The 94,559-nt window shown below is 45.3% G+C and carries 69 protein-coding genes and 3 tRNA genes; 35 read left to right on the plus strand and 37 right to left on the minus strand.

All coding sequences use genetic code 11. From position 1 onward, the window contains the following. Positions 1–203: 203 nt before the first annotated feature. Positions 204–1,145, minus strand: coding sequence for a LysR substrate-binding domain-containing protein (locus MJ595_RS22670; protein WP_263080398.1), 942 nt, complete (start codon positions 1,143–1,145; stop codon positions 204–206). 448 nt (positions 1,146–1,593) lie between these two features. Here MJ595_RS22670 and MJ595_RS22675 point away from each other — a divergent pair, with 448 nt between their 5' ends. The 8 genes from MJ595_RS22675 to rrtA all read left to right on the plus strand — a co-directional run bounded on the left by MJ595_RS22675 (position 1,594) and on the right by rrtA (position 13,377). After that, positions 1,594–2,817: a NupC/NupG family nucleoside CNT transporter gene (locus MJ595_RS22675; RefSeq protein ID WP_263080399.1), complete on the plus strand. Its 1,224-nt coding sequence runs from the start codon at positions 1,594–1,596 to the stop codon at positions 2,815–2,817. Positions 2,818–2,942: 125 nt separating this feature from the next. Then, positions 2,943–3,716, plus strand: coding sequence for a deoxyribose-phosphate aldolase (gene deoC, locus MJ595_RS22680; RefSeq protein ID WP_263080400.1), 774 nt, complete (start codon positions 2,943–2,945; stop codon positions 3,714–3,716). Positions 3,717–3,850: 134 nt separating this feature from the next. Next, the gene (deoA, locus tag MJ595_RS22685; protein WP_263080401.1) at positions 3,851–5,188 is read left to right on the plus strand and encodes a thymidine phosphorylase; all 1,338 of its coding nucleotides are present in this window, start codon (positions 3,851–3,853) and stop codon (positions 5,186–5,188) included. A 149-nt stretch (positions 5,189–5,337) separates the two neighbouring features. Then, positions 5,338–6,042: a purine-nucleoside phosphorylase gene (gene deoD / locus MJ595_RS22690; protein WP_263080402.1), complete on the plus strand. Its 705-nt coding sequence runs from the start codon at positions 5,338–5,340 to the stop codon at positions 6,040–6,042. A 268-nt stretch (positions 6,043–6,310) separates the two neighbouring features. Then, a complete protein-coding gene (locus MJ595_RS22695) occupies positions 6,311–7,666 on the plus strand; it encodes an OprD family porin (RefSeq protein WP_263080403.1) in 1,356 nt (451 codons plus the stop codon). A gap of 541 nt (positions 7,667–8,207) precedes the next feature. After that, positions 8,208–9,524 carry an OprD family porin gene (locus MJ595_RS22700; protein WP_263080404.1) on the plus strand — a complete coding sequence of 439 codons (1,317 nt, stop codon included), beginning with the start codon at positions 8,208–8,210 and terminating at the stop codon, positions 9,522–9,524. Between the two features lie 206 nt (positions 9,525–9,730). Beyond that, positions 9,731–12,382, plus strand: a complete 2,652-nt coding sequence (locus MJ595_RS22705; RefSeq protein ID WP_263080405.1) for an ExeM/NucH family extracellular endonuclease — start codon at positions 9,731–9,733, stop codon at positions 12,380–12,382. Positions 12,383–12,846: 464 nt separating this feature from the next. After that, positions 12,847–13,377, plus strand: a complete 531-nt coding sequence (gene rrtA, locus MJ595_RS22710) for a rhombosortase (protein WP_263080406.1) — start codon at positions 12,847–12,849, stop codon at positions 13,375–13,377. 109 nt (positions 13,378–13,486) lie between these two features. Here rrtA and MJ595_RS22715 read toward each other — a convergent pair whose 3' ends face one another. The 3 genes from MJ595_RS22715 to MJ595_RS22725 all read right to left on the minus strand — a co-directional run bounded on the left by MJ595_RS22715 (position 13,487) and on the right by MJ595_RS22725 (position 15,513). Next, complete coding sequence (locus tag MJ595_RS22715) at positions 13,487–13,771, minus strand: hypothetical protein (RefSeq protein ID WP_263080407.1); 285 nt, start codon at positions 13,769–13,771, stop codon at positions 13,487–13,489. A gap of 167 nt (positions 13,772–13,938) precedes the next feature. Further along, positions 13,939–14,373, minus strand: a complete 435-nt coding sequence (locus MJ595_RS22720) for a universal stress protein (protein ID WP_263080408.1) — start codon at positions 14,371–14,373, stop codon at positions 13,939–13,941. 129 nt (positions 14,374–14,502) lie between these two features. Then, on the minus strand, positions 14,503–15,513 hold the full coding sequence (locus MJ595_RS22725) for a TDT family transporter (RefSeq protein WP_263080409.1): 1,011 nt from the start codon (positions 15,511–15,513) through the stop codon (positions 14,503–14,505). A 115-nt stretch (positions 15,514–15,628) separates the two neighbouring features. On the opposite strand from MJ595_RS22725, the gene MJ595_RS22730 reads away from it, so the two are divergent. From MJ595_RS22730 to MJ595_RS22745, 4 genes are all read left to right on the plus strand, one after another. Continuing rightward, positions 15,629–16,528, plus strand: coding sequence for a LysR family transcriptional regulator (locus tag MJ595_RS22730; protein ID WP_263080410.1), 900 nt, complete (start codon positions 15,629–15,631; stop codon positions 16,526–16,528). Between the two features lie 70 nt (positions 16,529–16,598). Next, positions 16,599–17,758, plus strand: a protein-coding gene (locus MJ595_RS22735; RefSeq protein WP_263079868.1) for an IS3 family transposase whose coding sequence is annotated in 2 segments (ribosomal slippage) — positions 16,599–16,869 and positions 16,869–17,758 — 1,161 coding nt in all. Because the reading frame shifts where the segments join, the coding sequence is not laid out codon by codon here. Positions 17,759–17,885: 127 nt separating this feature from the next. After that, positions 17,886–18,833, plus strand: coding sequence for a hypothetical protein (locus MJ595_RS22740; protein ID WP_263080411.1), 948 nt, complete (start codon positions 17,886–17,888; stop codon positions 18,831–18,833). Positions 18,834–19,395: 562 nt separating this feature from the next. Then, a complete protein-coding gene (locus tag MJ595_RS22745) occupies positions 19,396–19,773 on the plus strand; it encodes a RidA family protein (protein ID WP_263322571.1) in 378 nt (125 codons plus the stop codon). Positions 19,774–19,836: 63 nt separating this feature from the next. On the opposite strand, the gene MJ595_RS22750 is transcribed toward MJ595_RS22745, so the two are convergent. The 4 genes from MJ595_RS22750 to petA form a co-directional block, all read right to left on the minus strand. After that, entirely contained in the window at positions 19,837–20,388 is a 552-nt protein-coding gene (locus tag MJ595_RS22750) for a DUF2058 domain-containing protein (protein ID WP_263080412.1), read from the minus strand. A 462-nt stretch (positions 20,389–20,850) separates the two neighbouring features. Beyond that, the gene (locus tag MJ595_RS22755) at positions 20,851–21,609 is read right to left on the minus strand and encodes a cytochrome c1 (protein WP_263080413.1); all 759 of its coding nucleotides are present in this window, start codon (positions 21,607–21,609) and stop codon (positions 20,851–20,853) included. Next, positions 21,609–22,844, minus strand: coding sequence for a cytochrome b N-terminal domain-containing protein (locus MJ595_RS22760; protein ID WP_263080414.1), 1,236 nt, complete (start codon positions 22,842–22,844; stop codon positions 21,609–21,611). Before MJ595_RS22760 ends, MJ595_RS22755 begins: the two co-directional genes overlap by 1 nt. Then, a complete protein-coding gene (gene petA, locus MJ595_RS22765; protein ID WP_263080415.1) occupies positions 22,844–23,437 on the minus strand; it encodes a ubiquinol-cytochrome c reductase iron-sulfur subunit in 594 nt (197 codons plus the stop codon). Before petA ends, MJ595_RS22760 begins: the two co-directional genes overlap by 1 nt. A gap of 507 nt (positions 23,438–23,944) precedes the next feature. Here petA and MJ595_RS22770 point away from each other — a divergent pair. Both MJ595_RS22770 and MJ595_RS22775 read left to right on the plus strand, forming a co-directional pair. Beyond that, positions 23,945–25,414 carry a hypothetical protein gene (locus tag MJ595_RS22770; protein ID WP_263080416.1) on the plus strand — a complete coding sequence of 490 codons (1,470 nt, stop codon included), beginning with the start codon at positions 23,945–23,947 and terminating at the stop codon, positions 25,412–25,414. Between the two features lie 199 nt (positions 25,415–25,613). Next, positions 25,614–26,711 (plus strand): hypothetical protein, encoded by a 1,098-nt coding sequence (locus MJ595_RS22775; RefSeq protein WP_263080417.1) that lies wholly within the window; start codon positions 25,614–25,616, stop codon positions 26,709–26,711. Between the two features lie 83 nt (positions 26,712–26,794). Here MJ595_RS22775 and rpsI read toward each other — a convergent pair whose 3' ends face one another. Beyond that, positions 26,795–27,187 (minus strand): 30S ribosomal protein S9, encoded by a 393-nt coding sequence (gene rpsI / locus MJ595_RS22780; protein ID WP_263080419.1) that lies wholly within the window; start codon positions 27,185–27,187, stop codon positions 26,795–26,797. A 12-nt stretch (positions 27,188–27,199) separates the two neighbouring features. Further along, complete coding sequence (rplM, locus tag MJ595_RS22785; RefSeq protein WP_263080420.1) at positions 27,200–27,628, minus strand: 50S ribosomal protein L13; 429 nt, start codon at positions 27,626–27,628, stop codon at positions 27,200–27,202. Positions 27,629–27,863: 235 nt separating this feature from the next. On the opposite strand from rplM, the gene MJ595_RS22790 reads away from it, so the two are divergent. The 3 genes from MJ595_RS22790 (at position 27,864) to MJ595_RS22800 (ending at position 32,653) form a co-directional block, all read left to right on the plus strand. Then, entirely contained in the window at positions 27,864–28,856 is a 993-nt protein-coding gene (locus MJ595_RS22790) for a P1 family peptidase (RefSeq protein WP_263080421.1), read from the plus strand. Positions 28,857–29,041: 185 nt separating this feature from the next. Next, the gene (locus MJ595_RS22795) at positions 29,042–30,493 is read left to right on the plus strand and encodes a hypothetical protein (RefSeq protein WP_263080422.1); all 1,452 of its coding nucleotides are present in this window, start codon (positions 29,042–29,044) and stop codon (positions 30,491–30,493) included. Between the two features lie 66 nt (positions 30,494–30,559). Continuing rightward, positions 30,560–32,653, plus strand: coding sequence for a molybdopterin-dependent oxidoreductase (locus tag MJ595_RS22800; protein WP_263080423.1), 2,094 nt, complete (start codon positions 30,560–30,562; stop codon positions 32,651–32,653). A 226-nt stretch (positions 32,654–32,879) separates the two neighbouring features. Here MJ595_RS22800 and MJ595_RS22805 read toward each other — a convergent pair whose 3' ends face one another. Then, entirely contained in the window at positions 32,880–33,158 is a 279-nt protein-coding gene (locus MJ595_RS22805; RefSeq protein WP_263080424.1) for a peptidylprolyl isomerase, read from the minus strand. Between the two features lie 110 nt (positions 33,159–33,268). Here MJ595_RS22805 and MJ595_RS22810 point away from each other — a divergent pair, with 110 nt between their 5' ends. Both MJ595_RS22810 and rpe read left to right on the plus strand, forming a co-directional pair. Next, positions 33,269–34,129, plus strand: a complete 861-nt coding sequence (locus tag MJ595_RS22810; protein ID WP_263080425.1) for an SDR family NAD(P)-dependent oxidoreductase — start codon at positions 33,269–33,271, stop codon at positions 34,127–34,129. Between the two features lie 80 nt (positions 34,130–34,209). Continuing rightward, complete coding sequence (gene rpe, locus MJ595_RS22815; RefSeq protein ID WP_263080426.1) at positions 34,210–34,887, plus strand: ribulose-phosphate 3-epimerase; 678 nt, start codon at positions 34,210–34,212, stop codon at positions 34,885–34,887. A 200-nt stretch (positions 34,888–35,087) separates the two neighbouring features. On the opposite strand, the gene MJ595_RS22820 is transcribed toward rpe, so the two are convergent. The 6 genes from MJ595_RS22820 to MJ595_RS22845 form a co-directional block, all read right to left on the minus strand. Then, on the minus strand, positions 35,088–35,780 hold the full coding sequence (locus MJ595_RS22820) for a hypothetical protein (RefSeq protein ID WP_263080427.1): 693 nt from the start codon (positions 35,778–35,780) through the stop codon (positions 35,088–35,090). 178 nt (positions 35,781–35,958) lie between these two features. After that, positions 35,959–37,359, minus strand: a complete 1,401-nt coding sequence (locus MJ595_RS22825; protein WP_263322433.1) for an IS1380 family transposase — start codon at positions 37,357–37,359, stop codon at positions 35,959–35,961. Between the two features lie 77 nt (positions 37,360–37,436). Then, positions 37,437–38,636, minus strand: a complete 1,200-nt coding sequence (locus tag MJ595_RS22830) for a hypothetical protein (protein ID WP_263080428.1) — start codon at positions 38,634–38,636, stop codon at positions 37,437–37,439. Positions 38,637–38,791: 155 nt separating this feature from the next. Then, positions 38,792–38,868 (minus strand) — tRNA-Pro (locus tag MJ595_RS22835). A 22-nt stretch (positions 38,869–38,890) separates the two neighbouring features. Next, a tRNA-Pro gene (locus MJ595_RS22840) sits at positions 38,891–38,967 on the minus strand. Between the two features lie 22 nt (positions 38,968–38,989). Further along, positions 38,990–39,066, minus strand: a tRNA-Pro gene (locus tag MJ595_RS22845). Positions 39,067–39,097: 31 nt separating this feature from the next. Between MJ595_RS22845 and MJ595_RS22850 the strand changes: the two genes are divergently transcribed. Continuing rightward, positions 39,098–39,427, plus strand: coding sequence for a hypothetical protein (locus tag MJ595_RS22850; protein WP_263080429.1), 330 nt, complete (start codon positions 39,098–39,100; stop codon positions 39,425–39,427). 407 nt (positions 39,428–39,834) lie between these two features. Here the strand turns inward: MJ595_RS22850 and MJ595_RS22855 are convergent, their stop codons facing one another. The 5 genes from MJ595_RS22855 to MJ595_RS22875 all read right to left on the minus strand — a co-directional run bounded on the left by MJ595_RS22855 (position 39,835) and on the right by MJ595_RS22875 (position 44,768). Beyond that, a complete protein-coding gene (locus MJ595_RS22855) occupies positions 39,835–41,160 on the minus strand; it encodes a transposase (RefSeq protein WP_263078492.1) in 1,326 nt (441 codons plus the stop codon). Between the two features lie 451 nt (positions 41,161–41,611). After that, the gene (locus MJ595_RS22860; protein ID WP_263080430.1) at positions 41,612–42,211 is read right to left on the minus strand and encodes a hypothetical protein; all 600 of its coding nucleotides are present in this window, start codon (positions 42,209–42,211) and stop codon (positions 41,612–41,614) included. A 75-nt stretch (positions 42,212–42,286) separates the two neighbouring features. Further along, positions 42,287–42,940 (minus strand): IS630 family transposase, encoded by a 654-nt coding sequence (locus MJ595_RS22865; protein WP_263322427.1) that lies wholly within the window; start codon positions 42,938–42,940, stop codon positions 42,287–42,289. Further along, entirely contained in the window at positions 42,862–43,296 is a 435-nt protein-coding gene (locus tag MJ595_RS22870; RefSeq protein WP_263322572.1) for a helix-turn-helix domain-containing protein, read from the minus strand. The genes MJ595_RS22865 and MJ595_RS22870 overlap by 79 nt, the downstream gene beginning before the upstream one ends. 104 nt (positions 43,297–43,400) lie before the next feature. Then, complete coding sequence (locus MJ595_RS22875; RefSeq protein ID WP_263078002.1) at positions 43,401–44,768, minus strand: transposase; 1,368 nt, start codon at positions 44,766–44,768, stop codon at positions 43,401–43,403. A gap of 453 nt (positions 44,769–45,221) precedes the next feature. Between MJ595_RS22875 and MJ595_RS22880 the strand changes: the two genes are divergently transcribed. From MJ595_RS22880 to pbpC, 5 genes are all read left to right on the plus strand, one after another. Next, positions 45,222–46,973, plus strand: coding sequence for a hypothetical protein (locus tag MJ595_RS22880; protein ID WP_263080431.1), 1,752 nt, complete (start codon positions 45,222–45,224; stop codon positions 46,971–46,973). 57 nt (positions 46,974–47,030) lie between these two features. Continuing rightward, positions 47,031–48,707 (plus strand): hypothetical protein, encoded by a 1,677-nt coding sequence (locus MJ595_RS22885; protein ID WP_263080432.1) that lies wholly within the window; start codon positions 47,031–47,033, stop codon positions 48,705–48,707. A gap of 309 nt (positions 48,708–49,016) precedes the next feature. After that, complete coding sequence (locus MJ595_RS22890) at positions 49,017–49,916, plus strand: DMT family transporter (RefSeq protein ID WP_263080433.1); 900 nt, start codon at positions 49,017–49,019, stop codon at positions 49,914–49,916. After that, positions 49,909–54,888, plus strand: coding sequence for an alpha-2-macroglobulin family protein (locus MJ595_RS22895; protein ID WP_263080434.1), 4,980 nt, complete (start codon positions 49,909–49,911; stop codon positions 54,886–54,888). Before MJ595_RS22890 ends, MJ595_RS22895 begins: the two co-directional genes overlap by 8 nt. 5 nt (positions 54,889–54,893) lie before the next feature. Beyond that, on the plus strand, positions 54,894–57,209 hold the full coding sequence (gene pbpC, locus MJ595_RS22900) for a penicillin-binding protein 1C (protein WP_263080435.1): 2,316 nt from the start codon (positions 54,894–54,896) through the stop codon (positions 57,207–57,209). Positions 57,210–57,294: 85 nt separating this feature from the next. Here pbpC and MJ595_RS22905 read toward each other — a convergent pair whose 3' ends face one another. From MJ595_RS22905 to MJ595_RS22930, 6 genes are all read right to left on the minus strand, one after another. After that, the gene (locus MJ595_RS22905) at positions 57,295–58,494 is read right to left on the minus strand and encodes an SGNH/GDSL hydrolase family protein (protein ID WP_263080436.1); all 1,200 of its coding nucleotides are present in this window, start codon (positions 58,492–58,494) and stop codon (positions 57,295–57,297) included. Positions 58,495–58,899: 405 nt separating this feature from the next. After that, the gene (locus tag MJ595_RS22910) at positions 58,900–59,412 is read right to left on the minus strand and encodes a hypothetical protein (protein ID WP_263080438.1); all 513 of its coding nucleotides are present in this window, start codon (positions 59,410–59,412) and stop codon (positions 58,900–58,902) included. 175 nt (positions 59,413–59,587) lie between these two features. Then, positions 59,588–62,941, minus strand: a complete 3,354-nt coding sequence (locus MJ595_RS22915) for a DUF4981 domain-containing protein (protein ID WP_263080440.1) — start codon at positions 62,939–62,941, stop codon at positions 59,588–59,590. Between the two features lie 82 nt (positions 62,942–63,023). Then, positions 63,024–64,475 carry a solute:sodium symporter family transporter gene (locus tag MJ595_RS22920; RefSeq protein ID WP_263080441.1) on the minus strand — a complete coding sequence of 484 codons (1,452 nt, stop codon included), beginning with the start codon at positions 64,473–64,475 and terminating at the stop codon, positions 63,024–63,026. Positions 64,476–64,626: 151 nt separating this feature from the next. Next, positions 64,627–65,112: a hypothetical protein gene (locus MJ595_RS22925; RefSeq protein ID WP_263080442.1), complete on the minus strand. Its 486-nt coding sequence runs from the start codon at positions 65,110–65,112 to the stop codon at positions 64,627–64,629. Positions 65,113–65,338: 226 nt separating this feature from the next. Further along, the gene (locus tag MJ595_RS22930) at positions 65,339–66,382 is read right to left on the minus strand and encodes a GlxA family transcriptional regulator (RefSeq protein WP_263080443.1); all 1,044 of its coding nucleotides are present in this window, start codon (positions 66,380–66,382) and stop codon (positions 65,339–65,341) included. A gap of 271 nt (positions 66,383–66,653) precedes the next feature. On the opposite strand from MJ595_RS22930, the gene MJ595_RS22935 reads away from it, so the two are divergent. Further along, a complete protein-coding gene (locus MJ595_RS22935) occupies positions 66,654–67,865 on the plus strand; it encodes an aspartate aminotransferase family protein (protein WP_263080444.1) in 1,212 nt (403 codons plus the stop codon). A gap of 206 nt (positions 67,866–68,071) precedes the next feature. Here MJ595_RS22935 and MJ595_RS22940 read toward each other — a convergent pair whose 3' ends face one another. Further along, a complete protein-coding gene (locus tag MJ595_RS22940) occupies positions 68,072–69,157 on the minus strand; it encodes a DUF456 domain-containing protein (protein ID WP_263080446.1) in 1,086 nt (361 codons plus the stop codon). Positions 69,158–69,614: 457 nt separating this feature from the next. Here MJ595_RS22940 and MJ595_RS22945 point away from each other — a divergent pair, with 457 nt between their 5' ends. The 5 genes from MJ595_RS22945 (at position 69,615) to astB (ending at position 75,689) form a co-directional block, all read left to right on the plus strand. Further along, entirely contained in the window at positions 69,615–70,622 is a 1,008-nt protein-coding gene (locus tag MJ595_RS22945) for an arginine N-succinyltransferase (protein ID WP_263080447.1), read from the plus strand. Positions 70,623–70,641: 19 nt separating this feature from the next. After that, entirely contained in the window at positions 70,642–71,448 is an 807-nt protein-coding gene (locus MJ595_RS22950; RefSeq protein WP_263080449.1) for a DUF1338 domain-containing protein, read from the plus strand. Between the two features lie 247 nt (positions 71,449–71,695). Continuing rightward, positions 71,696–72,778 carry an arginine N-succinyltransferase gene (astA, locus tag MJ595_RS22955; RefSeq protein WP_263080450.1) on the plus strand — a complete coding sequence of 361 codons (1,083 nt, stop codon included), beginning with the start codon at positions 71,696–71,698 and terminating at the stop codon, positions 72,776–72,778. A gap of 4 nt (positions 72,779–72,782) precedes the next feature. Continuing rightward, positions 72,783–74,252: a succinylglutamate-semialdehyde dehydrogenase gene (astD, locus tag MJ595_RS22960; protein ID WP_263080452.1), complete on the plus strand. Its 1,470-nt coding sequence runs from the start codon at positions 72,783–72,785 to the stop codon at positions 74,250–74,252. A 96-nt stretch (positions 74,253–74,348) separates the two neighbouring features. Beyond that, positions 74,349–75,689, plus strand: a complete 1,341-nt coding sequence (astB, locus tag MJ595_RS22965; RefSeq protein WP_263080453.1) for an N-succinylarginine dihydrolase — start codon at positions 74,349–74,351, stop codon at positions 75,687–75,689. 121 nt (positions 75,690–75,810) lie between these two features. Here astB and MJ595_RS22970 read toward each other — a convergent pair whose 3' ends face one another. From MJ595_RS22970 to MJ595_RS22985, 4 genes are all read right to left on the minus strand, one after another. Continuing rightward, on the minus strand, positions 75,811–78,792 hold the full coding sequence (locus MJ595_RS22970) for a hypothetical protein (protein ID WP_263080454.1): 2,982 nt from the start codon (positions 78,790–78,792) through the stop codon (positions 75,811–75,813). Positions 78,793–79,272: 480 nt separating this feature from the next. Beyond that, positions 79,273–79,524, minus strand: a complete 252-nt coding sequence (locus MJ595_RS22975) for an outer membrane protein assembly factor BamE (RefSeq protein ID WP_263080455.1) — start codon at positions 79,522–79,524, stop codon at positions 79,273–79,275. A 755-nt stretch (positions 79,525–80,279) separates the two neighbouring features. Beyond that, complete coding sequence (locus MJ595_RS22980; protein WP_263080456.1) at positions 80,280–80,675, minus strand: hypothetical protein; 396 nt, start codon at positions 80,673–80,675, stop codon at positions 80,280–80,282. 269 nt (positions 80,676–80,944) lie between these two features. Continuing rightward, on the minus strand, positions 80,945–81,895 hold the full coding sequence (locus tag MJ595_RS22985; protein ID WP_263080457.1) for a hypothetical protein: 951 nt from the start codon (positions 81,893–81,895) through the stop codon (positions 80,945–80,947). Between the two features lie 134 nt (positions 81,896–82,029). Here MJ595_RS22985 and MJ595_RS22990 point away from each other — a divergent pair, with 134 nt between their 5' ends. From MJ595_RS22990 to MJ595_RS23000, 3 genes are all read left to right on the plus strand, one after another. Continuing rightward, positions 82,030–85,092, plus strand: a complete 3,063-nt coding sequence (locus tag MJ595_RS22990; protein ID WP_263080458.1) for an FAD-binding oxidoreductase — start codon at positions 82,030–82,032, stop codon at positions 85,090–85,092. A gap of 491 nt (positions 85,093–85,583) precedes the next feature. Then, complete coding sequence (locus MJ595_RS22995; protein WP_263078492.1) at positions 85,584–86,909, plus strand: transposase; 1,326 nt, start codon at positions 85,584–85,586, stop codon at positions 86,907–86,909. A gap of 145 nt (positions 86,910–87,054) precedes the next feature. Continuing rightward, positions 87,055–88,134, plus strand: coding sequence for a hypothetical protein (locus tag MJ595_RS23000; RefSeq protein WP_263080459.1), 1,080 nt, complete (start codon positions 87,055–87,057; stop codon positions 88,132–88,134). Positions 88,135–88,400: 266 nt separating this feature from the next. Here MJ595_RS23000 and MJ595_RS23005 read toward each other — a convergent pair whose 3' ends face one another. Continuing rightward, positions 88,401–89,282 (minus strand): LysR substrate-binding domain-containing protein, encoded by an 882-nt coding sequence (locus tag MJ595_RS23005; RefSeq protein WP_263080461.1) that lies wholly within the window; start codon positions 89,280–89,282, stop codon positions 88,401–88,403. A gap of 145 nt (positions 89,283–89,427) precedes the next feature. On the opposite strand from MJ595_RS23005, the gene MJ595_RS23010 reads away from it, so the two are divergent. Then, on the plus strand, positions 89,428–90,405 hold the full coding sequence (locus MJ595_RS23010) for a zinc-dependent alcohol dehydrogenase family protein (RefSeq protein WP_263080463.1): 978 nt from the start codon (positions 89,428–89,430) through the stop codon (positions 90,403–90,405). A gap of 77 nt (positions 90,406–90,482) precedes the next feature. On the opposite strand, the gene MJ595_RS23015 is transcribed toward MJ595_RS23010, so the two are convergent. The 3 genes from MJ595_RS23015 to MJ595_RS23025 form a co-directional block, all read right to left on the minus strand. After that, positions 90,483–90,911: an Rrf2 family transcriptional regulator gene (locus MJ595_RS23015; RefSeq protein WP_263080464.1), complete on the minus strand. Its 429-nt coding sequence runs from the start codon at positions 90,909–90,911 to the stop codon at positions 90,483–90,485. Between the two features lie 79 nt (positions 90,912–90,990). Then, positions 90,991–92,277: a dicarboxylate/amino acid:cation symporter gene (locus tag MJ595_RS23020; protein WP_263080466.1), complete on the minus strand. Its 1,287-nt coding sequence runs from the start codon at positions 92,275–92,277 to the stop codon at positions 90,991–90,993. Positions 92,278–93,083: 806 nt separating this feature from the next. Next, positions 93,084–94,286 (minus strand): dicarboxylate/amino acid:cation symporter, encoded by a 1,203-nt coding sequence (locus MJ595_RS23025; protein ID WP_263080467.1) that lies wholly within the window; start codon positions 94,284–94,286, stop codon positions 93,084–93,086. Positions 94,287–94,559 lie beyond the last annotated feature (273 nt).

Here is a 94,559-nt window from a genome sequence, read left to right on the forward strand (position 1 = left end):
GAGTGTTTTTACGATATCTTATGGCACAAACCCCATAACCCTTATCAATAAACAGTAATAGGTTTTACTGATGAATTAAGACACACCCCGAACTCTTGAAAGAAATGCCAAGGACTGTTGTGTTTTCACATTTAGACTCATTCTTAGGGGCTGTTGGGGGGGGGACGTTTGCTCGTGTGCTCACGAGCAAACGTCAACAGCCCCTAAGGAATGTGGCAGGTATCACCATCAGCAGAAAGGAATCTATTATTAAGTTGCCCCTCATCCCCCAGCCAATCAAGACACCAGCTTAAGGCAGCACCACGCTTTTCTTCATTCCATGCCAGATAGCAATGGGTATTCCAGGCCACATCATCCACCTCCCGGCTTACCAGAATCCCTTTTTCCAGATAATACCGGGCAAAGTGATAAGGCAGCGCAGTCACACCAATACCGCGAACAGCACATTCAATGGCATTTCGAAAGTTGGGCACTTTTAATCGCCGACTGTAAACGTTGTACCAGTTTTCTCCACTACTAAACGTCCTAACAGTATCTTCTATTGCAATGATGACATGTGCATTAAGGTCATTTCTCGTTAGTTTTCGTTCAACGGCATTGAGCAAATGCTCAGGAGACATAACCAGCAACCATCGAACTGTCCCCATCGTGGCACACCGGAATCGACTATCACTCGCCACCATCTCGGGTATATGCTGCGGTGCACCAATAACCAGGTCACAGCGCTGATGAAACAGGGCATCCCAGGAACCATTATAAATCTCACCATTGATAACAAGACGGGTATGGGGGTTTGCTGCATTAAATGCATTGATAAACTCGTAGAGAGTCTCCTGGCATACAATATTATTAAGAACAACCCTTAACTCTGCCTCCCCCTGGGTGGCTGCTTCACGGGTGGTATATTTGAGCTTGTTCAGATCCGCTAGTATTTTTCGGGACTCTTTCAGAAAATGCTCTCCAGCCGGAGTGATCTCTACTTTGCGGTTATCACGAACAAATAGTTGAACACCTAACTGTTCTTCCAGCTTTTTAACGGTATAGCTAATAGCAGAAGGAACCTTATGCAAATGACGGGCAGCCAGTGAAAAATTTTGATAATGAGCTACTACCTGAACAGCTTCTATAGCATCGGCCTGAATCATGGGGGCAAGACATTTATTCGCTAAATACCAGTATTCTAGATTTTGTTTATGGAATAATTTTGCTCAAGATCAAACTTTAGTGAAATTAGGGGTTACAGCCCAATCTCCAAAAAAACAAGAAAACCGAAACACCCCTAAGTACTTCTTTCTAGACAAACCGTCCATTCAACCAAGGTTAACATTAACCAACCCTGATAGAACTGCGCCAAGCTGCTGAAAACTTAACTGCATGATCAAATAATTTGAATATATTGACAAATTTTATAGATATACAACCGCCTGTCACGAAATTACCCTTTTGCCCAATCTCGATCACAAAGCGCTCAACTTTGAACAGCGGTGTCCATGCCGATCACACCACTTACCGAAGGCACGATCGCCTGCGTCCCGCCCATGATCACTCACACCAGACTTTACAGCTGGCCTGAACAGGCCTGGGGGTAGTATTGTGCAAATTCTTTTTAGTTTATTAGGCATTGCCTGCCTATTAGGATTGGCCCTGTTATTATCGGACAATCGCAAAGCTATTAACTTTCGCACAGTAGGTGGTGCCTTCTGTATTCAGGCCCTTTTTGGTGCTTTTGTACTTTACGTGCCCTTTGGTAAGGATGTCCTTTCCGGTGCAGCCGATGGAGTGCAACACGTTATTAACTATGCCAATAATGGCGTAGCATTCCTGTTTGGCGATCTTGGCAACTTTAAGTATGGCTTTATCTTCGCCATCAACGTGCTGACTATCATTATCTTCTTCTCTTCCCTCATCTCTGTCTTGTACTACCTGGGTATTATGCAGATTGTCATCAAGTTTATTGGTGGTGGGCTGCAAAAAGCACTGGGCACCAGTCGTACAGAATCCCTGTCTGCAACCGCCAACATCTTTGTAGGGCAGACTGAAGCCCCTCTGCTGGTTAGACCTTACGTTACCAAAATGACTCAATCAGAGCTGTTTGCAGTTATGGTCGGTGGTCTGGCATCTGTTGCCGGTGCGGTACTGGCAGGCTACGCCAGCATGGGTGTTGAACTGAAATACCTGATCGCTGCCAGCTTTATGGCGGCTCCTGGTGGTCTGTTAATGGCAAAAATCATTAAGCCTGAAACAGAGCATGACAAAATCTGCAATGACCCAAGCCTGGAAGAAGCCGGTGATGAAAAACCTGCCAACGTCATTGATGCTGCCGCCGGTGGTGCTTCCAGCGGTATGAAGCTGGCGGTCAACGTTGGCGCAATGTTGCTGGCCTTTATCGCCCTGATTGCCATGCTGAACGGTATTATTGGTGGCATTGGTGGCATATTTGGTTTTGAAGGCCTGTCCCTGGAACAAATCCTGGGCTATGTCTTTGCTCCCCTGGCCTTTGTTCTTGGCGTACCTGCCAGTGAAATTGTGACTGCCGGTAGCCTGATTGGACAAAAGCTGGTTGTTAACGAATTCGTTGCTTATGTGGATTTTGTTGCTATCAAAGACACTTTATCCCCGCACACCCAGGCCTTAATGACTTTTGCCCTCTGTGGTTTTGCCAACCTGTCTTCTATCGCCATTCTGCTGGGTGGACTGGGCAGTATGGCGCCAAGCCGTCGCCACGACATCGCAAAAATGGGTCTGAAAGCCGTAGCGGCAGGTTGCCTTTCCAACCTGATGAGCGCTTCCATCGCCGGTTTATTCCTTGCCCTGTAAGGCCAGGCCTTCAGCTGAGCCAATAGCCAATAGCCAATAGCCAATAGGCAAATGCTGAACAGCACGATTTTCTATTTAAACTGGCTGTCTCCCTCGACAGCCTCTTAATGACCAGGAAAGACTCAATGAGTACTGAAACTAACTACAGCCAACTGGCTCTGCAGCTGATCGACCTGACCACTTTGAGTGATGATGACACCAATGAAAAAGTCATCGCCCTGTGTGAGTCTGCCAAGACATCTGCTGGTACTACGGCTGCCGTTTGCATCTATCCACGCTTTGTTCCTGTGGCGAAAAAAGCACTGCGTGAACTGGGTCTGGAGCAGGTAAAAATAGCCACTGTCACCAACTTCCCTGCCGGTGGTGATGACATTGCCATTGCTGTTGCTGAAACCCGCGCAGCTGTTGCCTACGGTGCTGATGAAGTTGACGTAGTATTTCCATACCGTGCACTGATGGCAGGCGACGAGAAAGTAGGCTACGAGCTGGTTCGCCAGTGTAAAGAAGCCTGTGGTGATCAGGCAAAACTGAAAGTTATCATCGAATCCGGCGAGCTGAAAACAGAAGAACTGATCCGCAAGGCCAGCAACCTGTCCATTGAAGCCGGTGCAGATTTCATCAAAACCTCCACAGGCAAGGTAGCCGTTAACGCCACTCTGGAAGCTGCCCGCATCATGCTGGAAGCCATTAAAGCAAGCGGTCGTGACGTTTCCTTCAAACCAGCAGGCGGTATCCGCACAGCAGAAGAAGCCAAACAGCACCTGCAACTGGCTGAAGAAATCATGGGGCAGGGATGGGTTAATCCTGACCACTACCGCTTCGGTGCCAGCAGCCTGTTGGGCAACCTGCTGATCGACCTGGGCGAGAAAGAAGGCCAGGTCGATACACAAAGTTACTAAGCCTATATGAGCCGGTGCAATACCGGCTCTTTTACAGAGGTTGTTCGAAAACACTGTCATAAAAAGTAACAGCTGTCGTTTTCAAACAGTTTCTTTTTATTTATTACTTTTTAATTTTTACCATTGGGTGCAACATGTTCCTTCCACAGGAAATTATCCGCCGCAAGCGTGAAGCGCTTCCCCTCAGCAACGAAGACATTCAGCAATTTGTTCAGGGTATTACCCAAAATACTGTATCTGAAGGCCAGATCGCAGCCCTGGCTATGGCCATCTACTTCCAGGGCCTGAGCATGCCTGAGCGTATCTCCTTTACCAAGGCCATGCGTGACTCCGGTGATGTGCTGACCTGGGATAAGGAAAAACTGGGCGGCCCTATCATTGATAAACATTCCACTGGCGGTGTAGGCGACGTTGTTAGCTTAATGCTTGGCCCTATGCTGGCAGCCTGCGGCGGTTATGTGCCCATGATTTCCGGTCGTGGACTGGGACATACCGGTGGCACCCTGGATAAGCTGGACAGCATTTCCGGCTACAACACCAGCGCCTCTGAAGAAACACTGCGCAAAGTGGTTGAAAGCTGTGGTGTTGCCATCGTAGGTCAGACCGGCGAACTGGCACCTGCCGATAAGCGTGTTTACGCTATCCGCGATGTTACCGCTACAGTAGAATCCATCGATATGATCACGGCCTCCATTCTTGGCAAAAAACTGGCCGAAGGCCTGGATGCCCTGGTGATGGATGTCAAGGTAGGCAGCGGTGCCTTTATGCCGACTTACGAAGCCTCTGAAGCGTTGGCCAAAAGCATTGTTAGCGTCGCCAACGGTGCCGGTGTCAAGACCACAGCCCTACTCACTGACATGAACCAATGCCTGGCTTCCAGTGCCGGTAACGCCGTTGAAGTGCGTGAAGCAGTCCGGTACCTGACCGGTGAATACAGAAATCCACGTTTGCACGAAGTGACTATGGCCCAAGCCTCAGACCTGCTGGTCTCCGGTGGTCTGGCCAAGGATCTCACCGAAGCCCGCGACAAACTGCAAATCTGCCTGGATGATGGCAAAGCTGCGGAAATATTTGGTCAGATGGTTGCAGGCCTGGGTGGCCCTGCTGATTTCGTTGAGCGTTATGACCACTACCTGCCAAAAGCCGACATTATTCGTCCAGTGTTTGCTGATACTGCCGGCTACCTCTCCACCATGGATACCCGTGGCATGGGTATGGCTGTGGTTCAAATGGGTGGCGGTCGTAAAACCCCAACGGACAGCATCGACTACGCTGTTGGTCTCACCGACATTCCCCGTTTGGGTCAACAGGTTGGTCAGGAAACACCTCTGGCCTTGATTCATGCCCGCTCTGAAGAAGCCTGGCAACAAGCGGCTGACATGGTTCGTAACGCTGTGACCATCAGCGACACAGCTCCGGAGCAAACCCCCGAGATCTATCAGCGCATTACTGCCGCAGATTGTATAGAATAGTTTTTTTTAAAAGCCGGGGATTTTCATCCCTGGCTGCAAATATCTGATTTATACTAGTACTCCGTAAGGCAGCCACTGAACTTATCATCTGCTGCCGGACGGAGTACTAGTCCTGTTGACGTAATTAGTCACAGTATGGAGAGAAAACGTTGTCTACACCACATATTAATGCTGCGCCTGGAGCTTTTGCAGAAACAGCCTTGATGCCTGGCGACCCGCTGCGCGCTAAATATATTGCCGAAACCTTCCTTGAAGGTGCCGAAGAAGTGACTAATGTCCGCAACATGTTGGGATATACCGGCCATTACAAGGGTAAGCGGATATCTGTCATGGGTTCCGGCATGGGTATTCCTTCTGCCTCCATTTACTACAAGGAGCTGATCACTGAATACGGTGTCAAGAACCTGCTCCGCGTAGGCAGCTGTGGCGCCATCAGCCCTGATGTCAAGGTGCGTGATGTGGTTATTGGCCTGGGTGCGGCAACCGACTCCAAGGTCAACCGTATTCGCTTCAAAAACCATGATTTTGCTGCCACCTGTGACTTTGGCTTACTGGAAAAAGCCGTGGGTGCTGCCCGCAACAAAAACATCCCGGTAAAAGTGGGCAACCTGTTCTCTGCCGACCTGTTCTACTCCCCGGATCAACAGTTGTTTGACCTGATGGAAAAGTACGGCATTCTGGGTGTGGAAATGGAAGCTGCCGGCCTGTATGGTGTTGCCGCTGAATTCGGCGCCAAAGCACTGGCTGTTTGTACCGTAAGCGACCATATTCGCACTGGTGAACAACTCTCTGCTGAAGAGCGCCAACTGTCTTTTAACGAAATGATTGAGATCACCCTGGAATCTTTAATCTAGGATAATCCTTTTATTCCCAAGCTCCCGAGGGTGTTGCCACACCCCCGGGAGTCCGGAATCAAGTCTTATTCCCTACCCCCAATAGCTATCAGAAATCCCAATCCATCACTTCTACCCCCCTCACCTCCTCCCTACAGATCAATTCAACACAAACAAAAAACAGGGCTACTATTAAGGCCGGGAATACACAACCCCATCAAAACCAGCTGATCATTTAAATAAGCATCCTGTTTGACTTAATAACACTTGCCACAGGAATAGAAACACAATGAATAAATCAAGCAAAGCTGTTCTGGCCTGCCTGATGACTCCCTTGGGCTTTGATTCACAATTATTACTGGCCAACTTTATTGATGATGCCACAGCAGGGGGAAAGCTACGCACTGTTTATTATGATATTGAAAAAGGAGATCGTGTTTATCCAGACACAGGCATTAAAAAAAAATCAACCTATGTGGGTGCATGGACAGGCAGTGTAATGCTTGATGCCAAGTCCGGTTATTATGGTGATATTATTGGTGTGGATGCCTCCCTTTACGGTGTCACCAAACTGGATATGAACGAAAAAAACAGGGACAGTAAACAACTACTGAATGCTGATAATGAAGGCTTTAGCAAACTGGGCCAGGCCTATATCAAAATTAAATTCGGTGATAACAACCTGAATGCTAACTTCAATGCAGGCCGCCAAATGATTTATAACGCCTTGATATCCAGCTCCGGTTCCCGATCCGTACCCAGTACCTGGCAAGGCTATAACCTTAACAGTCATTTTTATGGAGTACATTTGGGACTGGTTTATGTGGATCAAATATCATTAAGGGATCAGGCAGGGTTTCACAGATTGGAAAACTTTGACGGCAAACGCATTGATTACGCTGCCGGAGGACAGATTGACACGTCTCTCAAAAACCTGAATCTATTATACCGTAACGGTTATTCAAAAGATTTCCTGCAAGCCCATAATATCAAAATAGGCTACAACTTTGATCTTCAGGAAGGTAACACCCTGACCATTGATACCCGCTACTATATTGCTAAAAAAGAGGGCGATCTATGGACAGGCTACGCCAACTGGGATGCCTCCCCGGCTCCCGGGCAACCCTATAAAAGCACGGATGCGGCATTTGATGACAAAGCCGAGAACTACAGCCTGAATGCCAAATTAACCCTCAACCAGTGGACACTGGTCGCTTCCGTCAGCCATACCAAGGCTGAATCCCAGGGAAATCTGGGCAGCTATTACTATGACTTTGGCAAAAATACCCATGGTATCTGTGACATTCAAACATCAGCCTTTGGCGAGGATTTTATGTATGATGGCGAAACCGCATGGAAAACCGGGGGATTATATGATTTCTCCTCAAGGGGAGCCAAAGGACTGAGTGTGGGTTATTTTTTCCATTACGGTACCGGAATGAAAGCAAGGAATGGCAAAACCGTTTCGGAAAATGAGCATGACCTGCTACTTTCCTATCTATTTCCCCAGAAACCGCTAGAAGGACTTAGCCTGAAGCTAATAGCCGGCTTTTATAATAATGATAAAGCGTTGCGTAATACCATAAGTTATGGAAAACGTATAGACCTGCGAGCATGGCTGGATTATAAATTTGTACTATTCTGACAAAAACCATAACACTTTCATGGTTATTTCAAGAAAATGGACTTTCATCCTTAAAAGTCACTCCACGGCAATAAAATCTTATATGACATCTATAAAAACAGGCATATTCTGTCGTATACAAAACTATTTATCAAATGCAAGAATTATTTTTGAAAAAGAAGTGTTTTTTCGCAAAAAACAAAGCCTATAGATAGCAACAAACGATAATTAAATACTATCACTTATTTCTGTAAGTAATTACTTTAAAGTTCATTTTTATTGATTTAAGATTGCATTTTTTTAATGGTGATATTTTCAAAATATTAACCGGTTACTTACCAAAAATTGACATAAATCAAAAAAATAAACCTGTTCATTAACGATAATCGACGCGCGTATATGACCAATATTTATCAAGCTAAATCAATATTGACTGACGGCAGTTAAATAATTTTCTGCGCTTAATTAAAGCCTTTATAAAGGGCTGGTAAGCCCATTTAATTGCAATATCCCCTCAGTTGCTTTAGCCACAGATAGATTCAACACACAAGGCTCCAAACTCATGCATAGCTTTAAAAAAAGCGCGCTGACCTGTGCCGTTGCGGCACTGACACTGGGCTCTCAAATTGCCAGTGCAAACTTCTCCAACCTTTATGAAGATGCTTCCGTTTCCGGTAAGCTGCGTGTTACTCACTACGATATTCAAAAAAGTGACAAGGCAGACAACAGTTCTTCTGCTGCCGGTGCTACCACTGGCGGTCTGATGCTGGATGCCAAGTCCGGCTACGCTTGGGATATTATCGGTTTCGACGCCTCTCTTTACAGCGCTGTTAAGCTCCGCATGGATGAAAACAACAGCCACAGTAACCAGCTGCTGAATGATGACAACAAAGGCTTCAGCAAAATTGGTCAGGCCTACGTAAAAGTTAAGCTGGGCAATGATGACCTGAACGGTAAGCTACAGGCTGGTCGTCAAATTATTTATAACGGCCTGATCTCCAGCTCCGGTTCCCGTACTGTACCAAGCAGCTGGCAGGGTTATAACCTCACCGGTAATGCTTTCGGCGTTAGCTACGGCCTGGCTTATGTTGACCAGATGTCCCTGCGTAGTGAAGCAGGTTTCCATAAGCTGGAAAACTTTGATGGCAAGCGTATTGACTATGTCATGGGTGGTCAACTGGGCTATAAGATCGGCGGCCTGGACCTGATGTACCGCAATGCCTTCTCCAAAGACTTCCTGCAAGCCCATAACTTCAATGCCGCTTACACCTTCAATCTGGCAGAAAATACTGACCTGACTGTTGGTGGCCGTTACTTTGTAACCAAGGAAGACGGAGACCTCTGGACTGGTACCACATGGGATGGCGATACCAACTTTAATGACAAGGCACAAAACTTCAGCCTGAACGCCAAGCTGGCGATGAACGACTGGACTGTTGTTGCCGCTGTGAGCAAGACCAAGGCTGAATATAACAAAGCAGGCGAACTGGGCAAGTACTACTACGACTTCGGTAAGAACACCCACGGTATCTGGGGTCTGGAAACTTCTGGCTTTGCTGAAGACTTCATGTACGACGGCGAAACTGCATGGATGGCTGGCGCTCAGTACGACTTCGCAAACCTGGGCGTGAAAGGCCTGAATGTTGGCTACTTCTTCCACTACGGTTCCGGCATGGAGCTGAACAACAAGAAGCTGTCTGAAGAAGAGCATGACCTGCTGGTTACCTACGCGTTCCAACAGGAAAGCCTGAAAGGCCTGAGCTTCAAGATGAAGTACGGCCTGTACAGAACCAATGACAAAGAACTGCGCGACTACATCGGCTACGGCAAGCGTGATGACCTGCGCGTATGGCTGGACTACAAATTCGTAGCATTCTAAGCCTTTTTAGAAAGCCCCGTATTTCCGGGGCTTTTTTATAACTATTTCCGCTATTTAAGTTTCTGTCAAACCGTATCCATACATACGTCTACAGACTTTTAATCCGTATTTACACAATCCTTAATCCCCCTCCGACCCCTCCCTCCCAGCGAGGGCGCAGGGAACGAAATAGATAAAAAAGTTCATTTAATCATTTTGGAGACCCCATGGCTTTACATGACACCCTTTCTTCGCCCCAAAAAAACAAAAACCGCTTTTTAGTATCCAGTCTGGCACTGGCTATTTCAGCCTCTGTTACCGGCAGCGCTTTTGCTGATGTTATTTTCAGTGAGTATGTAGAAGGCAGTGGTTATAACAAAGCTATCGAACTGTACAATACAGGTACTGAACAGGTTGACCTGAGCAACTACACAGTCAGACTTCATACCAATGGCGTCGCGGACAATCCCAAATCTCTTTCCCTCTCCGGAAAATCCCTGGATGCTGGTAAAGTTTTAGTTATTGCCCACAGCTCTGCCAGTGATGTGATTAAAGCTGAAAATAAAATGATTGATGCCTCAATCACCAATTTCAATGGTAATGACTCGCTAGTACTGGTACAGGGTGAAACACCTGTTGACGCTATTGGTATCATCGGTGACAGCACTGATTTCGGCAAAGACAAAACACTGGCCAGAAAAGAAGGCATATCTACTGGCTCAACCACATTTGACCTGAATGACTGGAATGAATTTAAAAAAGATGACTTCGATGGTCTTGGTCATGCACCGGGTACAAGAGTACCTGTCGATAAAGAGGATGATGGCGACACAATCGACCCAGGCCCCAGCTTTGGTAGCTGCGCCCAGCCTGGTGATGAATTAAAAAGAATCACCGATATCCAAAAGTTGGAGTTTGATGTTAATAAGGATGGTATAGCAACCAACCCTCAATATGTATTGGTTAAAGGCATCGTTACCCAGGTCACAGCAAGCGGTTATTTTATTCAGCAGTTTAAAACAGAGGAGGAACAGCAAGATAAAATATCCAGTGGTATCTACGTTTACGATAACATCAACCGCCCTAAAGTTGGTGAACGCATTTACCTGAAAGCCAAGGCGACTAAATATAAAAACATGACGCAGCTCACCGGCGTAAAACCAAGTGAGCTTAATGTTTGTGCCAGTAATATGCCAATACCAGGCCCTGTTTATCTGACTATGCCGGTCTCAGAGGTTGATCTTGACCAGTACGAAGGTATGCAGGTTGAAGTTGCGCCTGTATCTGGTGAAAGCTTCTACGTAACCGATACCTTTAGCCTGTCCCATTACGGACAAATCAAGGTATCCAGCGGCGCACCTCGGGCGATTCCCACCGACAAGCATATTCCTGGCAGCAACGAAGCTATCGCTATTAAAGAAAGTAATGCCAAAAACAGCCTGACTATCGAAGATGGCTTTAGCGGTAAAAACCCTGAAACTATTAGCTATTATCCAGAGTTTAGTCATGACAAAGCGGTTCGCATTGGTAGCCGTGTAGAAAATACTCTGAATGGCGGCCTGTATCGTTTTGGTGATGACTTCCAGTTAGTGCAGGTTGATGAACTTCAGCTGGACGAATCTGAGCACCCACGTATTCAGGAGCCAGCATCGGCCCCAGCCAACACTATTCGCATTGCCTCTTTCAACGTACTGAACTACTTCAACGGTTATGCAGGCAAAGACGGCAACCTGACTCCGGATGATGCCAAATACTGGGAGCACAGTATTAACGGTAACGCCCGTGGTGCTACGAGCAAAGAAGAGTTTGCTACCCAGCGTGAGAAAATCATTACTGCCATTAGCCGTATCAATGCTGACGTGGTCGGTATCCTGGAAATGGAAAATGATGGTTGGGATAATGATAGTGCAATTCACGACCTGGTCATTAATGGCATAAATAAAGTCAGCAACAAAACATACGACTATATTCGTACTGATGCAGACCTGATTGGTACTGATGTTATTAAAGTATCTCTGATTTATAACAAAGATGCGGTAGAACCTGCGGGCAAGCCAGTTATTCTGACTGAGTATCCATTTGACAAGGATACCAAAAAGCACCGCCCGCCAATGATCCAGACTTTCAAAGAGAAGGCAACCGGCAAAGAGTTCACCGTTGCCATCAACCACTTTAAGTCAAAAGGTTCATCCTGTAGCGCTATGGGTGATAAAACCGATGAATGGGGACAGGGTAACTGTAACCGGATGCGTGTTACCGCTGCTGAAACACTGGGTAAATATCTCGACGCACACTATCAAGGCAAAGATGTCCTGCTGGTTGGCGACTTAAATGCCTACGGCATGGAAGATCCTGTTCTGCTGCTGACGCAAAAAGATAAGGACATCCAGCGTACACTTGAGAAAATTACCCACAAAGATGGCAAATACACTGTAACACCGACTGCTTATCGCATGGATTTTGTTAATCTGGGACCAAAGTTCATCAAAGAGGACTACTTCAGCTATGCCTATGGTGGTGAAGTTGGTAGCCTTGATCACGGTTTAGCAAGTCCTTCACTGGCCAGCAAAGTGAAGCAGGTTCAGGACTGGAACATCAATGCCGGTGAACCTACCGGTATGGATTACACTACCAGCGACAAGCCTCAGGAAGTTCAGGATGCACTGATCGTAGCAGAGAGCCCATTTAGATCATCCGACCACAACCCTATTATGGTCGATGTTCAGCTGGGTGACAGAGATTCCAGCAATGGTAACGGCGATAACAACAGCGGAGTCAACACCGGCGATGAAGATGACTCCGGTAGCATGGGCTGGCTGACTCTGGGACTGGGTCTTCTGGGTCTGGGTGGCCGTCGTCGCAAGAAAAAAGCCGCATAATATCAGCTCCCCTCGTTCCCAGCGTCCTGAGGGTGTCGCGAAAGTGATTGTTATTAACCACGGAGACACAAAGACACGGAGATTTATAGTTTAAAGATACAAAAACTCTGTGCCTCCGTGTCTCCGTGGTTAAAAAAAGAGAATCAATCTCGTTTTATGCACACTGCATTCAGTTTCGCGACACCCTCTCCCCGCTGGGAATGCAGGCCTGTCCAGCCACGATAGCTACGAAACTAGGCGGATAGCACCGTATGCATTCCAGGCGAGGACGCCTGGAACGAGAGTGATCAAGTTAATCACACCTACAGCCGGGTATTTGCCCGGCCTTTTCTTTAATTAATGGTCGTCCCTTGAGCCTGTGTGAATATCATTGTGTATCGCTAATGAGAAAATCCTTTTTATCAAAGCCTCTAACCGCTTTTATTATAATAACGATAGTCATATCACTATTATCCCTGGGAAAAATGTACGACTGGTTATCACTGGATCGCCATGCGCCTTCATATTCACTAATCTGGCGTTGGATGACAGCACACCTGACGCATTTCAATATCCGGCACTTGCTACTCAACCTTTTCGGCTTGGCGATTATCTATTACATCAATGAGAAACTATTTTGTTCCTGGTGGGGGTTATTCTGCACAGTCAGTCTGTGCCTGTGGACTTCAACCTGTATTTGGTTGCTGAGTTCTGCTATCAGCCGTTACGCGGGGCTATCTGGCATACTTCACGGCTTGGCGGTTGTTGCAATCATCACCACGCCACACTATAAAAAACACATCAAAGCACTCATGCTGATTTTTTGGGCAGGAAAAACACTGAGGGAGCACACATCTTTCTACGATAGTGCTTTTATGGGTAACTTTTTACAAACCGGTGTCGCAGTGGATGCTCACTTATATGGTTTTATTGGCGGGATGCTATTGGTGCTTATTGCATATGCTTACAGTATAAACAGTGTTTATCAGAAAACCTCAAACCACTTGGTAGACTGAGAACGAAGGCCTCTTTACTATCGTTCCCTGCGTCCCTGCCGGGAATGCAGACCTATCCCTGAGGTATAGAAAGACCCATATACATTCCCGGGAAAACCATGAAAATAAGTCATGGTTTGCTGACCAGCTCCAGAATTTGCTTCAGCATATTACCATGCTCCACCTGACCTCTTTTCAACTCTCTTACATCTGATTTCAACTCTCTTACATCTGATTGCAATTCAGACAGCAGGTCACTATGGTGACTTAGCTCCCGGCGTATCTCCAGCATATGGGTATCTGTCCGGCACTGATGTCTCCTTATATCCAGAAAACCTTCTTCCACCTTTTCGGCCAGGGCATCAAACTCAGCCCGTCTCACAAACTCATCGCCTTCGGTTTCAATACTGCTCATGGCTAATCCTATGGGTTTATTTTTGTTGCAGGCTCAGTGTAGGCAGTTCATTGTCGCCTATCCACTGCTGCGCTATACCCACAGGCCGCACACCTGATATTCGCTGGACACATCCGTATACATTCCCGGCCGGGACGCCGGGAACGAGAGACAAATGTCGATTTTTTTCACAGGTCTGTTTTTATCAATAAAATATCACAGGGCATTTGCCGCACTACCGGCTCTGAAGCTGAAGCAAGTATTTCCCCCAGCCAACTATAGCGATGATGTCCCATCAGCAGCAAATCCACCTCATACTTCTTGACAGCTTCAGTGAGCGTCATGGCCATATCATCACAGCAATGCGAATAGCAATCCACCGGATAACCACAGTTTTCCAGCAAGCTTTTCATGGTCTTGATGGAACTCTGCTCTACGGCCACATTAGCCTTTTCAAGATTGATATCAAACATACCATGATAGGGTTTGCCCACTGTGTGCTCAATATGGATAGCACTTAATTTAGCCTGCTCGCAGCGAGCCCGCTGCACCGCCTTTTCAACCAGCAACCCCACATCCTTACCAAAATCAACAGCCAGCATGATATGTTGATACAGAGACATCTCTTACCCTCCGGTAGGGCTATTGTTACGAATAATTGCTCACTTATGAAGTATCCGAGCCAAGTAACAATAGAACGATTTTTCTGACTAAACCATAACCCGTTTGAAAACCGGATATCTTTATCTTGCTTACCCAGCGAAACTGTTTCTAAAGCGCGCCCCACACAGATAAAAAAACACATAGCGGATAGCCACATACAATACCATTGCGGTAGCCACATACAGTTCAATCCGAGCCAGGCCATCAGTTATTCTTGCAAGCCAGAAAAAATCCTTTTGAAATAACCAGTGGGTCAATTTAATCAGCGCAGTGGCACCAATCACCATTGGAAAGGTAAAGGCAGCATAGCCGGGGGAAAACGGCAAACGCAGCAGCCGGATAAATCCTGTATAAACGAGCACCGTCATCAACAGCGCCAAAGGTGCAAGAATAAGTATCAACAGTGGATCAGGCTGGTCACTAATGGTGAGATAGCCTGCGAGGGAAAGACTGGCCGGTGCTGCCATAATGGCAAAGGTTGGCAGCGCTGCATCAGGGATAACCCCCCTGAACATCAACCGGTAAAGCATCACCGGCAGTTTGACAAAATAGCAGCCCAGACCGAAGACAAAAAGGCTATACACCCCGTTTTCGTAGCCCATTCCATGGCTGGTGACCGCCGCAACAATAATACCCACAGGCGGAACAAACCAGCTGGGAACCATATGCTCCAGCCTGAAGTTGTTCACCCTGCCCACCACAAAGCAGACAAAGAGCACAATATGACAGATCACTGCCACCAGCCAAAGCCCCCTGGCAATACCTGGAATCACACTGAGCAAAGACTGGGAAATCACCATTAATGCCATGGCCGATGTGGGCATAACACTACTGATGACAGGGTGTGCCAACTCTTCCCGGATTAAATGGGGATGAAGCACAAACTTCGTAATAATCTTCAGCACCAGTATTGTCGCAATCAACGCTGATACTATTTTTAAGGGTTGCGCCCAATCCGGGCTTACCATGGACCAGGCTGCCCCCAGGCTTGCAATCCCAAGCGCCAAACCACCAAGGGGGGTAGGCACCCGCGCCAGCCTGGCTACCAGCCCACTGGGCTTAGCATTGTCAGACCATGGGTACTGCTGGATGGTTGCCATATCCTGAATCTCCGGGGTTATTCTTTATTCCCAGAACCATAACAACGGATTATTTATAAGAAAAATCAAACTTTTATATAATCTGATTCGATTTTTCTTATACTCAAAACCACCGATGCATATCACCTTACGACAACTGAGAGCCTTTCGTGCTGTGGCCAGCCTTGGTCAGGTTCAGTTGGCAGCCCATCAGCTCAGTCTCTCCCAGCCCGCAACCAGCATGGCTATTTCCGAACTGGAGAAGCAGTTGAATTGTCGCCTGTTTGACCGAACCAGTAATCGACTTGTTCTGAATCCCCAGGGTATCCGGCTGCTACCTCTGGCCTGTGAACTGCTGGACCGCAGTAATGAAATAGGAACACTTTTCCAGCAACGGAATCAAACCCCATCAGGAAAACTGACCATTGGTGCCAGTACTACTATCGGCAACTATCTGATCCCCCAGGTTCTTGCCAGCCATGAAAAAAATCATCCTGGTATCACCGCCACACTGGATATCCAAAATACCTCTACGCTGATTAATAAACTGGCTGCTTTCGATATTGATATCGCGTGCATAGAAGGCCCCTGCCAGCACAGTGATATGGAGGTGATCCCCTGGCTTGAAGATGAGCTGGTTGTGTTTTGCTCACCCTCTCACCCCTTGGCAGGTATGGGAAACCAGCCAATCTCTTTGCAAGACCTTGAGGACGAGTCCTGGATTCTCCGGGAGTCAGGCTCCGGTACCCGAATGCTTTTTGACTTTTATATTGCCCAGCACCTCAGGCATTTGAATATTCGCATGGAACTCAATCAAACCGAGGCCATCAAACAACTGGTATTGGCAGGCACCGGAATAAGCTGTCTTTCCCGGTACTGTATTGCCCGCGAACTTGAGCAAAAAGAGCTGGTAAGCCTTGCCCTGAAGGGGTGTGCACTAACCCGCAAGCTGTCAATCCTGATTCATAAAAAGAAGTATATCGGCCCGCTACTTGACTCATTGCTGCAACAGCTTTGGCAAGCTGCCAGATCCTGAACTTGAAGTGGTTATAGTTTTCCGGACACACAAACAAGGGTAATCTTGAAACCCTACTAAGGTGTGAAGCATGTCGGAAAAGAAAGTAAAAAATTACACTGCTGAGTTCAAGGAATCTGCTGTGAAGCTGGCAGTTGAATCAGATAAGCCAGTGACTGAAACTGCTCAGGAGCTTGGGGTTAATGCGAATACCCTGCATACCTGGATAACAAAGTACCACCGCCATAAGGTGGCTAATCAGCCCAGGAAAAATGATGAGCATGTGTATGATGAAGTGAAACGTTTGCGTAAAGAGCTGAAAATACTCAAAGAGGAGCATGCTATTTTAAAAAAGGCGGCAGCCTTCTTTGCAAGAGAAAGTCTCTGAAATTTCAGTTCATTAAGGACAACCAGGAGCGCTTCAGTATTACTGCCATGTGTCGGGTTATGTCTGTATCGACCACAGGCTTTTATGACTGGTGCTCTCGTCCAGAATCGAACCGAAGTCAGGAAGACCGTGCATTGAAGGCAGATATCCGCGTGATACATGAAAAACACCGCCAGCGTTATGGTGAGCGCCGTATAAAAGACGATCTTGCTGATCAGGGTAAAAACGTTAGCCGTCAACGAATCAGTCGCCTAATGAAGGAGGAAGGCATTGTTTGCAAAACAAAGCGCAAGTTCAAGGCAACAACAGACTCCCGCCATAACAAGCCGGTGGCCGAGAATCTGCTGAACCGCAATTTCAAACGGGAGCAGCCCAATGAGGCTTACGCGGGAGACATTACCTATATTCGTACCCGGGAGGGCTGGCTGTACTTGTCCGTATTCATTGATTTGCATTCGAGGGCTGTGGTTGGCTGGTCTATGAGAGATCGCATGACGGCATCACTGGTCACTGACTCCCTTGTGATGGCTATGTGGAAGCGGAGGCCAACAGAAGGGCTGCTGGTACATAGTGACAGGGGCAGCCAGTATGTCTCGGAAAGCTATCAGAAATTGCTGAAAGAAAATGGCTTTATTTGCAGTATGAGCCGTAAGGGAAATTGCTGGGATAATGCGGTGGCAGAGAGCTTCTTCCATACGCTGAAAGCTGAGCTTGTTCACCATGAAGACTTCCAGACAAGGGAAGAGGCGAAGCAGGCAGTTTTTGAATACATTGAGGTCTATTATAACCGCCAGAGAAAACACTCTGGTAATGGCTACCTGGCACCTTTCAAATATGAACAGAAAATTGCCGAGGCAGCGTAAAAAAGTGTCCGGAAAACTCTTGCCAGATCAACTATCCTGTTTTTCAATCCAAACCGCGCCCGATTAGAGAACCATCATTTGATGAAGCTGCGAAGGGCGCGAGAGGGTAATTATTCAGGTAACAACTATGATAAAACATATTCCATGCTATCTGCTTCTTGATACCTTCCGTTATCAGCTTTTTTTGCGCCTGTCTAAATTATCAAGGCCGGTTTATGCACTGATTATTCTGACTGCCCTGTATGGCTGCGGTGCTCACTCACCACAACAGATCACTTCTGACCAACAATTCCGGCAAGCAAACAGCCAAACGGTGAAAATGGTGATCCTCACTGATGCCACCAGCACACTTATGGGTGATAAAGGTATCTCGCCCGAGGTTAAGTCGGCATTATCCCGTCAAGTCATCACGCCCCTCAGAAAGTCCGGCACCATTGAAATATCAGGGAACGATAAAAACACCCGCCCCCTTGCTGTCAACTTCCAAAAGGCCTTTGAACAAAGCCTGCTTGATTTGCTTGATGAGCAGCAAATAAGTAGCATCACTGCCATTATCCATACCCCTCAACCGGCAACTCCCCTTTGCAATCCTCCAGGCAGGCATCTTGGTGAATCCCTTCACCCCGAAATCAAGCAGGACCCACAACGTATTAAAACCGTCGAGGATCGAACCATCACCGTCAGGCGAATGGCTCGTTATGGAGAAGGGGTTTCTATGTATATTGCCTACCCTAAAGAAGGAATGAACAAACGCTCACCGGCACAGCAAGATATCTATCGCAGCGAACTCAAAAACACAGCCAACACCAGCCTCCGGGATGCTCCTCTCTCATGCACAACCATGCCTGAGCATATCATTGGCGCATCCTACATTATCACCACACCCAACAACCAAAAACTGTTCTTTAGCCTGGTGGGTAAGCAAGCCGTTGCAGGAACCGGGGCAACTGACTGGCAATTCTGGTTTGATGATCTCTCACAAGCGGATATTCGTACACGCTATGACGAAGTATTTCAATATCTAAAGCAATGCGGTCAAAACATAGAACCCGAAGGTAAGGGGCATAAACTATAATCACATCTATTAAAAACTGAACGACAATTCTTACACGTCTGCATCATTTACCTTACCCCGGTGAAAATCCGCTGGTTATATTGAAGATTATTCCGGGGCATTCATTCAACGCTATTTGACATAAGTATTCACTTTATAAAAAAATAACTATATAGACGTATACTCACAGCAACCCCAATCAATAACAATTTACCCAAATAAAAATAAGGATAACACAACCTCTTACGCAACAATTTCCATTAATTGTTTTGTAAAAATACTAACGGTATTTTTAGAATCAATTTTACAAAAAAGATACCGTTCAATAAGCACTCACATTTTTTTACATAAATATTAAACAATGTTTCCCGAATTTATTTTTATTCCAACAGCCACTTATTAACCACACGATTTATAGGCTTTAAATAAATTAAACAGGCATCTAAATAAACTTTTATTGATTTAAATTCTAGGTATTTATACCAAAATACGACATTGATTAGCCATTTTCCCCATGACAAAAAGAAAAGGGATCACTAAAATTCAGTTTTCGCCTAATAACTCGATGGTAACACTCAAAATTATGGCTAAAGTCATTGAAACACCGGATGCACCTCCGGCTATTGGTCCATACTCCCAAGGCATACAGTTTGGCAATATGATTATTACCTCCGGGCAATTGCCAATAGAGCCAGAAAGTGGTGAGCTTTCTGAAGACACCAAGGAACAAGCTCACCAGTGCCTGAAAAATGTAAAGGCTGTCCTTGCTGCATCTGGCTACAAAATGAGCCATGTTCGCAAGGCCACCGTTTTTGTAAAAGACATGAATGACTTCACGGATATTAATGAGGTCTACAAGCAGTACTTCACCATTCCATTTCCTGCTCGCAGCCTGGTTGAGGTTGTCCGGCTTCCCAAGGATGTTAAGGTAGAGATTGAGGTCATCGCCAGTAAGGACTAAGCCAGCCTATTCTGGCATAGTCGGCTTTAAGCGCGGGGGAGTGGTTCCCCCGTAAGCAGCCCTTTACCACATCAAGTCGTCTGGAATCTGGTAATCTGCATACCAATCTTCCTCTTCCACAGAATCTTCTTCCTGTCCTTTCTGGTTTTGCAGCACAATGATCTCAGGTATCCTCTCGGCAATTTTCTCGGCCACAGGAACTGGAATCAGTATAAATTCCTCATCCTGAACCGCTATTGCCAACAACCCACGGCTTAACTTGTTCTGAATGGCGTCTGTGACGTAGATTTTTTTAACTTTCTTCTCGTACACAAAGTTATAGCCAACATCGCCCTTCTCCCTGGCAATGGCATTGCGCTCAATCAGCTGACGAACCTGGGCCAGAATAGCCTTTCGGTTCTTTTCCTCTTCCCGCTGCCGATTTAGTTCCCGATCACGCTCAACCTTGGCGGCACGCTCCTTTTCCAATTCTATCCTGCGAAGCTCTTGCTCCGTTGCCACTCCGTCTTTAGCGGCCTGCTTCTTCTTTTTTTTCGTGGATGTTTTTGCCTTAAGAGCCTGTTGCTTGCTGGCAAGCCCGGCTTTCATCAGCTGGTCTCTCAGTGATTTGCTCATGGTCGATAATAACTACAGAATTTATGAAAAGAATAACGATTGGTGAGGAAAGCATCTTAGCAATCAGAGTTCCTTCAGGCCAGTTGCTGATTACTCTCCTTCCCTGCATCCCGAGAATGTCGTGCCCCCCCTGAACAAGAAGACTATGATCTGATAAAAAAGCCCGGATATTCACCGGGCTCCTGAAAGAAATCAATGTCTAGGGGTTGTTGACGTTTGCTCGTGTGCTCAGCCAAAACCAGCGGTTTCGTGGCTAGGCGCAGTAGCGCAGGAAGACTCACGTCTTTCAAGCTACTGCAACGACGGCACGGAATCGCTGGTTTTGGCCCTTCGGGTGGCTCGTAAAGCGGCTTTCCGACGGCGTTGGACTGGCTTGACGTAGAATAACTATGCCTGCACCAGTCCTCCTTGTGGAAAACCGCTTTACGAGCCACTGAGCTCACGATCAAACGTCAACAGCCCCTAGTGTACATCTTTCCAGTACTCCCGCTTCAGCAGATAGGCGAACACCAGGAACACCAGCAGGAACAGGAACACATAGATACCCAACTGTTGACGCTCCATTTTCATGGGCTCGGCAGAATAGGACAGGAAATTAACCAGGTCATACATGGCCTGATCAAACTCATCCACCGTCATGCTTCCCTTCCGCTCAGGATCTACCTTTAAGCCACAAAGTTTCTCCCCGGTCAAAGGATCCCGGGCCGTATCATCCCCCCCTACACAGGAGTCCACCTGAACGCCTTGCAGTTCCATCAGCACATGGGGCATGCCCACATCCGGGAAGACCTTATTGTTCACACCCCAGGGACGCTTAGGATCTTCATAGAAAGTCCGCAGATAGGTATACAGCCAGTCTTCTCCCCGAACCCTGGAAACCAGGGTCAAATCCGGAGGCGCGGCGCCAAACCACTCTTTTGCCTCCTTCTGATCCATATTATTGGTCATTAAGTCACCAATCCTGGCGCTTTTATCAAAGACCAGGTTTTCCATCATCAGGTCATGGGGAATCCCCAGATCATCGGCAACCCGCTCATAGCGCTGGAAGGAAGTGGCATGACAGCCTGCGCAGTAATTCTGATAATATTTAGCCCCTCTCTGCAACGAGGCCTTATCAGAATGATCGGTATCCACCGAATCAAGATCATAACCGCTGCCACCTGCCGCCAAAGCCAGGACAGGAGCAAAGAGGAATAGCAGAGCCAGTGTTATTGTTTTCATTAGCCGGTCACCCTCTCCGGTACAGGTTTGGTTTTCTCCCACCGGGTATAAAATGGCATCAGCAGGAAGAAGGCGAAGTACAACAGGGTACAGATTTGCGCCACCAGTGTTCTGCCCTCAGTGGCGGACTTGGTGCCGAGGTAAGTCAGGATAATAAAGACAATGGCAAATAGCACAATGCCGATTTTGCTGCACAGGCCCTTATAGCGCCAGGACTTAACCGGACTCCTGTCCAGCCAGGGCAGGACAAACAGGATGGCAATGGCACCCCCCATGGCAATGACACCACCCAGCTTGGAATCAATAAAGCCAATATCGAAGGTAATGGCCCGAAGGATGGAATAGAAGGCACCAAAATACCACACAGGCGCAATATGTTCCGGTGTCTTCAGACTGTTGGCCTGTTCAAAATTGGCATGCTCAAGGAAATAGCCCCCCATTTCAGGAAGGAAGAACACCACCCCACAGAATACAAACAGGAAGACCACAACCCCGACAATATCCTTGACCGTGTAATACGGATGGAAAGGAATACCATCCAGGGGTATACCGTCAGGTCCTTTGTTCTTTTTAATCTCAATACCATCCGGGTTGTTGGAACCCACTTCATGCAGGGCGATAATATGCAGCACCACAAGCCCCAGCAGAACGATAGGCAGTGCCACCACATGCAGGGCAAAGAAGCGGTTCAGGGTAATCCCGGAAATCAGGAAGTCTCCACGGATAAACTCCTGAAGGTCCGGCCCAATCACCGGTATCGCCCCGAACAGGGAGATAATGACCTGCGCTCCCCAGTAGGACATCTGCCCCCAGGGCAACAGATACCCCATAAAGGCTTCAGCCATTAACGCCAAATAGATGGCCATGCCAAAGATCCACACCAACTCCCGGGGCGCCCGGTAGGAACCATAGATCAACCCCCTGAACATATGCAGATAGATCACCACAAAGAACATGGATGCTCCCGTTGAGTGCATATAGCGAATCAACCAGCCATACTCCACATCCCGCATAATGTACTCAACGGAGGCAAAGGCCTCCTCCGCGCTCGGTACATAGCTCATGGTGAGCCAGATACCCGTCAGGAGCTGATTCACCAGCACCAGCAATGCCAGCGAACCAAAGAAGTAAAAGAAGTTAAAATTTTTCGGTGCGTAATATTTACTGAGATGATCTTCCCAGACCTGGGTAACCGGTAACCTGGCATTAAGCCAGTCCATAAATTTCGTGGCCATTACACATTACCCCCATCTTCACCAATAATCAGGATGTCATCCGTTTCAAAGGTATAAGGTGGCACTTCCAGGTTGGTGGGTGCCGGAACGCCTTTGTAAACCCTGCCAGCCAGATCAAATTTAGAACCATGGCAGGGGCAGAAATAGCCCCCCTGCCATTTGGCATCAAATTCCATTGGCTTTACTTCCGGCATAAACTTGGGAGAACAGCCCAAATGCGTGCAGAGCCCGACTAATACCAGAAACTCATCTTTCTGCGACCGAAATTCATTTTTCGCATAATCAGGTTGCTCGGACTTTTCCGATAAGGGATCCCGAAGCAGGCTTCCCTGTTCCCTGAGTACATCCAGCATCGCCTGGGTTCGTCGCGCCACAAACACGGGTTTACCTCGCCATTCGTAAACCACCTGCTGCCCGGGTTCTAATTTGCTGACATTGACTTTCACTGGTGCTCCAGCGGCCTTGGCCTTGGCACTGGGCGTCCAGGATTTCACGAAAGGTGTGGCGACCCCTACGGCCCCGGCAGCCCCCACCACCGAAGTTGCTGCCACGAGAAAGCGGCGGCGGCCTGTATTCACGCCGTTATCACTCATTACCTACTCTCCCCCATTTGAGCCTCTGCTCGATAGACTTCTTATTGTTCAGGGTGGGTTGCTTGCAGGATCTCTGTTCTACTCAACCTATTGACTCCAGACACTGATTCGGAAATAGCCGTCTATTCCCGGACAGACTTCCAGCTATTATGGTTGTTCTTCCAGAGGCCACAAACCCGGCTTTTAACCATTTTCTTTATCTGTGACATCTTTGCTTATCCCTGCCTCAGTACCCCACCTACTCACTAGGTACTAATGCGTAATGATACTGGTTTTAAGGCTATGGCAAAAGCCTCCGATAGATTTTATTACCAAAGACCCATTTGTTAGTCGGCATAACCCCATTGTTAGTAATATCAACCTTTAATTTCAAACATATCACAGTGCCACATTGTCTATTAATGCAGATATGCCCGATTTTAAAATACAACCTCCTCTAACATGCGGATAATGTCAGGGCAATAAAAAATCAAAATAACTAAAAAATAGAAAAGCAGGGAAAAAGCGATGCCTCATGATATTATTACCCTCATACAACAAACAGATATATCCAAAATACCACGACAAGAAGTGCAACAAGAGGACAAAGATGCCGTAATCCGCCTGACAAATGGCCAGATTGAATACGGCTCAAAACAACAGGGCACAACCGAGAAGATAGCCAAGTGGAGCTTCCATGTAGTTCGATCATTTTTTAATGGTTCAGACCAAACATACATGAGCTATCTACAAGACCAGGAAAAACTAGAATGCCATCAAGCCGTTGAAAGAATAAATAAAGGCCTTCGTTACAGGACTGTTTGCCCATTTGAATATACCGAACTAACCGGACCGCTCAATTATGGTCAATTAACTCAGCACCTGAAGGAAAATGAACAAAGATACGGTCTTGATCAGGCAAGCATAGAACAGCAGAAAAACCTTAAAGAAAAAATGGCCCGACTTTTAATCGATGAAAGCCTTAAATATCATCCCTGCAAAGGCACTGAACTCTACAACCATTTACTCCTCGCTATTTGTCGCTATCAATTACGAAGTGCATATCAGGTCGATGGGCTAGCTGAGCACCTGAAAACCACCGATAATTATAAAGCTTTAAGCCGAGCCAATAAAAAAATCCTTGATAGAGTGCTTGATGAGGTAAAAATCAGAATGGAGCAATTTCATAGCATGAACCTCAGCCAAAACCAATCAAGAGAAGAAACACCCTCAGGTGGACAATCAGTACTTTCTGGCATACCACCCCAGGATATTGCACTTATGGAGAAATCACTAAAAAAGGAACAAAATAGTTTTCCGGAAAATAACACTGACCAGCCTGTCACAGATTCCGAAACTACCATTAATGCTACCCTGCGTTGCGATAGTGGTACAAAGGATAATACTGATGAAATGGATACAGGCCTGCCTGCATCTAATAAGCAATATAACGATAGCAGCAGCCGTTTATCGCCTCAGCCAGCTGCTGAAAACAAACCAGTCACTAATCCGGATTTTGATAAAACTGCATATCAAATGAATGATACTCTTGATTCAGAACCTATGGCTTCAACTTCTAATAACGAAGACACAGATTTGAAGAAAAAAGACTCATGTGAAATATGCTTTGACTCTATAGAAGAGTCTATGAAACGCTACACCATTCATGAGGATGGCTCTAAGATTCACCTTTATGATGAAAATTGCTTTAAAGGTTTAAATGAAAAGTTTCTTAAACAAGGACTAAGAAAAACACACAAGCCTAAATGCCCTCACTGTAAGACACTTTTGCAGCACACTGCTAGTGATACAGAAGATAAAAGTCGTATTCGATACCGTAAAGATTTCACAGCTATTTCATATACCAGCCGCTCAGAAGTTGAATCTGCACAAAAACATTTAAAACATTCTATCTCATTAAAAGATAAAAATAGTGATCAAGATCAACCCCCTAAAAAACGTCAATGCCTCAACAGATTAAATTCAACTGACTCATGATAATCACTCACAAATAGCTATTAATATACAGTATACAGTTCCATATAAAACCAATCAGCTGTGTTCCAAGCAGAATATTTTTTATTTTTAAATACGTAAGCAGGCATAACTATTATGCCGTCCCCTCTTACTTACAAAAAACCTTTTTATTTATTCATGGTCAATATAAAAGTGAACAATAAACCTAGAGAATATAACAATGATATACAACTTTATAGATAAGTATCAGCAGCTTCCACCCAAGGCAGCTGAAAGTGACTCTGCCATAAGGTTAGTGGAGGATGATATTGAATTTGGCCCAAAACAGGAATCATCACTGGGTCAATTTGGGCACTGGTTCATTGGCAAGATAAAAACACAGACACAGGGTTACACCGAGTTATTAAAAGAAAAAGACTACAAAGAACGCAAAGCGGCTATGGAAATGTGCAATAAAGACCTACAAAACCGGGTTATCTGTGGTCATAGCCATGAAACACTAGAGGGAGAGACCCTGACCCGTTCAACACTTGATGACACTCTACGCTCCAAAGCAAAGAGCTATGGATTAACTGCGGACCGTTGTAAGGAGCGTCTTGAGACAGAACAAGCACTTCAACTGAAAATGCAACCTGGAACCATTAGTGCAAGGGAGCCTCACCGATTATCTCCTTATTATAAAGAGCTCTGCAAAGCCATATACAGTCATCATTTATGCAGTCAGCATGAAATTGACTCATTACAAGAAAAACTCAAAACTTCATCAGGTATTTTTCAACTTAACCAAAATGAACAACAGGATTTAGATACAATATTTTCCGCTATTAAACAGCAATTACTTCAACTTCATACCCTGATTAAAGAAATTGACAAATCCCATGAACAAGATGAAGCTATTACAGCGGAGTTTATAAAAAATTTAGTGAATAGAGATGAAAGCATCGCAGGAGAAATTCGAGAGCAGCTCATAAAAAGCCTTGTTTACCATGCTAAAGCAGAAAAGATTTTTTCTAGCGATGAATGCCAAATATGCTTTGAGCCATCCACACAGAAAAGTCCTGCTGTCTATGGTGTTGCACACAAACCTGAGGAGAACAGTGATGTTGCCGAAATTCATATTTTCGGGCACAAAGAGTGTATATTAGAAGCTATAAATAGTAGAGAAGGTGCCTGTCCTAGCTGTGGAACAGATGCTATTACAAAATACCCTGGTACCCAAAAGCCCTTCATAGTAAGAACCGTCGGGTTCAAACAGGATGAAACTGATTCCCCACCCCGCAAACGTCGGAAACTAGCTGCCTCTACCAGTCATAACTAAAAAAATACCCGGCATAAACCGGGTATTTTTTCTTCGAATAAAATCGAAGCACGCAGCAAAGATGCCCTTTGGGGCATCCCTGATTAACGCTTGGAGAACTGTGGACGCTTACGTGCTTTACGCAGACCCACTTTCTTACGCTCAACTTCACGGGCATCACGAGTTACATAACCCGCCTTGCGCAGAGGAGAACGCAGAGTCTCGTCGTACTGCATCAGTGCACGGGTAATACCGTGACGGATCGCACCAGCCTGACCGGAACCGCCGCCACCAGATACAGTGATCTTGATGTCGAACTTTTCAGTCAGTTCAGTCAGTTCCAGCGGCTGACGAACAACCATACGAGCGGTCTCACGACCGAAGTATTCGTCCAGAGCACGACCGTTAACAGTGATGCTGCCAGAACCAGCTCTCAGGAAAACACGCGCAGTAGAGGACTTGCGGCGTCCAGTTCCGTAGTATTGAGTCACAGACATAGCTACCCCCGATTAAATTGCCAGTTGCTGAGGCTGCTGAGCAGCATGTGGATGCTCGCTGCCGGCGTATACCTTCAGCTTGCTATACATGGCGCGACCCAGCGGATTGCGGGGCAGCATGCCTTTAACAGCCAGTTCAATTACCATTTCAGGCTTGTGATCGATGAGCTTATCAAAGCTCGCGGAACGCAGGCCACCGGGGAAACCGGTGTGACGGTAATACATCTTGTCGGAAGCCTTACGGCCAGTTACGCGTACTTTCTCAGCATTGATGACAACGATGTAGTCACCGGTGTCCACGTGAGGAGTGTACTCCGGCTTATGCTTACCACGCAGGCGGGAAGCGATCTCTGTGGCCAGACGACCCAGCGTCTTGCCCTCGGCATCGACTACATACCAGTCACGCTTGACTGTTTCTGGTTTTGCGCTAAAAGTTTTCATTCAATATTCGCCTCAAGGGAGCTGTTTTCACAGCGTCCTGTTCTTACTTGGCCAACCCACTGCTTTCGGACCAGGCTAATAGACCGCCAGGGCCGGCCTGTTCAAACATCAGGCGCTCAAATAGGGAAACGGGTGCGGTATTATAGCTTCTGATGACAGGAAAGAAACCCTTTTATTCACATACAACTATAATATTTAGCGCTTTACATTTTGTTAGCCTCAGGGATTAATTGCCATGACCTCCGATATTTCAACACCCCCCTATCAACCTGACCGGATTTTTTCGATCAATGGGCTAAAAATTGGTCAGGCAACCGATCTGCAAGGGATGACAGGCGTCACCGTATTACGCTTTGATAACGGCGCAACCTGCGCAGTAGATGTCAGGGGAGCGGCTCCCGGCACCAGGGAGACGGATCTGCTCAGGCCGGAAAACCTGGTTGATAAGGTTCATGCCATCGTACTGGGTGGTGGCAGCGCCTTTGGCCTGGCAGCCATGACGGGTGTTACTGACTGCCTGGCAGAACAAAAAATCGGCTTCCAGACAGAAGGAGGCTGCATTCCTATTGTTACAGGAGCCATCCTCTATGACCTCACCATAGGCAGCCCTGACTCTCGTCCTGATTCCAACATGGGTAAACGGGCAGCCTTAAGCGCTTCCAGAAAGAACCTGACAGAAGGCAATATTGGAGCAGGAACTGGCGCAACCGTCGGCAAAGTCATGGGAACCGAACTGGCCACCAAAAGCGGCCTGGGAACCTTTTGCCTCACTAAGGATAACCTGGTGGTTGCTGCCATTATCGCCGTTAATGCCTGGGGGGATGTTATCAAAAACGGCAAGGTCATCGCTGGCTCTCGCACCCCTGACAATCAAGGCTTCATCAATAGCAAAGAGGCCATATTGTCTGGCCGGGACAAACCCGCTTTCTCAGGCCAGAACACAACTATTGGTACCATTATCACCAATGCCACCTTATCAAAATCACAGGCTTTAAAAGTGGCCCAAATGGCACACGATGGTTATTCTCGGGCTATTAATCCGGTTCATACTTTATATGATGGCGATACCATCTTTGCAGCTGCCACGGGTGAAATAGAACAGAGTGACACTAACCTGATCGGCATCATGGCCGCCGAGGTGGTCGAAATTGCCATTCACAGGGCAGTTCTTGCCGCTGAATCCAAAGCCGGAATTCCTGCAATAACAGACCTGTCTTCCATCACTTGAAGTGGCCAATAAATACTGACCTGAATCATGGATTACATGTCAGTATTTTGTAAAATTCGCAACCATTAAAAGGAGGCGCTTCCATTAAACAGGCGTTCTCTTTCGGGGGCTATTGGCGTTTCACCGTCAATGGCCCCTAATTTTTCCTCAATTCAGAGATTATTAAACCCTCTGGGAAATTTACAATGAGCAATCACTCCCCCTCAATGGTTCAGGAGACGGGCATTTGTGCACCTTCTTTTGGCCAGGCTGCTCTGCTGCTGAGCATTATTACCCTATCGCTGATTACCGGCATTATGGCCTTTAGCCTTGATGTCCACATGCTGCTGATCTGTGCCCTCATTCTTACGATGATTCTAAGCTGGCGCTGTGGTTACAGCCTTGACCAGCAAATTGCATTAATGGGGGACAGCATCAAAAATGCCACTGGAGCCATGTTTGCCTTTTTCCTGATTGGCATGATTATTGGCTCCTGGATTCTCTCGGGAACACTGCCCGCACTTATCTATTACGGCTTAAACTTTATTTCCCCGGAACTGTTTTTACCCACCGGTTTTCTACTCTGCTGTGTTGTCACTTACGCCACCGGCACTGCCTGGGGTACCGCCTCCACGGTCGGGCTGGCTTTAACCGGTATGGGGATGGGACTCGGAGTGCCATTACCAGTGATTGCCGGAATGATTATTTCCGGCGGCATTTTTGGCGTTAAAATGTCTCCCATTTCAGATCTGACTATTTTATCTTCCGCCACGGTTGGGGCAGACCCAAAAGCTCATCTGAAGGCGGTGAACAAAGTGAATATTCCCGTCTTTCTCATTAGCCTGGCAGCTTACTACTTAATAGGCTCTCAGTTTCTGGGACTGGACGCTGGCAATACAGACCGTACCACACTGATTCAACAAACCCTCAGCCAAACCTTTGACCTGAACCCACTGGTGCTGGCACCTATTGTTATTACCCTGGGTCTGACCTTTACCAAAATACCTTCCCAAATCGCCATGTTTGCCGGCGTACTTTTGGGGGGCATGACTGCCGCTATCTTCCAGCATAATAACCTGGTGGATTTTTTTGCTGTTTTAAACTACGGCTACCAGCAAAGCTCAGGGGTTGAGCTGGTTGACCAACTCCTTGTTCGTGGTGGCATACAAAATATGATGTGGACGTTCTCCCTGACCTTTGTAGCCCTTTGTCTTGGTGGTCTATTGGAACACGTGGGTTTTCTCGGGGTGTTATTACAACGGTTGCTATGCCAGGTAAAAAGCGACTTCGGCCTTGTATTAACCACCCTGCTCAGCTGCTTACTGGGCAATGCTGCCACCAGTGAAGTTTACCTTTCAGTGATTCTGAATGGTTCCCTTTATAAAAAGGTTTATCAGGAACGCGGCTTTAAATTAGAAATGCTAAGCCGCTTACTGGAAGAAGGCTCCCTTCCCACAGGTTTCCTGCTACCCTGGACCACAGCCGGTGCCTTTATGACCGCCACTCTGGGGGTCAGCCCTCTGGAATATGCCCCTTACGCCTTTTATGTATGGCTTACTCCCGTTGTTTCACTGCTACTGGTAGCCATGGGTCGAACTCTGATTAAACAAAGCCCCGAAGAAAACAAGCAGCCGCTTAAAACGGCGGTAGAAGCTTAGTTCCTCCCCCCGTTGTTATAAACAACGGGGCCACCAGCGCTTATTCCAGATTAGAGAAGCCTCCTTATGTCTACCCAGAGCATTCCGCTCCTGCAAGAGCCGCTATCAACCACTTGCAGCCTCTGTGGCATTAACTGCCGCATCCTTATTGATACGGATAAAAACGGTCAATATCGTATCTCCGGCGATAAACGGGATACAGTAACCAGCGGGGCCTTATGTAAAAAAGGCCGTGAATCCATTGAGCTGATGCTTCACCCCCGTCGCCTGAAGCAACCCTTAAAGCGTGTGGGCAAACGAGGAGACGGGCAGTGGCAACCCATTAGTTGGGAGGAAGCTTTCCAGTATACCGCCGAAGGGTTTTCTAAAATCCAAAAACAATGGGGTAACAACAGCCTGTTTATGGCTTACGGGTACTCCAAGGACTTTATGTATACCCAGCTACTAAGACTGGCCAACCGGCTGCAAACAGCCAATATCGCTGGCCCTGAAACCGTCTGCTGGGCACCCACCAAGCTGGGCTGTGACTATACTCTCGGTTTTAATCCCGGCCATGACCTGAATGAACAAACCCGCTGCGTAATACTCTGGGGTGTCAATAAATATAAAACCCGCTTTACCGATCTTCCTCCCATAAAAACAGCCATAGCTGCCGGGGCCGAGACTATCTGCATTGACCCCCAGTTTACCCGCCACGCCAAAGAAGCCAGTCACTGGCTTGCCATTAAACCCGGAGCAGACCTTGCCCTGGCACTGGCACTGCTGAAAGTCATTATTGAGGAGCAACTCTACCACCAGGACTTTGTCGAAAACTGGTGCCTGGGCTTTGCTGAATTAAAAGAGCAACTGACGCACTATGACCTGTCTTATCTTGCGGATGAATGCCAGTTGGATACCCACCGTATTCAAACCATTGCCCGGCTCTACGCCCAGTCAAAACCAGCCGTCATTATCACCGGCAATGCCCTTGATCATAATAACGACAGTTTTCAGGTAAACCGGGCAATCGCCATGTTAATGGCAATCACCGGCAATATTGATGTTCCCGGCGGCCAGTTTCAACCTCACGGAGACTCACTGGTATCCGGACGCTGGCCCTATGATGAACAGGATGTCCACGAGCTATCTGCAGAAGCCCGGGCCCAAAGCGCTGGCACCCCCATCTTACCTGAGTATTTTCGTGCTACCAGCCAGGGGCTAACCAAAGCCATGCTCACCAGCACCCCCTACCCGATAAAAGGTGGCCTGATTGTTGGTTCCAATCCCATGACCAGCTGGCCGGATACCAAAGCTGTTTATCAGGCATTTTCCCGGTTGGATTTTCTGGCAGTCTCCGAACTGTTTATGACACCAACAGCCATGATGGCAGATATCGTTTTTCCTGCCGCCAGCTTTCTGGAATTTGAAGGGATTACCCAGGGCCAGGATGGCTCCATCCGTTTCCAGAAAAAAGTAATGCAGGTGGGAGACTGCAAGCCCGACCATGAAATCATTTCCAGTATCGGGGTCAGCATGAATGTAATGTCTCCCCAAAGCGAAGAGGCATTCTGGAATGGCTTTTTACAGAAAAGTGGTGTTGATTATTCAACACTGAAAGCAAAAGAACTCATTTCACCCATATCATCAGCGCCACATTTCCGAAAATACCAACAGGATGGCTTCCCCACAGAGTCTGGAAAAATCGAGCTTTATAGCGAAAGACTGGCCGCATTGGGTGCTTCCCCACTACCTGCTTATCAGAATTTACAGCCCGAAAACCCTGACTATCCGTTAAGACTAACCACCAGCAAGCCTAAGCACTATATGTTCTCTCACGGACGACAACTCACTAACTTGCGCAAGGCTCATCCAAAACCATTAGTCAGGCTCCATTCGGAGACAGCCAGGCGCCTTAACCTGACCGATGGCTCAGAGGTAGCCATTGAAACGCCGGGCAACAAAGTGATTTACCAGACTCTGAAGCTGGATAGCCAACTCAACCCGGCCGTTGCCATTGCTGACTTAAGTTGGTGGTTTCCAGAGTCCGGCAAAGCCTACCTTGGAGACGTATTCCGCAGCAACTTCAACGTCCTGACATCACTGGATTCAGGACCTTATGGCGAAGGCGAAGCGGGCAGTTTTAATACCAATGGCTTGCCCTGTCGAATTAAAACCCCCTGAACCGCCTTTAGCGGCAGTTATTCACTTTAAAGGATGGGATATCTATAAAGGCGGCTTTAGTGAAAACCATTGACAAAAAGAAACCGGAGGCATTATTCAGTACACCCCTCCAGCCCCTAAAGAAAATGCGGCCTCGGATAGTCCACATTCACAAACAATAAGGACACTCTATCTCCTGAGAATACCCCCCGGCTTTTCAGTCGGGGACAGATATTCCCAGAAAAAATCAGTTGCGATAGATGGTTTCAATCAGATGAAAGCCAAAGCGTGTTTTCACCGGACCATGAACGGTAAGCACCTTTTTCTTAAACACCACTTGATCAAATGCCTTTACCATCTGGCCTGGCTGAAACTCTCCCAGGTCGCCCCCTCTTTTACCAGAAGGACAAAGGGAATATTTTTTTGCCAATCTGGCGAAATCCTCGCCTTTGGCTATTCTCATCTTTAACTTTTCCGCCTCGTCCCTTGTTTTAACCAGAATATGGCGAGCACAGGCTGTTGGCATGGGGTGAGTCCTCAATATAAAAAGAGGCGAATATTATCGTTTCCAGAAGGGATTATCATGAAAAAAATGAATCACAAAGACCTTATTATCAACTAGAAAAAGAAGACCTGATGATGAAAAAATTAAATCCCTCTTTATACGTTGTATTTTTTGCTTTCGCGTATTTTTCCAGTTTCGCTTATGCCGAGCGCCTGGTAATGATCACTGGTGCCAATAGAGGACTGGGACTGCTGCTGTCGGAACAATTTGCTCAAGGTGGGGATAAGGTGATTGCAGTACATCGTCATAATGAAACTCCTGCCTCCCTTAATAGCCTGAAAACCAAATACCCTGGAAAAATAATAATGGAAAAGCTAGATTTGACGGATCTTAACGAGGTTATAAAACTAGGTGAGCAATACCGTCACAAAAAAACACCTATTGATATCCTTATCAATAACGCTGGTATTTACTCACCAAGGGAACCCCAAAATAATACCTTTCAAAACTTGATCCAAAATCTACCTCAACTTGAGGAGTCAATGCACACCAATGCAGAAGCACCGATGCTACTATCTAGCAGCTTGCTCCCAAACATTACCCAAGGCACTGAGAAAATGATTATTTTTCTTGGTAGTGCTGGCAGTCGGTTTTCAGTAGACGATAACAAACGAAATCGAATGGGACTCACCTATGTCATGAGCAAATCTGCGCTTCATAAAGCCATTGACCAGGCTGCCACTGACCTGAAAAACCCTCAAAAATGCCTGTCTCAGGCAACCTGCAAAGATGAGCAACAAGTCACAATGGTAGGCATTGACCCCGGCTGGGTAGACACTGATATGGGCAAAGGATCAAAGAACTCTCAACCCGAAACAGGAACCGCAGAGCAAGCCACCAAAAAAATATATCAGCTCATTACCAGCGGTACGCTCAATCACACCATGAGTGGCCAGTTAATCAATACCTCAGGACAAAAACTAGACTGGTAATTTAAAAACTATTCGTAACCTTCTGACAGCACCGCCCTAAATCGTTACAATGCCGGGCAATATTGATCGGAAGCTTTACTATGCGTGACTTTATTATCGCTCCCAGCATTCTCTCTGCAAACTTCGCCCGTCTTGGTGAAGAGGTTGATAACGTCCTGGAAGCCGGGGCCGACTGGGTTCATTTCGACGTCATGGACAACCACTATGTACCTAACCTCACTCTTGGCCCCATGGTCTGTAAAGCATTACGAAACCATGGCGTTACCGCTCCTATCGATGTTCACCTGATGGTTAGCCCCGTTGATCGGATGATTGGTGATTTTATCGAAGCGGGTGCCAGTATGATCACCTTCCATCCGGAAGCTTCCGATCATATCGACCGCAGCCTGCAACTGATCCGTGAAGGTGGTTGTAAAGCGGGTCTGGTACTCAACCCCGCCACCAGCCCTGATGTCATTGAGTATGTCATTGATAAGCTGGATATGGTGCTGCTAATGTCCGTAAACCCCGGTTTTGGTGGACAGAAGTTCATCCCTTCTACACTAAAAAAACTGCGCCATGTTCGTAAGATCATTGACGACAGCGGCCTGGATATCAGACTGGAGGTGGACGGTGGTGTTGGCGTAAAAAATATTCGCCAAATTGCTGAGGCAGGTGCAGATGCCTTTGTTGCCGGGTCTGCTATTTTCGGTGCAGAAAGCTACCAGGATGTCATTTCCAATATGAGAAATGAACTAAAACAGGTTAACGCTCTTTAAGCCCTAAAAACACCCAGTGAGTTTGCAGCACTTTTTCACTAAAAATGCTGCAAACCCTGAGTCTTATATCATTCTGTTAAAGCACTAAACCGCGCCCAGTTAGGTAACCGCAATTTGATAGGGCTGTGATAGGCGCGCTTTAGTAATCGCTTCGCTTGATGAACAAGCCAGGAATATCCGGTTTTCAAACGAGTTTTGGTTTAGATATTGATACTGGGCGGAATTCTACTCGGTAGCAAGTAGCTGTATTCAGGCCGATTATTATTTCGATCATTAATCTTGGACTCTACCTCCTTAAGAGCCTCATTAAAACGATCCAAAGGCCCTCCCGAATCGGTAATTTTATCGTCTTCAAACCAGGACAGATACGGAAAATGATTACTGCGATACTCTCCCAATTTCCGGTAATAGACAGACCCTAACAGGTGTAAAACACTTAATTGTTGTAGCGCTTTTGGGATCGGGGCTAACAAAGTTAACCACTGTTCTTCTGTATTGGCAGATAAAGGGTCTTGCCCCCACACAGCACCGGAAATAGCTGGCGCATAGGACATCAGATTTTTTTGGGGAAAGTTAACTGCTGCATGCTGAGCACTGCCGGTAAAAATAACCATTGTCAAAACATCAACAAGCTGCGACCGCTCAACAATAGGCTTAAATCCTTTTACTTTTCCATCAGAAATCAATGCATCAGTCCAGGCCGTTAATTCGGTATCTTCAACAACATCCTGATCACTCGAGTAATAAATAGCCACATAATCCCGTACCCAGTCCCGAATAGCCCCCCAAACCAGAATGGCATCATCACGATAAGGGTAATCAGGAAGGTCTTCTTGGCTGGCTACCCCCCGTCGCTCTAACCCGGATATTTCATAAAGCAGCAGGCTGTCCATTCAATTTTGACTTTTCTGTGGGGGCTGCTGTTTTATCACTCTGTGACTAAAGGTCTTCAGGCTCCGACTACACCAATCTGAACATTTAACGATCAATTCTGCTTTTTTAGGCCGAATGAATACTCCAAACGTCTCTCATCTGGTTATTATTTAGGCGGGCTAAGCGTTGTGGAGGCTGCTACCCAGGCCGAGGCAACGGCATTTGATAAAATATCTCTGTTACATGCTGCAAAAGCTTCTTGAATGGGCAGCTGCTGGGTAGGTGCAGTTTGATCCGATCCTTGTACTCAACCACCTTAACCGCTACTTTGCAGAGTTTTGTGATTACCGTTGATGGCTGGGCTTTCTCCAGTTCCGTTCCTTTCAAAGCCTTGGTTCTCAGCTCGTAATGCAGAACGTAAGCCGCACAGGCATAAAACAGTCTCAAGTGATTGGCCAGAAAGGTCTGGTCTGACAGTCTGTCACCGGACAGATCACTTTTCAGGTGCTTAATGAAATTCTCATCCTGCCCTCTTGGGCAGTACAGATCCTCATAAATCACCTCTGGGGAAGCCTCTTTGATTGAGGTGACAATAAAGCGGGGATTGTCGCCTTTCTCGTTAACCTCTGCCTTATAGATTATCCGGGTATCGAGCCCTTTCCAGCTTTTAGCCTGATACTCGGCCTCACCGTACAGCCTGAGTCGTTCTGGCTCAGGCATATCGTTCAACTTGGCTAAGGCTGTTTTAACCTTGAAAGCTCGACGAGCCTCATCTAGCAACTCTTTGGCTTTAGGGCGTAAGGCCGTCTTGTGACCGGCACCTTTACCCAGCACATAATCAGCATGAGTATTAGCCTGAACAACATGCATTAACTCAGGTTGAGCAAAGTGGCTATCCCCGCGCACCAGCAAATGGGTTTTTGGCCACCGTTTACGGATAAGCTTGATGACACGCTTGATAATAGCGGCATTTTCCCTGCCTGTTGGCGTTTTGCCTGGACGGAGGATGGCAGTAATCAGCTTGCCACTGAGACCTTCAAAAATCAGCAAAGGCAGATAACAGTAGTCCTGATATTTGGCATTAAACAAATTCATTTGCTGCGATCCGTGGGTAATGGCCGGTGTGTGATCAAGATCGATCACGATAGCCATAGGTGGCAAGTCATAACTGGCGATAAAATGATGCACAAATGCTTCAGCCATTTGATAGATATCTTTGCGCCGCATGGACTTCCCGAGCCGTGTGTAGGTGGGAGATGAAGCCAGGTGGTTATCATCATCCAAAGGGTTTCGTCCGGTAGCCAGCTTTAACATGGGGTCTTTACGGAGGCGGTTGCTGTCGTTGGCATCCTCATAACCGCAAGCCATTTGCAAAATTCGCTGAACCAGGAGGTTTTGCAGAGAGTGGTCAATGTAGGATGGGTGACGCTTGTCATCAATGGCCTGGGTCAGTCTGGAAATAAGTCCGCTATGCAATATGGTTTCCCGTAACAGCAGAGCCCCAAAATCTGAAGATAACTCTCCACCATTGAAGTCCGCACGGATAGTTTTACCATTTGAAGGATGAAAGCGAAGCTGCTCTTGTGTAGATTGGGTCATGGCAAGTTCCGGTTTGCTTTTTCCGAAGCATTTTTTTGTCAATCCAATCGTACCAACAGATTGGACGGAACTTGCCTTTATTTATGAAATATCCGGGCTAAATCATTTGGCAACATACTGGCATAAAAATCATAGCCAAGACGGTCTTCCCCTGCCGCTTGCTGAGTGTATTTAATCTCAGCTGCAAATATATTATCAATAGGGCCACCCTCGGCAATAAGACTTCCGGCAGCACTGGCATTAATACTCAGGGTACCTTCAAAATGCGGCATCAGCAGAATATTTAACGGATGCTTTTCTGCAAGATGGCGATGGGTTGCAACCGTAAATGCCTCTATCAACAGATGAGTTCTCGCCAGATGCACAAATAGTTCGTGGTAATTGCCTTCGGACATCTGAACTATAGTCTTTGATACTTGCCATTCCCAGTAGCCCTCATCTCGCTGATCCACTACGGCATAAGCCACTTTGAATTCGGAGGTCTGACCACACTGGATAGCAACTGGCTTCAGTTCATCCCGCGCCTCTGTCAGGGCAAATAATGCCAGTGGCGCAAATACCTGCTTATCACTGCTCCCCGGATGCTCTGCCAATAAAGAGAGTTCCTGATAATCCAGCAGATAAACACGGTTTGCCTCTAAAGCACTCTGCAAATCATCACCTCCCATCACCTGTTGATAGCCCTCCCTAGAAACAGGAAAGTTAGCTGGCAACTGATTGATCCGGGAAAGAAGCATTGGGTTAGGACCAGCTACCCGCAAGCGGGCAAAGCATTCATCACTCTGAAATGTTGATGCTATATCCGGCACAGGCAAGGTTTTAAATAGATTTTTATAGGCATCCAGCCCATCTTCAGCCTTCAGTTCCCGAAGCCTTTCCTTAATGTGTTGCTCCTGAGTCTCCACCAATTCATCAATCAGATCTTTCAAGGATTTTATCAGAGACTTTTCGCGACCCGCAGTAACACTAGCCAGCGCCTCCCTGGCAGACGCCAGATCTTCATTAATATGACCCAGCTCGTCCTCAAGATCCAAATTAGCTAAAAGATTCTTGGCAACTTCTGCCCCCGCCTCACCAACAGTCAATGTCCACTCTATTGTTGGTTTTGATTCTGATGGCACATCAAGCGCCATCGGCACCCCTTTTACATTGGGTTTATTATCATCCCACTGATATTCTTTCTGCTCTTTGGCAATTTGCCGGGCACGCTCTCTTCGTTGATGGGAACTATCATTTTGAGGTAGAGAAGGATTTGAACGAGGGAATAAATCAAACATATTTTTCCGTCTATTTTCTTATTATAAATTTTTATTGTTGACACAAATGCTTCAATGCAAGATACACGCACCTCCCTTATAAGTCTATACACTTATACTCTGTGCAATTTTACATATATAAAAAAAGCCCAATGCGAACATTGAGCCTATGAAATTGGTCGGGGTAGAGAGATTCGAACTCCCGACATCCTGCTCCCAAAGCAGGCGCGCTACCAGACTGCGCTATACCCCGAAATAAATTGTCAAACTAAAAGTGGTCGGGGTAGAGAGATTCGAACTCCCGACATCCTGCTCCCAAAGCAGGCGCGCTACCAGACTGCGCTATACCCCGAAATAAACGGTCAAACTAAAAGTGGTCGGGGTAGAGAGATTCGAACTCCCGACATCCTGCTCCCAAAGCAGGCGCGCTACCAGACTGCGCTATACCCCGATAGTCATTAAGGAAAGCAACTGAACGACGCTTGAAGCTCATCCCTGAAGACGGCGCGTATCCTACCACTCCAGAACCAAAGCAGCAATACCCCACCATCATTCTCTACGCTTATCGCGATATTCAACCCACTATGGCTCAGGCTCCCAACCCGTTGAGGACACTCCAGAGTCATAGGAAGAGCCAGAGTTCTCATTTCTTTTCCTTTCTGGCTCGCGTACAGACATCGAAATCGTATACTCATCAGCAGCATGAGAAGAGCCATCAGATAATTGAAGCTGGACTTCACCAGTCTGACACTGACGAAGGTATACCTTTCCTTCCGTCCATGAACTCAGGCGAAACACCGGAAGAACCATAGAGTCTCCTAGGTTCCAGGGGGATGAAACCCAAAAATCCTCTAACCAACCCTGTAAATCTTGCTCAACCCCATGCTCATTAATCCTGAAAAAAAAGACCACAATACCAGCCATTACAGAAGCGAAAATTTTATTAAACTCATATTTAAGCCTTTTATAAGGGTGAAGAAAAATATAAGGAATAGCTAATACCTGAGGATCCCTTTTAGCTTTATTTTGAATAGTTGTAAAAGCTTTAAGCTTGGCTATATTTCCAATCTCTATTATTTTATTCTTATACTTTACAGCTTAACTTTAGAGTTAGTATGACATGAACGTTTGGTTATATTTTAAAAATTGTGTGCAAAAATACATCCAAACGTTTTTTCAGATTCGGTATTATTCTTGATTATTGCGTTGTTGCCGCTATTTATGCCGCTTTTTTCTTTTCTTTGACTATTCCGTCAGTCAAACTATTAAAATTGAACTCATATTTTTGGCTATATCGGTTCCAGCCCTCACGAATAGGTAATCTGGGGATAATTCCTGCGAGTGCAAATCTTAGCATGCCAGCGGTGGTTGTATCCTGATCCCGCCAAGGAATCCTTGAAATGCCCACGCTTGCTTGATTTTTACAGACGGTCAACAGTTGCAATAATGCGTATCCAGCCATCTTCAGATGCATCCACCGCAACAGAGTTCTCAGCTTTTGCTGCCATAACTGGCGGCAACCAAATGAATGTTTAATTTGCTGAAACATGGGTTCAACCGGCCATCTTTTCGCATAAATACGAAGGATGTCTATACCTTCAAGTCCAGTATTGGTTGCAATGAATATACGGCTTTCTGTCAGTCCTTTATCATTTTCAAACCGACCCCAGACAACCCGAACCTTGCGGCCTTTCAGGAAGCGAGCCCGACATACCCGGGTGCGATAACGTATCTTTCGAAATCTGCCGTATATTCTTACGGTTGTTTGATATTCCGGTAGCTTCTCCACTTCCGGGGGCGTCATTTTGATGCCATACTTTTTGGGTCGCCCACGTTTTTTTGCAGTGGACTCCAACGGTAAGGCATACAATGCCCGGTTTAACGGGATTTGCCCTACTACTTCATAGCCCATTTCCAGAACGGGTTGCATTAGCGTCCAGTTCATATACCAACAGTCTGTCAGCAAGCGCAGTCCTTGCACCTTCACCTCTTGCCTCACTACTTTTAGCATGGCAACAGCGATTTTTAGCTTACTGGCATTGCCTGAAGCAGGAGATGGAAAGGAAAGCACAGGGATGGCAGTAAATACTTCATCTTTAGCCCGCTCAAATACAACAGCCAGGGATACCCAGCATTGTCCCCAGATATACGTTGGCCGGTTCCTTTTTTTACTGTGCTGGTGATGGGTTCGGCAAGCGGGAGCCTTGTCAGAAAAACGCTCCACCACCCAATCATCAAGACCAATGTTGATAAGTTCACCCCGTGGTACTTTTGAGCATACCAGCTGAATGAGCCGGCATGCGAGGCTCCTCCACCGCCACTTGCCTTGAGAGAGCCAATGGTGGTAACTGCTCCATACGCATTGAAAGTTATTAATAGATAACAGCGCCTGAGTGACAAAGCCTTGCCCGGATAGCATGCAGCCAAAAAGAAGTTCGCAGAACGTAGGTACTGCTGTTGGGGATAGCGCTGAAGCAAGAAACGTTGTATATAAGGCAAGCTCCCGGAGGATCTCTTTATGATCTGAAGTGAGCATAGCAACCATCTTTGTATTTTGTTTGGAGATGGTTGCTATTAACCGATTTCAGATGAAAATCGTACTATTGTTCTTTGGTAACTCTAAAGTCGAGCTTTACAGTCAAACCCTCATAATCCCTAAACTGTAAATGAATGGATTCCCCACCCTGTTGACAGCCAGGCTTTACGATAACATACAGATTTTTCAAGCCTGTATCAGACCACCCTGCATAAACCTCATTTATTAATAACAACGAATTTATTAATATAATAATCATTTTGAAAATACAGCGCAGCATCTACACCCCAACCCATCAAAAATTTTAAATCAGATTCTCTCACCTTGTTTCTTAAACAAGCAAAGCTGTATTAACCGAGCCATAGCATAGTCCATTATTCTATCGGTAGTGATTCATATTTTCACTCTATATGGATATCCCTCCATACTTTGCTCTATTAACAAATAATCCAATGTGATTTTAATCTAACTTCCTGATAATCAGCTTATTAGTACTATCATCCCTGACAACCCCAAGTGTTTTTTTCCGTTCTTTCTCCTTAGTTGCGGCTTTCAACTTTTTAAGGTCTTTTACAGTTTTTTTTAGATAGGATTCTTTTAATAACTGTGAAGGCCATAGCCGTCTATCCCTATCTGTCTCAAACATTTTACACATAAATTCAAAACCTCTTCGACTAAGGCAATGTTTAGTTTCACTACCCTTAAATAGGCGGTGAGCATCACCAAATGCATATTGGTATAAAGAGATATACTTGAAGTTCAAGGATGGATAAAGCGGTTGCCAGCAAAGGAAATAGGTGAGAATATCCGCAGGATGACTGTACACATACTGTTCACTGAGCTTCTGCATAATATCCCCACTAAAACTGGAGGAAAGTTCATAACCTTCAGGCATAACCAGTTGCAGAAAAACAATACCAATGTCCCACGTATCATCTGCTGGGGTTGGGGAGGAGATTTCTATAGTTTGACAAACAGTAGGAAATGCTCTTGCATCCAAGTCTTTTCTGTATTTGTAATATCCTGTGGCATGACTGAAATTCGTTAAAAATACAAACAACTGCTTCCCGTCATTTATATTTATACAATCTACAGCTGAATGAGATAAGTAGTGTATAGATTGCTTTCGAATAATTTAACCATCCAGTCGGACAGTATTAGAAAATGAGATCATATACTCCTCTCCAAATGAAAAAAGCACCCGTTCAACTTCTTTTTCAAATTCCGCAAAGCTCTTGATTGACAAGAGGTTGAGCCATTCATACTTTATTTTCCTCCACAGGATTTCAATCAGGTTGAGCTCAGGTGAATATGTTGGCAGAAAGCAGACCAGCAATTTCTTTTCAATCATCCAGTCATCAATTCTGGCACAAAACTTTTTGCTGGTGTGAATGCTGGCATTATCCACCATAACTACCGTGTAACGATCATTTGAGCTGTATTTTTCATCTGCCATTTTCTCTGCAAAGTCATCAAAGGCCGCAATCACCGTATCGCTATTCACTGAACCCACAACAGGATAATGAAATAGCTCACAGCTTCGGTTCATAAACCCCAGTACGTTGATGCGTTTACTTTTGACTGATGGTATTCTGAGCTGCTTTCCTTTTTCCTGCCAACCGTATGGCACACAAGGTTCCTGGGTAAAGCCGGACTCATCAAAATAAAATAAATTGATTAACCCTTTGCTCTCGGCTTCCTGGGCATCTTTCAGAGCAGTTTTACAGTCATGGAATTGCTCTTCGTCCCGTTTATGTTTGCATGATTTACGGAGTCTTTTGTAAACCAGCCCTGCTTTTTTACAATGTTTGCCAGAGTAATTTTTGATGAAGATTTACCGGTTTCATCCTCGATCTTGGATTTGACATACGATAAGCGACGAGGCTCTTCAGCCACTAATTCTTTTATGCGTTGCACTTCGGATTCGTCATATATGCACGGCCTACCGCCACCATGCCCCTTGTACAAGGCACGAATACCATATTCTTCCCAATCATCAATCCACTGAGAAGCAGTTTGATATCTAATTTCAAGTATTTCGGCAATTTGCTCAAGGGTAAAGCCACGATTGCTCAATAAAAGGCTATGGGCTCTTTCCCAGCTATTCCCGCATGATGAACGTCGATGATCGTTGGTATTGACAATAAGGCAGCAAAAATAATGAAGCCGATCAAAACTGAGCCGCCAATTAACAAAGCGGAGCTTTAAAGAAAAAATGTCACCCCTGAACGTAGCTACGATATGGCCGGTTATGATGTATCGAATGGAATCACCCTTTTCTCTTCAATACCATGAGTTACTGTGTAAAAAAGCCCCTCCCACGTTTTTATCAGCCAATGCAAAAAATAGCCCTGTATCCATTTCCATAATGCTATACGGACTCCTTTTGAGCGGGTTCTTAAAGCTTCCTGAAACTGGGGACAGCACAGTTCCTGTATTTGATCTACGAGAAAAGCAAGCATCGTCAGATAGGCCAGATTTGTGGCTAAGTGCTTCTCACCGTGACCGTAGTTATGTTCGAGATCGTAGCCTTGATTTTTCAGGGTGTTAAACGTCTGGTTCTCAATATGCCATCGGCAGCGCCCTCCTTTCATGACGGGTTCTATGGTTTCTTCGTTAAGCGGAATATCAGTCACCCAGCACCAGATATGCTGTTTACCTTTTTTATCGGTTTCGACAAAATCAAGCACATTAACCTGTTCTGCATATTTTGCCTTGTTCAGCCTGACGTCATTGGCATAGCGAAACCACCACTTAATTCCAGTCTCTTCATTAACTTTTTCAGCACGGTGAACTTTTCCTTCTTTATCCAGCTCATCCATCGCTTCAACCAGCGAGGCATGGTTGCCATCTTTCGCGACAATGATGTAATGCCAGCCATAACTCTTAATCAGTTGGACAGTGGGGTTGTCAGCATAAAGACTGTCCAGAAGAATAACGAACTTTAGACGTGGGTGATGCTCTCGTATGGTGGCAAACAACCGTTTAATGGCATTTTTTTCACAGTCATTTTTGGTCGAACCGTCCTGGCAAACTATGGCTTCCGGTGCCAATGGCAAGACTGTTTTTTGATCCGGGTGAGCAATGCATGCTGCCATTAACTGGTGGTAGTGAGCTTCGTTGGCCTTTCCCTTATTTTTAGTACAGCACTCCTGACAAGGTTTTTTATTATTGCAGGAGTAAAATAGCCCAGTTCCATCGATCGGGAGCAAGTAGTGATTTTTCAAGTTCCCGCAGTGAAATTCGAATGCCTTCAGTAATCCGCCCCTTTGGACGTTAGACAGCAATGTCTTAAAAGGCTTTTTGAACTCTACGGGATCTATTGGATCCAGGATTTCCCGCATACTGGTATCACAGGGAGCACGTTTTTTTATCTGATACAGGTGCTCAAGGTTATGCCTTACTTCTTGCTCTGTTTTATCACGCTCAAACGAGAGGAGCGATGGGTACTTGAGATGCATCATGGCAAAAGCGGACATGGAGGCATCATGTATTGTTATTTTTCTGGAATCCTTGTTTGGTCGGACATCTGGAATTTGCTCATAACTTTCAGAAATCGTAGTAATTAAACTGTTTGCACAAAGATGCTTACGACTTTTTTGGAATGGATAAGCCATGAGAGACAGCCATTGATAAAGTATCCCTATCAAAAGTAGACGTTATTTTGTGCGAAATCACTCCATTTGGAATTTACTGTAAGCCTTGCTGTTGCAGTGATTTAATTGATGTCACGGGAATAGCTGGAATAGCATGGATTTCTATTCCCCCTATCTTTTGTAGCATGGTACTACATGGCATATAAACTAATACACTGTTTCTATTTTTAAAAAACATAAAGTAAATATTTTTTATAATAACTTAAAATTAAAAAACAAAAAAATTATTCCAAAATAATACTATAATCTGGCTTCATTACCTCTGCATCCTCATACTCAGTCAAGATATAAAACCTACAGATTTTCATCCAAATTACACCCCAAGATCATTCATTTTCCACCACAACCAATAGCAAAAAAACCAACTTGAAAACATTACATTTATTCTACTCACATCCTAAAAGAGGATTCAATATGGCTACCAATAAACTAATAGCGCCATCTAGTATCTTTCATTTTTTAGCTCAAAGCCTAAACCATATCTTAAAAAAAATAGCGTTCTTCACTTTAGCTATCATTTTAATACTCTTCTGCACTAAAGCTATCCCTTGGGATGTAGAACTAGACTTACCGGAAAGTTTCCACTTCTATTCCTGTGCTGATAACGATTCTAAAAACAATCTCTGCAGGCATAAAAAAACTTTGTTTAATAATGAATGGATAGTAAGCTATATAAAACAACCTTCATCATATTCAGATAAATCCCATTCAACTATTGAATTTACTCATATTGCTTTACTTACACGGGAACAGGAACCCCACGAAGATAAAGGGGCTGTTGCTGCACTTGATCAATTATCCATAGAGGAAAACCCATCTAACCCTGAAAATGATTCAGATGGGTCGCGTTCATCAACATATGAACATCAAGATAAAGATAGACCCTGCGAACAACCACTAAAAGTTAACCATAAAACTCCCTTCCGCCTGGGGGGGCAAGACAAAATCGTTGCACAGGGAAATAGTTTATTTATATTTTATTGTAAACAAAACACTCTTCAGCAACTCGAAATGTTTGAGGGTGGAAATATAGAAGTCACTCAAACAATCGTTGACTTAGATCCCGCACGAGACATATCTTTTCACCCAAGAATGAACATTTTTACTGAAACAATGCAAACTTATGACAGTGATGAGGATAGCGAAAAATGTATAACTCCTGAATTTGATGCATTTCGCTACGCATTTCTAGCCCCTCCCCCTCATCGTGATGGTCATCACCGCCCCATACTTATCTCCTTTGACAATTTCCTATCATGTTATCATTGGAGTAAGGCCAGTAACACTATAAAACCCACCTGCACTCATCAGTTTGAAAAAATCAGAACATTAACACTATCCCCGGATGGCACAACAGTTGCCGTTACAGATAAAAATCTGATATGGCTATTTGATATAGACACAAACTCAAAGCTCAAGGAAGCAGTTAGAGATGCCACACAAATATCATCATGCGAAAAATGCCATGAATCAGTGATCATGGGTATAGTTTTTAATCCCGTCAAACAAGACTGCTTTGTTTCCCAGCATAGATGTGAGTGCAACCCAGTGAGTGAATCTGATCAATGGAGCCGCATATGGTTTATTGATCGCACAACAAAGTCAATAAAGCACCTTGGTGATCTTATGGCAGTCAAAAGGGTAAAAAAACACAGTCACTATACAGCTGATGTAGAAAAACTAACCACCGCTTATTTTAGCCCTGATGGAAAATGGTATGTCTACCACGGTAAAAAGACCATTAACTTTTATTACTTTGATTCAATCCCAGACCCTTTGTCTGGACAGGAAACGGTTAAACTGGTAAATGAAGTTTTTTTTCAACAGAAACAAAGAAATTTTTGCCATGCCACTTTTCGACCTGATTCAGATCGTGTAATTATTTATTTTAAAGAAAAAAAAACTGGTCAATACGACAATAAAAAACTTGAAGAACTCTCCCCAAAATATTATCTCTTAAGCCCAGAAACAGGCGAAGTCACTCCAGGAAAATTCAATTCAATTGGCAAAAAACAAGAAAGAATGATTGATCTTTCAGGCCATCATAGTGAAATATTATTTTTAACAAAGAAAAGATCAAATGATAAGACTAGAAAAACCACAGTAGCACCTAAACAAAGTGAGTGGAAAACATGGAGTTACCAGAACCCAGTGATCAATCAGTAACAACTAAAGCAATCCTATTTTTCTTCCAAAATCAAACAGTAAAAGAGTATAACCAATATGAATATTTATCGCAAACCCTCACAAAAAAAAATTAAAAAAACAGTTGCTCTCAATCTTTTTTTTATTTTAACCATAATGATTCACTCTATAACCAATGCAGGCTTTGAAAAACATCATATATCTAGACCCGAAACCTTTAAAAAAGCATATGAATATGGCTTTTTTTTCTGCCGACACCAGCTCGCAATATTCAATGACGAATGGAGAATAAAAGATATAGACCGCAATGATTCGTATACCCCCTCATGGAAAACTACTCATCAAAAAGGTACTGCAAACTCAACTATTAGATTCAGTCGTATTTTTCCACCTGAATATAGAGAGCAAGAAGAAAAAGCAGATAAATCAGATAAATCAGATAAATCAGATAGATCAGATAGAGCAGATGGATCAGATAGAGCAGATGGATCAGATGGATCAGATGGATCAGATGGATCAGATGGATCAGATGGATTAGATGGATTAGAAGGGGAAGAAGAAAAAACAGTAGAATATAAAACACCATTTAAAATTTCCAATGACGATAAGCTAATCAAAACCAAATCCAGCTTGTTTATATTCTATAAAAAACAACAAAAATTTCAGCAGCTTAAAATAATGGATGGAAAAGTTGTAGAGATTGCTTGTGTGGATATTGACTTATCCCCTCCACATGAACAGCCTTTTCACCTTGAAGGTAAGATGACTCCTTATGCTGGTACTTTCCAATGTTACGATAGCGATAGCGATAGCGATAGCGATGATGACAAATCGTATAAGAATAGAGATAGCTATGCATTTCTCATAACAACTCCCCATCCGGAAAGTGCTCACCGATCCCTATTTTTTTCTTATGACAATCTTTTGCTATGTTACCACTGGCCCGAAGGTAGCAAGACTATAAAGCCCACTTGTGCTCATCGTTTCAGTGAGATTGACACCCTCACCCTATCCCCCGATGGAAAAACAATAGCCGTTACCAGCGCTGGTTCAATTTGGTTATTCGACATAGATGAAAAATCGCAACTTCAAGAAATAACTCAAAAATCAACACCTGTATCACCCGCGGTTACTACAGAAGAAAAACCGGCAGTCACAGGTGTAGTTTTTAATCCCGTATACAAAAATTATTTTAGTTCCTATAGCCCTCACCATAACAGCCTTCTCTGGTTTATTGATCGTTCAAAAAACACAATAACACACGTTGCTGATATAGTGAGAAACAGCCCTATGAAAGACATGGATAATGCCTGTTTTAGCCCTGATGGCAAATGGTATATAGAGCATGATCATGGAAAAATAGGTTTTTATTTTTTTGATCCCGACATGGCTCCATCAACTGAAATAAAACAAGAATTGAAACCTATTCAATGGTTCCATCAAACCAGGAGACATTTTTGTCATGCTACTGTCCTTCCCTGCTCGAAACTGGCGATTGTATACTTTACAAAAAGAAGCCAAAGCAGCTATGAAGCCACCCCTAAATATTATCAGCTGATGACAGAGGAAATGAATATTATTCCCAAAGGGCCCGCTTCTCAAAAAGAAATAGCAAAATTTGTTGATGTTTCAGGACACAAAAGTGGAGCTATTTTTTTAACATTGCACCATCAAGAGGTGCAATCCGAACAGTATCGATGGCATCGAGAATGCTGGCAAACATGGACTTATGACCAATCAATGCTTGCTCAATAATCATGGGCATCCATGTCAACCCGGATATTTCAAAAAAATCCAGGCTGATATATTTAGAACAGGGTAGTAAAATGGCAGGCTTGGTTGGTGGCCTGCCTGAAATCCCGGTACAGCCAAACGCCAGGACAAACTGGATTATGGGCTTAACAAAGTATTGAAGAGCATTTGTCCCCATTCGACAAGTCCGGAAAGAATAGAGACAACATGCTCCTTAACGCTTCACTACATGAGTGACTTCAGGGCAAATCCTGCCCCAGGCATTGCATACTTCAAAGACACAGAAACGCTAAAATAATCAGAGGGGGTATTATGAAAAGGGCTGTTCAGGCCGATATCGGCCTGGCTTTAGTAGCCATTATCTGGGGTACAGGGTATATCGCTATTAGCTGGGCTTTGGATGGTAGCCTGCCGCCGCTTTATTTGCTCGCTGTTCGTTTTATCATCGCATTTGCCTTACTGGCTCTTATTCTCAATAAAAAGCTAAGAGCCATAACCAAAGAGATGCTTATTGCCGGCCTGGTGTCGGGTTTTCTTCTGTTTGCCGCTTTTGCACTGCAAACCCTGGGGCTACTCTATACGTCTGTTTCAAATAATGCTTTTATTACAGCGGTAAATGTTGTCATAGTGCCTTTTTTATATTGGATACTGAGCCGACAGCGCCCTGATCTGTTTTCATTCAGCGCCTGCTTTATAACACTGGCAGGAATAGCGCTTCTCTCCCTTGATGGTGTCAATGCTGTGAATAAAGGCGATCTGTTAACCCTTGGTTGCGCCTTTCTGTTTGCCTGTCATATTGTAGCCATAGGCCATTACACCCGGAAACATGACCCTGCTTTATTAACCCTGTTACAGCTTGGGTTTGCAGGACTATTTTCCACGGCAGGCTCTTGGGTTCTGGAAAGCCCCCCTGAAACTATCAGTATAAAAGCTGCCGGTTCGGTTCTTTATCTGGCCGTATTCAGCACCTTGATTTGTTTTCTGCTACAAACAATTTGCCAGAAATACAGTACCTCCACCAAAACTGCCATTATTCTTTGTTCCGAAGCCCTGTTTGGAAGCTTATTTGCCGTTATGCTTCTCAGTGAAAAACTGACTGTGCAAATGGTAATGGGTGCAACCTTGATCTTTGTGGCAGTGATTATTGCGGAAACAAAGCTATCATTTCTAACACCCTTTTACCGTGACCGCCAAGAAGGAAAAGATGCCTGAGAACCTTGCCATGACCACAGCCTGTTCCACATCCCCCACTTCCAAGCGCCCTGTGGTGGCCCGGGCAGCTCTGTTGTTTATACTCTTTCTGACAGGATTGCTTACCGGCTGTAGTCAGGAACACGAAGAATCCGCAACAGGACAGGGCAAAAGTCAGGAAGCGCAACAGGCTCAGGAGCATGCTTCTCCGGCAAAAAGCGATAACAACATGGCGTTAACGGTACAGGATATTTCTGAAAGGGAGTATGGCAAAGTCAATGCACTGGCCATCGCCTTTAGCACCCCTATAGCGCCAGACCAGAACTTTGCCCACTATATCCGGGTATCCCCTTCCCTGACTGAGCCGGTTCTTGGTAAAGATGGCCGCAGGCTTTACTACACAGGTATTGAGCCTGATGTCGCCTATACCCTGAATATTGACAGGGGCATTAAGGCAGCGAATGGCAAAGTGTTACAACAGGAATTTAAAAAGACCATCACGGCCCGTGCCATTAGTCCCGTGGTATCCTTCGACAGTGAAGGCATGGTGATGGTGCCGGGTCATACAGAATCCCTGCCAGTCACGGCTATCAACGTACCTGAAGCAGACCTTAATCTTTACCGGGTGAAAGATAACAAGGTAGCCCAATTTTTTGATGATTATGGTTATTACGGTAATCGCTATCTTGAAGATTACCTTGAACACCAATACAGCGCCCGCATTATTACCGGATCAGAAAAAAATGCCCGCAACCGGGTACTGGTGGATCTTAATAAACCGGGCAAGCTAACAGAACCCGGCGTTTATTTTGTGACGCTGGCAAAGCCCGGGGCTTTTGAGTTCGATGCCAAAACCTGGTTTACCGTATCAGCCATCGGCCTGCAATTAAGAAAATATCAGGATCACACCCGGGTCATCACTCAGGATATTACCAGCGGCAAGCTACTGTCCGGGGTTGATATAGCGGTTATGGACTATCAATCTAAAGTCTGGGCAGAAGGTGAAACCGATAAACAGGGCAGCTGGACTTTTAAACCGGAACAGCTAAAAAACAGCCCCAGGCTGATTATGGCCAGAAAAGGCAAGCAGGTTACTATTCTTCGTTATCATGCTCCCACCTTTGACCTGGCAGATTTTAATGTGGGTGGACGCCCCTCCCGGGCAGAAGAATTACTGACCTGGTCATCCCGGGATATATACCGCCCTGGCGAAAACATCACCCTGAGTACTCTAAAGCGCAACCAGGATGGACAGCCTGTAACAGGCCCGGTCAAAATCGAGATCAGAAAGCCTGATGGCAGCCTTTATAATCACTGGCTGGTTGAGGCTAAAGCCAATGGCTATCATGAGCTGGCTTTTACCATTCCCTCAAATGCCCCGGTAGGTTCCTGGCAGGCGGAGGTATCCAATCCCGGAAATAATACTGTAAGAACCCTGTTTAATTTCAAGGTTGAAGAATTTTTACCGGAGCGCCTGCGCTTAACCTTTAATCCGGGCATTCCTGATACCAATGACCTCACAAGCATCACTAAAGGCAGTGATCTCAATATTAAGGTACTGGGAGAATATCTTTATGGTGCCCCTGCTGCCGGCAACCGGTTAGATACCAGCGTGCGGGTCAAAGCCTGGCCATCGCCTTTTGAATCGTTGCAAGGCTACATATTTGGCAATCCCGCCATGACAGCGCTTGATAATGCCGAATTGGAAGCAGCCAACCTTGACCATAAAGGATATATAGCAACCAGACTACCGGAAGAGTTCAGCCTGAGCCACTGGCAGGTGCCCGCCAAAATCAGCTTGCAATACAGCCTCTATGAAACCGGCGGTCGTGCCATTAACCGTTTTTATGATGTCCTGCTATGGCCAAAGCAAACCTTTGTTGGCATAAAGCCCCTGTTTCAGAATAATCGGGCTGACAATGACACCCAGGCACGTTTTTCACTGCTGCGTACTGATGACAAGGGTGCTATTGTCCCGGAGGGTGAGGCAAAAATAGAACTCTATCGAGAAGAAGAAAAGTATTTCTGGACCTATACCAAAGCCAGGGGCTGGCACTATGAACGGGTTGAAAATGAATACCTGGCCGTTAGCCAGGATACCCACTTTACCACCCGTGAACCCGTATCCCTGAACCTGCCCGTAGAATGGGGTCGTTATCGCCTGGAAATTACCGACCTTCAATCCGGTGGCAAAACCGTTTACCCGTTCTTTGCCGGTGAAGACTGGTATTCCGCCTGGAATGAGAATAAAGACCATATTCGCCCTGATAAGGTGAACCTGGCCCTTAATAAAAAAGCCTATAAGGCAGGAGATACGGCCATTCTCCGTATTGCCGCACCCACAGAAGGTATGGCTCTGGTTATGCTTGAAGCCGACCAGGTACTGTATACCCGGCAGGTTCAGCTTAAAGAACATCAGGCGGAAGTTGAAATCCCCATTCCTGACTCCATTGAACGACATGATTTATATGTCAGTGCATTTGTAGTGGCCCCCACTGAAAACACGGAAAAAGTGGCTAAACGCAGCTTCGGTATTATTCCTTTACCATTAGACCGGACTGACCGGAAGCTGGATATCACAATAGATGCGCCGGAACAGTGGCGACCCGGGCAACAGGTTAATACCAAAATCCACCTGCTTGACAGTAAAGGCAGTCCAGTCTCTGGCGATGCCTGGGTCACATTAAGTGCAGTGGATTCCGGCGTATTAAGTATCACTGGCTACAAAATCGTGAATCCATATGATTATTTTTACAGCCAGCGCAAATACAGTGCCCGTCTATCCGATATGTTTGATGACATCCTCGAATACAAGCTGGCGGACAACGCCAAACTTCGCTGGGGTGGCGATGCGGATTTAACCCGGGGGGGCGATAAACCCAGAACTGAAGTGAATATCATCAGCCTGTTCAGCGGTCTGGTGCAAGTAACTGCTGGCAGTGCTGATATCCCCCTTGATTTGCCGGAGTTTGACGGTGAGTTAAAACTCACTGCCGTGGGTTTTTCCGGAGATCAGTTCGGGATTGATAACCAGGTGGTTAAGGTGACCTCTCCGGTTGTTGCCCAACTCTCTGCCCCCCGTTTTCTGGCATCCGGTGACAGGGCAACCCTGGCCATCGACCTGATGAATATGAGCGGTAAAACCCGGGATGTAAATATTGCCATCAATGCCAGCGGACCTTTGGTTATTGATGCCAGATCCAAAGCGAATTCCCTTGCTAACCCCATGGCTAAAGCCTCTAAAGCCACCTTTCACCTTCAGCAGGGGCAAAGGGAGGTCTTCTATTTTAATGTAAAAGCACTGGAACCTGCTGGCCCGGGCAGAATCACTGCCACCATTGCCCTGGATAACGAAACACTGTCAAAAGAATGGACCTTGGGGGTTCGCAATGCCACCCCTGCCCGCTACCAGAGCAAAAGCACCATACTCCATAAAGATGAAACACTGACATTCAGTGATACGTTGATTTCCGGCCTTAAGCCAGATTCCGTTAACAGACAACTGCGGATCAGTAACCTGCCTCACCTGCAGGCCGCTGAAAACTGGCGCTACCTTACTGACTATCCCTACACCTGCCTGGAACAGACCATCAGTCAGTCAATGCCTATTGCCGTACTGGCAACAGCGGATACTGTTCAAATGGCAGGTATTGAGATGGATAAAGAAAAAATCAATAGCCGGGTTCAGGCCGCTTTGGATCGTCTCAGTGAACTACAACAGGTTTCCGGAGGCTTTGGCCTTTGGTTACGCTCTGCCGATGAAGATCACTGGTTAACGGCCTATGGTACTGAGTTGTTATTCTCCTTAAAAAAGGCTGGCTACAATGTTCCAGACCCGCTTCTGGAGTCTGCAATAAAACGACTTAAGTATTATGTTACCCAGCGATCCCCACTAATTGTCAGGTACTGGTCTCAATCCCCATCCCATTATCAACTGGCTTATAAGGCCTATGCCGCTTACCTGTTAGCCAAAGAAGGTAAGATAACCCTGGGACCAGTGCGGGATATTGCCGAAAGAGAGCTAAGGGAAAGCTTATCACCCTTGCCCGGCATCCATCTTGGCCTGGCCATGATAAATACCGGCAGTAAGGCCGAGGGTGAGCAACTGATAGCGGATGCCCTGAAGGTAAAACGCAAGCAAGGGCTCTATCTTGGTGACTATGGCTCAGCAATCAGAGACCAGACTTTGGCCATCAGCTATCTATTGGAAGCCGACATCCTAAAAAAACAGGCGCTTAACCAGTTAGTCTCACTCCACACTAAGCTGCAGCAGAAAAAATATCTAAGCCCCCAGGAGCGCAGTGCACTGTTCCGTCTGGCCGTTGCCATTGAACAGCGGACAGAGAGTATGCAGTGGCAAGGAGAACTTAGTGTTGCCAATGAAAAACAGCAACTCAAAGAAACCGGTACTTTTATCAAAAACCTGAAAGGCATCGGCACCGATAAAGTAATCAGCTTTACCAACCACTCTACAACACCCGTATTTGCCTCGTTTGCTGCAACAGGAATTCCTGCAAGCCTGCCAGCTGAGGTTGATCAGGGAATTAAGGTACATATCAATCATTACCAGGTAAAAAACGGTAAGGCCATTGAAATGGGTCAGCTTAAACAACTCAATATGGGCGACATTGTCCTTACCCGGGTCAAGGTGATGGCTAATCAGCGGATACCCGATGCTCTACTGGTGAGTCTGGTTCCCGCAGGCCTTGAGCTGGAAAATCAAAACCTGGACAGTGCCCTCAAACTGTCAGACATTCGTATTGATAATGAACCTGTTATCCAAAAGGCTAGCGTCGAATATCAAGAGTACCGCGATGATCGTTACGTTGCTGCTCTTAATCTATATAAAAATAGTGAGCAAGTCCTGTTTTTTATCTCACGGGCCGTTAACCCTGGCGAGTATCAGGCACCACCAGCGATGGTTGAATCCATGTATACACCAGAAATCCATGGCATCAGCAATGCTTCCGGCAAATTGAAAATAGCGAAGTAAGCGCCTTGTTTGATTTCAAGTTCTGGTTCAAAGCAATAATGCTGACTGCACTGGTCAGCATTATTGCTTTCCTGACAGCCAATAAGCTATTTCCTTTGCAGTTACCGGATAGCCATGCCAGCTTTTCTACCGTGGTACTAGACTCAGAGGGGTTTCCACTGCGTGCCTTTGCGGACAAAGAAGGTATCTGGCGCTATCAGGTGAGCACAGGGCAGGTCTCTCCCTGGTATATTGAAGCCCTGCTTAACTACGAAGACCGGTTCTTTTATCAACACTTCGGGGTCAACCCCTTAAGCTTAATTCGCGCCAGCTGGCAGTGGTTTTCATCCGGGGAAGTCATCTCAGGGGGATCAACCCTGACCATGCAGGTGGCACGAATACTACATCCCCATACACGAACATTGACAGGCAAATTCAGCCAGATATTTCGGGCATTACAACTGGAACACTCCCTTAGCAAGAAAGAGATTCTTGCGCTTTATCTTAACTATGCCCCTTTTGGCGGCACTATTGAGGGGGTTCAGGCAGCCAGCTACCAATACTTCCAGAAACCTGCCAGTGAACTGCGGCGGTCAGAAGCAGCCCTGCTTGCTGTTTTACCACAGGCACCTTCAAGACTGAGGCCTGACCGTTATCCGGAGAAAGCCAGGGTTGCCAGGGATAAAGTGCTGGACAGGCTACAAAGTTATCAGGTCTGGACCCCGCAGGAGATTAAAAATGCCAAACAGGAAAGTATTGCCGCCTGGGAACTGGAACCGCCAATGGTTGCCCCCATTCTTTCCCGTCGTCTGGCTCAAATACTGCCAGCCCAACGGGTGATTAAAACCACCATTACCCGGAAAATTCAAAAGCCCCTGGAAGAATATGCAAAAAACTACGCTCGTTCACAGGGTGAAGGTATTTCAGCAGCCATTCTGGTGGTTGAAAATAGCAGCAACAGCATCAAAGCCTATATAGGCTCTTCAGATTTTCTGGATAACTCCCGGTCAGGCCAGGTGGATATGGTTACAGCTATTCGCTCTCCCGGCTCAACGCTTAAACCGTTTCTTTACGGTCTGGCAATAGACGACAACCTTATTCATTCTGAATCCCTGATGGCCGACGTGCCCAGAATCACCCGACAATATCGGCCCGGTAATTTTTCCCGGGGATTTTCAGGGGCTGTGAGTATTTCTGAGGCACTGCAACGCTCACTTAATATTCCCTTCGTTCAGCTTATTGAAGCCTACGGTGAGCAGCGCTTTACCAATAGGCTGGCCCATGTGTTGCAACCTCTGCAAATTCCGGATGGCAATGCCAGTGCAGCGGTTATTCTCGGTGGTGCCGGAAGTTCACTGGAGCGACTGGTCAGCTTGTATAGCGCCCTGGCCCGGGATGGCTATGTCCATACATTAACTGTGACAGAAAGCCGGAAAAAACAGCAGCAGCGGCGCTTATTAAGTAAAGAGGCTGCCTGGATAACCTGTAAAACCCTTCAGGGGCTCAGTGTTCCATCCGGTTATAACTTCGGTCTATCCAAAGAGCTGCGCCCAAAGATTGCCTGGAAATCAGGAACCTCCTATGACCATCGTGATGTCTGGGCCATTGGTGTCACCCGGGACTACACCATTGGTGTCTGGCTTGGACGACCCGATAGTATGCCTATGCGGAAAAAAATGGGGGCTTCCGTTGCAGGCCCGTTATTATTTACTGCCTTTGAGCGGGTTGATCCTGACTCGGCAGTTATTCCCAAACCTGCGGGGGTAAAACAGAGCCTGATCTGTTGGCCCGATGGTCGCTCTCAAGACAGTGTCCACACAGCCTGTGATGAACAGCGGCTGGCCTGGACTAAAAAAGGAGTCACTCCCAGGACATTATTACCTGAAAATGGCCGGCTGTTTTTTAAGCCAGAGCACCGGGTTTTAATTAATATGGATAATGGCCTGCGGGTTAACAGAAGTTGTTCCACCAACAAGATAACCAGTAAAACCATCACCCTATGGCCCCTTGCGCTGGAAAGCTGGCTACCCAGGCAATATCGACAGTCTACAAGAATGCCTGTCTATGACAACAACTGCCTGATCAAACCGATAGAAGAGCATAATCTTAGAATTTTAGGTGCCGAGAATGGACAGATTTTTCACACTCCGGCTAATCAGCCTCTGGCCATCAATCTATTGGTTGAAGGTGCCAGTGGCAACGTTAACTGGTATCTCAATGGAAAACATATCTTCCATGGTAATAACCGACTGAAGCTTGAAAAGCTTTGGAAAGGAGAAAATCAGCTATTAGTAGTGGATGAACGCGGGGCTATTGCCCAACTGAGTTTAATACAGATCTGAGGCGATGATCATTAAAAAGGGAGCTCATCCAGGTTAGCTCCCTTACACCTTTCATTCCCTAATATTTGTTCATGGGTGACTTAATTTAGTAATTAAACTTACCCTTGGCTTCAGACATAATTTGATCAGCCATATATTTATGAACGGCCGTTGTCGGATGTGTTACACCCCAGAATACATATTTGTCTGATCCTACAGCAGCGCACTCATTTGTTAAACCATGGGAAAGCACATAGTCTAAAGAAGAACTGCGACTAATATCCATACATGAGTCTTTGGCATTGGCAAAACCGAAGGGTTTTGGATCAGTGGTTAATTGTTCAAACAGTGAGAAAGCATCGAATAACTGAATATTCATACCACGCTTCAGATAATACTGGTATTGCTCTTCAACAAAGGCATTAAATTGTATAATGCGAGAGCGAATGGTTTTACGTTTTTCGGCAGTTTCATATTTAAACTGTGGCGCTTTGGAGGCATCAGGTAGCTTCATTGTAATCAAGTTTTTAATGCCCAGACTCTCAAGCCGAACCAAAGCGGCAGCAAAATCCGCTTTCACCTCTTCCACTGTCCGGTCGTAATTCATAAAATCATTGAGGCCGAACTCAAGGGTAACCAGTGACTCTTCAGGATTATAATTTTTTGCAACGGCAACGTATTCCTTATAAGAATCAATTTGTGCCTGAATACCGGATAATAACAAGTATTGATTATTACCAGCAGCACCGCCTACAGCCCAATTATACACAGGTACACCCATATCCTTAGCCAGGTACTCGCTCCATACCTGTCCATTGGAAAAGTGTCCCAGGAACCAGCTGTCAGGGTTGGGGAAGCGCCACTGGAACGCGTTAAATACATTACCCGTATCAGAAATACTGTCACCCAACGCGATGATCTTATTTATTTTACCTGAGTTTTTGTTCTGATCGTTGGTCCAAATAGTATGGTTAAACGACAAACGATTATCCGCAGCATAGAAAAGAATATCAGCAGCAGGATTGTTTGTACCCAGGGTAGCCTTACACCGCTGGGCTATTTCCTCTTGACTGACATCGGTGTAAAACATGTTTTTCCATTGGGTTATTTCAGAAGCCCACCAGTGGCCTGGTATGGTAAAGTCTTTGCCATTAACGTCCCTCGCCCATTTATAGTCACTCCTTGCATCATCGTGGGAATAACCAGTACGGTACCAACACCGTACATAGGTATAGGTATCATCCCCCCGAACATTCTGATTCTGCGTGTTTGCTGAGGCCGCGGAAATTGAAAATCCGGCAGCCATTAAGAATAGTGCCAAAAAACGAATTGCTATCATTCATTCATCCAAATTGATTTAATTATCGAAAGATACTGCGATTTAAAGCCTGGAGAAGAGTGATGCCTGATCTAATTCGACTAAAAATGTAATAAACATATAAAGCTTATTATACAAACGTTCAAAAAATTTTGATTTAAATCAACTATGTATACAGTTTGTAAATTTAGAATGTAGTTTATGCTACATATTTTATCGATCGTGCTAAAAACAAAGGTACGATTAGGTGAACGAGATATAACGAAAATCAATAAAAGGTGAACTAATTACACAATATCTGATATTCTCACCTGAATTAGAAATACTGGTTGATGTCATTTAGTATTCCCATAAGAGGGGGGGGGAGGCAAAAGAGTAATCTTTCATTTAGCTCTATTTTGACTTTCTTTCCAAGGCTTCTTTATCTTTAAGCATTTTCACAATTTCAGGGCGTGCAAGCATCCTAGCAACTTCCAGCGCACTCTTTTTAAAATCCATGTCACTGGCTTCAACAGGCTTTTTTCCCTCTGCTCCTGCATCCAGCATAAGCCTCACAACCTCCGGTGATGAATAAATCACAGCATAAGTAAGCAAAGGCATAAAACCATAAAACGATCCTTCAACTCGATTATATATTACCCCATTGACATCCGCCCCCCTGCTGATCAACAAGTTGATAATCTTAAGCGATTCAGAATCCTTACCCCGGTCAATGGCATAACATAACACTGACTTCCTTCGGCGCAGGAACTCCATATCTATGGCATTAACATCAGCACCTTTATCAAGTAATTCCCGGATATCAGCTACAGCCTTTTTCTCCTGAATGGCTTCTATTAAAGGATATGTATCAGCAAAAGCACAACACACCTTAAAAATCAGGATTAAGAAAACACCTGTTTTCATAAGAAGTACCATTAATTTTTTTTGTTCTATTTTTTACAATAGAAGCCAATCCAGAATAGAGAATCTTGGATATTATAGCTGATTCTGATAAAAATAACGTTAAAATTAAGCGGCTAATAATAGCAGGCCTTCTTATTCCCATGAAGGATACCCGCAGGTATCCTTCATCATACAATTATTCGATAACTGTTCTAGCTTTAATCAACAGGTTATCCTTTTTAAGATTCACTGGAATTAACCGGAAACTGTATTTGTAGTCGCCTGCCTGAATAGAATACTCGGGGTGCACAGGCCGCCCCCAACTGGTATCCCCGCCGACGCCCATCTGCTTATGGTCAATGTTCCAGACAACATGGTCACGTTTCACCAGGTCAGCACCATGCTTATCGGTTACCGGAACCAGGCCGGATCCTGAATCACTGGTTTCACCCACATCAAGGTCATCCATATCCAGATGCCAGGCGCTGGCAGACAGTAAATCACCCTCAGCTATCGCCATAAGACCAATACTGTCTTTATTGGTCAGGGCCATCCAGCGTACATCGGTTTTATTGGCCGTTTCCTGAGGACGCGGGTATCTGTGCATCTGATCCCACACCGTTCCCTGATACCAGCCCACAGCTGCCGATGTTTTGCGGTCGGCATAACTTTCATGAGGGCCTCTGCCCAGCCAGGTGATGGTTTCAAAACCGGCAGGCATCTGCATTTGCATACCAAGGCGAGGCAGTTTAAACAGATCTTTTTCTCCCTGTCTGAACTCGCTGGTTACCTGAACCTCTCCATTACCCAGTACGGTGTAACGGACAGTTTGAGTGGATTCAACCGCTCGTAACCGGTACACCACCTCCAGTCGCACCCTATGACTATCCAGCTGCTCTGCATTAAAGGAAACCAGTGTCGCCTCTTGCGGGTCTGATGCCGTTTTCCAAACCTTGGCCCAGTCCTGCATACCATTACCCAGATCATTATCCGTGGGTGCACGCCAGAAATTAGGCTTCAGGCCTGATTCCAGCAGGGAAAGTCCATTACCGGTGAACTGGGTCATATTACCGGTCTGGTGATCAAACCTGACTTCAAACAGATCATTGCCAACTATTACAGTGGAGCCATTATCCTCCATATTCAGGACTGGCAGCGAACTGACCGGTATGGTGTCAGCGGGAGAGCTTTCAGGCAGTTTAAACTGTTCCCAGGCGACGGTATGGTGTGCTGGTAGCAACTGCTCCGGCTGATCCAGTTCATAACCCACCGCTTTGCCGGCAAATGCCTGATCCGGGAGCGTTAAAGGTTGGGCTTCTTTGGTCTCTGCCCTGACGGTCACAAAATATTCAGCACCTGGCTTGGGATCAACCTTGGGCAATGACAGGTTAACCAGTGAACTATCACCAGGCTCAATAGAGATATCTGTAATCTGCCTTTCTTCTAAAGAACACCCATCTTCCTCCAGATTCCAGTAGAAGTTGTAGCGATCCAGGTTAGTAAAGATAAAGCGGTTAGTAATGGTAACCTGACCTTCTTTTAACGCTTCCTCAGAGGCCTTGAATTCAATGTTCTGATAAACCTTCTTTACTTCCTGTAGATGGGGATGAGGGGTGCGGTCCGGGTCAACCAGACCATTATTCAGGAAATTACCATCGGTTTGCATATCCGGGTCATAATCATGACCATATTGCCAGTATTCCACCCGCTCACTGTTTTCATTCAATTTGTAACCACGCTGCGCCTGATCTACCCAGTCCCAGATAAAGCCTCCCTGGGTCATAGGATGGGAATCAATCAGCTCCCAATAATCCTTCAGGTTACCCACAGAGTTTCCCATGGCATGGGCATACTCGATAAAGATCATGGGGCGGGCCAGTTCTGGCTCATTATCCACCTTTTCCATAAAGTCGCGGATATGGGAAAAGGAAGGATACATGGGGGCATAGATATCGCTGTAATGATCCCAACCAGCGGGTTCGTATTGCACAGGACGACTACCGTCGTTATCTTTCAGCCATTTGTAGGTCGTTTCAAATACCTGACCATAACCCGCCTCATTACCCAGTGACCAGATAATGATGGAGGGATGGTTTTTATCCCGCTCATACATTCTTCGGGTACGATCAAGATGGGCAGGAATCCAGGACTCTGTATCACCTATCTGGGTATCCGGGTTAATAGCCAGTGGATGAGACTCAATATTAGCCTCATCAATCACATACAGGCCATAGCGGTCTGTTAATTCATACCAGCGTGGATCATTGGGATAGTGACTGGAACGCACCGCATTAATATTGTTGCGTTTCATCATCTGGATATCACGAATCATATCCGCCATAGTAACCACATGACCGTGATCAGGATGGGTTTCATGACGGTTAACGCCTTTAATGGCTATCGCCTGGCCATTAACCTTGAGCTGCCCCCCTTCAATGTGCACGTCCCTGAAACCCACCTGTTGTTTTAAGACCTCAAGCATATTGCCATTTTTGTTTTTCAGCTCAATCAACAATGTGTAGAGGTTAGGGGATTCAGCAGACCAGGGCTTAATGCCGGAAAGGGTTTTGCTGGCAAAACTGACCGTGCGTTCTTGCCCATCAATACTGATGGTCTGACTATCTGTTATGAGGGCTTCGTCACCATCCAGCAAAGAAATAGCAATTTGATGCTCTCCTGATGCCTGATCCAAATAATTTTTCAGATCAAGATCCAGTTTCAACACCCCATCCTGATAATTATTAGTCAGGCCCGCTTTAACCTTAAAATCCCGTATATGGACTTTCGGCGTTGAAAACAGCCAGATATCCCGCTCAATACCAGCCAGATCCAACATATCCTGCTTTTCCAGATAACTGCCATCACTCCAGCGAATCACCTGAAGGGAAACGGTATTATTGCCACGACGAACATAAGGCGTGATATCAAACTCAGCCGGTGTTTTCGCCCCCTGGCTATAGCCTACTTTCTGCCCATTAATCCAGAGGTAAGCGGCAGAGCGTACACCTCCCATATGGATGAAGACCTGTCGGCCATCCCAGTTATCAGGCAAGGTAAAATCACGACGATAAGAGCCAGTGGGGTTATAATCCTTCGGTGTATTGGGCCACTGTGCCTCAAAGGGAAAGCGTTCATCCAGATAGACAGGATAACCGTATTTGCCATAGTTCCCATCTTCATCCTTGCCTTCAATTTCCCAGTTACCAGGCACTGGAATATCATCCCAACTACTCACATCGTAACTGTCATTAAAGAAATCTAACGGGCGCTGATCCGGGTGTTTGTCAAAGCGAAATTTCCAGGTGCCATTTAAAGGCTGAAACCAGGGTGATTCACTCTGCTTACCGACGACAGCAGACTGGTAACTGGCATAGGGAAATAACGTGGTATGAGGTGCTTCTTTATTAATGGCAAAAACCTGATGGTTTTCCCAATCGTTTTGCCCTGAAGCAGTCTCTGTAGAGGTATCGTCAGAGGTACACCCACCCAGTATAAGTGCCGAAGCACAGATAGCAGCAGCCAGAGGTTTGGGCTGTAGCCGGCTCATCATTGTTACTCCCCCAGTGATGTTGGCCTGTAAGTATCTATTGGTAAACAAAAAGCATCGCTTTTTCACGACAGAAGATGATTGGTCACACCACTTCAACGGCAGTATCAGCCCTGGCCTTACCAGCAACCCGCAGTTGGGCCCTTTGCCCATAGAGCACCTTATTCAACAGGAGTGAACAGCCCATGGTGGCAAACAGAGTAATGCACATCAGGTGGATATAGTGCAGCGGGGTCCAGGCAAAGGTGAAGATGGCATACAGGCCGGACCCCATGAGCATACTGATCATAATAGCCCTGGGCTTCACATTGCCAAACAGGATTGCCACTAGGAACGCTGCCAGAACCGGCATACTGTACAGGCCATTCAGCTGCTGTAATAAGGCGATAATAGAACGGGCATTTTGAAGAACAGGAACCAGGGCAATGCCAATAACAGCAAACAAAATGGAAACCCGCATACTCAACGCTTTTACACAGGCATTGGCATTGAAATACTTCTGGTGAATATCACAAACATAAAGCGCAGCAGCAGAATTCAGGGTGCTGTTAAAGGTACTAAGCACGGCTCCGGCCATTACTGCGGCAAAAACACCGGATAGCCAGGAAGGCAGAATATCTCCCACCAAAGTGCCATAGGCCACATCCCCCACATTGCCATAGAGTTTATAAGCGATCATACCCGGTAGAACCACGACGAAAGGAATCAGCAATTTCATGACCACGGCAGCATAAATTCCCTTCTGGGCTTCTTTCACACTTTTCGCTGCCAGTGCCCGCTGGGTAATCACCATATTGGTTCCCCAGTAGAAAATCTGAATAAAGATCATACCGGTGAACAGGGTGTGCCAGGGAATATCCGAATCATTACTGCCAATCAGGGTCATACGATCAGCAGGGATACCACTGAGATCAAAATCTATGGCATACAAGGCCAGGAAAGTAACCAGCAGTCCCATCACCAGCAAACCAACGCCATTGAAGGTGTCAGAAACTGCAATAGCCCTTAAGCCACCAAATATGGCGTAGATTGAACCCACAATGGCAAAAATAATGGCGATTGTTATGACATGCAGATCAAGCCCGAACATAGACTTCATAAACAGGGAGCCGGTATAGAGCACAGTGGGCAGCAAGATAAACAGATAACCCAGCAGGAATAAGATGGATACTGTCGCTCTTAGCGCTTTGTCGTTGTAACGCTTTTCAAGGAGTTCTGTTGTGGTTGTACAGTTATATTTGTAATAAAGGGGAATCAGCCATTTTGCCAGAATAATCAGACCCGCTGCGGCAGCAATTTCCCACCAGGCTACCAGTAAGCTCTGGGCACCGTTCATGCCAACAATTTGTTCAGTGCTAATGTTGGTAAGCATAATAGAGCCGGCAACATATACCCAGGTCAGGTTACCACCGGCTAAAAAATACTCTTTATTGGAGTCAGTACTTCGCCCCTGCTTTCGGCATTTTAACCAGGTAATAAGTCCCACCAGACTGGTTAGCAGCAGGAATACCCCAAACTGCACACTGTCGATATTCATGACCGCTGATTCCCCCAATCAACTATGAAAATGTTTTCAAGGGGAATCATACAGTGGAAACTGGCAAGAACCCTGACTCATATCAAAAAAACACAAAGTTGAATAAAAAAGAACAAGGCAGGTATGCAAGGTCTTTTCTAATATGGATCATTTATCTTGATGGTGGCCGTTTAGCTAGCTGGAGAAGATAAGATAAACAGCCTGATGTGTGGCAGATGGTTACATATTTTTCAACACTGTATTCTTTCTGCTCCCGGGTATTGAAATCAGTAATCACAATAATCCTGCCTCTAAAACATGCCAGATCAAGGTAAACGGTATCTTTCCTGTTATTCGGTTTACCAAGAACTGCGTAGCTGCCATCCGGCAGCATCCAGACATCCGATTGATAGGTATTAAAAAAACTTGTTCCGGTTGTGTAGTTCACCTGGGATTTTAGATGAGGCTGGCTAATCAGGCTTGAGGAGCAAATATAATCGGGCACTTTCTGTGCTTTAGCTTCCGGCAGGCTTGGCAAACCTGTTACTTCAAGCCACTGGATTTCGCTTTCATCGTCAACATAAAGCTCACTCCATTGCATGGGAAATGTCGGGTGGCTTAGCAAGAATAGCAAGATCGGGGCAAGACGCTTTTTCATTTTCGTCGCTCAACAGGTAACGAAATACACTCGGCATCGTCCATTGATTCCCGCAGGCTTTCTCAAACTTGACTTGCCATACCAGCCATCAAATACAACAATCGCCATTTCGGTTATTTAACAATAGAATAAAGGGTTATCATACAATGAACACCACAAGCAGTATTGTTTATCAAGCTTATATCAAAATCAAAGCAAAAATATGAGGATAGCAAGCAGAAAACAGCTATAAGCTAACCGGAGGCACGGGTAAAGAATGTTTAAGCTCATTGATGCCATTATCTTTTGAGAGCTGACGTTCTTCCCTGGGGGTCAATTTAAAATGGTTTCTATAGGCTGTACTGAAATGAGAGGCATTGGAAAAACCACATGCCAACGCAACTTGTACTACCGGCAAATTTTCTTTTCTCAATAATTTTCTCGCTGCTTCCAGGCGCAATTGCAGATAGTATTTAGAAGGCGCTGTATTAAGATTTTTTCTAAACAACCTCTCCAGCTGGCGCCGGGAAATACCCACATGGATAGCCAGTTCATCTGCTCCCAAAGGTTCATCAATATTAGCCAGCATCAAATCCAGCGCATCCCGCAACTTGGGTTCTGGCCCCGTTTTAATACCCTCTGCTTTTATTGTTGCCAAGCCAGTGAAATAGCTACCCTGACGCTCCTTAGCCAATAGCTCTGCAATCAGTGCTGAAACCTCAATCCCTTGACGTTTACCTATCAGGGCAAGCGTCATATCCATTGCTGCTGCCCCTCCGCTGCATGTATATCGATGGGCATCAAGCTCATATAAGTTTCGGGAAAAGTGTACTTCAGGATAACAGGAGATAAGACCAGGACAACTACTGGCCGCTCTATGGCCATTCAATTCTCCTGCCTTGGCCAGCACACAAGAGCCACTGGCAATTCCCCCCAATGCCATAGGTAATGGGTTAGTCTGCTTTAACCAGGATACAACAATCTCATTATCTTTCTCACAGCTACTGGCAGCACTTGACCCACAAATAAATAAAGCATCAGCGCCAACCGCCACATCAAGGCTACCTGCCACCTGCACGCTCACTGCTGCTGAGCTATAAACAGGCTCCCCATCTATGGAAACTGGAGTAGGGCTATATACTGTTCTTCCCAAAACCCGGTTAACCTTATGGAGCGGCTCTACTGCCGATGAAAAGCTAAGTAACGAAAAGCCGGGAAGCAGCAAAAAACTAAAACGTGCTGGACGGGTTTCCTCTGACTGGTCTCGATAGTGACTGACTATCGACATCATTCCTCCCCTGGACTAAGGTATGTTAGGTTTTGTTAGGCATTCAACCCCTAGGAACCTGTACGAGAATAAGCGACCCTACAGCGGTCACAGAAACCACTCCCTTTTAAAGTAACGTGTTGCATGTGACATACAATTCATACTAATCAGGGAGGGATATTCGCCATAAAAAGAGTGTACAGGCGATTTAAGAAAATTGTATGTCGTCCAGAAAAAATATACAAAATAACATATGACAAATAATAGTTAAAACAAATAAAAATAAGGTACGACTATGACAGAGTACTCGGTAAATAGGGAAGTATTTGAATCAGTAATGGTTCCTAATTATGCCCCACAGGCAATGGTACCGGTTCGAGGAAAAGGTTCCCGACTCTGGGACCAACAGGGCAATGAGTATATTGATTTTGCCGGCGGCATTGCTGTCAATGCACTGGGTCATTGTCACCCACATTTAACCAAGACCTTAAAAGAACAGAGCGACAAACTCTGGCACCTGAGTAATGTCTATACCAATGAACCCGCTCTTAGCCTGGCAGAGCGCATGACCGAACGTACGTTTGCGGATAAGGTTTTCTTCTGTAACTCAGGCACAGAGGCCAATGAAGCGGCATTTAAACTGGTTCGCAAATATGCCTGGGATCACTACGGCCCTGAAAAAAATGAAATTATTGCATTCAACAGTGCCTTCCACGGACGTAGCCTGTTTACCGTGAGCGTTGGTGGCCAACCGAAATATCAGGAGGGTTTTGCTCCCTTGCCTTCAGGTATCAAACACTTGCCTTTCAATGACCTGAATGCGCTTAAATCTGCAATATCAGAAAAAACCTGCGCTATTGTTATGGAGCCTATCCAGGGAGAAGGAGGTATTCACCCCGCCACTCCAGAATTTCTTGAAGGAACCAGGGCGCTCTGTGATCAGCATAACGCGCTACTGGTATTTGATGAAATTCAAACAGGTGTGGGCAGAACGGGTCAGCTTTATGCCTATATGGATACCCGGATTACACCGGATGTCCTGACCAGCGCTAAATCCCTGGGTGGAGGGTTTCCTATCGGCGCCATGTTAACAACAAATGCTATTGCATCAAGTCTTGGTTTTGGGACTCATGGCAGTACATATGGTGGCAACCCTCTGGCTTGCGCCGTTGCCCTGGAGGCCTTTGACCTGATTAGTAATGATCAATTACTGGCAGATGTTTCCCGCAAGTATAACCTGTTCAGAAAGCATCTGGAGATCATTAATAGCAAGCACCATGTATTTTCCGAGATACGCGGCAAGGGCTTACTGGTTGGCGCGGAACTAATACCTGAATGGCACGGCAAAGGCAAAGAGTTTTTGGCGGCTGCCGCAAAAGAAGGGTTAATGTTACTGGTAGCGGGTCCCAATGTTCTTCGTATGACGCCTTCTCTTATTATTCCAGATGAAGATATTCAGGAAGGAATGGAAAAGCTGGACAAAGCTATTTCACGGGTACTTTCCTGAATCAAAAGATATGTTGATCAACAACAAAGGCACAGAGCATTATTGCTTGAAAATAAAAAACTCTGTGCCTCCTTGGTGAAAAAAGAGGTGAAAATTACCTTGTGCAGGCTTCCTTAAGTTTCACCGCATCCTCGGGACGCCGGAAACGAGGCCATACCAATTACTACTTCTAACTATGGTTTCCGCCGCTTATTTCAGCTGCAACGTCAATTTTCGCGCCTCACTTCTGACTGATCATCCCTTATCCCGGATTGAGTCCACTCCGGGTTAGAGTCAACCAGTTGTTCAAGCTCATCAACAGACATATTTTGCCAGGCTTGCTGCTCGGTGGTTAAAGCCATATTTTTTATCCGGTCAATACACTGATCAAGCTCTGCTACCAGTTCACTTCTCAAATCCTCTTCACCAGCAACTTGAAGCCTATAACTCACCTGGTTTCTCAGATAATCCAGTGGAACATGGCTGTTTATATCCGCTTTATCAACGCAATGTTTTACTATTCCTCTTAGCTCTTCATTACTTTGAGGTCGATCAGGAGAGTTTTCCCAAACATCCAGAATTTTATTCACATTTGGAAAAGCACGCTCTTTTGCCATTGAGACATATTGAGAGACAATTTGATCTGCTTTGGCAAAACCTTCCTCAAATTGCTCCGGAGACTTTTTATATTGAGCACTATTGCGGATTTCCTCCATTCTCTGAGGCATTCTGGCAACAGCCTGTTCAATCACTTTAATAGCAAAAGCGCTTGGTTTCCTGCGCTTAAGCATATTAATAGCACTCTGACCCAGGAGTTCCTTCATCCATGGTTGTTGATGTGGTGGCTTGCCAGAGGCCTCATCAATATGAGTAAATTTTCTATCTGGAAGTTGAACTTTTGAAGCAGCCCCCGAAAACCCTCCTAAATAGACCCCGGCTACCCCCCCTATCAATGCCCCAACTGGCCCAAATACAAGAAATCCAGCTGCCGCCCCCAAGATGCCACCAAAGAGCGTTCCCAACCCGGTACTCTTACGGATCTGGGCTCTTTCTGCTTTTTGTTCGACATTCAGCTTTTTCGACTGCCTTGCAATATTATTTCTTGGAACTGACTTTTTGATAGTTTTCCGGTTGGATAACATCTTGAATACAGGATCAGAACCCCTGAAACCTTGCTTTTTTTTCAGGTGACTTTTATCAGGATTATACGGGCTAACAGACCAATGCTTCATTTTTCCGGTCGGTTTTATATCCTCGGTCTCCGCTGGTTGTTGCTGAACGCTACCAACCCCACCTGTTTGCTCTACCCCCATTTAACGATCTTCCTTTTAAATTAGCCTGTCCATATTGTCCTCCTTACAAATATAGGAGGTTTAGTAACTGATGGTATAACATAGTCAACAATTGTCTAAATTCGACAATTTTCTGTCGCATTCAAAACACCTGATTTTCTAATTATTCTTATAATCAGTTGATATATAAAAAGAATATATAAGCAAACTATGTACAATAATATCAATCAATTTCCACCATGGCTTACCTGGCTTGATAGCATACAAGAGAAAATGCTTGAAAAGATTTCACTCCCACCTTTTAAAGCAATGAGTAACCAGGGTTCAAGCTCATTAAAAAGTGTGGTAATCATCTTAGCCTTAACCTGTACTTCAAATCGTCAGGAGATTGTTGTGATGGTAACAACTGGGCAGCCTTCGTTATTCCCAACACGTTCTTAAAACAACACCTGATAATGATTAAAAGGAGGTCACTAAAATGCTAATGGTTCGTCCGGTAGAGTTTACTGACATCACTGCGCTTGAGCAGCTTGCTCAACTTGCCGGAGCCAGTATGACAACCTTGCCGCTTGAACGAAACCACCTCAATGATCTTATTGCTGCGACTCAGGAAGCATTACATCAAACCATCCATCAGCCAGCCAGTGAGATATACCACTTTGTACTGGTTGATACTGTGTCAGAAGAAGTTCTTGGCATCGCGGGTATTGACTCTACTGTGGGCATTCAAACTCCCTTTTACAGTTATCGCATGGAAGATATTATTCACGCATCCAATGATTTACAAATACACAACAGAATACCTGCATTAAAACTGTGCCATGACCATACAGGTTATTCCAGGCTTTGCACTTTCTATATCAGGCCTGATGTCGATACTAACCTATCCCTTCAGCTACTCAGCAGAGCCCGGCTATTATTTATTGCCGAACATCGGGATCGGTTTGCAGCCAGAATATTGGTTGAACTACAAGGTATCGTCGATGAAGATGGTAAATCTCCCTTCTGGGAAGATCTTGGACATCAATTCTTTACCATGGATATGGCACAGGCCAGCTACCTCACAGGTATCTGTGATAAGAGCTTAATTGCAGACCTTATGCCCAAACACCCGATTTATACACTGCTATTATCGAAAAAAGCCCGCTCAGTCATCGGTGAGGTACGACCGGACAGGATGCCAGCCCAGGATCTTCTGGAACAGGAGGGCTTCAGCTATGAAGGCTACGTGGATATTTTCGATGCAGGTCCCTCCCTGGAGGCCTGCATTGACCGGCTATACACAGTATCTCAAAGCACTTTAGGATGCTTAAATGATACGTTCGCAACATCTGACCATTACCTTATAGCAAACACCTCCTGTACACATTTTCGGTGCATGGCTCTTACCAGGGATAAGACTTTATATACTGCTAAAAGCCAAATTGCTGATATGATGCGATTGGATAAAAACAATACTATTCGCATGATAAATCTTTTCCCGTAAAAATAATAATGGAGACAATATGGCGAATGACATCCATAAACTATTTGAGGCCATATGGAATGATTACATCACCCTTGCTCCCGATGCTGAGGCAATCCATACGCTTTTCTCCAGGGAAAATAACGGTATTGTTATCAATGATCATATTGCCCTGAGAACCTTTAATCTACCCAAGGTCAGTCTGAATAAAATCGCCCAGCCCTTCATTAAGGCAGGGTATCAGGCAAAAGGAGAGTATGAGTTTCCTGGCCGAAAACTCTTTGCCCGACACTTCGAGCACAGTGATTCAAAGCTGCCAAAGGTTTTTATCAGCGAGTTGTTAGTGGAACAGCTTTCCAGTAAAGCCGGCACCATTATTGCCAAACTGGTGAGTCAGGTTGATGAAAAACAAGTCAAAAAAGGCAGTTTTTGCCACTCTGGCAGACCCTGGGATATTGATCTTGCCAGCTACGATCAGCTTCTGGCAGAAAGCGAATATGCAGCCTGGCTTGCAGCCCATGGTTATCACGCCAATCATTTCACTGTGTCTATAAACCACTTTGCAGAACAAACCAGCATAAAAGATGTTAACAAAAAACTCATGGATGCAGGCTTTACAATGAACGAAAGCGGAGGTCTGATTAAGGGATCTCCAAATGTGCTATTAGAACAATCGTCAACTGTCTCCCCGGCAATAAAGGTGGATTTTGCTGATGGCCAACGAGCAATTCCCGGTTGTTTTTATGAGTTTGCCAAACGCTATCCGATGATAGACGGCACATTGTATCAGGGGTTTGTAGCAGCCTCTGCTGATAAAATTTTTGAGAGTACCCATACACAAAAATAATTAAATAGCTGTTTAAGTACCTAGCCTGATGAAATCCTATATTTCTGGCTGATTGATTGGGTGTGATGCAAGGCGCAACGGCGGGCGCATAGTTGGCCTATGTAACCAGAGTTGCAACGAAGCAGCACATCTGAGCAAGTAGTCATAAATATAGGATTTCATCAGGCTGGGTACTTATAGGCATACTCTGTACATGGCCGATGGACGCCTGATTTATAAGCATAAAAACATAAGGAGTAGTAACATTATGATGATTATTCGCCCAATCACTGCTAAGGATCGTGATGCACTTTGGCATATTGCCAATAAAACCGGTCCCGGCTTTACTTCTCTGCAACCCAACCCTGACGCAGTAAAACAAAAACTTAAGTGGGCACTTGAATCCCTTGTTGATACCCCCCCTGATGAAGCCCTATACCTGTTTGTGCTGGAAGATACCAGGACAGGTCAGGTGGTAGGAATTTGCGGCATAGAATCGGCAGTAGGCCTCAGTGCGCCCTGGTATAATTTTAAAGTGAGCACACATGTACATGCTTCCCGGGAACTGGATGTCTATAGCCGGCTCGATACTTTAAATCTCTGCAATGACCATACGGGATACTCTGAACTATGTACGTTGTTTTTAGACCAGGAGTACCGACATTCCAGAAATGGCCAGTTACTGTCCAAATCCCGCCTGCTATTTCTTGCCGCCCACCCGGATCGCTTTAGTGAAAATATTATTGCAGAAATGAGAGGCTATTCTGACAACAATGGTCAATCCCCTTTCTGGGAAGGTTTAGGTCGCCATTTTTTTGCCATGGATTACGAGAGGGCTGACCGGCACGTATCTCAGGGGAAAGCATTTATTGCAGAACTGATGCCCCGTCATCCTATCTACGTAAACTTGCTACCTGAACAGGCGCAGGCAGTCATTGGTAACACTCACGACAATACTACGGCGGCACGAAGAATACTGGAGAGTGAAGGTTTTCGCTATACCGGCTATGTGGATATTTTTGATGCAGGCCCACTGCTGGAGTCATCCATAGAGGACATTCGAGCAGTAAGGGATTCGCGGCTCTATAAAGTTAAAATCAAAAAAAATATCGCCACCGATTCCACCAACTGGCTGATGGCAAGCGATCAACTCAAAGAGTTTCGCTGTACTATGGGGCAATTAGCCTTTGAAGGACTCGAATATGCCTGCATCAGCCCGGAACAGGCAAAAATAATGCTGCTTGAAGAAGGGGATTATATGCGGGTCGTCCCTCTCTATAACCGCTTGCTCCAGCATCACACAATAAAACCAACAAACGCTGCCCCCTACTTAAACCAGGACAGGAAGTAACACCATGAGCGACTCCTTATTTATCAATGGTGGCTGGCTCAGGGGCAAAGGGGCTGCCATGCAGTCAACAAATCCGGCTGATGGAGAGAGTGTCTGGCAGGGATTTGCTGCCAGTCCCTCCCAAGTAGGGGAAGCCATTCAGGCAGCCCGAAAAGCCCTGCCAGAATGGTCCAGTAAAACACTGCTGGAACGGGAAAAAATTCTCGAGTACTTTGCAGACTTAGTGGGTGAACACAGCGAAACCCTGGCAGAAATTATTGCCAAAGAAACCGGCAAACCCCTCTGGGAATCCAGAACAGAGTCTGCCGCTATAAAAGCTAAAATCGCCATTTCAATTCAAGCCTTCAAAGAACGAACAGGCACCGTAGAAAACAGTGTCCCCATTGGTAAGGCCTCTATCCGTCATAAACCTCACGGTGTTGTTGCTGTTTTTGGCCCCTATAATTTTCCGGGACATCTGCCCAATGGCCATATAGTTCCGGCGTTACTGGCCGGTAACACCATTGTGTTCAAGCCCAGTGAACAAACCCCTGCCACTGCTGAAATAATGGTAAAACTATGGGTACAGGCAGGCTTGCCAGCAGGGGTTTTAAACCTGATCCAGGGAGAAAAAGAGGCAGGCATTGCCTTAGCCAGTCACTCCGGTATAGACGGACTTTTCTTTACTGGCAGCTCCACCACCGGCAAACGAATTCACCGACAGTTTGGAGGTCAACCTGGAAAAATACTTGCCCTGGAAATGGGGGGAAACAATCCCCTGATTATCTGCGAGACTGAGAATCTCAAAGCCGCTATACACGACACTATTCAGTCCTCATTTATCACCTCGGGACAGCGTTGTACATGTTCCAGAAGGCTTTTTGTCCCTGAAGGAACCTGGGGCGATCAGTTTTTAGACCAGCTTATTGAAGCCTCCCGTGCCATTACAGTGGGCCACTGGGATGATACCCCCCAACCCTTTATGGGTTCACTTATTTCAGAAACTGCCGCTGACAGCATTATCCAGGCCTGGCAAAACCTTATTGGTTTAGGTGGCAAGCCTCTCCTTGAAATTAAAAAGCTTAAAACCGGATCAGGATTGATGACCCCGGGTATTATTGATACCACTCTCATTGCCAACCCTCCGGATGAAGAATACTTTGGGCCTTTGCTCCAGGTTATTCGTTACGATGCTTTACAAGAAGCTATCGATGAAGCCAATAACACTCGATTTGGTCTCTCTGCTGGCCTATTTAGTGATAATAAATCCGATTATGAACTGTTTTTCCAGCATATCAGGGCGGGCATTGTTAATTGGAACAGGCCAACAACGGGTGCCAGCAGCGCAGCGCCTTTTGGCGGAATAGGCGACAGTGGAAACCATAGGCCCAGCGCCTACTATGCTGCTGATTACTGCGCTTACCCTGTGGCCAGTGTTGAGTCAGAGAAAATGATTCTGCCTGAAAAGCTGGCTCCTGGGCTTACTATTGAATAATAACAATGCAGAGCCGCGCTTTGGGAATGGGGAACGAAACGCCAAATTGCTTTCCTGGACCGTTCCCTACTTCCCGATTTAACGGTAATTAGAATAATGAAAGCAACTGAAGCAAACTTTGATGGTCTGGTTGGCCCTACCCATAACTATGCAGGCCTTTCTTACGGCAATGTGGCCTCAACCAACAATCAGACAACACCATCCAATCCCAGGCTTGCCGCTCTGCAAGGACTGGAAAAAATGAAAGCATTATATGACCTGGGGCTGGTGCAGGGCGTACTGCCTCCACAGGAAAGACCTGATCTTGCAACATTAAGAAAACTCGGGTTCACCGGAAACGATACCCAGGTTCTCAACAAGGCAGCAAAACAAGTTCCCGAAATTCTGGCTGCCTGCTGTTCTGCATCCAGCATGTGGACTGCCAATGCTGCCACCGTTTCACCCAGCTCGGATACAGGGGATGGCAGGGTTCATTTTACGCCAGCCAATCTGGTGAATAAATTTCACCGCTCCATTGAAAGTCTATTTACCGGTAAGGTGTTAAAAAAAGTGTTTCCGGATGAACAACACTTCTGCCATCATTCACCTCTTCCCGGTGTTAGCCAGTTTGGAGATGAAGGCGCTGCCAATCACACCCGCTTTTGTAAAAGCTACGGTGAGGCTGGGGTAGAACTCTTTGTATATGGAGCCTCTGGTTTCAACCATCCTAAGAGCCAGTGTCAACCCAAACACTTTCCTGCCCGTCAGACCAGGGAGGCCTCAGAGGCCATTGTTCGTAACCATTTACTGCAAAAGGGTCAAGTGGTCTACGCCCAACAAAACCCTGATGTTATTGACCAGGGGGTCTTTCATAATGACGTTATTGCAGTAGGCAACAAAAATATTCTTTTTTGTCATGAAAAATCTTTTCTGAACCAGCACGCTGTTTACCAACAAATAAAAAAAGCCTTTAACACAAAGGACTTTACGATTATTGAAGTTCCAGATAACCGAATCACTGTGAAACAGGCTGTAAATAGCTACCTTTTTAATAGCCAGCTGGTGTCTACGCCTGACAAAGAAATTCTTATTGTTCCATCCGAGTGTGAAGAGCATTCAGATGTTTCCTTATTTCTTGGAGAGCTGGTGAATGGCAATATGCCTATTTCAGAGGTGCTGCCTTTTGATTTACGGCAAAGTATGAAAAATGGAGGAGGGCCAGCCTGCTTAAGGCTAAGGGTTGTTTTATCAAAAAGTGAGCTGGATTGTGTCAATCAATCCTGCTTGTTTTCTAGCCCTCTATTTAAAACATTGCAAAACTGGATAAACAAACACTATAGAGATAAATTATCTACACAAGATTTATCAGACCCCTTATTACTGGATGAATCACGAAATGCCCTTGATTCCTTAAGTCGTATTCTTGGGCTAGGTAATATTTATCATTTTCAGGAATAGGCCAGTTATTTTTCTGACTATCATTTGGCTAGAGTTCTAGACTTTACAACCCATTAAAAAATGCCTGTACTTATATCAAACATATAAGTACAGGCAGAAATATTCTTAAACACAGCACTCATTATTCTTCAGATTGAGAGGCCAATCCTTCCCTATTTTTTTTCCAGTTTTCATCCCGTGCATGAATAGCAGAAATCAACGTTGATTTCACCTGATTCTGATTGTCATCTACACCTGAAACCTCCAACTCAACATAGCCAGCTTTTGATAATGATGGGAAAGTAACATGGAGTATACCTTGATCATCAATGGTTACAGGCGTCTTTGAAACCAAAGCTTCATCCAAATTATTCACTTTCGCAATACTTCTATTATCAAAGATCACCTCTGCCGCCCTGGTTGTATTGCCTACCTTTCTGGGTGACTTGTATATAAGTGATGAAAGCTGATCAACTCGTATGATTTTAATAGTCCCGGATGAAAGACCTTCAGGCATCTTGGCTAAAACCTTAAAATCACCATCCTGCTCTGGAGGAACAACCTCACCTGATGCAGTTACAAGACGATACCTTTGACTCATAAAAAGCCCATTTTCTTTTTTACTCTTTAATCCTCTCTCCTTAAAATCACTATACATCTCTTCACAGTTGCTCCCTATACCTTGAAGAATAGGTGTAATACCCGCCACATTTACGTGCCATTGTTCACTCATCACCCCGGGCTGTCTGGCAAATCGTATCCAGCGATTTCCTGCCAACCAACACATAGATACATCCTTATCACTATCACTACCAGCTTGATACTTGAGATTATGATTGACTCCCGGTTGTAGATATTCCGCCAATTTTTCCGTCAAGTCGACATCATGGCCGCGCTCATCAGATACGTACAAATGGGGCGGAAAAGAAAGGCCTTTTTTTTGGGCTTGTGACAAACATGCTTTGATATCCCTGCCATTATCACAGATATGAACTCTTTTCACGGTTTCATCTTCTTCATAATGCAGAACATATCCAGGTGATTTCTTATTAGTCACACCGCTGGCTTTATCAGGATTTCCCGTCACTGAATCTAAATCAGATGAACCGTACCACCAGTCTTTTATATAATTTTTTGATATATAATCTTGTGTAATATAATCTTTAGCATAATAAATACCCGCCACTCCAAGACCTGCTAGCGTAGTATATGCTGTTTGGCGGGCAAGGAATCGTCCCCAGCCATTGCCGCCATTTCCAGCTACTGCTGCATCTCCTATAATATTTGCCGCTCCGCTAGCAATAGTAGGAATACTTGCAGCAGCTACTGCACCGACCTCTCCAACAATGCGAGGGATATCAGGGACTCCAGAAACAATATCATCTCCTTTTGCTTTTACTTCTACTACACCACTGATAATAGCGGCAGCCAAAGCGGGGGTGATACTTGAAGTGGCATCTACCGGAATCTCTCTTTCCATGGCTTGTGCCAGTTCAGCATCAATCAATTCATCATTAATAGTTTCTACAGTTTCCGTAGCACTTGCTGAGGTTAAAGGCGATGCTATTTCAGTTTGTGCATTATCAACTATTTTGTTGCGCTCTCCCTCTGCTTCAGCTACCTGAACCGAATCTTCTGTGATTGCCGTGAGCTGTGGTTCTAATGGAAATTCCACTGCAACCTCTACGGTATTTACTTCCGTTTCTGTTCCTGCTGCCTGAACAGAATTCCCTGTGATTACTGTGTTTGACGATTCTGATACTGTCGCTACTGTAGCCTCTATAGCATTTACTACTTCCGTTTCTGCTCCAGCTGCCTGAATAGAATCCCCTGTGATTACTATGGGTAGCTGTTCTGATTGGAATTCCACCGCAACCTCTACAGTATTCATTTTCGTTTCTGCTCTAGCAGCCTGAACAGAATCTTCTGTGATTTCTGTGGTTGGCGATTCTGATTCCGTCGCTACTGTAGCCTCTATAGTATTTACTACTTCTGTCCCTGCTCCAACTATCTGAACAGCATCGTCTACGATTATTATGGCTGGCTGTTCTGACACCGTCGCTACTGCTACTGTAGCCCCGATAGCATTTTTATCATTTGCATCCGTCCCCGCGTCAACTGTCAACTCGGCAAAATTATCTGTGTTTTCTGCAATTGACTGTCTTAATGATCCATCTGTTGTTTCAACCCTATTAGTCACTTCAGCAGCCTCAATATCAGACCTTTCTGACATGTCGTTGAGTGTAATACTCATAGGATTAACCGGCCTAACAGGCTCATCCTCAATTACGTGCTCCCATGTAGTTCCTGTTATAGTTTGTGGAACTTGGTTTACTTCTACTCTTGTGCTCGAGTCCGGCAATGCTTTCATTTGCCCCATCGCATTTGCAACCGGCTTTGCAGCAGGTTGTTGGTTTGTTGCTTTTTGAATATCCTCCCCATTATTCGCATCTACCCTGGTTTCAGGCTGTCCTTTTCCCTTGCTTACTGCTTTAGGTTTTTTCTGCTTATCACTTCCATTTGCTGCTTGCTGATTGGCTTCAGGTTGCACTCTTACCTTGGTTCCTGTTTTAGCTTTCTGCTTATCACTTCCATTTGCTGCTTGCTGCCTGGTTTCAGACAGCACTCTTCCCTTGGTTACTGTTTTAGCTTTCTGCTTATCACTTCCATTCGCTGCTTGCTGCCTGGTTTTAGACTGTACTCTTCCCTTGCTTACTGTTTTAGCTTTCTGCTTATCATTTCCATTTGCTGCTTGCTGCCTGGTTTCAGTCTGCACTCTTCCCTTGTTTTCTATTTTAGCTTTCTGCTTATCATTTCCATTCGCTGATTGCTGCCTGGTTTCAGACAGCACTCTTCCCTTGGTTACTGTTTTAGCTTTCTGCTTATCATTTCCATTTGCTGCTTGCTGCCTGGTTTCAGTCTGCACTCTTCCCTTGCTTTCTGTTTTAGTTTGCTTATTATCACTCTCATTTGCTGCCTGCTTCCTGACTTTAGACTTTGCGCTTTCCTTGGTTCCTTTTTTAGTTTTTTTATTATCACTTTCATTTGCTGCTTGCTGCCTGGTTTTAACCCCATCCTGTGGTTTAGATCTTGTTGCCACAGCAAAAGAGTTATCTATAGCCATAGGTAACACCAGCATGACTGATAATAGATAAAATATACTTCGTTTCATTACAATAAAGCCTTTTTATTTTCCACCAAGAACCAAAAATTAAGGGTGTATAAACAGCAACACCAAATCGTTTTTTAGAAAAAAGGAAAATAGATTCAAAAGAAAAAAACATCAAATGAAATTTTGCTTAAATAAAAAAACGAACATATAAAAACAACAATTTTCAAAAAAATTATTATTTATATAACTAAAAAAATAGAATTTGCCAATCAATGCTTTACATTTAAATAATTTACAGCCTCCTTTCGCACACCTGATACCAATCGCGCCTTCTGATTACCGTAATGGGCATGGATGCTGGAGCTGAAGCAGTGCAAGAAGCCATTACCGGGCATAGAACTATTTTAATTCCGGCAGGCTCCCATTGAGCTGGCGTTCAGATTACCAGCACAATAGCATAGTTGGAAAGCGAGACTAATATAATAAATGAAGTTACTGTCCCAACCCGGATTGACTAAATACAACAACCCGACCCTCTATGTAGCTAACCCGTATTTCCCGGTTACCTTTCTGCCATATGCACTCACGGGCACCCAGGCTACTGGAGCAAGAGGAAGGGTTCCCTAAAATCCCCTCCACTTCATCAGATGACATTCCTACATCTAACATGGAGAAGCTTTCTTCATTGACAAAAGTACAGCCTGAGACAAAAGCAAGAACCACCATCGTTATTATTTTTTTCATAGTTTCCCCCAATAAAACCATCTCTATGAGTCATTCATATTCTTATTATCAATACTAACGCTTGGACTTAGTATCATCATAGAAGTAACGGACCAACTTTCCCGATAAGAAATCAGCTCTGATCGCACTTTCCTTCCCCCCCCAACTACAGGTCATCCCTCCATACACTTCAGCACACTGGTCTGTTTTCCCCAATATCGCCACCGCCTCTTCATAGCTCATTCCTATGCGCAAGCGAGCATAGCTGTCCTCTGTTACTTTGCTACAACCTGTAGTGATACACCATAAGAACAAAACAACAAGGAAACGTAAGGTTACATGCTTAAGCATCACATACATAGCCAAAAACTGATTTTGGAAATAACCGCTGTATCATTGTAAGCAGTCGACTTGCTGATAGTTGACCCAAGACATTTAACAATCATACTCCTTTTACAACATCACTGACCACCGTATTATCTATAAAAAAACAAGGCAAATAGGGTAGTAAGTCTAAATCACCTTGATAATCACAGCCTAGGAGCCTGTCGGACTTAAGCGTCCGTAGCGAGGATCGTAGAAAATTGAGGATAAAAATTCGCTTTTGTGAGGTGAATAGTGGTTCTATTTACCGAGCAAAAGCGAATTTTTAGACCAATTTGCTTCGACCGCAGTAGGATAGACTTAAGTCCGACAGGCTCCTAAACCACTAACTTCCCCTTGCCTTATGAAACAACACACCGGGCACATGTTATATGCCTTCTGTCTGTTAAATATTACTGCCCGGTTTTGGCAATACTCGCAGCACTTTTGATCAAAATACCGAAACGGCTTACTTTTTTAGGCGTCAGAGCAGGCCAGTTATCAACAATCTCTTGAGAAATATGCAGAATCGTATCAAGGGATTGCTGGCCTTTCCCTGAGGGTATCAGGTCTTTTGCCAAGCCTTTATAACTCCATAGCAAACTCAGAAAATGATGGGTATAACTATAGTCAGGCTGGGCAGATAGCTCAAAAAGCTCAAGAAGCAGCTCTTCTTCCTTATCCTCTAAGAAAGTCAGTGTACGTTGCTGCTGAAGCTCCGGCTGGTCACCCAGTTCCCTCAGGTCACTTTCGCACTGATTTAGCAGCTCGATCAACGATGCCCTATGCTCTGGATTTTTGTAGGTCATGAAGCACTATCCCCCCTGTACTCGCGCTCCGTATGAAAAATAACAGAGAATAGTGGTCAGTTTAAAGTAGAAGTTTTCTATTATCTGCGATAAATCACCAAACTTGCCTATTTAGATAGTATTCAGTCATATTTGGCTAAGAAAAACTCAGTGATCATCTTCTACTGTATCAGGCGAAGTCACTGAGTCATCAAGATAGTCACTGTCTTTCAGTACACCCCTTATAAACTCAGCATCCTGATGAATATGACCTCTACCCTCCAACTTATCTAAAACAAAACAAATATCTTTACTGACCCAAGATCATCACTCCACTGAACAAGAGCATTTGCTATGGAATGCAGGCATTCACATTCAAAACTCACATACTTATGAAACACCAGATCGTATCTATTTATCCCCTCTCTGTTTTGACGAAATAACTCCATCAACTCCAGAGACTTTTTAATATAGGACAAACTACCAACCTCACTTTCAAGAAACAAATCATCATTCAACTTTGCCCTTGAATACCTAGAATCACCTTTATTAATATAATCATATCTCAATACCAAAAACTCATGAATTTGGTCGACAATTCCCGCATGCACCCAGCCTTTTTTTTCAGTGAGTTGATCCATCAAGCTAAAAGCCTGATCTCGATATTCAACATCCTCACTTGATAACACCTCTCTCCCCAAGTCAATATCTTTAGCAGAAGTCTTTTCCGGGTCAATACGAATTATTTTTACCCCACAGTTTTGCATATTTCGGATATACCCAAGGCAGTTTGCAAGACATGAAAAAGAGATATCATACTCTCCTCTATTAAAATGCATGTCTGCTTGTTCTAACTGCCTTTCAAAATACTCTCGATTCGAGCACCTCCTTGATTTATTAAAAGACTGCACCCTTTGCCCTTTTATCACTTTTATTGGCTGCCTACTTTTATGCTTTCTTATAAATGGCTCTTGCCTTTGATATTTAGATACCCACACCTCGCCCCTCCCTCCAAGCTGACTACCAGCAACTCTATATGAAAGCTCATCAATATCTATTTCCATATCATCTTTTAATAAAGACGTACTAGAGCCAACTTGCCTTTCAGCTTCAGTTCTTTCTTTTTTACCGGCATCTGTAAACTTCAGCATTCCACTTACTTCTAATGAAGTGCTAATCAGTAATAAAAATAGCAGGCCATAACCAAATATCTCAAAACAAACCCTGAATTTTAATTGCATACATTTTTTCAGCCCTATTAAATGTCAACAATTATAGTTTTCTTTTATTGAATACATGAACAATCACTAGCTGATCTTTTTTTTTTCCATTACAATGAAGTCCGCTATACACCAGTCACCAGGAGTGGGTAAAAGTGATCAGCAGGCTAGATCATAAAACAACAAATACACTCTACCTCAACTTTGCTGACAACTTGGCTCAACAGGGCTTCAAGGGTGATATTGAACTGGGCTATGCTGATCGCACCGTTTTTGCCACCGACAACTCTATTTACCAGGTACTGCCTGAAGGTGTGCTTTATCCAAAATCCACAGAAGACCTTAGCACTCTCTTAATGCTGGCCTCCCAACCTGATTTTAAGGCCATTGTGCTATCCCCCCGGGGAGGAGGCACTGGAACCAATGGCCAGTCCCTCACCCGTGGTTTTATGGTGGATACCAGTCGCTATATGAATCAGGTACTGGAAATTAATGCTCAAGAGCGCTGGGCCAGGGTGCAAGCCGGTGTGGTAAAAGATTATCTAAATGAACTGGCTGCTAGAGAGGGACTGTTTTTTGCACCAGAGCTTTCCACCAGCAATCGTGCCACCGTTGGCGGGATGGTGAATACTGATGCCAGTGGCCAGGGTTCTGTGGTTTATGGAAAAACCCGACATCATGTTTTAGAGCTTACCTCGGTACTGGCGGATGGCACTATCTGGCAATCCAGACCCATTGATAATCAAACCCTCAACCAGTACTGCGAGCGGCAGGACATTATAGGGACTATTCACCGTACGGTTTCAGACATCCACAAAGAACAAAAAAGCCGGATTGCCGAGGTTTTCCCGAAACTGAACCGCAACCTGACCGGCTATGACCTGGCCAATATTCGAAACCCTCAAGGTGACTTTGACCTGAATGCCATTCTCTGTGGTTCTGAAGGCACCCTGGCTATGGTAAGCGAGATCAAGGTTAACCTGCTCCCCATACCCAAGGCTTCAGCCCTGGTTCTGGTATTTTATCGTAGTTTCCAGGAATCATTACAGGATGCCCGGTCTTTGATGGCTGCCCAGCCTGGTTCCATTGAAACCATTGACTCAAAAGTGCTGGGATTGGCAAAAACCAGCAGTGTCTGGGAATCCGTAAAACCCTTTTTCCCTGAAAACAGTGACACTGTCGATGGTATCAACTTTGTGGAGTTTACCGGTAACTCTGAAGAAGAAATCCAGTCGGGGATAAAACGGCTTAGAATTGAACTTAACAGACCTTCTGTAATTCAACGACAAGGACATAGCATCGCCAGGGGTTCCGGTAACGTTAAAAAAATCTGGAATATGCGAAAACTGGCCGTCGGCCTTTTAGGCAATATGGACGGCGAGGCACGCCCAATCCCCTTTGTGGAAGATGTTGCTGTGCCACCGGAAAATCTGGCAGATTTTATCCAACAGTTTCGTGCCTTGTTGGATAAGCACGAATTACGCTACGGGATGTTTGGTCATGTAGATGCTGGCGTACTCCATGTACGACCCGCCATTGATATGAAAGACCCGGAGCAGGAAGTGCTGGTTCGCTCCATTAGCGACCAGGTGGCCGCTTTAGCACAAAAACATGGCGGAGTCCTCTGGGGAGAGCATGGTAAAGGTATTCGATCTGAGTATGCACCCGCATTCTTCGCAGACCTCTATCCAGCCCTGCAACAAATAAAACATGCTTTTGATCCCCATAACCGGTTAAATCCCGGAAAAATTGCCACACCTGCGACCCCTGATGATTCCATCCAACTTCTTAAAATCGATGGTGTGCCTACCCGCGGGCAATATGATCGCACTATAGAAAAACAGGCTTTTTCCACCTTTATCAGCGGTATGCATTGTAATGGTAATGGCGCTTGTTTTAACTACAGTCCAAATAGTGCCATGTGCCCCACCTGGAAAGCCAGCCATGACCGTATCCAGTCCCCCAAAGGACGATCCGGATTGGTCAGGGAGTGGCTAAGGCTTCAATCTGCAAAAGGGCTTGATATCCAGCAGGAAACCCATGCAATCCGGCAATCAATCCCTATTTCCGGACTCATTTCAACAGGCTATCAAAAAGCCAAAAACAGTTGGCAAAAATGGCGGGGTGAACAAGATTTTAATCATGAGGTCTATCAGGCACTGGACAGCTGTATGAGCTGTAAATCCTGTGCCGGTCAGTGCCCGGTACAGGTGAACATACCGGACTTGCGCTCCCGTTATTTCGAGCTGTACCACAATCGTTACTTCAGACCCTTAAAACACCATCTGGCTGCCCTGCTGGAACCACTATTGCCTGTTCTGGCTAAAAGTCGACGGCTATATAATAAAATTTCACAGTCTCCAGCAGGTAATACACTCTCGGCACGCATAACAGGACTACAGGACCTGCCTGCAATAACCAGTGCTTCACCATTAAAGGATTGCTGTCATTCCGGCGCCATGATTGCCAATAGCAAAGTACTGAGCGCCTTGCCCCCTTCAGAACGACAGAAAACGGTCATTATTGTACAGGATGCCTTCACCAGCTTTTTCGAGACACCACTGCTGACCGACCTCGTGGAGTTACTGGTTCGTTTGGGCTATCGGCCTCTTGTTGTCCCCTTTAAATCCAATGGCAAAGTATTGCATGTCTATGGCTTTCTGGGGCGGTTCCATAAGGTCGCTAAAATCAATGGTTCAAAACTCAATCAACTCACTCAAACCGGTATTCCTTTAGTGGGCATTGATGCGGCAGTTACCCTGACATACAGGGATGAGTATAAAGAAGTCATGGGAAGTGCTGCCCCTCAGGTTCAACTCCTCTCCGAATGGTTTGCCAGCCAGCTGGAGACTATCCGTAAGTTAAACCTGAGCTTAGAGGGCCATTACACACTGCTAAGTCACTGCACTGAAGCCACCAACGCCCCCGCCTCTATAGGCCACTGGCAAGCACTCTATCAGGCTTGTGGGCTACAGCTGGATTACCAGCCCACAGGCTGCTGCGGTATGTCCGGCATTTATGGTCATGAGACCCGCAATCAGGAGACCTCAAAGAAGCTATATGACTTAAGCTGGAAAGCCGTTGTGCAAAACCCAGAAAACGAGGGAAAGTTAGTGGCTACCGGGTATTCTTGCAGAAGTCAGGTGAAGCGGCATGGAGATACAAATATTCCACACCCTGCCCAAGCACTCTTACATCAACTTCAAAGAAGCATGTAAAAAAAATCGATTCATCTATATTATCAAACGCTAATCATCTCCACTTCGCGTTAATTTTACTATGATAAATTTATTTTTAATACCAATCACACGCTCTAACTACGCTATTAGGCTGACAAACCGAACACTATCACCAAACAACCAAAAAATAATAGCAGCATTTTTTAATTTAAAATAAGTTTAATAAGATTCTTTATAACCAAGCGACCTTCTTCTATATATTATGTCAGTCGCATTTACCAACCAGGCTATTGCCGACAATTTGGACATAAGCCTTGTATTGTGACTCCTTGCAATACTATAAGGGACATACATTAGCTACCAATACAATTACACTCAATCCACAACTTGTAGGAAGTCTAAACCATGACAAAATATTTTTTAAAAGCATGCACTCTTCTACTAACTCGACTTTAGAGTTACCAAAGAACAATAGTACGATTTTCATCTGAAATCGGTTAATAGCAACCATCTCCAAACAAAATACAAAGATGGTTGCTATGCTCACTTCAGATCATAAAGAGATCCTCCGGGAGCTTGCCTTATATACAACGTTTCTTGCTTCAGCGCTATCCCCAACAGCAGTACCTACGTTCTGCGAACTTCTTTTTGGCTGCATGCTATCCGGGCAAGGCTTTGTCACTCAGGCGCTGTTATCTATTAATAACTTTCAATGCGTATGGAGCAGTTACCACCATTGGCTCTCTCAAGGCAAGTGGCGGTGGAGGAGCCTCGCATGCCGGCTCATTCAGCTGGTATGCTCAAAAGTACCACGGGGTGAACTTATCAACATTGGTCTTGATGATTGGGTGGTGGAGCGTTTTTCTGACAAGGCTCCCGCTTGCCGAACCCATCACCAGCACAGTAAAAAAAGGAACCGGCCAACGTATATCTGGGGACAATGCTGGGTATCCCTGGCTGTTGTATTTGAGCGGGCTAAAGATGAAGTATTTACTGCCATCCCTGTGCTTTCCTTTCCATCTCCTGCTTCAGGCAATGCCAGTAAGCTAAAAATCGCTGTTGCCATGCTAAAAGTAGTGAGGCAAGAGGTGAAGGTGCAAGGACTGCGCTTGCTGACAGACTGTTGGTATATGAACTGGACGCTAATGCAACCCGTTCTGGAAATGGGCTATGAAGTAGTAGGGCAAATCCCGTTAAACCGGGCATTGTATGCCTTACCGTTGGAGTCCACTGCAAAAAAACGTGGGCGACCCAAAAAGTATGGCATCAAAATGACGCCCCCGGAAGTGGAGAAGCTACCGGAATATCAAACAACCGTAAGAATATACGGCAGATTTCGAAAGATACGTTATCGCACCCGGGTATGTCGGGCTCGCTTCCTGAAAGGCCGCAAGGTTCGGGTTGTCTGGGGTCGGTTTGAAAATGATAAAGGACTGACAGAAAGCCGTATATTCATTGCAACCAATACTGGACTTGAAGGTATAGACATCCTTCGTATTTATGCGAAAAGATGGCCGGTTGAACCCATGTTTCAGCAAATTAAACATTCATTTGGTTGCCGCCAGTTATGGCAGCAAAAGCTGAGAACTCTGTTGCGGTGGATGCATCTGAAGATGGCTGGATACGCATTATTGCAACTGTTGACCGTCTGTAAAAATCAAGCAAGCGTGGGCATTTCAAGGATTCCTTGGCGGGATCAGGATACAACCACCGCTGGCATGCTAAGATTTGCACTCGCAGGAATTATCCCCAGATTACCTATTCGTGAGGGCTGGAACCGATATAGCCAAAAATATGAGTTCAATTTTAATAGTTTGACTGACGGAATAGTCAAAGAAAAGAAAAAAGCGGCATAAATAGCGGCAACAACGCAATAATCAAGAATAATACCGAATCTGAAAAAACGTTTGGATGTATTTTTGCACACAATTTTTAAAATATAACCAAACGTTCATGTCATACTAACTCTAAAGTTAAGATTACTTATTAATCGACAATGAAATGATAAGAGAGGTCGCCGTTTTTAGCTTTCCGCTAGGTGATTACACCACTGAGTTACCCAGGTATGGGGAAAACACCCTTGATGACGAAGCCTTAAATCAGGCTGGACTTCTCATTGATGTATTCAATGGCTATTTTCTACAAAGTGATAGTAAACCAGATGATCTAAATAAATCCAAGTGGGAGTTGCTATCTCATTTAAATCAGCTGGGTTCATCATTTAGCCATTTCAGTGATAATGATGTATCAAGCAGAGGCGCTTTACCTGAAGGCGCCTTTTTTTGTAATCATTCATTTCCTGGGCAACACAGGTACTCTATCAGCTTCCACGTATCTGAACATCAGTATCTTCTATATCTATACGTAGAGCAAAATCCGAATCAAAATTATACTGCCCCCCTATCCCCCACCTCACGTGATGGAAGCCTGGAAGATCTTTTTCGACGATCTTTAGGTTCAGTTCTAGATGAACCAGATATGCTATCCCATAAACAATTCTGCAGGCCATTTTTAATACAACGTAAAGCTCACCCCCCTATTACAGTCAATTATTTTTATCCAGGCTACAGTATTTACAACATTTATTACACCACTTATCAAGGGCAGATAATTTATTTCAACCTGTTTGACAATAGCAGACACGTTTTAAATCAATTTATGAACAATTTCGAAAAACACATTACACTCACAGCATTATATATTTTTGAGAATCATATAACTTCTGGCAACCTGCAACAGTATGCACATGGATATCCCTCCCATACATTTTTATTTGATGATAATAAGTATCAAAATATGTATAACAGTTTTCCAAATCAACCTATGCTCCGCAGTCACGTGACCAACCGATTACAAGATACAAACTGTACCATTCACACCCAAGACCCTTTAGCTCCACCAAGCAGTGGTTTTGCCACTGCAAGTATTTCAGTGTACCCATTTAATAGAGATGAAAATGAAGAGATAACCTTTTTCACAGCCCCACCAAATACAGTGCCTCATATTCACCCAATAACAACAACTACAACTTATGGACTCGATTATGAAGGTGAACAGCCATTGCAACTTGAAGTTCAATAGCTTAGGGGGCGTTCTCAATTAGACATGTGACCAGCCAGCCGTGATGAGCGCCAGGCAAGGCGCGAACTGCGCAGTGTGGTTATTCCACATAAGCAGTGAGCAACGCGGCATGGCGCTCATCACGGCTGGCCCTTCGGGTTCCTCACACAGGCATTCATGCCGCGTTGTACGACTTGAACAGGGAACCACCCTGCCCTGCGTCGTATGCCTTGCCTGAATGCCTGTGTGAGGAACTGGTCTCATGGCTAATTGAGAACGCCCCCTAGTTAAGAAGAGCATTTTTTAATAAAATCCAAAAACGCTCTTACTTTAGGCATTATAAACCGCCGGTCCAGATAAACCCCGTAGGTCGCACTTTCAGATGGGTAGGGGCTTAGCTTAAGTTGCTCCAACACTCGAACCAGTCTACCACTTCGCAGATCGTCCCTAACAGCCCATGAAGGCATTAACGCCAACCCCGTATGAGACAGCAACAGTTTATGCTGGCTGGTGACAGTGTTGACGACCGGATTACCTAAAACCTCAATTTTCTCTGGCTTATCACCTAGCAAATACCAATTATGCCAACCTGCATAACCATAACGAATACAGTTAAACCTTTTCAGGCTTTCTATAGAATCCGGAACCCCGTTGCTTTTCAAATATTCAGGGCTGGCACAGAGAATAAAGTGATTTTCCATTAACTTGGTAGCCACCATATTGGAATCAGCCAGCTTGCCACTGCGAATAGCCAGGTCGATATTTTCTTCTACCAGATTGACGACCCTTTCCGTGAGTTCCAGCTCAACCGTAATATCCGGGTAAGTTTCCATAAACGATGACAAGAAAGGCACCACAGCATACTCGCCAAAAGCAACGGTTACACTCAGCCGAAGCACGCCTTTTGGCTGCTCCTGTAGATTGGTAACCGCTTGATGCGCTTCGTCAAGGTCTGCAACAATACGCTGGGAGTAGGAATAATATTTACGACCAGCTTCCGTTAACCCAAGACTCCGTGTGGTTCGATTAAGCAACAGGACTCCCAGCTCCTGCTCCAGGGCAACAACCTGCCGTGATACTGAAGAAGCCTGGACATCGAGAATACGCGCTGCTTCCGAGAAGCTGCCCGACTCTACCACCAAATTAAAATAATGAAGCCTGCTAATCACTTACCACACCACCACAATCAATCACAGATTTTTCAGTTTTGCATTATACGCAAAGATCATTTGCTCTGCGGTGACTTATTCAATAGTCCGGCTGACCGTAAGATAGTCCCTAACTTTAGTTGATACATCTTTGGATTTATTTGATATGAAAGCAATGACCATTAGCGGTCTTGGTGGGCCAGACGTATTTACCCAAACAGAACGACAAAAACCTGAAATCAAAGCCGGTCATATTCTTATAGAAGTAAAAGCCACCAGCGTTAACCCACTGGATACCATGCTGCGTTCTGTGGAAACACCCTGGTCTGCCAACCTTCCCGAAATACTTCACGGCGATGTAGCAGGTATTGTCGCAGCAGTCGGTACAGGCGTAACCCGGTTTAAAGTGGGAGATGAAGTGTATGGCTGTGCCGGAGGTATTGCCGGAATAGATGGAGCACTGGCCGAGTTTATGCTGGCTGATGCCCACCTTATTGCCCATAAACCCAAACGCCTGAGCATGCGTGAAGCTGCGGCGCTGCCTTTAGTCTCTATTACGGCTTGGGAAGCATTGGTCAACAAGCTGAAAATTGGTGAAAATCACTCGGTACTGATTCATGGGGGTTCCGGAGGTGTTGGTCATATTGCCGTTCAATTGGCAAAGTACCTTGGAGCAACCGTTTATTCAACAGCATCCACTCAAAACCTGGATACGGTTAAACAACTGGGCGCTGACCATGTCATTGACTATAAGCAGGAAAGCGTTGCCAATTATGTAAAAAAATACACAGATGATATGGGATTTGATGCAGTCTTCGATACTGTAGCGGGCAAAAATATTGACAACAGTTTTAATGCTGTGCGCTATAACGGCGCGGTAGCAACAGTTCTACCCATTGAAAACCCGTTGCCCATTGCACTAAAAGGGCTGAGTTTTCACAGCGTGCTTCAGCCTATACCCCTGTTTCACGGCATTGGTCGTAAACGCCATGGGGAAATACTGGAAAAAATTGCAACTCTCGTCGATACGGGATATATCAGCCCCCTTATTGATGCATCTGACTTCAGCATTTGGCAGGTTGCCAAGGCCCATGAACGGTTAACTTCCCGTCAGGCTACAGGCAAAATAGTTCTGACTGTATAAAACAGCTAGAGGGAAGGGGAAATAGTGAGAGATTTTATTTTCTATTACTCCCTCCCTATTTTCCCAGGTTTATGCAATCAGGCAATAGCTAACAACTGCACCAACTCTTTGCGATTATGGATCATATCATCCAATGTATACTTATCCAGCACGCCCATAAATGCTTCCATGGCTTCCGCCAATACATGTTTCAGCTGACACCCGGGAGATAGTTGACAGGCAGGCTGTGCACAGTCCACCAATGCTAGCGAATTTTCCATATCACGTACCAGTTGACCCAGATTAATATGGATGGCTTCTCTACCTATATGAAAGCCTCCCCCCTTTCCCCGAACTGTTTTTAAATACCCTAACTGCCCAAGCTTCTGTACAATTTTCATAACATGATTTCGAGAGAAATCATAAACATCGGTAACTTCCTGAATCGACAACAGCCTTTCACCAGGTTCCAGTGCCGAATAAATGAGAATGCGCAGCGCATAATCTGTCTGTTTATTAAGTTTCATTCACGTTAACCGTAATTCAATAACAAAAAAGCCCGTGTTATGCAGGCTTTTTTATTAAGGGCTGTTGATGTTTTATCAATTAACCCATGACAACCCGAGCAGAACCGGATTCACTTTCTCCCGCACTGTTATAACAAGCCTGATCCAGCTCACCTTCTCCCTTACCAATCAAGGTTGCCACCATAATATCGCCCGTTACATTGACACAGGTACGAGCCATATCAAGAATCCGGTCAATAGCTGCTATCAACGCAACACCTTCCATTGGCAAGCCCACGCTGGTTAATACCAGACTCAACATAATCAGGCCCGCTCCCGGAACACCGGCAGTACCTACCGCTGCCAGGGTTGATGTAAAGATAATGGTAACATAGTCGCTAAATGCCAGATCAATACCAAATGCCTGGGCAATAAACAGCGCACAAACACCCTGGTAAAGGGCAGTACCATTCATATTAACAGTCGCCCCCAAAGGCAGCACAAAACTGCACAGACTCTTGGATATACCCAGCTTATTCTCTGCACAGTGCATACTGGCAGGTAAGGCACCGGAGCTACTGGAGGTACTAAAAGCAATGGTCTGGGCATCCAGGACGCCTCGGAAAAAGCCTCTGGGACTCAGGCCTTTGGCCATCAGAATCAAGCTATAGCCACCATACATCAAAAGCAGGCTACCCACATAAACAGCCCCAATAACTTTTGCCAGAGGCAGCAGAACCTCAAGCCCATAGGAACCTGCAACCCATGCCATCAAACCAAAAATGCCATAAGGCGCAAAGCTCATCACCATAGACGTCAGCCGGTACATAATTTCTGCACCAGACTCAATAACCTTCTGCATAGGCTCTGCCTTTTTGCCCAGCAGACTGATAGAGATACCCACAGCAATGGCAAATACAATAGTCTGTAATATATTACCGTCAACCATTGCTTTTAAAGGATTCTGTGGAACCATGGCAACCAGGGTATCAATCATGGATGGAGCTTTATTCACAGCCTCCTGAGTTTGGGCGACCATGTGCATACCCTCGCCAGGAGCAAAGAAATAGCCAATCACCAAGCCCAATGAAATCGCTATAGCGCCAGTAGCCAAATACAAGACAATAGACTTTAGAGCAACACGCCCCATGGTACTGGTATCTTTCATTGCTGTAACACCGCTCACCAGGGAGCAGAAAACCAGAGGGACGATCAGCATCTTAATACCATTAAGGAAAAGGTCTCCCAACGGTTTTAAGACTGTCGCCTTGGGACCAAGCAGAAATCCGGTTAGAAGGCCCGCTGCCATACCAACCATAATTTTCACCCATAGCGGCAGAGCTTTCCACCGCGAAAACAGCCCTGACTTTTGCTTTACTGAGCTCATAAAGTGTTCCATTCTTTGCGGAAGAAGCAGTTTCTCCACAAATTAAAAATAACAGCGCCCCAGCCAGCATACACCACAACAATAAATACCCGCTTATATTGATATAAAAGTGTGGAAAAGTGTATTAGAACAAACAGGAGCCACCACACGGAATACAATCTGATAATAATTTCAGGCCCTATAAAATTTTAAAGCATTTGCCTGTTATCAGACTGCTGGCACAAATAAGTCGACAGCCTTTAGGGACTATTGACGTTTAATTGCATATTTTTATGCCAAACATCAATAATCACAGATTGCAAAACTGACAATAAATAGAAACTAATGCAAACCCGGATTCACCGAATATTGATCTAAATCAACTAACCATTCGCGGTATAATCACATACAAATTGCTATCAAAAAGGCACTCGATAGAGAATAAAACTGGAACTAAACCTAGGGGGCGTTCTCAATTAGTCATGAGACCAGTTCCTCACACAGGCATTCAGGCAAGGCGTACGACGCAGGGCAGGGTGGTTCCCTGTTCAAGTCGTACAACGCGGCATGAATGCCTGTGTGAGGAACCCGAAGGGCCAGCCGTGATGAGCGCCATGCCGCGTTGCTCACTGCTTATGTGGAACAACCACACTGCGCAGTTCGCGCCTAGCCTGGCGCTCATCACGGCTGGCTGGTCACATGTCTAATTGAGAACGCCCCCTAGATGCCAAAAAGAGATATTCAATCTGCTCTTACAATGAGTTTTTTCCAACAAAAAAGACCCTGCAATAAATCCTTATGCAGGGTCTTCATTATTTTAAAGAATACTAGCTGACAATGGCATTACCAGACTTCTTAGCCTCATCAGTATCATTCAGGGAGTCACCCGCAAAGCACTCAACCAGAGCCGCAATGGCACCATCACCGGTCACATTACAAGCAGTACCAAAGCTGTCCTGAGCCAGGTAAAGAGCAATCATCAGGGCAATGGCGGATTCTCCAAAGCCGAGCACAGAAGCCAGCACGCCCAGCGCTGCCATAACCGCGCCACCGGGTGCGCCAGGCGCCGCGATCAGGGTCACACCCAGTAAACCAATAAAAGTAAACATGGTGGACAAATCAGGCAGCCCCATACCTGAAAGCATCATAACGGCAGTAGAACAAGTCACCAGAGTCACGACGCTGCCTGAAAGGTGAATGGTCGCACACAGAGGCACTGCAAAATCAACAATATTGTTATCAATACCGTTTTTACGGCTCTGGTTAACAGTGATAGGAATAGTTGCTGCGCTGGACATAGTGCCCACTGCTGTAAAGTAGGCTGGCAACATGTTTTTCAACATACGCACAGGGCTACGGCCAGACATAGTCCCGGCGGCAGTATACAACACGGCCAGCCAGATCCAGTGAACACATAAGGCAAGGATCAGAACAACACCAAAGGTCTTAAGGGTTTCAAACACTGTTCCTTCAACAGTCATGCCCACAAAAACGCCACAAATATAAAGAGGCAGTAGAGGAATTAAAACCTTTGACAGCACTAGCTCGACAATATCACGTCCCTGGTCAGCGACTTTTTTCAGGGTTGAACTGCCTGCGGCAGAAATACCAATACCAAACATAAAGGCAGCAACCAGTGCCGTCATAATGCCCATTAAAGGCGGAATTTCAAGGCTTGCCGCAAAAGCGAAAGGCGCCAGGCCTGCACCTTCCCCGGAAGCAAGCGCCTCGGTACCGCCGGTCAATTCAGGTACGACTACCCTGGCGATAAAGAAAGCCAGTGTGCCTGCGGCAATAGTGGAAAGATAGGCAACACCCACAGTAACACCCAGAGCCTTACCTGCGCCTTGCTTTAGACCGGCAATGCCACTCGTAATAAAGAACAGAATAATTAGCGGAATCGTGAATGAAATGAATTGCCCGAATATGGCTTTAAAGGTGATAAACAGCCGACTGATAAATTCCGGCGCATATAGACCTATTAATAGACCGGCCACTATCCCGGCGATCAAGCGAACTACAAGCTTCATATTAAAGTGTCTCTTTCCAGCTAATATGCCATGGCAAAAAAATAACCTTGGTCGAATAGCACCTCAAAGGCACTGAAAATCAGCTCCATATGCCTTTGGTATAAAGCCATAACCTGGCCTGAAAAGTCATCTTCTATCATCTCCTCAACGATGGAGGATAACTTTTCCCATACACATTACCTGACTAAAAAATATACGTTCTACCGCTTCAGGTAAGCAGGTACAAGAGGGTTTCTCCCATAGGAGCGTCGGAGTTTACTTGTTTGATCTTTA

It is taken from the genome of Endozoicomonas sp. Mp262, from assembly GCF_025643335.1.
In the GTDB taxonomy this organism is placed as follows: Bacteria; Pseudomonadota; Gammaproteobacteria; order Pseudomonadales; family Endozoicomonadaceae; genus Endonucleibacter.

Excerpts from the sequence above, each read along its gene's own strand:
- rpe (WP_263080426.1), top strand. The coding sequence starts at position 34,210 with ATGCGTGACTTTATTATCGCTCCCAGCATTCTCTCTGCAAACTTCGCC.
- MJ595_RS22740 (WP_263080411.1), top strand. The coding sequence starts at position 17,886 with ATGATAAAACATATTCCATGCTATCTGCTTCTTGATACCTTCCGTTAT.
- astA (WP_263080450.1), top strand. The coding sequence starts at position 71,696 with ATGATGATTATTCGCCCAATCACTGCTAAGGATCGTGATGCACTTTGG.
- MJ595_RS22775 (WP_263080417.1), top strand. The coding sequence starts at position 25,614 with ATGATATACAACTTTATAGATAAGTATCAGCAGCTTCCACCCAAGGCA.
- MJ595_RS22995 (WP_263078492.1), top strand. The coding sequence starts at position 85,584 with ATGGTTGCTATGCTCACTTCAGATCATAAAGAGATCCTCCGGGAGCTT.
- MJ595_RS22895 (WP_263080434.1), top strand. The coding sequence starts at position 49,909 with ATGCCTGAGAACCTTGCCATGACCACAGCCTGTTCCACATCCCCCACT.
- MJ595_RS22915 (WP_263080440.1), bottom strand. The coding sequence starts at position 62,941 with ATGATGAGCCGGCTACAGCCCAAACCTCTGGCTGCTGCTATCTGTGCT.
- MJ595_RS22935 (WP_263080444.1), top strand. The coding sequence starts at position 66,654 with ATGACAGAGTACTCGGTAAATAGGGAAGTATTTGAATCAGTAATGGTT.
- MJ595_RS23010 (WP_263080463.1), top strand. The coding sequence starts at position 89,428 with ATGAAAGCAATGACCATTAGCGGTCTTGGTGGGCCAGACGTATTTACC.
- MJ595_RS23000 (WP_263080459.1), top strand. The coding sequence starts at position 87,055 with ATGATAAGAGAGGTCGCCGTTTTTAGCTTTCCGCTAGGTGATTACACC.
- MJ595_RS22745 (WP_263322571.1), top strand. The coding sequence starts at position 19,396 with ATGGCTAAAGTCATTGAAACACCGGATGCACCTCCGGCTATTGGTCCA.
- deoC (WP_263080400.1), top strand. The coding sequence starts at position 2,943 with ATGAGTACTGAAACTAACTACAGCCAACTGGCTCTGCAGCTGATCGAC.
- MJ595_RS22725 (WP_263080409.1), bottom strand. The coding sequence starts at position 15,513 with ATGGCAACCATCCAGCAGTACCCATGGTCTGACAATGCTAAGCCCAGT.
- petA (WP_263080415.1), bottom strand. The coding sequence starts at position 23,437 with ATGAGTGATAACGGCGTGAATACAGGCCGCCGCCGCTTTCTCGTGGCA.
- MJ595_RS22790 (WP_263080421.1), top strand. The coding sequence starts at position 27,864 with ATGACCTCCGATATTTCAACACCCCCCTATCAACCTGACCGGATTTTT.
- MJ595_RS22980 (WP_263080456.1), bottom strand. The coding sequence starts at position 80,675 with ATGACCTACAAAAATCCAGAGCATAGGGCATCGTTGATCGAGCTGCTA.
- MJ595_RS22800 (WP_263080423.1), top strand. The coding sequence starts at position 30,560 with ATGTCTACCCAGAGCATTCCGCTCCTGCAAGAGCCGCTATCAACCACT.
- MJ595_RS22975 (WP_263080455.1), bottom strand. The coding sequence starts at position 79,524 with ATGAAAAAAATAATAACGATGGTGGTTCTTGCTTTTGTCTCAGGCTGT.
- MJ595_RS23015 (WP_263080464.1), bottom strand. The coding sequence starts at position 90,911 with ATGAAACTTAATAAACAGACAGATTATGCGCTGCGCATTCTCATTTAT.
- MJ595_RS22730 (WP_263080410.1), top strand. The coding sequence starts at position 15,629 with ATGCATATCACCTTACGACAACTGAGAGCCTTTCGTGCTGTGGCCAGC.
- MJ595_RS22825 (WP_263322433.1), bottom strand. The coding sequence starts at position 37,359 with ATGACCCAATCTACACAAGAGCAGCTTCGCTTTCATCCTTCAAATGGT.
- MJ595_RS22905 (WP_263080436.1), bottom strand. The coding sequence starts at position 58,494 with ATGGCTGCCGGATTTTCAATTTCCGCGGCCTCAGCAAACACGCAGAAT.
- MJ595_RS22970 (WP_263080454.1), bottom strand. The coding sequence starts at position 78,792 with ATGGCTATAGATAACTCTTTTGCTGTGGCAACAAGATCTAAACCACAG.
- MJ595_RS22910 (WP_263080438.1), bottom strand. The coding sequence starts at position 59,412 with ATGAAAACAGGTGTTTTCTTAATCCTGATTTTTAAGGTGTGTTGTGCT.
- MJ595_RS22770 (WP_263080416.1), top strand. The coding sequence starts at position 23,945 with ATGCCTCATGATATTATTACCCTCATACAACAAACAGATATATCCAAA.
- MJ595_RS22715 (WP_263080407.1), bottom strand. The coding sequence starts at position 13,771 with ATGAGCAGTATTGAAACCGAAGGCGATGAGTTTGTGAGACGGGCTGAG.
- MJ595_RS23025 (WP_263080467.1), bottom strand. The coding sequence starts at position 94,286 with ATGAAGCTTGTAGTTCGCTTGATCGCCGGGATAGTGGCCGGTCTATTA.
- MJ595_RS22875 (WP_263078002.1), bottom strand. The coding sequence starts at position 44,768 with ATGGCTTATCCATTCCAAAAAAGTCGTAAGCATCTTTGTGCAAACAGT.
- MJ595_RS22940 (WP_263080446.1), bottom strand. The coding sequence starts at position 69,157 with ATGGGGGTAGAGCAAACAGGTGGGGTTGGTAGCGTTCAGCAACAACCA.
- MJ595_RS22945 (WP_263080447.1), top strand. The coding sequence starts at position 69,615 with ATGCTAATGGTTCGTCCGGTAGAGTTTACTGACATCACTGCGCTTGAG.
- MJ595_RS22750 (WP_263080412.1), bottom strand. The coding sequence starts at position 20,388 with ATGAGCAAATCACTGAGAGACCAGCTGATGAAAGCCGGGCTTGCCAGC.
- MJ595_RS22700 (WP_263080404.1), top strand. The coding sequence starts at position 8,208 with ATGCATAGCTTTAAAAAAAGCGCGCTGACCTGTGCCGTTGCGGCACTG.
- MJ595_RS22885 (WP_263080432.1), top strand. The coding sequence starts at position 47,031 with ATGAATATTTATCGCAAACCCTCACAAAAAAAAATTAAAAAAACAGTT.
- MJ595_RS23020 (WP_263080466.1), bottom strand. The coding sequence starts at position 92,277 with ATGAGCTCAGTAAAGCAAAAGTCAGGGCTGTTTTCGCGGTGGAAAGCT.
- MJ595_RS22925 (WP_263080442.1), bottom strand. The coding sequence starts at position 65,112 with ATGAAAAAGCGTCTTGCCCCGATCTTGCTATTCTTGCTAAGCCACCCG.
- MJ595_RS22695 (WP_263080403.1), top strand. The coding sequence starts at position 6,311 with ATGAATAAATCAAGCAAAGCTGTTCTGGCCTGCCTGATGACTCCCTTG.
- MJ595_RS22805 (WP_263080424.1), bottom strand. The coding sequence starts at position 33,158 with ATGCCAACAGCCTGTGCTCGCCATATTCTGGTTAAAACAAGGGACGAG.
- deoA (WP_263080401.1), top strand. The coding sequence starts at position 3,851 with ATGTTCCTTCCACAGGAAATTATCCGCCGCAAGCGTGAAGCGCTTCCC.
- MJ595_RS22880 (WP_263080431.1), top strand. The coding sequence starts at position 45,222 with ATGGCTACCAATAAACTAATAGCGCCATCTAGTATCTTTCATTTTTTA.
- MJ595_RS22670 (WP_263080398.1), bottom strand. The coding sequence starts at position 1,145 with ATGATTCAGGCCGATGCTATAGAAGCTGTTCAGGTAGTAGCTCATTAT.
- MJ595_RS22920 (WP_263080441.1), bottom strand. The coding sequence starts at position 64,475 with ATGAATATCGACAGTGTGCAGTTTGGGGTATTCCTGCTGCTAACCAGT.
- MJ595_RS22820 (WP_263080427.1), bottom strand. The coding sequence starts at position 35,780 with ATGGACAGCCTGCTGCTTTATGAAATATCCGGGTTAGAGCGACGGGGG.
- rplM (WP_263080420.1), bottom strand. The coding sequence starts at position 27,628 with ATGAAAACTTTTAGCGCAAAACCAGAAACAGTCAAGCGTGACTGGTAT.
- MJ595_RS22930 (WP_263080443.1), bottom strand. The coding sequence starts at position 66,382 with ATGATGTCGATAGTCAGTCACTATCGAGACCAGTCAGAGGAAACCCGT.
- MJ595_RS22795 (WP_263080422.1), top strand. The coding sequence starts at position 29,042 with ATGAGCAATCACTCCCCCTCAATGGTTCAGGAGACGGGCATTTGTGCA.
- MJ595_RS22985 (WP_263080457.1), bottom strand. The coding sequence starts at position 81,895 with ATGCAATTAAAATTCAGGGTTTGTTTTGAGATATTTGGTTATGGCCTG.
- MJ595_RS22855 (WP_263078492.1), bottom strand. The coding sequence starts at position 41,160 with ATGGTTGCTATGCTCACTTCAGATCATAAAGAGATCCTCCGGGAGCTT.
- MJ595_RS22810 (WP_263080425.1), top strand. The coding sequence starts at position 33,269 with ATGATGAAAAAATTAAATCCCTCTTTATACGTTGTATTTTTTGCTTTC.
- MJ595_RS22720 (WP_263080408.1), bottom strand. The coding sequence starts at position 14,373 with ATGTCTCTGTATCAACATATCATGCTGGCTGTTGATTTTGGTAAGGAT.
- MJ595_RS22890 (WP_263080433.1), top strand. The coding sequence starts at position 49,017 with ATGAAAAGGGCTGTTCAGGCCGATATCGGCCTGGCTTTAGTAGCCATT.
- rrtA (WP_263080406.1), top strand. The coding sequence starts at position 12,847 with ATGTACGACTGGTTATCACTGGATCGCCATGCGCCTTCATATTCACTA.
- MJ595_RS22830 (WP_263080428.1), bottom strand. The coding sequence starts at position 38,636 with ATGTTTGATTTATTCCCTCGTTCAAATCCTTCTCTACCTCAAAATGAT.
- rpsI (WP_263080419.1), bottom strand. The coding sequence starts at position 27,187 with ATGTCTGTGACTCAATACTACGGAACTGGACGCCGCAAGTCCTCTACT.
- astD (WP_263080452.1), top strand. The coding sequence starts at position 72,783 with ATGAGCGACTCCTTATTTATCAATGGTGGCTGGCTCAGGGGCAAAGGG.
- MJ595_RS22950 (WP_263080449.1), top strand. The coding sequence starts at position 70,642 with ATGGCGAATGACATCCATAAACTATTTGAGGCCATATGGAATGATTAC.
- astB (WP_263080453.1), top strand. The coding sequence starts at position 74,349 with ATGAAAGCAACTGAAGCAAACTTTGATGGTCTGGTTGGCCCTACCCAT.
- MJ595_RS22760 (WP_263080414.1), bottom strand. The coding sequence starts at position 22,844 with ATGGCCACGAAATTTATGGACTGGCTTAATGCCAGGTTACCGGTTACC.
- MJ595_RS22705 (WP_263080405.1), top strand. The coding sequence starts at position 9,731 with ATGGCTTTACATGACACCCTTTCTTCGCCCCAAAAAAACAAAAACCGC.
- MJ595_RS22755 (WP_263080413.1), bottom strand. The coding sequence starts at position 21,609 with ATGAAAACAATAACACTGGCTCTGCTATTCCTCTTTGCTCCTGTCCTG.